The 115,343-nt window shown below is 35.1% G+C and carries 94 protein-coding genes (2 of these 94 running past the window's edge); 50 read left to right on the top strand and 44 right to left on the bottom strand.

Annotation, left to right across the window (positions count from 1 at the left end):
• The 5 genes from BD847_RS16115 to BD847_RS16095 form a co-directional block, all read left to right on the top strand.
• Positions 1–1,169, top strand: partial view of a sigma-54-dependent transcriptional regulator gene (locus tag BD847_RS16115; protein WP_115889287.1) — the 3' portion only. Its footprint begins 193 nt before the window's first position; 1,169 of the gene's 1,362 nt are visible here — the last part of the coding sequence; the start codon falls outside the window, past its left edge; the stop codon is at positions 1,167–1,169.
• Positions 1,170–1,241: 72 nt separating this feature from the next.
• Positions 1,242–1,532, top strand: a complete 291-nt coding sequence (locus BD847_RS16110) for a GNAT family N-acetyltransferase (RefSeq protein WP_115889286.1) — start codon at positions 1,242–1,244, stop codon at positions 1,530–1,532.
• A 233-nt stretch (positions 1,533–1,765) separates the two neighbouring features.
• Complete coding sequence (locus BD847_RS16105) at positions 1,766–2,386, top strand: alpha/beta hydrolase (protein ID WP_115889285.1); 621 nt, start codon at positions 1,766–1,768, stop codon at positions 2,384–2,386.
• Positions 2,386–2,736 carry a cupin domain-containing protein gene (locus BD847_RS16100; RefSeq protein ID WP_115889284.1) on the top strand — a complete coding sequence of 117 codons (351 nt, stop codon included), beginning with the start codon at positions 2,386–2,388 and terminating at the stop codon, positions 2,734–2,736. The genes BD847_RS16105 and BD847_RS16100 overlap by 1 nt, the downstream gene beginning before the upstream one ends.
• A 169-nt stretch (positions 2,737–2,905) precedes the next feature.
• The gene (locus BD847_RS16095) at positions 2,906–3,529 is read left to right on the top strand and encodes a TMEM175 family protein (RefSeq protein WP_115889283.1); all 624 of its coding nucleotides are present in this window, start codon (positions 2,906–2,908) and stop codon (positions 3,527–3,529) included.
• Here BD847_RS16095 and BD847_RS16090 read toward each other — a convergent pair.
• Positions 3,526–5,106: a sigma-54-dependent Fis family transcriptional regulator gene (locus BD847_RS16090; RefSeq protein ID WP_115889282.1), complete on the bottom strand. Its 1,581-nt coding sequence runs from the start codon at positions 5,104–5,106 to the stop codon at positions 3,526–3,528. The genes BD847_RS16095 and BD847_RS16090 overlap by 4 nt on opposite strands.
• 317 nt (positions 5,107–5,423) lie before the next feature.
• Here BD847_RS16090 and BD847_RS16085 point away from each other — a divergent pair, with 317 nt between their 5' ends.
• On the top strand, positions 5,424–6,362 hold the full coding sequence (locus BD847_RS16085) for a ring-cleaving dioxygenase (protein WP_115889281.1): 939 nt from the start codon (positions 5,424–5,426) through the stop codon (positions 6,360–6,362).
• A 90-nt stretch (positions 6,363–6,452) separates the two neighbouring features.
• On the opposite strand, the gene BD847_RS16080 is transcribed toward BD847_RS16085, so the two are convergent.
• Together BD847_RS16080 and BD847_RS16075 are read right to left on the bottom strand one after the other, a co-directional pair.
• Positions 6,453–6,923 carry a cupin domain-containing protein gene (locus BD847_RS16080; RefSeq protein WP_115889280.1) on the bottom strand — a complete coding sequence of 157 codons (471 nt, stop codon included), beginning with the start codon at positions 6,921–6,923 and terminating at the stop codon, positions 6,453–6,455.
• Between the two features lie 2 nt (positions 6,924–6,925).
• Positions 6,926–7,918 (bottom strand): NADP-dependent oxidoreductase, encoded by a 993-nt coding sequence (locus BD847_RS16075; RefSeq protein ID WP_115889279.1) that lies wholly within the window; start codon positions 7,916–7,918, stop codon positions 6,926–6,928.
• Positions 7,919–8,010: 92 nt separating this feature from the next.
• On the opposite strand from BD847_RS16075, the gene BD847_RS16070 reads away from it, so the two are divergent.
• Together BD847_RS16070 and BD847_RS16065 are read left to right on the top strand one after the other, a co-directional pair.
• A complete protein-coding gene (locus BD847_RS16070) occupies positions 8,011–8,388 on the top strand; it encodes a winged helix-turn-helix transcriptional regulator (RefSeq protein ID WP_115889278.1) in 378 nt (125 codons plus the stop codon).
• 61 nt (positions 8,389–8,449) lie between these two features.
• Positions 8,450–8,962 carry a GNAT family N-acetyltransferase gene (locus BD847_RS16065; RefSeq protein WP_167443873.1) on the top strand — a complete coding sequence of 171 codons (513 nt, stop codon included), beginning with the start codon at positions 8,450–8,452 and terminating at the stop codon, positions 8,960–8,962.
• Positions 8,963–9,110: 148 nt separating this feature from the next.
• On the opposite strand, the gene BD847_RS16060 is transcribed toward BD847_RS16065, so the two are convergent.
• A complete protein-coding gene (locus BD847_RS16060; protein ID WP_115889276.1) occupies positions 9,111–9,581 on the bottom strand; it encodes a hypothetical protein in 471 nt (156 codons plus the stop codon).
• A 466-nt stretch (positions 9,582–10,047) separates the two neighbouring features.
• Here BD847_RS16060 and BD847_RS16055 point away from each other — a divergent pair, with 466 nt between their 5' ends.
• From BD847_RS16055 to BD847_RS16030, 6 genes are all read left to right on the top strand, one after another.
• Positions 10,048–10,425, top strand: coding sequence for a response regulator (locus tag BD847_RS16055; protein ID WP_115889275.1), 378 nt, complete (start codon positions 10,048–10,050; stop codon positions 10,423–10,425).
• 68 nt (positions 10,426–10,493) lie between these two features.
• Positions 10,494–11,945 carry an ATP-binding protein gene (locus tag BD847_RS16050; protein ID WP_115889274.1) on the top strand — a complete coding sequence of 484 codons (1,452 nt, stop codon included), beginning with the start codon at positions 10,494–10,496 and terminating at the stop codon, positions 11,943–11,945.
• Complete coding sequence (locus tag BD847_RS16045) at positions 11,921–12,373, top strand: response regulator (protein ID WP_244201622.1); 453 nt, start codon at positions 11,921–11,923, stop codon at positions 12,371–12,373. The genes BD847_RS16050 and BD847_RS16045 overlap by 25 nt, the downstream gene beginning before the upstream one ends.
• Positions 12,374–12,510: 137 nt before the next feature.
• Positions 12,511–18,885, top strand: a complete 6,375-nt coding sequence (locus BD847_RS16040; protein ID WP_115889385.1) for a HAMP domain-containing protein — start codon at positions 12,511–12,513, stop codon at positions 18,883–18,885.
• A gap of 16 nt (positions 18,886–18,901) precedes the next feature.
• Positions 18,902–20,128: a sensor histidine kinase gene (locus BD847_RS16035; RefSeq protein ID WP_115889273.1), complete on the top strand. Its 1,227-nt coding sequence runs from the start codon at positions 18,902–18,904 to the stop codon at positions 20,126–20,128.
• Between the two features lie 63 nt (positions 20,129–20,191).
• The gene (locus tag BD847_RS16030) at positions 20,192–20,551 is read left to right on the top strand and encodes a hypothetical protein (RefSeq protein WP_115889272.1); all 360 of its coding nucleotides are present in this window, start codon (positions 20,192–20,194) and stop codon (positions 20,549–20,551) included.
• Between the two features lie 211 nt (positions 20,552–20,762).
• Here the strand turns inward: BD847_RS16030 and BD847_RS16025 are convergent, their stop codons facing one another.
• The 4 genes from BD847_RS16025 to BD847_RS16010 form a co-directional block, all read right to left on the bottom strand.
• A complete protein-coding gene (locus tag BD847_RS16025) occupies positions 20,763–21,557 on the bottom strand; it encodes an endonuclease/exonuclease/phosphatase family protein (RefSeq protein ID WP_115889271.1) in 795 nt (264 codons plus the stop codon).
• Positions 21,558–21,666: 109 nt separating this feature from the next.
• Positions 21,667–22,719 (bottom strand): sialidase family protein, encoded by a 1,053-nt coding sequence (locus BD847_RS16020; RefSeq protein WP_115889270.1) that lies wholly within the window; start codon positions 22,717–22,719, stop codon positions 21,667–21,669.
• Positions 22,720–22,760: 41 nt separating this feature from the next.
• Entirely contained in the window at positions 22,761–25,166 is a 2,406-nt protein-coding gene (locus BD847_RS16015; protein WP_115889269.1) for a sugar-binding domain-containing protein, read from the bottom strand.
• Positions 25,167–25,283: 117 nt separating this feature from the next.
• On the bottom strand, positions 25,284–25,649 hold the full coding sequence (locus tag BD847_RS16010) for a winged helix-turn-helix transcriptional regulator (protein ID WP_115889268.1): 366 nt from the start codon (positions 25,647–25,649) through the stop codon (positions 25,284–25,286).
• A gap of 222 nt (positions 25,650–25,871) precedes the next feature.
• Between BD847_RS16010 and BD847_RS16005 the strand changes: the two genes are divergently transcribed.
• The 4 genes from BD847_RS16005 to pgl all read left to right on the top strand — a co-directional run bounded on the left by BD847_RS16005 (position 25,872) and on the right by pgl (position 30,817).
• Complete coding sequence (locus BD847_RS16005; RefSeq protein ID WP_115889384.1) at positions 25,872–26,801, top strand: ClpXP adapter SpxH family protein; 930 nt, start codon at positions 25,872–25,874, stop codon at positions 26,799–26,801.
• A gap of 357 nt (positions 26,802–27,158) precedes the next feature.
• Complete coding sequence (gndA, locus tag BD847_RS16000; protein WP_115889383.1) at positions 27,159–28,565, top strand: NADP-dependent phosphogluconate dehydrogenase; 1,407 nt, start codon at positions 27,159–27,161, stop codon at positions 28,563–28,565.
• Between the two features lie 21 nt (positions 28,566–28,586).
• Positions 28,587–30,107 (top strand): glucose-6-phosphate dehydrogenase, encoded by a 1,521-nt coding sequence (zwf, locus tag BD847_RS15995; protein WP_115889267.1) that lies wholly within the window; start codon positions 28,587–28,589, stop codon positions 30,105–30,107.
• Positions 30,104–30,817 carry a 6-phosphogluconolactonase gene (pgl, locus tag BD847_RS15990; protein WP_115889266.1) on the top strand — a complete coding sequence of 238 codons (714 nt, stop codon included), beginning with the start codon at positions 30,104–30,106 and terminating at the stop codon, positions 30,815–30,817. Before zwf ends, pgl begins: the two co-directional genes overlap by 4 nt.
• Before the next feature lie 78 nt (positions 30,818–30,895).
• Here pgl and BD847_RS15985 read toward each other — a convergent pair whose 3' ends face one another.
• The 3 genes from BD847_RS15985 to BD847_RS15975 all read right to left on the bottom strand — a co-directional run bounded on the left by BD847_RS15985 (position 30,896) and on the right by BD847_RS15975 (position 35,424).
• Complete coding sequence (locus BD847_RS15985) at positions 30,896–33,055, bottom strand: S9 family peptidase (RefSeq protein ID WP_115889265.1); 2,160 nt, start codon at positions 33,053–33,055, stop codon at positions 30,896–30,898.
• Position 33,056: 1 nt separating this feature from the next.
• Positions 33,057–34,358 (bottom strand): aminopeptidase P family protein, encoded by a 1,302-nt coding sequence (locus BD847_RS15980; protein WP_115889264.1) that lies wholly within the window; start codon positions 34,356–34,358, stop codon positions 33,057–33,059.
• Positions 34,359–34,509: 151 nt separating this feature from the next.
• Entirely contained in the window at positions 34,510–35,424 is a 915-nt protein-coding gene (locus BD847_RS15975; RefSeq protein ID WP_115889263.1) for a dihydrodipicolinate synthase family protein, read from the bottom strand.
• Between the two features lie 178 nt (positions 35,425–35,602).
• Between BD847_RS15975 and BD847_RS15970 the strand changes: the two genes are divergently transcribed.
• Positions 35,603–36,448: an AraC family transcriptional regulator gene (locus BD847_RS15970; protein WP_115889262.1), complete on the top strand. Its 846-nt coding sequence runs from the start codon at positions 35,603–35,605 to the stop codon at positions 36,446–36,448.
• A gap of 47 nt (positions 36,449–36,495) precedes the next feature.
• On the opposite strand, the gene BD847_RS15965 is transcribed toward BD847_RS15970, so the two are convergent.
• The 16 genes from BD847_RS15965 to BD847_RS15890 all read right to left on the bottom strand — a co-directional run bounded on the left by BD847_RS15965 (position 36,496) and on the right by BD847_RS15890 (position 59,202).
• The gene (locus tag BD847_RS15965) at positions 36,496–37,620 is read right to left on the bottom strand and encodes an ABC transporter permease (protein WP_115889261.1); all 1,125 of its coding nucleotides are present in this window, start codon (positions 37,618–37,620) and stop codon (positions 36,496–36,498) included.
• The gene (locus BD847_RS15960) at positions 37,617–38,723 is read right to left on the bottom strand and encodes an ABC transporter permease (protein WP_115889382.1); all 1,107 of its coding nucleotides are present in this window, start codon (positions 38,721–38,723) and stop codon (positions 37,617–37,619) included. The genes BD847_RS15965 and BD847_RS15960 overlap by 4 nt, the downstream gene beginning before the upstream one ends.
• A 1-nt stretch (position 38,724) precedes the next feature.
• Positions 38,725–39,468, bottom strand: coding sequence for an ABC transporter ATP-binding protein (locus BD847_RS15955; RefSeq protein ID WP_115889260.1), 744 nt, complete (start codon positions 39,466–39,468; stop codon positions 38,725–38,727).
• Positions 39,458–40,396 carry an ABC transporter ATP-binding protein gene (locus BD847_RS15950; protein WP_115889381.1) on the bottom strand — a complete coding sequence of 313 codons (939 nt, stop codon included), beginning with the start codon at positions 40,394–40,396 and terminating at the stop codon, positions 39,458–39,460. Before BD847_RS15950 ends, BD847_RS15955 begins: the two co-directional genes overlap by 11 nt.
• Before the next feature lie 119 nt (positions 40,397–40,515).
• Positions 40,516–41,418, bottom strand: a complete 903-nt coding sequence (locus tag BD847_RS15945) for an HlyD family secretion protein (RefSeq protein ID WP_115889259.1) — start codon at positions 41,416–41,418, stop codon at positions 40,516–40,518.
• A gap of 10 nt (positions 41,419–41,428) precedes the next feature.
• Positions 41,429–42,670 (bottom strand): TolC family protein, encoded by a 1,242-nt coding sequence (locus BD847_RS15940; RefSeq protein WP_115889258.1) that lies wholly within the window; start codon positions 42,668–42,670, stop codon positions 41,429–41,431.
• A gap of 40 nt (positions 42,671–42,710) precedes the next feature.
• A complete protein-coding gene (locus tag BD847_RS15935; RefSeq protein WP_115889257.1) occupies positions 42,711–43,340 on the bottom strand; it encodes a TetR/AcrR family transcriptional regulator in 630 nt (209 codons plus the stop codon).
• A gap of 157 nt (positions 43,341–43,497) precedes the next feature.
• Positions 43,498–44,403 carry a carbohydrate kinase family protein gene (locus tag BD847_RS15930; protein WP_115889256.1) on the bottom strand — a complete coding sequence of 302 codons (906 nt, stop codon included), beginning with the start codon at positions 44,401–44,403 and terminating at the stop codon, positions 43,498–43,500.
• A gap of 24 nt (positions 44,404–44,427) precedes the next feature.
• Positions 44,428–45,984, bottom strand: coding sequence for a glycoside hydrolase family 32 protein (locus BD847_RS15925; protein WP_115889255.1), 1,557 nt, complete (start codon positions 45,982–45,984; stop codon positions 44,428–44,430).
• Positions 45,985–46,005: 21 nt separating this feature from the next.
• The gene (locus tag BD847_RS15920) at positions 46,006–47,403 is read right to left on the bottom strand and encodes a DUF4960 domain-containing protein (protein WP_115889254.1); all 1,398 of its coding nucleotides are present in this window, start codon (positions 47,401–47,403) and stop codon (positions 46,006–46,008) included.
• A gap of 18 nt (positions 47,404–47,421) precedes the next feature.
• Positions 47,422–49,113: a RagB/SusD family nutrient uptake outer membrane protein gene (locus BD847_RS15915; protein WP_115889253.1), complete on the bottom strand. Its 1,692-nt coding sequence runs from the start codon at positions 49,111–49,113 to the stop codon at positions 47,422–47,424.
• 15 nt (positions 49,114–49,128) lie between these two features.
• Positions 49,129–52,233, bottom strand: a complete 3,105-nt coding sequence (locus tag BD847_RS15910) for a SusC/RagA family TonB-linked outer membrane protein (protein WP_115889252.1) — start codon at positions 52,231–52,233, stop codon at positions 49,129–49,131.
• 181 nt (positions 52,234–52,414) lie between these two features.
• Positions 52,415–54,028 carry a glycoside hydrolase family 32 protein gene (locus BD847_RS15905; RefSeq protein WP_115889251.1) on the bottom strand — a complete coding sequence of 538 codons (1,614 nt, stop codon included), beginning with the start codon at positions 54,026–54,028 and terminating at the stop codon, positions 52,415–52,417.
• Positions 53,991–55,349 carry a sugar porter family MFS transporter gene (locus BD847_RS15900; protein ID WP_115889250.1) on the bottom strand — a complete coding sequence of 453 codons (1,359 nt, stop codon included), beginning with the start codon at positions 55,347–55,349 and terminating at the stop codon, positions 53,991–53,993. The genes BD847_RS15905 and BD847_RS15900 overlap by 38 nt, the downstream gene beginning before the upstream one ends.
• 230 nt (positions 55,350–55,579) lie before the next feature.
• Complete coding sequence (locus tag BD847_RS15895) at positions 55,580–58,318, bottom strand: substrate-binding domain-containing protein (RefSeq protein WP_115889249.1); 2,739 nt, start codon at positions 58,316–58,318, stop codon at positions 55,580–55,582.
• Positions 58,319–58,662: 344 nt separating this feature from the next.
• Positions 58,663–59,202 carry an NADPH-dependent F420 reductase gene (locus BD847_RS15890; protein ID WP_167443872.1) on the bottom strand — a complete coding sequence of 180 codons (540 nt, stop codon included), beginning with the start codon at positions 59,200–59,202 and terminating at the stop codon, positions 58,663–58,665.
• Positions 59,203–59,411: 209 nt separating this feature from the next.
• On the opposite strand from BD847_RS15890, the gene BD847_RS15885 reads away from it, so the two are divergent.
• Complete coding sequence (locus BD847_RS15885; protein WP_147298518.1) at positions 59,412–62,429, top strand: sensor histidine kinase; 3,018 nt, start codon at positions 59,412–59,414, stop codon at positions 62,427–62,429.
• On the opposite strand, the gene BD847_RS15880 is transcribed toward BD847_RS15885, so the two are convergent.
• Positions 62,426–63,055: a response regulator gene (locus tag BD847_RS15880; protein WP_115889246.1), complete on the bottom strand. Its 630-nt coding sequence runs from the start codon at positions 63,053–63,055 to the stop codon at positions 62,426–62,428. The genes BD847_RS15885 and BD847_RS15880 overlap by 4 nt on opposite strands.
• Positions 63,056–63,238: 183 nt before the next feature.
• Here BD847_RS15880 and BD847_RS15875 point away from each other — a divergent pair, with 183 nt between their 5' ends.
• Positions 63,239–63,721: a hypothetical protein gene (locus BD847_RS15875; RefSeq protein WP_115889245.1), complete on the top strand. Its 483-nt coding sequence runs from the start codon at positions 63,239–63,241 to the stop codon at positions 63,719–63,721.
• A gap of 197 nt (positions 63,722–63,918) precedes the next feature.
• Positions 63,919–64,689: a DUF2490 domain-containing protein gene (locus tag BD847_RS15870; RefSeq protein WP_115889244.1), complete on the top strand. Its 771-nt coding sequence runs from the start codon at positions 63,919–63,921 to the stop codon at positions 64,687–64,689.
• Between the two features lie 6 nt (positions 64,690–64,695).
• Here the strand turns inward: BD847_RS15870 and BD847_RS15865 are convergent, their stop codons facing one another.
• The gene (locus tag BD847_RS15865) at positions 64,696–66,318 is read right to left on the bottom strand and encodes an NAD-dependent malic enzyme (RefSeq protein ID WP_115889243.1); all 1,623 of its coding nucleotides are present in this window, start codon (positions 66,316–66,318) and stop codon (positions 64,696–64,698) included.
• A gap of 311 nt (positions 66,319–66,629) precedes the next feature.
• Here BD847_RS15865 and aspT point away from each other — a divergent pair, with 311 nt between their 5' ends.
• The 5 genes from aspT to BD847_RS15840 all read left to right on the top strand — a co-directional run bounded on the left by aspT (position 66,630) and on the right by BD847_RS15840 (position 73,546).
• A complete protein-coding gene (gene aspT, locus BD847_RS15860; protein ID WP_115889242.1) occupies positions 66,630–68,306 on the top strand; it encodes an aspartate-alanine antiporter in 1,677 nt (558 codons plus the stop codon).
• A gap of 79 nt (positions 68,307–68,385) precedes the next feature.
• The gene (aspA, locus tag BD847_RS15855; protein WP_115889241.1) at positions 68,386–69,795 is read left to right on the top strand and encodes an aspartate ammonia-lyase; all 1,410 of its coding nucleotides are present in this window, start codon (positions 68,386–68,388) and stop codon (positions 69,793–69,795) included.
• 58 nt (positions 69,796–69,853) lie between these two features.
• Complete coding sequence (locus BD847_RS15850; protein ID WP_115889240.1) at positions 69,854–70,903, top strand: type II asparaginase; 1,050 nt, start codon at positions 69,854–69,856, stop codon at positions 70,901–70,903.
• Positions 70,904–70,981: 78 nt separating this feature from the next.
• Positions 70,982–72,322, top strand: coding sequence for an anaerobic C4-dicarboxylate transporter family protein (locus BD847_RS15845; RefSeq protein WP_115889239.1), 1,341 nt, complete (start codon positions 70,982–70,984; stop codon positions 72,320–72,322).
• A gap of 18 nt (positions 72,323–72,340) precedes the next feature.
• Complete coding sequence (locus tag BD847_RS15840) at positions 72,341–73,546, top strand: porin (RefSeq protein ID WP_115889238.1); 1,206 nt, start codon at positions 72,341–72,343, stop codon at positions 73,544–73,546.
• Between the two features lie 95 nt (positions 73,547–73,641).
• On the opposite strand, the gene BD847_RS15835 is transcribed toward BD847_RS15840, so the two are convergent.
• Entirely contained in the window at positions 73,642–74,730 is a 1,089-nt protein-coding gene (locus BD847_RS15835) for an NAD(P)H-dependent flavin oxidoreductase (protein WP_167443871.1), read from the bottom strand.
• A gap of 223 nt (positions 74,731–74,953) precedes the next feature.
• Here BD847_RS15835 and BD847_RS15830 point away from each other — a divergent pair, with 223 nt between their 5' ends.
• Positions 74,954–75,388, top strand: coding sequence for an META domain-containing protein (locus BD847_RS15830; protein WP_115889236.1), 435 nt, complete (start codon positions 74,954–74,956; stop codon positions 75,386–75,388).
• Positions 75,389–75,487: 99 nt separating this feature from the next.
• Here BD847_RS15830 and BD847_RS15825 read toward each other — a convergent pair whose 3' ends face one another.
• Both BD847_RS15825 and BD847_RS15820 read right to left on the bottom strand, forming a co-directional pair.
• On the bottom strand, positions 75,488–75,970 hold the full coding sequence (locus tag BD847_RS15825; protein WP_115889235.1) for a MarR family winged helix-turn-helix transcriptional regulator: 483 nt from the start codon (positions 75,968–75,970) through the stop codon (positions 75,488–75,490).
• A gap of 7 nt (positions 75,971–75,977) precedes the next feature.
• On the bottom strand, positions 75,978–76,466 hold the full coding sequence (locus BD847_RS15820) for a GNAT family N-acetyltransferase (RefSeq protein ID WP_115889234.1): 489 nt from the start codon (positions 76,464–76,466) through the stop codon (positions 75,978–75,980).
• 251 nt (positions 76,467–76,717) lie between these two features.
• Between BD847_RS15820 and BD847_RS15815 the strand changes: the two genes are divergently transcribed.
• Both BD847_RS15815 and BD847_RS15810 read left to right on the top strand, forming a co-directional pair.
• Complete coding sequence (locus tag BD847_RS15815; RefSeq protein WP_115889233.1) at positions 76,718–77,305, top strand: TetR/AcrR family transcriptional regulator; 588 nt, start codon at positions 76,718–76,720, stop codon at positions 77,303–77,305.
• A gap of 79 nt (positions 77,306–77,384) precedes the next feature.
• Positions 77,385–78,197 carry an SDR family NAD(P)-dependent oxidoreductase gene (locus BD847_RS15810; protein WP_115889232.1) on the top strand — a complete coding sequence of 271 codons (813 nt, stop codon included), beginning with the start codon at positions 77,385–77,387 and terminating at the stop codon, positions 78,195–78,197.
• 81 nt (positions 78,198–78,278) lie between these two features.
• On the opposite strand, the gene BD847_RS15805 is transcribed toward BD847_RS15810, so the two are convergent.
• The 3 genes from BD847_RS15805 to BD847_RS15795 form a co-directional block, all read right to left on the bottom strand.
• The gene (locus BD847_RS15805; protein ID WP_115889231.1) at positions 78,279–80,480 is read right to left on the bottom strand and encodes a TonB-dependent receptor; all 2,202 of its coding nucleotides are present in this window, start codon (positions 80,478–80,480) and stop codon (positions 78,279–78,281) included.
• 117 nt (positions 80,481–80,597) lie between these two features.
• A complete protein-coding gene (locus BD847_RS15800) occupies positions 80,598–80,984 on the bottom strand; it encodes a DoxX family protein (RefSeq protein ID WP_208641808.1) in 387 nt (128 codons plus the stop codon).
• Positions 80,985–81,113: 129 nt separating this feature from the next.
• On the bottom strand, positions 81,114–82,127 hold the full coding sequence (locus tag BD847_RS15795) for a zinc-binding alcohol dehydrogenase family protein (protein WP_115889230.1): 1,014 nt from the start codon (positions 82,125–82,127) through the stop codon (positions 81,114–81,116).
• A gap of 456 nt (positions 82,128–82,583) precedes the next feature.
• On the opposite strand from BD847_RS15795, the gene BD847_RS15790 reads away from it, so the two are divergent.
• The 4 genes from BD847_RS15790 (at position 82,584) to BD847_RS15775 (ending at position 85,459) form a co-directional block, all read left to right on the top strand.
• On the top strand, positions 82,584–83,156 hold the full coding sequence (locus tag BD847_RS15790; protein WP_115889229.1) for a GNAT family N-acetyltransferase: 573 nt from the start codon (positions 82,584–82,586) through the stop codon (positions 83,154–83,156).
• An 84-nt stretch (positions 83,157–83,240) separates the two neighbouring features.
• Entirely contained in the window at positions 83,241–83,693 is a 453-nt protein-coding gene (locus tag BD847_RS15785) for a carboxymuconolactone decarboxylase family protein (RefSeq protein WP_115889379.1), read from the top strand.
• 90 nt (positions 83,694–83,783) lie between these two features.
• Entirely contained in the window at positions 83,784–84,122 is a 339-nt protein-coding gene (locus BD847_RS15780; RefSeq protein ID WP_115889228.1) for a YciI family protein, read from the top strand.
• A 104-nt stretch (positions 84,123–84,226) separates the two neighbouring features.
• Positions 84,227–85,459 (top strand): RNA polymerase sigma factor, encoded by a 1,233-nt coding sequence (locus BD847_RS15775; RefSeq protein WP_115889227.1) that lies wholly within the window; start codon positions 84,227–84,229, stop codon positions 85,457–85,459.
• Between the two features lie 74 nt (positions 85,460–85,533).
• On the opposite strand, the gene BD847_RS15770 is transcribed toward BD847_RS15775, so the two are convergent.
• The gene (locus tag BD847_RS15770; protein WP_115889226.1) at positions 85,534–86,412 is read right to left on the bottom strand and encodes an NmrA family NAD(P)-binding protein; all 879 of its coding nucleotides are present in this window, start codon (positions 86,410–86,412) and stop codon (positions 85,534–85,536) included.
• Positions 86,413–86,491: 79 nt separating this feature from the next.
• On the opposite strand from BD847_RS15770, the gene BD847_RS15765 reads away from it, so the two are divergent.
• Complete coding sequence (locus BD847_RS15765; protein ID WP_115889225.1) at positions 86,492–86,857, top strand: winged helix-turn-helix transcriptional regulator; 366 nt, start codon at positions 86,492–86,494, stop codon at positions 86,855–86,857.
• A gap of 86 nt (positions 86,858–86,943) precedes the next feature.
• Here the strand turns inward: BD847_RS15765 and BD847_RS15760 are convergent, their stop codons facing one another.
• Entirely contained in the window at positions 86,944–88,545 is a 1,602-nt protein-coding gene (locus BD847_RS15760) for a Na+/H+ antiporter (RefSeq protein WP_115889224.1), read from the bottom strand.
• Between the two features lie 422 nt (positions 88,546–88,967).
• Here BD847_RS15760 and BD847_RS15755 point away from each other — a divergent pair, with 422 nt between their 5' ends.
• From BD847_RS15755 to BD847_RS15730, 6 genes are all read left to right on the top strand, one after another.
• Positions 88,968–90,446, top strand: coding sequence for an ankyrin repeat domain-containing protein (locus tag BD847_RS15755; RefSeq protein WP_115889223.1), 1,479 nt, complete (start codon positions 88,968–88,970; stop codon positions 90,444–90,446).
• Positions 90,447–90,557: 111 nt separating this feature from the next.
• Positions 90,558–91,040, top strand: a complete 483-nt coding sequence (locus tag BD847_RS15750; RefSeq protein WP_115889222.1) for a DUF2271 domain-containing protein — start codon at positions 90,558–90,560, stop codon at positions 91,038–91,040.
• A 47-nt stretch (positions 91,041–91,087) separates the two neighbouring features.
• On the top strand, positions 91,088–93,271 hold the full coding sequence (locus BD847_RS15745; RefSeq protein ID WP_115889221.1) for a PepSY domain-containing protein: 2,184 nt from the start codon (positions 91,088–91,090) through the stop codon (positions 93,269–93,271).
• Between the two features lie 211 nt (positions 93,272–93,482).
• Positions 93,483–94,487, top strand: a complete 1,005-nt coding sequence (locus BD847_RS15740) for an FAD:protein FMN transferase (RefSeq protein WP_167443870.1) — start codon at positions 93,483–93,485, stop codon at positions 94,485–94,487.
• Between the two features lie 316 nt (positions 94,488–94,803).
• The gene (locus tag BD847_RS15735; protein ID WP_115889219.1) at positions 94,804–97,206 is read left to right on the top strand and encodes a TonB-dependent receptor; all 2,403 of its coding nucleotides are present in this window, start codon (positions 94,804–94,806) and stop codon (positions 97,204–97,206) included.
• A 32-nt stretch (positions 97,207–97,238) separates the two neighbouring features.
• On the top strand, positions 97,239–98,564 hold the full coding sequence (locus tag BD847_RS15730) for a hypothetical protein (RefSeq protein ID WP_115889218.1): 1,326 nt from the start codon (positions 97,239–97,241) through the stop codon (positions 98,562–98,564).
• Between the two features lie 528 nt (positions 98,565–99,092).
• On the opposite strand, the gene BD847_RS15725 is transcribed toward BD847_RS15730, so the two are convergent.
• From BD847_RS15725 to BD847_RS15715, 3 genes are read right to left on the bottom strand one after another with little or no spacing between them, the layout of a single operon-like run.
• Positions 99,093–100,499, bottom strand: coding sequence for an efflux transporter outer membrane subunit (locus BD847_RS15725; RefSeq protein ID WP_115889217.1), 1,407 nt, complete (start codon positions 100,497–100,499; stop codon positions 99,093–99,095).
• 17 nt (positions 100,500–100,516) lie between these two features.
• A complete protein-coding gene (locus tag BD847_RS15720) occupies positions 100,517–103,687 on the bottom strand; it encodes an efflux RND transporter permease subunit (RefSeq protein ID WP_115889216.1) in 3,171 nt (1,056 codons plus the stop codon).
• Positions 103,688–103,694: 7 nt separating this feature from the next.
• A complete protein-coding gene (locus tag BD847_RS15715) occupies positions 103,695–104,858 on the bottom strand; it encodes an efflux RND transporter periplasmic adaptor subunit (RefSeq protein ID WP_115889215.1) in 1,164 nt (387 codons plus the stop codon).
• Between the two features lie 267 nt (positions 104,859–105,125).
• Here BD847_RS15715 and BD847_RS15710 point away from each other — a divergent pair, with 267 nt between their 5' ends.
• The 4 genes from BD847_RS15710 (at position 105,126) to pdxR (ending at position 108,689) form a co-directional block, all read left to right on the top strand.
• Positions 105,126–106,169: a sensor histidine kinase gene (locus BD847_RS15710; RefSeq protein ID WP_115889214.1), complete on the top strand. Its 1,044-nt coding sequence runs from the start codon at positions 105,126–105,128 to the stop codon at positions 106,167–106,169.
• Entirely contained in the window at positions 106,169–106,900 is a 732-nt protein-coding gene (locus BD847_RS15705; protein ID WP_115889213.1) for a LytR/AlgR family response regulator transcription factor, read from the top strand. Before BD847_RS15710 ends, BD847_RS15705 begins: the two co-directional genes overlap by 1 nt.
• 16 nt (positions 106,901–106,916) lie before the next feature.
• A complete protein-coding gene (locus tag BD847_RS15700) occupies positions 106,917–107,210 on the top strand; it encodes a DUF3861 domain-containing protein (RefSeq protein ID WP_115889212.1) in 294 nt (97 codons plus the stop codon).
• A gap of 66 nt (positions 107,211–107,276) precedes the next feature.
• Complete coding sequence (gene pdxR / locus BD847_RS15695) at positions 107,277–108,689, top strand: MocR-like pyridoxine biosynthesis transcription factor PdxR (protein ID WP_115889211.1); 1,413 nt, start codon at positions 107,277–107,279, stop codon at positions 108,687–108,689.
• Between the two features lie 49 nt (positions 108,690–108,738).
• Here pdxR and BD847_RS15690 read toward each other — a convergent pair whose 3' ends face one another.
• On the bottom strand, positions 108,739–109,002 hold the full coding sequence (locus BD847_RS15690; protein ID WP_115889210.1) for a DUF2024 family protein: 264 nt from the start codon (positions 109,000–109,002) through the stop codon (positions 108,739–108,741).
• Between the two features lie 207 nt (positions 109,003–109,209).
• Between BD847_RS15690 and BD847_RS15685 the strand changes: the two genes are divergently transcribed.
• On the top strand, positions 109,210–109,941 hold the full coding sequence (locus BD847_RS15685) for a YggS family pyridoxal phosphate-dependent enzyme (RefSeq protein ID WP_115889209.1): 732 nt from the start codon (positions 109,210–109,212) through the stop codon (positions 109,939–109,941).
• 30 nt (positions 109,942–109,971) lie between these two features.
• A complete protein-coding gene (locus tag BD847_RS15680) occupies positions 109,972–110,706 on the top strand; it encodes an AAA family ATPase (protein WP_115889208.1) in 735 nt (244 codons plus the stop codon).
• Between the two features lie 50 nt (positions 110,707–110,756).
• On the opposite strand, the gene BD847_RS15675 is transcribed toward BD847_RS15680, so the two are convergent.
• Both BD847_RS15675 and BD847_RS15670 read right to left on the bottom strand, forming a co-directional pair.
• Entirely contained in the window at positions 110,757–111,368 is a 612-nt protein-coding gene (locus BD847_RS15675) for a thioredoxin family protein (protein ID WP_115889207.1), read from the bottom strand.
• Between the two features lie 3 nt (positions 111,369–111,371).
• On the bottom strand, positions 111,372–111,854 hold the full coding sequence (locus BD847_RS15670; RefSeq protein WP_115889206.1) for a TlpA disulfide reductase family protein: 483 nt from the start codon (positions 111,852–111,854) through the stop codon (positions 111,372–111,374).
• Positions 111,855–112,070: 216 nt separating this feature from the next.
• Between BD847_RS15670 and BD847_RS15665 the strand changes: the two genes are divergently transcribed.
• The 3 genes from BD847_RS15665 to BD847_RS15655 all read left to right on the top strand — a co-directional run bounded on the left by BD847_RS15665 (position 112,071) and on the right by BD847_RS15655 (position 114,426).
• On the top strand, positions 112,071–112,907 hold the full coding sequence (locus tag BD847_RS15665; protein ID WP_115889205.1) for a sulfite exporter TauE/SafE family protein: 837 nt from the start codon (positions 112,071–112,073) through the stop codon (positions 112,905–112,907).
• Positions 112,894–113,301: a DUF1634 domain-containing protein gene (locus tag BD847_RS15660; RefSeq protein ID WP_115889204.1), complete on the top strand. Its 408-nt coding sequence runs from the start codon at positions 112,894–112,896 to the stop codon at positions 113,299–113,301. Before BD847_RS15665 ends, BD847_RS15660 begins: the two co-directional genes overlap by 14 nt.
• A gap of 102 nt (positions 113,302–113,403) precedes the next feature.
• Positions 113,404–114,426 carry an LLM class flavin-dependent oxidoreductase gene (locus tag BD847_RS15655; RefSeq protein ID WP_115889203.1) on the top strand — a complete coding sequence of 341 codons (1,023 nt, stop codon included), beginning with the start codon at positions 113,404–113,406 and terminating at the stop codon, positions 114,424–114,426.
• 131 nt (positions 114,427–114,557) lie between these two features.
• Here BD847_RS15655 and BD847_RS15650 read toward each other — a convergent pair whose 3' ends face one another.
• A protein-coding gene (locus tag BD847_RS15650) for a TonB-dependent receptor (RefSeq protein WP_115889202.1) crosses the window boundary here: on the bottom strand, positions 114,558–115,343 show its 3' end. Its footprint extends 1,614 nt past the window's final position; 786 of the gene's 2,400 nt are visible here — the last part of the coding sequence; the start codon falls outside the window, past its right edge — the gene reads right to left on this strand; its stop codon occupies positions 114,558–114,560.

Genomic DNA, 115,343 nt, shown 5'->3' with positions numbered 1-115,343 from the left:
ACCTCGCATGGGAATTGCGCGAAATGAATTTGCCCTTTTTGTATATTTCTGCAAACACCAACCAAAGTACGCTCGAAGCTGTAAAAGCAACACAACCGTACGGATTTATGGTGAAACCTTTTAGAGAAAGAGATCTTATCGTGATGCTCGACATTGCTAAATATAGATTTAATGAAGAAAAGGGAAGTTTAGAACAAACAAAAATTGATAATGAAATTCACGAAATTGAAGGAATTGTTGGCAATAGCCCACTTTTGAATGAAGTTATTGAAAAAATAAAAATCGTTGCTCCGGCTGAAACTTCTGTTCTAATTTTAGGCGAAAGCGGAACCGGAAAAGAAAGAGTTGCGCATGCCATACACGATTTGTCACAACATAAATCAAATCCGATTGTGATTGTGAATTGTGCAGCATTACCGCAATCTTTAATCGAATCAGAACTTTTTGGACATGAAAAAGGCGCTTTTACGGGAGCTAATTCTTTACGAATCGGGAAATTTGAACAGGCAAACAATGGAACTATTTTTCTGGATGAAATTGGTGAATTACCTTTAGATTCTCAGGTAAAATTATTACGCGTTTTGCAAGAGAAAGAAATTCAGAGACTTGGTGGCAATAAAACCATCAAAATCAATGTTCGTATTGTAGCCGCAACAAATAGATCTCTAGAAAAAGAAGTTGCAGAAGGACGTTTTAGACTCGATTTGTATTATCGTTTAAATGTATTTCCGATTCAATTACCAACTTTAAAAGAACGAAAAGAAGATATTGAAGCATTGGCCAATCATTTTCTGAAAAAATATGCTGCAAGTTCACGAAGAAATGTTAGCAATATAAGTCCAAGCGCTTTAGAGCAGTTAAAAAATTACGATTGGCCGGGAAATATTCGCGAACTTGAACATTTAATTGAAAGAAATGTGCTACTTGCCAAATCAACCGAAATAGAAAAATTTGATCTTGCTTCGGATACTTCTGTTCCTTTTGAAGTTGTTCCCACTGGAGAAATGAAGTCGATGGAAGAAATGGAAAAAGATCATATTATGAATGCACTCCAACGCTGCAACGGAAAAGTTTCAGGTCCCGGTGGTGCAGCAGAAATGCTAAAAATGCAGCCGCAGACTTTGTATTCAAAAATGAAAAAATTAGGTATAAAACAGGATTATAATTAATCTACATTAAGTAGACTTGACTATTAGTTTAACGAACTTTGTAGTTCTAAACCAAGACATAAAAAAATAAATATGGAAACAATAAAATTAGAATTAGACGAGAAAAAACACGGCGCATTCAATCTTTATGTGGAAGATAAAAAATTAGGAGAAATGACCGTAAGCATAAAAGATGATTTACTAACCGTTTACCATACAGGAGTTGAGCCAGAAGCTGAAGGAAAAGGTTATGCCAAGAAACTTTTGGAAGAAATGGTGTCGTATGTACGTGCTAATAATTTGAAAGTTATACCGCTTTGTCCTTACGTTCATGCACAATTCAAAAGACATCCGGATGAGTATGAGGATATTTGGAAAAAGTAATTGATAAGGTATATCGCCAAAGTTTGTCATTTCGAGTAACGAGAAATCACACTAGAAACTCGACACAGATTGGAGATTTTGCATGCGGAGTTTCTCGTGTGATTTCTCCTCCGTCGAAATGACAAGATTGCGTAATTTCATTTGTCTCTCATAAAAACAATTCAGTTTTCTACAGTTAAAAATCTCCAAAATCTGCGGGAGAAAACAACTTTAGACATTCAAAAAAAAACATTATGAATACAGAAATATTAACCGACGGCATTCCTTTAAATGAAGCCAAAAAAGCTTTGATCATGCTTCACGGTCGTGGTGCCGGCGCTCATGATATTCTTTCGATAGCCAAACATCTTAAAGTGCAAGATTTTGCATTGGTCGCTCCACAGGCAGAAAACAGAACCTGGTATCCGTATTCGTTTTTAGCACCGCTTAACGAAAATGAACCTTCATTCTCAAAGTCGCTGGAAGCTATTCATCAGGTTGTAGTTGCCATTCAGCAAAACGGAATCGAAAAGGAAAATATTTATTTCTTAGGTTTTTCTCAGGGCGCTTGTCTTGCTTTGGAATTCACTACAAGAAATGCTGCAAAATACGGTGGTGTTGTTGCTTTCACTGGCGGATTAATTGGCGACAAAATTTATGAAAACCATTATTCAGGAAATTTCGAAAATACTCCGGTTTTTATCGGAACAAGTGATCCTGATTTTCACGTTCCTGTAGAAAGAGTAAATGACACGGAAGCGCTAATGACAAAAATGGGCGCTGATGTTACCAAAAAAATCTATCCAAACATGGGACATACCATTAGTCAGGACGAAGTAGATTGCGCAAATGCATTGGTTTTTAATAAAAAATAATGATTACGATAACGCGGGTTTACAGCGATGAAAATGGTGAAAGTCATTTTGAAGACTTTGAAGTTCCATTAAAAAACAACGGCGATATCGGATTTTTATCTGATGATGAACCTGTAAAATCGATCGTTTTTAGAGAAGTTAATCCTTCTTATGATTATGATTTTCACAACGCACCCGACCGTCAATATATTGTTTTACTGGAAGGCGGCGTAGAAATAGAAACTTCTTTGGGAGAAAAAAGGACATTCAATACGGGTTCGATTTTACTAGTAGAAGACACTACCGGAAAAGGCCATAAAACAAAGAATATTGAGCCCAAACTCAGAAAATCGATATTCATAAAATTATAATTTTTAAACACATAGAAACATAGATTTTTTCCCTCTTTAAAAAGAAATTAAAAAGAAACTAGTATCTAACACATAGTTACTATGTGCATTTATGCAAGTGAAACGCCTCTACGCGCAATCAAAACTATGTTTCTATGTGTTTAAATAATAGGTTACAAAATCGTATAAAATGGAAAAAGAAACCGTAAGAATAGAGAATTTCAGCGATGCCGTTTTTGCCATTGCCATTACGCTTTTGGTTTTGGATTTGCGCGCTCCGGAAATAAATATGGTAAAAAACGGCGCAGAACTATTAGTGTTTTTAAAAAGCGAATGGACAACGTATCTGGCTTTTACACTTTCTTTTTTCAGTATTTTTATCATGTGGGTCAATCATCACAAGATTTTCAAACAGATTTACAGTAGAAATACCGCTATCATGTTTTCAAACGGATTGATCTTATTTCTTGTTACGGCGGTTTCTTATCCAACAGCTTTATTAGCACGTTTTTTTAATAGCGAAGCTTCAAGTATTGCAGTTGCGATTTATACCGGAATTTTTGTATTGATTAATATTTCATACAATTTATTATGGTTTATCGCCAGTCACAACAAGAAATTACTTCGTCCTGGAATTACCGATTCGGCAATCAAAAAAATCACAAACAATTATTTATATGGATTTCCAACCTATTTAATTGCATTTGGGATTTCTTTTCAGTTTCCAGCTGTTGCTTTGACAATTTGCATGCTTTTGTTGATTTATTGGGCTCTTTCTTCAGGCAAAATCAATATGAATAAGAATGAAGATTAGTCTAGGAAATGTTCCTTCTTAATTCCCAATTTCTGTATTCTCGAACCTAAAGTTGTAGACGGCAAACCCAACAAAACAGCTGCTCCTTGCGGGCCTGAAATTCGTCCGTTGCATTTTTTTATAATTTTAAGAATATACTCCTTCTCTACTTCCTGCAAGGTTTTGGTATGAAACTCTGTTTTAGAAGTTTCGGATTTTCCAATAAAAATCTCCGGAAAAGTCATTTCCTTAATCATGTCCTCTTTGGCAAACAAAACACTTCTTTCAACCATATTTTCAAGTTCTCTCACATTTCCCGGCCATGCATTTGCTATCATGCTTTTGAGCACTTTTTTAGAAAATCCATTTATCTTCTTCCCTATTCTTTCTGAATGTTTTTCTAAGAAAAAATTCCCCAGAATTTCAATGTCATTTTTGCGGTCACGCAAAGCAGGAATTGTAATTGGATAAACATTTAAACGATAATACAAATCGCTTCTAAATCGGTTTTCAGTAACTTCTTTTTGAAGTGATTTATTGGTTGCTGCAATTACTCTTGCATTTATTTTAATGGTTTTATTTCCGCCCACGCGTTCTATTTCTTTTTCTTGTAAAACACGAAGCAATTTCCCTTGTAATTCTAAAGGAAGCTCTCCTATTTCATCCAAAAAAATAGTACTGTTTTCTGCTTGTTCAAATTTCCCAATTCTTTGATCGGTCGCGCCTGTAAAAGCACCTTTTTCATGTCCGAATAATTCACTTTCTATCAAATGCTCCGGAATTGAAGCGCAATTTACTTTCACCATTTTATTACCAGAAACTGGAGATAAATCATGAATCGCACTTGCTACGAGTTCTTTTCCTGTTCCTGTTTCTCCAAGAATCAATACAGTAGAATTTGAAAATGCAACTTGAGAGATTAATTCGTAAACAACTTTCATGGCATCGCTGTTCCCAATAATCCCTTGAAAACCTTCTTTTTTTGTTTCAACTATTTGCAAACTATTATTAGAAGAATTGTTTTTCAGTTTTTTCAGCTCGGCAACATTATTTTCATATTCCTGAGTCAGTTTACTATTTCTAACTGTAATAGAAAGCTGCGTTGCAATTCCTCTTAAAATACGATTTGATTCTCTGGTAAAAGTTTTCGGATTTTTAAAGAAAAGAAAAAGCACATTTCTATTTCCGCTAGTATAAGGAAGACAAATTCCGAATGCATTTTTGAAACCTTTTTTAAATACACTTTTAATATAATCGGGATTCTTTTGATCTTCGGTTAAATCAAAAATAACCGTATCTGCAGCATCCATGCAGCGATTAAAAAATCCATCATTCAAAACATAATTTTTTGACTCTGTATTTTTATCTGAAGATTGATAGAAAATTTGGTATTCCGTTTCGTTTTCATTGGCAGAAGCCAAAACAAAATCATCAAACAGAAAGTTATCTTTTAGTATACCATTTACAACAGCATTAAATTCTTCTTTATTTAAAGCCTGAGAAAGCGCCGAACTTATAGATAAAATCAACATTTGTTCTTGTTCACGTTCCTGCAATCGCTTCATGAGGATTGTAGTTTTATCTGTCGGTTTTTCCATAAAGGTATTTCTGGTAGTATTTTTTTACGTGTAATAGCGTAAATTTAAGAAATAGCCATTATTAAATTACTATTGATTTTCTAAATATGCTTTTTAAAATTCATAAAATCACGATATATCGTATAATCTAAAAGCTACTTTTATACATAAACCCTTCAAAAACAAAGAATTACATCTAATGGAATATTATTTGATTATAAAACAACAGTTCGTATAAATGCCATTTTTTATTTCTTAATCTAGGTTAATCGATGCGCAGCCATAACGGACGTAAATTTGTATAAGAAAATCAAATAACAATTTAATATAAAAATACCATGGAAAATAAAATTTTAGGCTTACACCATATTACTGCAATTGCAGGAGACGCTAAACGTAACTTTAATTTTTACTCAAACATATTAGGATTAAGATTCATCAAAAAAACAGTGAATTTTGACGATCCTGGAACGTACCATTTTTACTTTGGTGACGAAGTTGGAAGTGCGGGAACAATCTTGACATTTTTCCCTTGGGGAGAAGGAATTCAACAAGGAAGAAAAGGTTCCGGAATGGCAACTGAAATTGGGTATTCTGTTCCAAAAGGAAGTTTAGATTTCTGGCAAAAACGTTTTGAGCAATACAATGTCATTTATAACAAACCAGCTGAAAAATTCGGCGAAAAATACTTGACTTTCTTAGATCCGGACGGTTTAAAATTAGAGCTAATCGAATCTAAAACTGATGATAACAGAAAAGCTTGGGAAACCGATGAAGTAAAAGCCGATGTTGCAACAAAAGGTTTTCATAACATTACTTTGACTTTAAACGACATTAAACCTACGGCTGCCGTATTAACCGAAATATTTGGTTATAAATTAATCGATCAGGATGTAAACCGTTTCCGTTATGCAACTGACGCTGTAGAAAATGCAGCGATTGTTGACTTGGTAGAATTACCAGAAGAGAAAAAAGGTTTAGGTGCAAACGGAACCGTTCATCACGTAGCTTTCCGTGTAAAAAATGATGAAATTTTAATGCACTTCCGTGAAAAAATCGAAGAATACGGATTGTCTATTACACCTCAGATTGACAGAAATTATTTCCATTCTCTTTATTTCAGAGAACCAGGCGGTGTTTTGTTTGAAATCGCTACCGATAATCCTGGATTCACAGTAGATGAAAGTCTTGAAGAATTAGGTAAAAACCTAAAACTTCCTGCTCAATATGAACCTCAAAGAGCAGCAATTGAAGCTCATTTGGTTAAAATAAATTAATTACTAAATTTCAACACAACTAGTTTAAAGCTGTCCTAATTTCGGGACAGCTTTTTTTTTTTGATGAATAAAATAAACTTCACTTTCGGGTTAATCCTTATTTGCATCAAGCAAAACTGCCAACTGAATACAAGGAAAATCGGAGCGGTTACTCCATGCATGATTTGTTCCGCGCTGAATTACAATATCTCCTGCTTGCAAAAGTGTTTCTTCTGTATCAACAATTAAATAAATTTCGCCCGACAGAATTATGATATAATCCAAAGTATCAGTTTGATGCATCAGCGGATGCGGCTGACCTTTTGGAACTTCAATTCCTAGATCTTTATCGGGCGGAATTTGTACGTAACGAAAATAACTTCCGTTTTTTGGTGTATTCGGAAAAGCAGTATTTTCAATCACTTTCTCCTCAAATCTCGCTGGAGAGCTGTCTGTTGACCAAATATCTGAAATGATCAATCCGGGAAAATGCTCTGAAACATTTGTTACAATGGCATCTTCTTCTATAATTGATTTTCCGTCTCGTAAACCTATTACTACTCTTCTGGGTATTGTCCTCATAGTTATTGTATCTGCATGATTAGTTTTTTTCCTTGCGTTTTATTCTCGCGTAGAATTGCAAGCGCTTTTTCTACAGTTTCTGTTTTCAGTTTTCCTATAATAGAAATTGCAGGAGGATTAATTTTTCGGTTATCTATTAATTCTCTTAATTTGGTTAAACCATTTTTATAATAATCATATTGCTTTTCCAAACCGAAAGCATAATTGGAAATATTGAGAATTGTTGCTCCGTTTGAAAAAAGAATTCCGCGGGATTCCGGAGTAGAAAAATTGGTTACATCTACATAAATACCGTTTATTTTCAAGAGTTTAGCCGCAATCTCAGCGATGCTGTTTCCAACCAAATCTACCACTATATCAAATTTCTTGTTTTGATTTAATGCAAGTGCTTCTTCGTAAATATTTTTGATTTTGTAATTGATAATTTGTTCCGGTTTAACTCCAATATTTAATAGTGAAGTAATACTATTTTCATTTCCGGCTGTGACCAAAAAATTTGTAAAACCACCCGCAACAAGTAGTTTAATTACCATGTTTCCAACACCTCCCGCACCGCCGGTAATTAATATCGAATTAGTTACGTCGGCATTCATTCGTTTGAAAGATTGCAAAGCCGTTAGTCCGGCTGATGGAATTGCTGCAGCTTCTTCAAAAGATATACTTTCCGGCTTTTTAACCGCAATAGCTGCCGGAACACAAATATATTCAGCATAAGTACCTTTTGACCCCATACTTCCTGAACCACAAAATACCGCATCGCCAATTTTGAAATCAAGTACCTCTTCACCAATTGCTGTTACAATTCCGGAGAACTCACGGCCAAGAATTCGGGAATGCAAAAGCTTTCTTTCTGAACTGTTTTCGATCATCTGATAATCAATCGGATTAAAACCTGACGCCACAATTTTTACCTGAATCTGATTTGATTCGGGTATCGGAATTGCAACGGTTTCTAAACTAAATTGATTATTTTCCTTTAATATAATTGCTTTCATTTTTATCGTTTTATTATACAAAAGTATGGCGGCAATACTTTATTTTTGTTATGGGTTAACTGCAGGTAACCGGTTACCAAAGAGAAACTATTATGGCAAAAATCAATGATAACGGTATACTTCGCGAAGCCAATTGTTCTGAAGAACTTATGGCAATGCGAGACAGTCTTGAGGTTTTGGGCGGTAAATGGAAACTAATGATTTTGCGATTCTTAACAAACAGAACACATCAGGTTATTCATTTTAAAAAAATGCAACGCGAAATAAATGGTATTTCGGCCAAAATGCTCAGCAAAGAACTCAAAGAATTAGAAATCAATTTACTAATCAGTAGAACGGAGCAAGATACAAAACCTGTAAAAGTAGCTTACGCAATTACAGAATACGGAAAATCGGTTTTGCCTGTTACTGAAACCTTAGTTAATTGGGGATTAAATCATCGTGAAAAAATTATTGAATCTCTCAAATAAAACTCTTGTTTCTGCTGTTCTTTAACCTTCAAAACATTCAACAATCTTAAAAAAACGACTTTTGATTACTTTTAAAAAATGCGAAGAAAATGACCTTGATTTACTGCACGAAATCGCATTAGAATCGTATAACGATACCTATCAATATCTCTGGAAAGATGGTGGAACTTCGTATTTAAACACTTTTTATAAAAAAGAAATTTTTAAAAGCGAACTTTCTGCCTTAGATATTTATTACTTTCTAATCTATGAAGGCAAAAATGCAATTGGTTATTTTAAACTAAAAAAAAGTCCAATAGAATCCTATTCGGCCGACGAATGTATGGAACTGGATAAGCTTTATCTTCTAAAAAAATATACAGGCAAAGGAATTGGAAAAACGATAATGAATTATATCCTTTCTTTCTCTAAAGAAAAAAATAAATCAATACTTTGGCTAAAAGTAATGGAAAGCAGTCCAGCGCGATTTGTTTATGAAAAATCCGGTTTTATACCCATTAATAAATACGATCTCACGTATCCGGAAATTATCGAAAGATATGCCTCAATTATTACAATGATTTGTAAAATTTAAAATAGGAAAGCGCTATTAAAGCGCTTTTTTCTATTTCACATCTATTATTTTCGATAATTAGAAATAACTCCGAAAGCTTTTATTCTTTCTCAAAGTTATCCGAAACTTTTATGTTAATCTTTGTAAAGGAAAACTATAAATATTTAACTTAAGAACTGGAAGGCTTTGTAGATGTAGACGCAGATCTAATTCTCCTTTCCGACTGTACTTTGTAAATTTCTTTTGATTTTCGTTCAGACCAGTATTGTATAATAGAATTGATTACATTCTTAAAACGTTCTGTATTGCAAGGTGTTATAAAATAACTTTTTGGAGGAAAAGCAAAAGGATCAATTACAAAGGATTGTGTAAACAATATTGAAAAAAATAAACAAGGGCATTTCATTTGCACACCGATATCTTTGTAATGAGAATCATTATTACTTTCTCCGATATGCAATACATTAGAAAAAACCAAAAAAGGCATAATCTCCTGTGCCATTAATTGACGTTTTGCTTCTAAAAAAGTACTATAGAAAAGAATTCGGTTTTTAACTTTCAGATCAAGAAAAACTTGCTTAAATAGTCGGCGGTTTTCTTGATTTTCCTCCACAAGTACTATCGGATTCATCGCATTCATAATCACTACTTTTAAATTTAAATTCTAAAAAAATCTCTTAAATATCCTGATTTTAAGAAACTTGAACTTACATAATTACATTATTTATTTATATAATTTCAATGTTTACAAACAACGTTTTTTGTTTTCTCTTGCAGAAAATATGTTAATTATATAAAACAATTAAAAAATAATGTAAGTAGAAGAAAAATCTTATTTCTAATTTCATAGACCAATAAACCAAACAAATAATAAAATCTATGATACAATTTTACTTTCGGTTACTTATTTCTGCTCTTTTTAATTTCAAACCTAAATTACAGTTGTGCAACCTAATGCGATGATGAAGTTTCTCTTTATCAAACAGGTATTTTAAGCGTTTCAATTGATTAAAAACTTCCCCATTTTTACTTAAAGAACACGAATTATTCCGCACAAAAAACGGCTTAACAGGATTGCTATCTTTTAAACTTAACTTAAAATAAAAATGATTTATAAAAATATATTGCAGATTGATGACGACATTGATGATTGCGAATTTTTCATGGAGGCTTTGCAGGCCGTATCAGATGCTGATTATACAGCGATGCACAGTGCCGTTGAAGCATTGGATAAATTAATACGCCAAGAGCTAAATCCGGATATTATATTTCTTGATCTCAATATGCCAGTGATGACTGGTTTTGATTTTTTGACGGAAATTAAAACCCAGAAAATCCTTCAAAATGTGCCTGTTGTAATTTTTTCGACTTCACAATTTGAAGAGACAAAACTGAAAGCCAAAAATTATGGCGCTGAGAAGTTTATTTCAAAACCAAGTGATTTCAATGAACTAAAAAAGATCATAAGCCATTTTACTTTATAGAAAATCTTAATTCGTATTGCATTCCTTCAATTTTTATTTTTTAACGTGGTATTCTTAACAGAAAGACAATGAAATTATCAACACAAATAATTTTAGCCTTTACGCTTATAATTTTGCTTTCTGCTGCAGATTCGTATACCAATTACAGGCTGTCACTTAAGGTCAACCAAAATTCACAATTCTTATCAAAATCAGAAGCCGTTATCCGGAACTCAAACAAAACGCACAGGGCAATTCTTCAAATGCAAAGTGCGGTAAGAGGCTATTTATTAACTAACGATTCTACTTATCTTTTCCCTTATTACAGTGGGATTGCAAATGTCCCAAGCCTGTTTGCAGAACAACATACTTTGATTGACAGTAATACGGTACAATCCTCTATTCTGGATTCGATTAGTATTTTGCATGGAGAATGGCTTTCGTATACTTCAGAATTAATTCGCGCCAGAAGAGAAAATCCTACAACCTATCAATATCTTTTGGACAATAAACTCAAAAAGCACATTGGTAAAAACATCAATGATTCTATTACTCAAAAATTTAAACGATTTGAAAAAATAGAGTATAAAACACGGGCACATCATAGCGAAATGCTGTTACATTCTTTAAGCCGCGCGAGAACCTATTCGTTAGTGTTTTTGTCCCTTACGATTTTTGTCGGAATCTGTAGTACCGGTTATATTGTAATGATGATTACGCAGCGAATCAATTCGATGGTTCGTGTTGCCGATACTATTTCAAAAGGACGATTTACGATTGTCAAAGATTCTAAAAATGACGAACTGAGCGCTCTGGCTTCTTCTCTGAATATCATGTCCCGAAAACTTGAGCAAAATATTCAGGAACTGGAAAACAAAAATGAAGAACTAAACAAATTTGCTTATGTGGTTTCTCACGACTTAAAAGCTCCTTTGCGTGGCATTTATAATGTAATTACTTGGATTGAAGAAGATTTATCTAATGAACTATCTCCCGCTTTAAAAAATTATCTGAACATTATTCCGAAGCGCACGCAGCGAATGGAAGCCTTAATAAACGGACTTCTTGAATATGCCAGCATCAACCAGAAAACTTCGCCAGAATTTGTAGACACCAACGCCTTAGTCGACGAAATTGTACAATCTATAGTGCCGCGAAATTTTAAACTGCAAATAATTGATCTTCCGGAAGTTTTTACCGAGCGCTTAAAACTTGAACAAGTTTTTTCGAACTTGATTAGCAATGCTGTCAAATACGCAAAATCAAATAGGCCAACTCTGGAAATAAAATGCCAAAAAGTGCATGGAATTTATGAGTTTTCTGTGAAAGACAATGGTATTGGTATAGATCCGGAATATCATCAGAAAATATTTGAAATCTTTCAGACACTGAGAGAAAAAAATGAAATGGAAAGTACAGGAATCGGACTGGCAATTGTCAAAAAAATTATTGACGATCAGGGCGAAACTATAAATGTCGAATCAAAGCCAGGTGAAGGAACAAAATTTACTTTCACATGGAGAAATACAAAAACAATATGAAAAAACCCAATATATTATTAATTGAAGATGATGAACTCGATATTATTTCAGTAGAGCGTTCATTAAAAAAACTGGAAATCAAATATGTTTTGCATCAAGCTTACAATGGTCTGGAAGCACTAAAAATGCTTCGTGATGCTGAGATTCCGCTTGTTCCGGACGTGATTCTTCTTGATATCAATATGCCAAGAATGAATGGTATAGAATTTCTGAAAATTATACGAGCAGAAGAAAATCTAAAAGATTTAAAAGTTTTTATAATGACCACATCTTCTGAAAGCAATGACAGAAATACAGCCGAAGAACTGGGTATTTCAGGATATATTATTAAGCCACTCAATTATACAGACAATACCAAACGCCCAGATTCAATGGATGCTTTTGTTCAGTTTCATCTTCGAAAAATTCTATTAAATGAAAACGTTTAATAATTGTCAATTGTAAATTATGAATTGTGAATTATTAGTTATCAGTGAAAAGTAAAAAGCAAAAAACTCAATCGCAATTCACAACTCACAATTCACCATTCACCAAAAACAATCCTTCAGCAAAAGATTCACCAATTATGAAAAGAAATAAACCACTCGATAAAGTCCCAAAAAAAGAAGCCGTAATTGCTTTTCCAGTTATTACAGATGAAAAAATAGCGGAACGCAAAAGCAAGAAAACCAAGACTGAGGAATCTATCCTAAGTGATGCCGAATTCCTAAAAATTCTGTTGAAAGTAAAGAACGGTAATTTTTCTCAGCGTTTCCCAACGAATCAGGATGGTACAAAACGTGCGATCTGCGACACGCTGAATGAAATTATTGACCTAAACGAAAGGATGGTTTTTGAATTTCAAAAGGTGGGAAAAAGCATTGGTAAACAAGGAAAACTTACTAATCGTGTAGCTCTTGACGGTGCTCGTGGTTCTTGGAGTTCCTGTGTTGATTCGGTAAACACCTTAATTTCAGATCTGGTTCACCCAACAATTGAAATTGCGCACGTAATCACGTCTGTTGCAAAAGGAAATTTATCTCAGGAAATGCCTTTATCTATTGAAGGAAATCCGCTTCAGGGAGAGTTTCTTAGAATTGCAAAAGAGGTAAACGCCATGGTAAAGCAGCTGAATCTTTTTTCTATGGAAGTGACGCGTGTGGCGCGTGAAGTTGGTACTGAAGGAAAATTGGGAGGTCAGGCAAAAGTTCGTGGTGTTGGTGGAGTTTGGAAAGATTTAACGGATTCGGTTAATAAAATGGCTTCCAACCTAACCGGGCAAGTACGTAATATTGCCGATGTAACCACGGCTGTAGCTAAAGGCGATTTATCGAAAAAAATTACGGTTGACGTAAAAGGTGAAATACAGGAATTAAAAAACACCATCAATACCATGGTGGATCAGCTGAACTCGTTTTCTTCTGAGGTAACTCGTGTGGCGCGTGAGGTAGGAACCGAAGGAAAACTGGGCGGTCAGGCGCAAGTAAAAGGTGTTGGAGGAACATGGAAAGATTTAACGGATTCCGTTAACCAAATGGCATCGAATCTTACCGGACAAGTTAGAAATATAGCCGATGTAACCACAGCTGTAGCAAAAGGAGATCTTTCGAAAAAAATTACGGTTGACGTAAAAGGAGAAATTCTGGAACTGAAAGATACCATCAATACGATGGTAGATCAGCTGAATTCCTTTTCTTCTGAGGTAACTCGTGTAGCGCGTGAAGTTGGTTCTGAAGGGAAACTGGGAGGTCAGGCAAAAGTAAGAGGTGTCGGTGGAGTTTGGAAAGATTTGACGGATTCGGTGAACCAAATGGCATCAAACTTAACGGGTCAGGTTCGTAATATTGCCGAGGTTACGACAGCTGTAGCAAAAGGCGATTTATCTAAAAAAATTACCGTAAACGTAGAAGGCGAAATTCTTGAATTAAAAAATACCATCAATACCATGGTGGATCAGCTGAACTCTTTTGGTGCCGAAGTAACTCGTGTGGCGCGTGAGGTTGGTTCCGAAGGGAAACTCGGCGGTCAGGCCAAAGTAAAAGGTGTTGGTGGAACATGGAAAGATTTGACCGATTCGGTGAACCAAATGGCATCAAATCTTACCGGTCAGGTTCGAAATATTGCCGAGGTAACCACAGCCGTAGCAAATGGAGATTTATCTAAAAAAATTACGGCTGTAGCCGAAGGAGAAATTCTGGAGCTGAAGAAAACCATCAATACGATGGTGGATCAGCTGAACTCCTTTTCTTCCGAAGTAACGCGTGTGGCACTTGAGGTTGGAACCGAAGGAAAACTCGGCGGTCAAGCCAAAGTAAAAGGCGTCGGCGGAACGTGGAAAGATTTGACCGATTCCGTGAACCAAATGGCATCGAACTTAACCGGACAAGTACGTAATATTGCTGAGGTAACAACAGCCGTAGCAAAAGGCGATTTATCCCGTCAGATTACGGTTGATACCAAAGGAGAAATCTTAGAATTAAAAAATACCATTAATACGATGGTTGGTCAGCTGAACTCATTTGCATCAGAGGTAACTCGTGTGGCACGTGAGGTTGGTACCGAAGGAAAACTGGGCGGACAAGCACAGGTTGAAGGTGTCGGCGGAACTTGGAAAGATTTAACGGATTCGGTGAACCAAATGGCATCCAACTTAACCGGACAGGTGCGTAATATTGCCGAAGTAACGACTGCCGTAGCAAAAGGCGATTTATCGCTTCAAATTACAGTTGATGTAAAAGGAGAAATTTTAGAATTAAAAAATACGATCAATACGATGGTGGATCAGCTTCGAGGCTTTGCTTCGGAGGTAACAAGGGTTTCACGAGAAGTAGGAACCGAAGGAAAATTAGGAGGTCAGGCAAACGTTCCCGGTGTCGCTGGAACTTGGAAAGATTTAACCGATTCTGTTAATCAGATGGCTGGAAATCTTACCGCTCAGGTTCGTAATATTGCCGATGTAGCGATTGCCGTGGCCAATGGAGATATGTCCAGAAAAATTACAGTTGACGTAGCCGGTGAAATTCTGCAATTGAAAGAAACCCTTAATACAATGGTAGATCAGCTTCGTGAATTTGCCTCTGAGGTTACTCGTGTGGCGCGTGAAGTGGGTACTGAGGGAAAACTGGGCGGACAGGCGAATGTACCCGGAGTTGCCGGAACGTGGAAAGATTTGACCGATTCGGTGAATCAAATGGCGGGTAACTTAACCACTCAGGTTCGTAATATTGCCGAAGTAACTATTGCCGTTGCCAACGGAGATATGTCCAAAAAAATTACCGCTGACGTACGTGGAGAGATTCTGCAATTGAAAGAAACTGTAAATACAATGGTGGATCAGCTTCGTGCTTTTGCTTCCGAGGTAACTCGTGTGGCGCGTGAGGTTGGTACTGACGGAAAACTGGGCGGACAAGCGTTTGTTCCCGGTGTTGCAGGAACTTGGAAAGATTTAACGGATTCGGTGAACCAAATGGCATCAAACTTAACCGGACAAGTACGTAACATTGCTGATGTAACCAAAGCCGTAGCAAATGGTGACCTTTCAAAACAAATTACCGTTGACGTAAAAGGTGAAATTCTAGATTTGAAAAACACGTTCAACACAATGGTGGAACAGTTAAATTCTTTTTCTTCGGAAGTTACCCGTGTGGCGCGTGAGGTTGGAACCGAAGGAAAACTAGGAGGACAATCTGAAGTAAAAGGTGTTGCCGGAACCTGGAAAGATTTAACGGATTCGGTTAACGTAATGGCGTCGAATTTAACGGGTCAGGTTCGTGGAATTGCAAAGGTCGTAACCTCTGTAGCCAAGGGAAATCTGAAACAAAAACTTTCAATCGATGCTAAAGGTGAAGTAGCCCAATTAACTGACACTATTAACGAAATGATCGACACACTTGCTACCTTTTCCGATCAGGTAACAACGGTAGCACGTGAGGTTGGTGCCGAAGGAAAACTCGGTGGACAAGCTAACGTTCCGGGTGCTTCGGGAACCTGGAAGAACTTAACAGAAAACGTAAATCAGTTAGCTGCGAATCTTACGACTCAGGTTCGTGCTATTTCTGAAGTAGCATCTGCAGTTACACAAGGGGATTTAACGCGAACAATTGGTGTTGAAGCAAAAGGTGAAGTTGAGGCGCTTAAAGATACTATTAATCAAATGATTTCTAATCTTAAAGCAACCACTTTACGTAATCAGGAACAGGATTGGTTGAAATCGAATTTGGCTAAATTCACTCAGATGCTTCAGGGACAAAAAGAGCTGAATGCGGTTACCAAAAAAATCCTTTCAGAACTTGCTGCAGTTGTTACCGCACAGCACGGACTTTTCTATATTTTGGAAGAAGATGAAGATTTTATGGATTCCAAACTGAATCTAATCGCCTCATATGCTTATATTAAAAGAAAGGATTCTATTACGCAATATGCAATGGGCGAAGGACTTATCGGTCAGGTGGCGATTGAAAAGGAAAGAATCATTTTAAGCAATGTTCCAAAAGATTATATCCGAATCAATTCCGGACTTGGAGATGCGAAGCCAAAAGACGTTATTATTCTTCCGGTTTTATTTGAAGGCCGACTTAAAGCTGTTATTGAATTGGCTTCACTTGATACCTTTAGCCAGACGCATTTAGATTTCCTTGAAGGATTGACAGAAAGTATCGGAATTGTATTAAACACAATTGAGTCTAACTCAAGAACTGAAGAACTTTTGGTTCAGTCACAATCGTTGGCAAACGAGCTAAAAAGTCAACAGGAAGTATTGAAAAACACCAACGAAGAACTCGAAGAAAAAGCAATTTTATTGGCCAACCAAAAAGAAGAAGTAGAACTCAAAAACCAAGAAGTTGAGGTGGCTCGAAAAGCCTTGGAGGAAAAAGCCGATCAGCTTACTTTGACTTCAAAATACAAATCGGAATTCTTGGCGAATATGTCGCATGAATTGAGAACGCCGCTGAATAGTTTGCAGATTTTAGCCAATGAATTAATTGCCAATCGCGACGGAAATTTATCAGAGAAACAAATTCAGTTTGCCAAAACAATCAACTCTTGTGGCGATGACCTTATTCAGTTAATCAACGATATTCTGGATCTTTCTAAAATTGAATCCGGTTATATTTCTGTTGATTATAATCCGATTAGTTTTGAAGAAATCAGCCGATTTGTTGCCTCTACCTTCAACCCTATTTCAGAAGCCAAACATCTTGATTTTGAAATTATGATGGATGATAATCTTCCGGAATTAATGGAAACCGATTCACAGCGATTAAACCAAATTCTTAAAAACTTATTATCCAATTCCTTTAAGTTTACCGAGAAAGGTCAGGTAAGATTAAACATTTACAAAGCAGATAATAATTGGAAGACAAAAAATACGAATTTAGAAAATGCAGAAGCTGTTGTAGCTTTTGAAATCTCAGATACAGGAATCGGAATTTCGAAAGAAAAACAAAACATCATTTTTGAAGCTTTCCAGCAAGCCGAAGGATCTACAAGCCGCAAATACGGAGGGACTGGTTTAGGTTTATCCATCAGCCGCGGACTTTCTGATTTATTAGGCGGAAGTATTGAACTCGAAAGTGATACCAATATCGGAAGTAAATTCACATTATTTCTTCCTTTAAAATTTGTTCATAATCTCGAAATCGAAGACATGAATGTCAATGAAGAAACCAATGTAATTCATGCCGGAAAAAGCCGTTTAAAATCACTTCCGTCAGCAAGTTTTAATACATCGGACATTGATTTGTATTTTGTTGATGAGGTTGGTGACGACCGCAACAATATTAGGCCTAATGATAAAATTCTGCTAATTGCCGAAGACAACATTACTTTTGCTAAAATCTTGCTTGAGCGTGCGCATCAGCATGATATTAAAGCCGTTGTAACAACCAGAGGAAACGATGTGATCGATTATATTAATCAATTTCAGCCTCACGCTATTACAATGGATTTGAATATGCCGGATACGAGCGGATGGAAAATTCTCGACCGTTTAAAAACCGACTTTACACTTCGACATATTCCTGTTTATATTATTTCAGGCGAAGATGAACGAAATAAAGGATTGAAACGCGGAGCCAGAAGCTTCTTGGTTAAACCGGTTAAAAATGATTTACTGACGGCTCTTTTTAATGATATTCATGACTTCAAAAACAAAAAAGAAAAAAATCTTCTTGTAGTTGATGACAATCCGTCTGAATTAAAACGAATTGTCGAAGCTGTTGACGGTGATGACATTTCAATATCTACAGCCCTCACAGCAAAAGACGCAGTTGAACTTATCAAAGAAAAATCTTTTGATTGCATCATTCTGGATTTGGTTCTTCCGGATGCTGATGGGTTGGATTTAATCAGTGATCTTGAAAATAATATCAACGGTCAGGAAACCGCTATTATTATTCATTCTTCCGGTGACGTCAACAAAAAACAAAGAAGTAAACTGAGCCGATTTGCGCATAGCATTATAACAAAAAGTGCCGTGTCAATTGATGAATTAGTCGATCAGACTGCCCTATTCCTGCATCGCGTGCACAAAGACATGCCGGAAGACATGAAAGAACGAATTGAAACTTATTATTTAAAAGAAGATGTGCTCATCAATAAAAAAGTACTTCTTGTAGATGACGATGTTCGAAATTTATTCGCGCTGACAACTGCTCTAGAACGCTTTGGTCTTGATGTAATTAGTGCTGAAAGCGGACATGAAGCGATAGAAATTTTAAATCAGGATAATAAAATGGATATTGTTCTAATGGATATCATGATGCCGGAACTGGATGGTTATGAAACAATGAAAATTATCAGACAAAATGTAAAACATAAAGATCTGACGATTATTGCCGTTACCGCAAAAGCCATGAAAGGAGACAGACAAAGATGCATCGAATCCGGAGCGTCTGATTATATTACCAAACCAGTCAATGTCGATCAATTATCTTCATTAATGCGAGTTTGGCTCAAATAATATTTTAAATAAAAAAATGATGGAAAAAGCTCCAGTTAAAATATTATTAGTCGATGACAAAAAGGAAAATTTACTTTCCCTACAAGTCATATTAGCCAATTTGGGCTATCAGTTTGTCGAAGCGACTTCGGGAAAAGATGCTTTGCGAATTCTTCTGAAAAGTCAAGATTTCGCGATTATTCTCATGGATGTACAAATGCCGCTCATGGACGGATTTGAAACCGCAGAACTCATTCGCCAAAGCGAAAAACTCAAACACGTGCCTATTATTTTCCTCACCGCCAATATGAATACATCCGATTATATTTTTAAAGGATATCAATCTGGCGCGGTCGATTATATGATTAAGCCCTTGTCTTCAGAAATACTCAAAGCAAAAGTGATGGTTTTCACCGATCTCTATAAAAAGACCAGGGAACTACAGCTTAAAGAAGAAGAAACAAATGCGCTTAACGCAAAAATCACAAAAGCTAATGAAGATTTGGCTGCGCAATATCTGGCAATCGAAAAATATGCAAACGAACTAAAACGAAAAAACACTGAACTCGATGCTTTTACACACATTTCCAGTCACGATCTTCAGGAGCCGTTGCGAAAAATTCAGACTTTTTCTAACATCATTCTCTCCAAAGAATATGAGAATTTAAGTCCTGACGGAAGATTGAAATTTGATCGCATTTTGTACGCAACAAATCGAATGCGTGAATTAATCAATGACCTTTTGGCTTTTTCAAGAACGAATATTATCGACCGGATTTATGAAAACACCGATCTTGATACGATTATTGATAATGTAAAAGAAGCGCTTCGGGAAAATATTAAAGAAAAAAATGCCGTAATCAGCACTGATATGCATGGAAAAGTCAATATTATTCCGTTTTTGTTTATTCAGCTTTTGGAGAATTTAATCAATAATTCACTAAAATTTTCACAAAAAGAAGTGCCACTTCAAATAAAAATAAAAAGCCGCATCGGAACTGGTAAAGATTTACATAATGATAAATTAATTCCGCTAGAAACGTATTGTCATATCACTTTTGAAGATAACGGAATTGGTTTTGAACCGGAACACAGTGAAAAAATATTTGGTGTTTTTCAGCGACTTCACAGCAGAGACGTTTACGATGGAACCGGAATTGGTCTTGCAATTGTCAAGAAAATAGTAGACAATCATAACGGAATCATTTCCGCGACAGCGCAACCCATGAAAGGAGCGACATTTCATATTTATATTCCGCAGTAAAATTTTCAATAAATCAATGCTATATTTGCATTTCAACATTTGAAAAACGGCATTACAAAACGAATGACAATACAAGATTTAATTGGAAAATATTCAATAACAGGAACGAATCAGGAAGAAAATCCGGAAATCGCTTACAAGGGTATTTTGACTTTAACTTTAGATGAAAACAACCGCATTGTTGCAAACTGGCTGATCAATAATAATCAGTTGCAGAAAGGCTATGGTTTCTTTAAAGACAATATTTTGGTAATTAATTTAAATTATAAAGGCGAAAACAATAAAACGTATAAAGGCGTTGCAGTTTACCGTTTTATTACTAAAGATGTTCTAGATGGTTTTTGGTCTGAAAAACATGGAAATCCCTTGTATTTAGGAACAGAACATTGCTTAAGAATGGAAACTACTGAAGTTTTAAACTAAAATAAACTTCTGTTTTCTAAATTTAAAAACAATAAAAAAGCGCAAAATACAATCTCATTTTGCGCATTTTCTATTAGAGTTTAACATTCAAATTATCAATTATCAATTATCAATTATCAATTATCAATTATCAATTATCAATTATCAATTATCAATTATCAATTATCAATTATCAATTATCAATTATCAATTATCAATTATCAATTATCAATTAATCCAAAAGTTCCAGAGTAACCAAAAGTGCACAATGGTCTGAAGCCACCGAGTTTTGAATAACTTCACTACTCACCACTTTCCATTTTCCTTTTGGGGAAAACAATACATAATCAATTGTTTTTTCAGGTTTCTTTGAAGGAAAAGTAAATTGTGGATTCTTTTTATCATAAGATGCGCCCCATTTTTCTTCCAGGATCTTCATCGTATTACTATTTGGTTCCGCATTCAAATCTCCTGCAAGTATTGTTGGATACTTATTTTTCAGAAAAACTTCATTTATCTTTTTTACCTGATTAATTCTGTCGGTTTCAATTTCTTTATAATCCAAATGAGTACCAACAAAAGCAATCGTATCTCCTGACGGAATTGCAGCAACAATTTCTACCGCATTTTTAGGCTCATTTCCTTTCGTATAAGGCAAATTGACATTTCTGGAAGAAACTATTGAATGTTTAGACAAAATACCTTCTCCATATTCACCTCCGTCAAAATCCATCGCTTTGGCAAAAAGAGGACACATTTTTGTTCTGATTCCTAATTCGGTTACCAAATCATATTTTTTGGCACGATTTGTTTTAAAATCTACTTCCTGAAGCGCTACAAAATCGGGATTTGCATCATTGATTACTTTGGCAATTACATCCAGATTAAAATCGCCTTTCATCGTTTCTCCATGATAGATATTGAAAGTCAGAAATTTTATTATTTTTTTGTTGCTTCCTTCTTTTTGAGCGAATGATACAGTAAAAGCAAAAAGAAAAAGTGTTAATAGTAATGGCTTTAATTTCATAAAAAGTTGGCTTTAGATTTTTTTTTGAGTGAAAATAATGAAATTTTCCTATAAAAAAAATGACACACCAAAACTTCGTTCAGCCTCTACTCTATTTACGCAAAGGATTTTATTTCTTCAAATCAAATACAGTATGTTTGATAAGCTTTCGATTATAAGTATAAAGAATATGCACTTTTTTATCTGAAGTCTGAATAATAGCAGGATAACTAAACTCACCTTCAGGTTGGTTCTCTAAGTCAAAAAGTTTTTTCCAATTTACTCCATCTTTAGAATATTCCACATATAGAACATTTCTTCCGTTAAACCAATCCTTACCCATTTTTAAAGGATTATTAACCAATAAAAAAGACTTATTTGAGACAGTCAAAGCATCAATTCCTGAATTTGAATTCACAACATTTATACTATCCGTTTTCGCCCAGTTTTTCCCTTTATCTTCAGACCAGCTTGAAATAAGTTTGTTATGTCTACTTCTAAAAAGCATCTGAACCTCATTTTTAGAATGCACGAGAAAAGTTGGCTGAATAATATCAAAATTTTTAGGATCTTCAATCGCTATTTTTGTCCATTTTCCGGTAGCTTCTTCAAAGGTTTCTACGTGACTGCGCCATAAATTATCTTTTACACTTTCGGTGCTGCTTCCGCATAAAATAATTCCGGCTGTCATTTCAATTGGTTTGTTTTTTATTGGACCAAGAATTCCGTCCGGCAAATATTCAGGAGTACTCCATGTTTTTCCGTCATCATTTGAAGAAATCATTGCTCCAAACCATTCTCTAGGATTTTTTCCGACTTTGTAAAATAAATATAGTTTTTCGCTTTTACTTTTAAATAAAACCGGATTCCAACAAGGCAAAGTATCTTTCTCTTTTATTAATGGTTTAATTATACTTTGTGGCGCAGACCATTTTTTGTCTTTATAGAAAGACGTATAAATACTTACATCTTTTGCTCCCTCATGTTTACCGCCAAACCATGCCGCTAAAATTTCGTTTGGTTTGGTTTCAACCAAAGTCGCAGCGTGGCAACTTGGCGTTACAGGAACATCTGTAATAAAAGAATGCTCAATATTATCCGCTTGTGGATTTTGTTTTAAGCTTGTACAGGAAATAAAACATCCAAAAATTAGTGCGTAGAAAAAAGTAAACTTTGAATTCATGTTTTAAAATTTAAAAGACAAATATAACATTCTGGAATTCCTTATTTTGATAAAATTTCTACTGCAGCTTTTTCTAAACCTGCACTAGTTACAATTAATTTTATTTTGCCTTTCTTGCGAGTACTTTTAACAATAACCATTGCACGTCCTTTCCATGCTTTTCTTTTTGTGCCAATATAAGAATCCTGATCTTGTAAATTTCCATTGTCAACTGCCGCAATTACGCCCGCTCCTTCAATTTTAAATTCCAATTCATTTGCAGCGTTTGGATCAATATTTCCATTTTCATCCTTAATGAGAATTTCAACATAAGACAAATCCTGTCCATTTGCAGCAAGGTTTTTTCGGTCTGCATTCAATTCAATTTTTGCAGGTTTTCCGGCTGTTTTCAACGATTTAGTTTCTAATTCTTTTCCATTCTGAACACCAACAGCTTTTATTTCTCCCGCTGTGTAGGGAATCTCAAATGTTGCTTTAAATTGCTCATTAACCGTCGTTGGCAGTTCTTTCCATAATTTTCCATTTACATACAATCTTACTGAAGAATATCTGGAATACACTTCAACTTCTATATTTTTTCCTTCGTGGCCCGGCCAGTTCCAACTTTCCCATGTCGGCCAAACAGACCATAAGGTTTCCTTGATTTCCCCATAATAACCATTTGGTTCTTTCACCGCCATGTACAGTTTTTTATCTTCATTATATAACAAATCTCTGTAATGAGAAATCGGTTTTCTCCAGCCCGTTAAATCAATATCGCCGCAATAAGCGCCATGCCACGGAAAAATATCTCTTTCGTAATGTTCGCCTTCCGTTTCTCCTTTATAATAATGACGACCAATGCCTGATTCGCCAAGATAATCCATTGCGGTCCAGACAAAATCTCCAATAATATATTTATTATCGTTTACTGCTTTCAAATTACTGAAAGCATCACGCGGATACGATTCGGTTTGCACAATAACACGCGAAGGCACTCTTTTATGATCAGCTACAGCATGATGCATCTGATAATTATAACCACCAATATCATGTACCGCAAACAAAGGATCGAACATTTCCCAATCTTTATCCCAGGTTGTCATTGCGGAAGTTACCGGACGACTCGGATCAAGTTTTCTAACTAATCCTGCCAATTTTGTAGCGGTTTCTATTGCTTCAGGTTTCTTTCTTTCGATAATTTCATTTCCGATGCTCCAAAAAACTATAGACGGATGATTGCGATCACGAAACACTAAAGCACTTAAATCTTTCTGCCACCAATCATCGAAATACATCGCATAATCATATTTGTTTTTGCTTTCTCTCCAGCCATCAAAAGCTTCATCCATAACAAGTAAACCTATTTTATCACAGGCATCCAAAAAAGCTTCAGACGGAGGATTATGTGCCGTACGAACAGCATTAAAACCAGCCGCTTTCAATAATTCTGCTTTTCTGTATTCGGCACGATCATAAGCGGCAGCGCCTAATGAACCATTATCGTGATGCACGCAGCCTCCATTTATTTTAACTTCTTTTCCATTTAACAAAAAGCCTTCGGTTGCGTTGTATGCAATTGTGCGAATACCGAAATTTATGGTTTGTTGGTCAACTTCATTCTTATCTATTAAAACTGTTACCGAAGCTTTATAAAGATTAGGAGATTCTGGCGACCATAATTTAGGATTATTTACTTTGATCGTCTGAACAATTTCCTTTTCGCTGTTTGCGGAAAGTGTTATTTTTTCATCTTGAGTAGCGGTCAATTTTCCTTTATCCAGAATTTTAGTTCTCAGCGTAAGCGTATGATCTGAAGAAGTCTCATTTTTTAAAACGGTTGCAATTTTCACCGTTGCATTATTTTTATCCGCTTCAGGAGTAGTAATTGCAATTCCCCACGGATTGATATGAACAGGTTCTGTGGTTAAAAGCCAAACATGTCTGTAAATTCCGGAACCGCTGTACCAACGGCAGTTTTTTTGTTGTGAATTATCAACTTTTACGGCTACAACATTCTTTTGTCCAATCTTAATATGTGGTGTGATATCATAATAAAAAGACGAATATCCGTAAGGACGAATACCCAATGAAACTCCGTTTATAAAAACTTCAGCATTCATATAAACGCCTTCAAAATACAAGGAAAGCTTTTCACCGTTATAATTCGAAGGCAATTCAAACGTTTTTCGATACCAGGCAATTCCTGACGGAAAATAACCTCCATCATTACCCATCGGATTTTTTGCATCTACACGCCCTTCTATACTCCAATCGTGCGGAAGATCTAGTTTACGCCAACCAGAATCATCAAAATTTACGTCTGAAGCATTTTTATTGTCTCCGAAATAAAAAGTCCAATCATAATCAAACTTTTCTTTTTCAATAATTTTAGCACGTTGCGAATAAGTCGCATTCAAACTTATAAAACAACAAAAAACACAACATAACGTCTTAAATATTTTCATCTGAAGAGTATAAAATTTCTTTATACGCTAAATAAGTGTTTTTATTACATTTATCAAAAAGTAATTTAACTTTTTACTGTTTTATCGTGATTTGCTTATTATTCAGAAGAAAAAAAATCAATCTGTTTTACTAAAAAGTGAAGCTCTGTAACCAATTCCCCATTTGGCGATTTCGTCAATTATTGGTGCTAAAGTCTTTCCGTACTCCGTCATTTCATATTCAACTGTAACCGGTTTTGTATTGAGAACGGTACGTTTTATAAGATGATTCATTTCCATATCCTGCAATTCTTTCGAAAGCATTTTGGCTCCAATTCCATCCACTTCGCGCAATAAATCCATGAAACGTAATTTATCACCTTGCATCAAAGTTCCAAGAATATGAAACTTCCATTTTCCGGATAAAATCTCCATTGTGTCTTTGATTGCGAGTATTCTTCCTTTGCAAATTAACGTGTTGTTGAGTGTTGGCTCTTTTTTCATCTTCAAAAAATTATCACGTAAAACTATTAATAATGCTAATAGTTTCCAAAAGGAAAGTAGTTTCTAAAAGGAAACCCATAGCTACTTTAAACTTAATGCACTTTAATTTTGCACTATAATTTAGTGCAAATGATTCAAACCAAAATAACAACAATAGCGCTTCTGTTTATTCTCAATTCCAATTGTACAGGACAAACAAGCAATATTCAAAAAACATCAAAAATGACAAAAGAAACAACAAACATTAATCCTTTATTATGCGATCCAGAAGCAGGATTTTGTGGACTTCCGGACAATTCACCAACTGATAAAAGCATCGAAAACACAGCAGATAAATCAATAAAAATAATCTACTTCACCGATCCTATTTGTTCTTCTTGTTGGGGAATTGAACCGCAATTACGTAAACTAAAATTGGAATACGGAACAAATTATGAAATTGAATATCGCATGGGCGGCCTCCTGCCAGACTGGAGTTATAATAGCGGCGGAATCAGCAAACCTTCAGATGTAGCGCATCATTGGGACGAAGCCAGTTTATATTATGATATGCCTATTGACGGCGATATCTGGATTGAAGATCCGTTGCATTCTTCTTATCCGCCTTCTATTGCTTTTAAGGCTGCTGAAATTCAGAATCATAAAAAAGCATTATTATTTCTGAGAGAACTTAAGGAAATGGTTTTCATGAGGAAATTAAACATTACAAAATGGGAAAATATTGCAGCTGCCGCTGAAAAAACCGGGCTTAATGTAAATCAGTTAAAAACAGATTATGAAGGAAAAGCGCAAATATTATTCGAACAGGATTTAAAATTGGCAAAAGAACTTGGTGTAAGAGGTTTTCCAACTATCTTTTTTTCAAACAATAATGGAGAAAAAGAAATCATCTACGGTTCAAAACCTTATGCTTTTTATGAAACTGCGCTTTTAAAATTAGATCCGACAGCGCAAAAAGCAGAATACAACAAGAATTGGGAAACAGTATTTTCAAAATACAATTCATTAACGGCGAAAGAATTTGCTGAATTAACCGGAAATCCAAGAAAAGAAAGTGAAAGAATTTTAAATCAACTTGCAGACAACGGTTCATTGCGAAAAATCACAACCAAAAACGGTTCGCTTTGGACACTTATAAAAGCTGCCCAATAATCAATTTATATTTTTTACTGAATTATTAAGAAATAGAGGAAAGCAATTATTGCTTTCCTCTATTTTTAGTTTACAGGATTTTAACATTTAAATTATCAAAAAATGATTTTAAATTTAGGCAAATAATCAAAAATATAAATTAATCCCTGTTTCCTGTAAAACGATATTTTGAGGATTAAAGACCAGTTCAAATCCTATAATATTTCAACCTTTTTGTCTAACTTAGCGCACCAGATCTTTTACAATAAGATTTTAGCAAACATTGGATGTTTCAGCGTTTTAGAAAAAATATTTTTTCAATTACATCCAAAAAATTTCAAAAAACAACACACTAATAATTTAGTTAATTTAAAAATTATGAACAAATTTGATTTTGGCGTCGTTGGACTCGGCGTTATGGGACGCAATCTTCTTTTAAATATTGCCAGCCATAAATTTGCTGCAGCAGGTTTAGATTTAGATACAGAAAAAGTCAACTCTCTACAACATGAAGCTGATCCTGATCATACAATCGAAGCAACAACCGACGTTAAACACTTTGTAGAACTTATACAACAACCAAGAGCAATTATGCTGCTTGTACCTGCAGGAAAACCTGTTGACAGCGCTATTGCAAGTTTACTTCCTCACTTGGATAAAGGCGATATTATTATCGACGGCGGAAATACTTATTTTACCGATACAGACCGTAGATTTCTTGAATTATCTGCTAAAGGAATTCACTTTTTCGGAATGGGAATTTCAGGTGGAGAAAAAGGTGCCCGATTTGGTCCTGCAATGATGCCTGGAGGAGATCAGAAAGCCTATGAAAGACTGCGTCCTATTTTTGAAGCTATTGCAGCAAAAGTTGACGGAGAACCTTGTGTAGAATATCTAGGAAATGGTTCTGCAGGAAATTATGTTAAAATGGTTCATAACGGAATTGAATACGGAATCATGCAACTTATTTCTGAAATTTATGACCTAATGAAAAGAGGTTATAATTTGGATGAAGATACTATTCAGAAAACTTTTGAAGAATGGAATGAAACAGAGCTTAAATCTTATCTTATTGAAATTACCGGAAAAATCCTAAAACAAAGAGACGAAGACGGAAGCCGATTAATCAATAAAATATCGGATTGGGCAAAATCTAAAGGTACCGGAAAATGGACTTCTCAAAATGCGATGGACCTTCAAGTTCCTGTTCCAACTATTGATGCCGCTGTAGTAATGCGCGACATGTCTAAAACAAAACCGGAAAGAATTGAAGCTGCTGCTAAATTAACATGGAACAACCAACCAAGTGATGTAAATGCAACAGAAGCTATTACATCATTAAAATCGGCTTTATATTCTTCTATCATAATTACTTACGCACAAGGTTTAGCACAGCTTAAAACCGCTTCTGCAGAATACAACTACGGTTTGAATTTAGAAACTGTTGCCAAAATTTGGCGTGGTGGATGTATTATTCGCGCTGAAGCCCTTGAAGATTTCAGAAAGGCATTTGCTGCAAATCCAGGTTTGCCAAATATTCTTTTAGATTCTGAAATTGCTGCTAAACTTACACAAAACCAATCAGGACTTAGAGAAACTATTCAATTGGCCGTACAACAAGGAATTCCTGCGGCAGGTTTGATGAATTCGTTAGCTTATTTTGATGCTTACCGTTCTGAAAACCTTCCAACAAACTTAATTCAGGCACAACGTGATTATTTTGGAGCACATACTTACGAACGTATTGATGTTTCAGGCGTTTTTCACACACAATGGAATGAATAAGAAACTTTAAGCGAAACGAAAATGAGTAAATTCAAAAATATAAGTCCAACAATCATTGTTATTTTTGGGGCAACCGGTGACTTAGCTAAAAGAAAACTTTTTCCGGCATTTCAAAATCTTTTTCTGGACGGTCGTCTAGATGAAAAATTTAAGATTATTGCACTGGGAAGAGCAGAAAAAAGTGATGACGAATTTCGCAGTTATGTTGTCGAAAATTTAAATACTTTTTCTCGAAGAACAGCCAATTGTGACGAGCGAACTCAGGAGTTTATTTCGCATATCTCTTACCTGAGACATGATATTGACAAAGAAGAATCGTATTATCAATTAGATTCCAAATTAAAAGACATTGATGCAGGTTTTGGTGAACGTGCAAATCGTTTATTCTACCTTTCTATAACACCTTCTTTTATTACAACCATTTCGGCTTATATGAAGAAAATAGGTCTTGCTGCCAATGAAAAGCAAGATCGTATTATCATCGAAAAACCGTTTGGATATGATAAAACTTCGGCAATTGCGCTTAACGAAATGTTATCGCAAACTTTCAAGGAAGAACAAATTTACCGTATTGACCATTATTTAGGAAAGGAAACCGTTCAAAACATTCTTGCTTTCCGTTTTGGAAATTCGATGTTCGAGCCTTTATGGAGTAGAAACTTCATTGATTTTGTGCAAATTACAGTAGCAGAAGAAGTTGGCGTTGAAGAACGAGGCGGATTCTACGAAGGTGTTGGTGCATTAAAAGATATGATTCAAAATCACTTGCTACAGATTTTATGCATGACTGCCATGGAAGCACCAGCATCATTAAGAGCAGATGATATCCGAAATAGAAAAGCTGATGTTCTTAAATCGATCCGACGCATAAAACCGGACGAAGTAGATCATTACATTGTGAGAGGTCAATATGATGCAGGTTTTATAAAAGGAAATCCGGTACCGGGATACCGTCAAGACAAAGGAATTGCACCGGACTCTAATACGGAAACCTATGTAGCAATGAAAATCTATCTGGACAACTGGAGATGGCAAGGAATTCCGTTTTATCTAAGAACAGGTAAAAGAATGGAAGAAAAACAATCTTCAATTATTATTCAATTTAAACCAGTTCCTCATTCTTCATTTTCTTATGGAAAAGAAGGAATGACTCCAAACCGACTTATCATAAACATTCAGCCAGCAATGGATATTAAGTTGCAATTCATGACCAAAAAACCGGGATTGTCACTTTCTTTACGTCCTGCAGAAATGGTTTTTGATTATTTCAGCTGCTCTACTATGTCGCCTGAAGCATATGAAACCCTTATTGGAGATGCATTAGCCGGAGATCCAACATTGTTCATGCGTTGGGATCAGGTTGAAGAAGCTTGGGATGCAATTGAAACCATTCAGCAAGTATGGAAGAATACACCTCCAACTAATTTTCCAAATTATAAAGCAGGAAGCTGGGGACCGGAAGAAGCCGATGAATTACTTGCACGTCAAGGACATAAATGGGTTTCGAACACTCAGGAAATTGAAAAAATTAGCACTAAATGATACAGATATACAATTCAATAGAAGACATTAATAAAGAAGCAGCGGACCTTTTTGTTGCTGCTTCGCAAAAAGCAATAAGCGAAAAAGGACAGTTTACCGCTGTGCTTACCGGAGGTTCTTCACCTGCTGGTATTTACAAACTTTTAGCTTCAGCAGATTACAAAAATAAAGTCGATTGGAGTAAAGTTTTTATTTTCTGGGGAGACGAACGCTGGGTTCCGCTTGACGACGAACGTAGCAATGCTAAAATGTCTTTTGATACTTTACTAAGTCATGTTCCAATTCCGAAAGAAAATATTTTTGAAATGTACAGCGATGGTGTTAAACCAGAAGAATACGCGGTTACTTACGAAAATTCGATTAAAAACATTTTAGGTAGCGAAGGAAAATTTGATCTTATTCTGTTAGGAATGGGAGATGATGGTCATACTGCTTCCCTATTTCCGGGTGAAGAAGTATTGAAAGAAGAAACAAAATGGGTAGATGCCTATTATTTGAAACCTCAGGAAATGTACCGCATTACACTTACTGCGCCGCTAATCAACAAAGCAGAGAAAATCGTTGTGGTGGCTTTTGGAGAAAAGAAAGCTCCTGCATTACATGAAGTTTTAAAAGGAGAATTTAACCCGACGAAATACCCAATGCAGTTGATTAAACCTGTTTCAGGAGAATTGCTATTCCTTGTCGATCAAAACGCAGCCGGGAAATAATTTCTTTAAATAGTATTCTAATAAAAAAGGAGAGTTTCAACTAAATGAAACTCTCCTTTTTACTTTTTTAAGCCGATTTTATTTCGCTCCCGGAGGACTGTTTTTTTCAATGTATCTTGTAAAAATATCCAACAAATGCTTTCTCGTTCCTTCGCCTTCGTAAATACTGTGTGAACGGTTTGGGTAAATCATTAAATCAAACATTTTGTCATATTTGATTAACTCATTAATTAATACTTCGGCATTTTTGTAATGAACGTTATCATCGCCTGTACCGTGAATATATAATAAATTTCCTTTTAGATTTTTAGCATGCGTTACAGGAGAAGCTTTTATATAAGTCGCTTCATTTTCAGATGGCAATCCCATATAACGTTCTGTATAAATGTTATCATAAAAATGCTGATCTGTAACTGCCGCGATTGCAATTCCTGTTTTATAAATATCAGGATATTGAAACATTAAGTTTAAAGTTACTGCTCCTCCACCGCTCCAACCGTGAATAGCTACTCGATCTGTATCGATGAAATTCCATTTTAGAACTTCTTTCGCCGCCATTGCCTGGTCGTGAGTATTTATAATTCCAATGTTTTTATAAATCGATTTTCTCCATGCAGTTCCTTTCATTACTGGGGTTCCTCTGTTATCCATTGCAATTGCGATATAACCTTTCGGAACTAATTTCGCTATAAGCGGATAAAAATAAGGCGTATCATTTGCAACTGAAGCCATTGGTTCTCCATAAACATAAAAGAAAACAGGATATTTTTTTGAAGGATCAAAATCCAACGGTTTTGCCATTATTCCATCAATTTCAATTCCGTCAACGGTTTTAACCTTAAACTTTTCTAAAGAATAATCTCGTTTTGGAGCTGCAAAAACGTCTGCTTCTTTTGGATATATTTTTTGATGTCCGGATAATGCAATCAAACGCATATTATAATCGCGGTTGATGTTTGAATTTGTATGTTGAGCATAAGCAGCATCTGTCGAAAATGTGTATTTATTTGTTCCGTCAAAAACATCTGGAGTAACTCTTTTTGTTTTTTTAGAACTTAAATTCGTTTCATACAAATAGCGCTGCGTAGCATCTGTTGGACTAGCTTCAAAATAAATTGTTTTTGTTTTCTCATTGTATGCTTTATAATACGCATCAAATTTAGAAGTTGTAACTAATTCTTTTGATTTTCCGTCCAATCCAATTTTGTAAATATGCATCCATCCATCAGCATCAGAACTCCACAAAAATGCTTTTCCGTTATCTACAAACTGGCACGGAAAAGTATCATATTCGCCCGCCGAAATATCAAAAACATCAATCCATGAAGTTGATTCTTCCTTGTAAATTACTTTTGCATCGCCTGTTTTTGGATTACAATTGTACATCGTAACCTGATTTTGATTTCGGTTCAACTGAATAACCATTACAGATTCATTACTCAACCATTTCATTCGAACCAAGTAATTATTATCCGGTTCTCCTGGGATATTTAGCCATTTGGTTTGCAAAGAAGCCACATCAATAACTCCGATTTTTACTGAAGATGGTCTTTCTCCCGCTTTTGGATATTCAACCGGAACAACAACAGGATACAATGAATCTGTGTTGTTGATCATAAAATGGAATTTAGTAGAAGTTGCATCTACACGCCAGTACGCAATACTTTTTCCGTCAGGACTCCATCTGAAACCATCTCTTGCTGCTAATTCTTCTTCATAAACCCAGTCAAATGTTCCGTTGATGATTTTATCTGTTCCGTCTGTCGTCAATGGCGTTATCTTTCCAGAATTCAAATTTTCCACATAAATATTGTGATTGGAAACGTAAGCTACATTTTCGTTATCACTTGAAAATTTTGCAAACATTAACGATGATGCATCAAGATTTTTACCTAATTGTTTTCCTTTTCCTGTTGCTAAATCAAAAAACCAATAATCTCCTTTTGTGTTATCTCTCCAAACTTTCTTTGAATTGGTGTAAACTAAGATTTTCGTCTTCGTTTCATTCCATACCAGGTTTTCGATTTCTCCTGCAAATCCTGAAGCTTTTAATTGCGCAGCGGTCAAAATTGTCGATTGTTTATCTAACTTGTCAACATCATAAACCACAACGTTGTTGCCTTCGTTTACCCAAAAAGAATGTGAATTTGGTAACCAATTCAGGTTATTGATATCAATATCCTTCTGAGCAAAAACGGATGTACATATAAAGAGTACAAGGAATAAATACTTTTTCATTTTAGTGTTTTTTATTTCTGATTAAGGTTTCAATTTCTTCAATTTCGATTGGCAATGCTTCACTTAAATTAATATTTCCGTCTTCCGTCAGGAGATAATCATTTTCGAGACGACAGCCAATTCCTTCTTCTCTAATATAAATTCCAGGTTCGCAGGTTAAAACCATTCCTTTTTCAAAAGGTCTTGAATATAATCCTACATCATGAACATCCAAACCAAGATGATGCGCTGTACCGTGCATAAAATACTTTTTGTAAGCAGGATTATCAGGATTCTGAGCTGCAATTTCTTCAACAGTAATCAATCCCAATTTAACCAATTCAGCTTCGATTAGTTTTGCCATTTGAAGTTCGTAATCTTTAGACAAAACACCTGGCTTCAACAATTTCGAACCTTCTTTCAAACAATGCAAAACCGATTCATAAACCTCTTTTTGTCTCGGACTGAAAGTTCCGTTTACCGGAATACAGCGAGTCGTATCTGAATTGTAATTGGCATAACAAACTCCAAAATCAATTAAGACCATTTCATCAGCACGGCAAACGCCATCGTTACTGTTGTAATGAAGCGAACAAGCGTTTTTGCCCGAAGCTACAATTGGTTTAAATGCTGGTCTTGTTCCTCCATTTTTAATCGTCGCATAAGCCAGTTCCGCTTCTAATTCATATTCCTTAATGTTTGGCTGAATCGATTTTAGCATTCCGTGAAAACCTTCTACACTAATTGCAGTCGCTTTTTTGATTAAATCAATCTCTTCTGAAGATTTAACAGGACGCAATTCGCGCGTAATCTTAGCCACACGTCCATACTGATGCAAAGGATATTTTTCTTTGCACCATTTAATCATACGATCTTGTCTGGTTTCTATTTCGGAAGTAACTCTTTTGATATGCTCATTATGTCCCAAATAAAAAGTATCAGCTTCAAAAGCAAAAAGTTGTAAAGCCTTTTCAAATTCATGAATCCATTTTACGTTTTTGATTCCGGAGATCGCTGTAACTTCTTCTTTTGTTAAAAAATTCCCATCCCAAATTACAGTATGTTCATTGCTTTCTTTTACGAAAAGAATCGCCCGGTTTTCTTCTTTAAAAGCATCAGGAAATAGAACAAGAATCGTTTCATCCTGATCTATACCTGACAAATAAAACAAATCATTATTTTGCGCAAAACCCATAACATCGTCTGCATTGTTGGGCATTACATCATTAGAAGTAAGAATAGCCAGACTATTCTTTTGCATTTTTTCGGCAAATCTTTTTCGGTTGTTTTCGAATAAAGAAACCGGAATCGAATCGTATCTCATATTTTATATTTGAAACCTATTAATTGCTACAGTAGTAGTTTTAATTCAAAATAGAAAAAACTTGTAGCGCAGGTCAAATTTACATTTTTTATCTTTTCTAATCGTTAAATATTCCTTTGGGAAATCAATTATAGTCCGATAAAAATTGTTTTTAATTTGCACTTAAATTTGGCAATGTTGGTCTTGTTCGCAATCCTTCTTCAATAATAGCAAGCACTCTTTCTCTTTCTGTTCCATGAAGTGGTAATCTTGGCGCACGAACATTCTCCGTTCCTATTCCTGTCGCAACCTCAGCCAATTTAATATTCTGAACCAAAAGCGAATTAATATCCAACTCCAATAAAGGCAAGAACCATCTGTAAATTTTTAAAGCTTCGTCAATTCTTCCTGCTTTCGCTAATTTGTAAATGGCAACCGTTTCAGCCGGAAAAGCACAAACTAAACCAGAAACCCATCCGTCAGAACCCATCAATAAACTTTCAAGAGCCAAAGTGTCAACTCCAGATAATATTTTTAAACGATCGCCAAAACGGTTGATCATTCTTGTAACATTTGAAATATCTCTCGTCGATTCTTTTACCGCCTGAATATTATCAAACTTTAATAATTCTTCAAACATATCTAAAGTCACTTCAATTTTATAATCGACAGGATTGTTATAAACCATGATAGGAAGCGAAGTATTTCTGGCTACATCGCTATAATAAGCAACTGTTTCATGATCTGATGCTTTGTAACGCATTGGAGGAAGCATCATTAAACCTTTTGCTCCGTCTTGTTCTGCTTTATTTGCTGCTAAAATGGCACCTTTTGTAGTTTGCTCCGCAATATTCATAATTACCGGAACTTTTCCATCTGTAAGCGATACAGTGTGTTTTACTAATTCTCTTTTTTCTTCCTCCAAAAGTGTGCTGGCTTCGCCTAAAGTTCCGCCTAAAATTATTCCTGAAACACCTGCGTCTAATTGCGCTTTCATGTTCACTTCAAACATATTGAAGTCTAATTTATCATCTGAAGTAAATTTTGTAGTTACTGCCGGCATAACGCCATTCCATTGAATACTCATAATTTATATTTTAATTTATGGTCCAAAATTATCCAGAAAACCGAAAGCAATCCTTATAAAAATTACCTCAAAGTGATACTATATTACCCTGTATATACTCAACTTAAAAAAAACAGGCAATTATAACATCATTTTAATAGAGAAATACAATATATTTGATTCATCTAACCAACCAACCATGAAAGTTTTTCCGTTCAAAATTCCGAAATCCGGAGAAGAACCTCTTATCTATCAAGAAGATATAGAAGTATCTTTTTATGATAAATTGCATCAGCATGAAGAAATTCAAATTAGTTACATCGAAAAAGGTGAAGGAGCCGTTTTTGCAGGCGATACTATTTCGCAATATCATGAAGGCGATATTTTAGTAATTGGAAGTAATTTGCCGCACGTTTTTAGAAGTGATGTTCAGGAAAATGAAATCTCTATAATGCGTACCCTATTTTTCACTTTTAATTCTTTTGGAAAAGATTTTTTTGAATTGCCGACATTCAGAAACATTCATCCCATTTTAGAAAGCAGTAAAAATGGTTTCGTTGTTCGAAATGCCCCAAAAAAAATGGTCAAATATTTTAAGAAATTAAAAAATGCGGACAGTTACTCCCGGTTTATTTTATTTCTTGATATTATGAAATGGCTGTCAACAGCTGAAAGTACTCCTCTGTCTAATTATTTATATCAAAAAAAAATTACTGATAACGAGGGAAAAAAGATGCAAATTGTTTTCGATTATGTGATGACCAATTATCATCAAAATATTACGCTTGAAGAAATTGCCTCGATTGCCAGCATGACTAAAAATGCTTTTTGCCGATATTTTAAAGTCCGTACGAATAAATCCTTTTTTCAGTTTCTTATTGAAGTCCGGATTGAGCGCGCGGCCAAGTTACTATCAAGCAATGGCGAACTTTCTGTTCTGGAAATTGCGGAATCATGTGGTTTTAACAACATCTCGAACTTTAATCGGAAATTCAAGGAATTAAAGCAGCTTTCTCCGTTGCAATATCGAAAACTTAATTTGTAAAAATCTTTCGCTTAAGCGGATTTAAACTTATAATCAAAAATCAAATACTAACTTGTTTTTCTATAATTATAAATAGCCAGTGCGTTCAGTACAATTGCAAAAATGATAAGATATAGTAATTCTTTGCCTACTTCTTTCATTCCGCTGCCTTTTAAAACGATCAAGCGAACTACTTTTATAAAGTGCGTTACGGGCGTAAACTCAGAAATAGCTCTTGCCCAATCCGGCATACTATCTGTACTGGTAAAAAAACCGCTCATTAACATAAAAATCATCATAAAGAAAAAGGCAATAAACATAGCCTGCAATTGCGTGTCGGCAAAAGTGGAAATCAATAGCCCCATTCCTAATAAAGCGATAAGATAAATGGCTGCAAAAAGATAAAGTACGGCAAGACTACCTTTAGGGAATATTCCATAAACAAGGTACATAACAGTAAGTCCCACTGTAAAGACAATCATTCCGACAATCCAGAAAGGAATAAGTTTACCCAGAATAAATTGCCATTTCTGAATTGGCGTAACATTAATCTGTTCGATGGTTCCTATTTCTTTTTCTCTAACAATATTTAGTGCGGTGATAAAGCCTCCAATTAACGTTAGCAATAAAACCAAAATACCAGGAACCATATAATATTTGTACTCAGCTCTGGGATTGTACCAATTCGTACTTGATATCGTAATTAAAGATGAAGATAATGTCGGTGCTTGTTTTGGCAATTTAAACTGAATGTCAAGATCACGATTAAAATCTGCCAATACTACATTTAGATAGGCATATCCAATATTTGATTTTGTTCCGTTTATGGCATCTGCGGCAATATTTACTTTCTGACTTCCTTCACGAACTAAATTTCGTTCAAAACCTGACGGAATTTCTAAAATCAAATCGGCTTCTCCTTTTTCGATAAATTCCAAGCCTTTCAAATAAGAAGAAGGTGTCGCGACAATTTGAAAATATCCCGATGAACCAATTTTATTAATTAGTTTTTGAGAATACGAACTGTGATCATGATCGACGTAAACGACATTTACATTTTTTACTTCAAAATTTGCGGCTAATGGTAGAATAATGAGTTGTATAATTGGCATTGCAAACATCATTGCGAGAATGGTCTTGTCCCGGAATATCTGACGGAATTCTTTCTGTAATATAAAACGCAGTACTTTCATGATAATCTGATTTTAAATTTTTTCAGCGCTATCGCTAAAAGAAATATCGCCATTCCGGCAAGAATTAAAGTTTCTTTCCATACAAATTCAAACCCAAGACCTTTCAGCATTACTGCTTTCACAATAGTGTAATAATAACGGGAAGGAAGAATATGAGAAACCATGCGAAATATCCAGGGCATATTTTCCAGCGGAAACATAAACCCTGTGAGTATCAATGTAGGCAGCATCATTCCCATCATAGAAATCAGCATTGCAGTTTGCTGGGAATCGGTAACATTTGAGATTAATAATCCCAAAGAAAGACAAGTAATAATAAACAATATACTTTCGGCAAAAAGCAACAGAAAACTGCCTTTTATTTCTACATGAAGAAGATAAACCGAGAGAAATAAAATAAGTATAAAGTTGATTAACGAAAGTACCAGATACGGAATTGCTTTTGCGATCAAAACCATTATAGGCTTAAAAGGCGATACAAGCAAAATTTCCATTGTACCCAATTCTTTTTCCCTAACCACAGAAACAGAGGTTAATGCCGTACTGACAATCATAAAAATGAGCGCAATTACCCCCGGAATAAAATTAAGCGAACCATTTTGCTCTTCATTATATAGCTGTCTTATTTCTGTGACAATCTGATAATTTAATTGAGTTGTTGGATTTAGCTGTTGCTGATAATCATAAACAATCGAAGTTAAATAATTGGTTACAATTGTTGCCGTGTTCGGATCAGAAGCATCTGCAATTAACTGAGTTTTAGCTCCACCTGAACGTTGTAAATCGGAACTGAAATTTGATGGGAAAATAACAGCGCATTTTATACTTCCATCCTTAAACCGATTCTCAATATCTTTATAATTTAAAATTGGAGCTTCAACCTTAAAATAAGAACTGGATTGTATTTTTCTGATAATGTTTTCCGTGTGAATATCGCGAGAATTATCCTGAATGGCAATACCAATATTTTTGACTTCATTGCTAAGTGCAAATCCAAAGAGGATAATTTGCACAACAGGAAGTCCAAAGAGAATCAGCAGCGTTCTTTTATCTCTAAATACATGATAAAATTCTTTCCGAATGAAAGCGAGTAATTTTTTCATATTAGTCAGACGTTCTTTTGGCATTTCGTGCCAGTTCATAAAAAACTTCATCCATAGAAGCCACATTAAAACGTTCTTTTAAAGCTGTCGGTGAATCTATGGCTTCGACTCTTCCGTCGACCATAATACTGATTCGGTTACAGTATTCGGCTTCATCCATATAATGCGTCGTTACAAATACCGTTATTCCATTGGCGGAAGCCTCATAAATCATATCCCAAAACTGTCTTCGGGTTATAGGATCTACGCCTCCTGTTGGTTCATCCAGAAAAACAATTTTAGGCCGATGAAATACCGCAACTGAAAAAGCCAGTTTTTGTTTCCATCCCAATGGTAATCCGCCCACTAATTTTTTAGCTTCTTTTTCTAATCCGAGCGTTTTTACCAATTCAGCGCTTCTTTCTTTTATTTCAGGACGCGAAACGCCATAAACACCGCCATAAAACTCAATATTTTCAAGAATAGTCAAATTATCATATAATGAAAACTTCTGACTCATATAACCAATATTCTTCTTGATTTTTTCCTGTTCTTTATATACATCAAAACCAGCAACCTTAGCCTCGCCGGATGTAGGATAAGAAAGCCCGCATAAGATTCGCATTGCAGTGGTTTTCCCTGCTCCGTTCGCACCCAAAAAACCAAATATTTCACCTTCGCTGACTTCAAAGCTTATTTTATCAACCGCTTTGAAATCACCAAACTGCTTTGTGAGATCTTTACAAACTATGGCTTTATTTTCCATTTGAAACTTCTTTTGATTTCTGTTCACGCATAAGTCTGATAAAACTGTCTTCAATTGTTGGTTCGATTCTTTTTATTTCTAAATCTTCCGTCTGGTATTTTTGAGCAATAGCCACGACCTTACTTTCTTCTTTTTCATCAGATACGAGCGTTACGTGAATAAATTCTCCAAAAGCATCGCAACTTTCTATTTCCTTATCTGTTCTAAAATCTTTTAATAGTTTATAAATATTCTTGGCTTTAGCCGCAAATAATGGTTTGGGAAAACTGCTTATAATATTTTTTGGTTCATCAACACTCATAATTTTCCCGTTTTGCATCAGCGCAATACGATCACATAATTTTGCTTCATCCATATAAGGCGTCGAAACGACAATTGTAATATTTTGTTCTTTCAGTTTGGCTAGCATTTGCCAAAATTCACTGCGGGAAACCACATCTACACCTGTTGTAGGTTCATCTAAAAAAAGTATCTCCGGTTTATGAATGAGTGCACAACATAAAGCCAATTTTTGTTTCATTCCACCGGAAAGTTTTCCTGCTCGTCGGTCATTAAAAGGTTTTATCTGATCGTAAATATCCTTGATCAAATCATAGTTTTCGTCAATCGTAGTTCCAAAAATTGTAGCAAAAAAATTAAGATTTTCCTTAACCGTTAAATCCTGGTAAAGAGAAAATTTACCCGGCATATACCCAACTTTATTCCGAATTTGCTGAAACTCTTTTACAACATCATGACCTTCTACGGTTGCTGTGCCACCTTCGGCAAGCAATAAGGTTGTTAAGATGCGAAAAATTGAAGTTTTTCCCGCACCATCCGGACCAATGAGACCAAAAAGCTCGCCTTTCCGAACATCAAAAGAGACATCATCAACGGCAACAAAATCACCGTATTTTTTGGTAATATTTCTTAACTTAACTGCAGGCATATTAAATATTTTTTTTAAAACCATATAAGTTATATAAGATCATTTTAGTTGGATTGGCGCAAAAGTTTGGCTCCATAATCCTTTATATTAACTTATATGACTTATATGGTTTAATTTTTTTACTTGGACCAAAGAACTTCTCCGTACATGCCAATTTTTAGGAAGCCATCATTTTTTACTCTCACTTTTATAGCGTAAACTAAATTGGCTCTTTCATCTTTCGTTGGAATTGTCTTTGGCGAAAACTCTGATTTATTTGAAATCCAGTTAATCGTTCCATGATATTCTTTGTACTTTTTATTTCCCTGATCAATTCTCACTTTTACTTGTTGCCCAATTTTAATTTGTGGTAATTGCGTTCCTGTAATATAAGCTCTGAGATCAAGCGTTTCCAGATTGGCAATTTTGTAAAGCGGTTTACCTATTACAGCCATTTCATATTGCTCAGCATATTTTGCTAACACCGTTCCTTTAATAGGATTTACAATTTTGCTTTTGCTTAATTGGTCATCAATTCCTTTTAACTGAACTCCAACTGTATTTCCTTGTTCAGTGAGGTTTTCATTTGTAATTTCAAGAGAACTTTTCTGCGCACTGATTTGCGCCTGCAATGTTGCCACTTTTGCATTAGCATCATCAAGCATTTTTTGAGAAGCCACACCGCCTTTTACCAGCTTATCTGTTCTGTTACGATCTAAAAGCGCATTTGCAAGTTGTTTTCTTAGACTTTCCGTTTGAATATTTTCTTGCGGTCTTCCGCTCAAAATTGCTCTTTTGTTTTGTGACAATTGCATTTTACTAATATGTAGTTGTGTACTATCAATATAACCTACGTTCTGTCCGGCTTCTAATTGTTGTCCTTCTTCAACATTTAGCTTTAAAATCTGACCATTTGTTTCAGCAGAAAGAATCGTTTCTACTGCTTCAAAAGATCCAGATGCATCAAATTCATTTTCATTTTTATTACAGGATAATAAAGAGATAACAGGTATTAAAAAATACAAAAGCTTTATCTTTTTCATAATTTATAGATTAATTTCCTTTAATTGTTTGATACTCGTATGTGCTCATTAAAAGTTGAATTTCGTGTAATGCCTTGTCCGAACGTGCATTTGCTTCTTTTTGAGTGGCATTTAGTAAATCTATTAACGGACCGGCGCCAGTGTCGTATTTTAACTGATAACCTTCACGGATAGTCTGACGGAGTTTTACAATATCTTCATCATCTTTCAGAATAGCAGTTTGCCTTTCAATATCCGCCGTTTTCTGATTCATTTGAAATCGTGTATTGAATAAAAAGGTTTCTTCCTGAACGTTTACCTGATTTAATTGCTGTTTGGTTAATTCTTTTTCATTTGAATTTTTATACAAACCTTTAATATCCCATCCAACGCTTAAACCAGCAACTCCAACAGTAGAAATTTTGTTCGGCCCCAAATTTATTCCCGGAGCTAATACAACACCTGCGCCAAGCAATCCAACTTTAGGCATTAGACTTACTTTTTGCATATCAGACTGCGCTGTTATAAGATTACGTTGGTTTGTAAAGCGGGTTATTTCCGGACGATTTATGACAGTATCCTGAGCTATTTTATTTAAAGGCTTTTCTAGTTTGGCCTGATTGATATTCTTTCCTATCAAATAAGAAAGCATGGTTTGATAACCGTTTCGTGTATATTGAAAATCTTTTTTCTGTCTATTGAGATTCAACTGTTCGACTTTCATTTCATCAACATCCGTTTTATACGTAAGTCCGTTTTCGTGAAGTTTTTTTACTTTATCAATATTATTAGCGAGAATTGTATTTTGTATTTCCAATTGCTTTAACTGCTCATCTATTAAAAGTATACCGAAATAAAGCTGATTTACCCGCGAACGCAAATCATAAAGAGAGACTTCCACAGAAGCTTTATCAAGATTAGAAGAAGCTTCAATAATCTTTTTCTGTGTTTTCGTCGCGCCACCATCCCATATGGTTTGATTTATCTGAGCCAATCCAATAAATTTGAATTTACTTTCATCGCCAGCTCCCATACTTGGAAAATCTCCAAAAACATATCCTTCAATTGCTGTAACACTTAACTGAGGCAAATACGCTTTGTTAGCATTACTCAAAGTATACTCTTTTGTTTTTTCAATTAATTCATATTGTTTTATTAAAGGATAATTTTCAACAGCCAACTGATAACTTTGTTCTACTGTCAAAGTTTGGGCTTTTACGGTAGTAATCATTCCCAGCAAACAGATACATTTTAGCAAGTATGAATTTTTCATTTGTTCTATAAAATTACTTTCGACTTCATTAAAACACAACTTAAGCAACAGTAAACATCGCCTTAATCCAAATTGGAATTTTCTTTTTACGTTCCCGCATCAAATCATTAAAAGCTTCCGTTTCTAGATTTCTACTTCCCATAATAATTGGTTTGGCGATAAACGGAAAGACAACCAATCCCAAAATATTCATTAAAAAATGTAACGGATTGGATTCTGTAATTTCCTTTTTTTCTACCGCAGTCAAAAACTGCTTAATAAAAACCGATTCATTTATAATTTCTCTTATTGGCAGCCTTTTTAAAAGACCTTCCGGATTATTTCGAATTTCGGTCAGAATGAAAACTGGAATTTCAGGTTCTTTAATGATAAAATCGATATATCGTTCTGCTATAATTTCAACTTTTTGTTCTAATGATGTTTTTTCATCATTCAGAATTACTTTAATACTATCAATAAAACCTACGAAAGTTTCTGTCATTATAATTTCGAACAGTTTCGCTTTACTTCTAAAGTAGTAATTGAGCAACGCAAGATTCAAACCCGCTTCTTCTGCAATATCTCTGGTTCTGGTTGCTGTAAAACCCTTTTTATAAAACACCGTTTTTGCTGCAGTTTTTATCTTTTCTTCTGTAGAAGCATCCTTCTTTTTTGACTCTGACACCTTCATTTTGAATAATTTATAGGCAAATATAAAAATTAATTCAATTCATTAATCAACTTTTTTAATCATTTGATTAAAAAAGTTGATTAAATAAAAAATGAATATAAAAAGAGCCCTTAAGAAATTAATACTTCTTAAGGGCAACTAACTATTAAGACAAAAATTAAACTCTAACTCTAGCCATTAAATTTTCAATTTTAGAATTTGGAACTTCCGGATTCGCACCAGGCGCTTCAGCAACAAGAGCGCCTACTGCACAGGCAAAATCAATTGAATTCTGAGGTTCTTTTCCGGTTAATAATGAAGTGATCAAAGCGGCAAGAAATGAGTCTCCGGCGCCAACGGTATCTGCAACTTCAATTGGATAACCGCCGTTTTCGTAGATTTTTCCTTCCCACAATAATAAAGCACCGTGTTTACCTTTTGTTACACACATTGCAGTAGCTTTTGTTTTTTCTTCAATGAAAGCCATATTTTCTTCCAGGCTTTCAAAAGGAGAATTCATCGCTTTTGCAATTTCAAGCAATTCTTCATCGTTAAACTTTATAAAATCAGCCGATTGCATAAGCTGGTTCAGGATTTCATACGTATAATGTGGTTTTCTTAAATTTACATCAAATACCTTATAAACATCATATTGAAGCAATTCTTCTAAAGCATTTCTTGAAACATTGTCACGACAAACCAAACTTCCATAGATCAATACATCAGCAGTTTTTACTGTTGCTTTTGCTAAATCATTCAATTCAATTTTATCCCAGGCAGACGGATAACTGATTTCATAAGTTGCCGATCCGCGCTCATTTAAGGTCACGTTAACCAAACCAGTCGGGAAATCTTCTGAAATTACGATTGTATCCGTTTCAAGTCCCAGTTGTTTCACTTGATTTTTTATTGCTTTTCCGTCTTCATCATTTCCTACACAGCTAATCATGGCCACTTCGCAACCCAGCGTTTTCATGCGCAAGGCAACATTCAATGGTGCTCCACCAATCTTTTTTTCATTGGCAAAAACATCCCAAAGTACCTCTCCGTATGCCACCGCCTTAAGGTTTTTTCCGTTATTCATTCTAAAATATTTTATTATTAGTTTTTATTCAGGTTGCGTTATCTGAAGATTTGAGATTGTGCTCGTTTGTCCTTCAGCAATTAAACCCCATTTATTTTTGTCTCTTCCGTAAATGCGGTTGGTGAGCGCTACTTTTCCGTTAATGTAAACTACGACAACACTTCCTTCAGCAATTATTTCAACATCATATTTTACATTCGTCTGAAGTGCAAATGGCAAACGTGTTACTTCCTGTGAAGCCGAATTATAACCGCTTATTTTACCATTAGCAATATCCAAAACCACTTTATAATAACTTCCTGTATCATTGGTATGAAAAACAAATCCGGTTGTTCCTGATGCTTTCGCTAAAGTGACTTCGGCTTTTATTTTGACTTTCTTTCCAACGCTTTTAAAAGTAACCATTGCTTTTTCTGTTTCTCCGGATAAAGAATAGGTTCCGTTATTGGCTGTTGCATTAGATGAAATGGCATCTACTTCTGCAGTAGCATTCTTTTTCGAAAATAAATCCTTAACCGATTTCGGTGATTGCGTTCCTAAAGTACCATCTGAATTCTGAATCAATTCATGAATAACCATATTCCCAGCCCAATCTTTATTTCCTAAATCATTCTCAGGCGTTTTTCTGGCATTCCATCCAAAAACATATCTTTTGTTTCCGTCAGAAGCTGTTTTTCCTGCGTAAAAGTATTCTCCGTCAATTCTGTCATTTTCCGGTTTTGTCCAAGGACCGTTTATAGACGATGAAATTCTGTAATGTGTTCCTTTATTACCACTCCAATTCTCAGAAAAAATTAAATACCAATTGCTTCCCATTTTAAAAATATCCGCACATTCCATCATCAGATAATTATCCTCAGACGTCGTTGTATAAATTGGAACTTCAACATCCCATTTTCCTGATGCAGGATCTGCACTTGTAAAATGCAACAAAACGGCTTTTCTTCCAGGTTCTGTCTGTGTGCTTACTAACATTGAATATTTTTTCAATTCATCATTATAAAACACATGCGGATCTCTGAAATCATAATTGTAATATCCCGCCGGAGCTGTAATCTTAAAAGACGGAACTTTAGTCCATTTTTTCAAATCGCTGCTGGTTGCGCATAAAACACTTTCTCTCGCATTCGACTGAACAAAAGCAGGATTTTCATTGTGCCCTGTATAATAAAAGTAATAAAGATTACCCACTTTGACAACTGATCCTGTGCCAATAGCAAAATCAGGTTCTAAGGTTGCACCATACGGAATAGTTTGACCTTCATAAGTAAAATGTGCCAAATCTGTACTCTGGTATTCATGAATATCATGAAATCCTTTTCCGGCAGGTTTATTCTGCGCATCATGCAGAAAGTAGATATGGAATTTTCCGTTATCGAAAAAAGGCATAATATCTCCCGTATAACCCGCACTGTAATAGGGATCATTTGTGCCCATCCATTGCGCCGGCGGAACAGGAAAAACACTTGTTATTTCAGAATTCCCTCCCGAAATCGAACCTCCAATATACGTTTCATCCTGACTACAAGAAATCAGCGAAAAGAAAACCGAAGCGATTGTGATTATATTTCTATATTTCATTTTAATTAAATTCAAGGTGATTTATTTTGCCGCTAGATAATTGATACTGTTTTGTGTCAGCAGTTTGATATTTGTAATAAACTCGTTTGCCTGACTTGGCACTCCGCTGCTATTGGCTTCATTGTACCAATCGTAAGCTCCCATAGAAATAACAATTACATTTTTATTTGTACTTGTATTTGGAAATTCTGCAATGGTTACTCTTCCGTTAAGTTCATTATCCCAGGCTTCACTTGCCAGATTGGTTCCTCCTGTTTGGTTTCTCCAGCCTTCTCCATTATTGTAACCTCCCCATTCCGGTAAAAACCACCAAGCTGTATGATTTAATCTGAAAGTTCCGCTTTGTAATAAATTGGCTTTTCCTGCTTCAAAAGTGGTTAAGCCTTGGAAAATTGGATGACCTTCGTGACCAACGAATGACATTCCCCATGAATTTCCGTCTACAAATCCGTTTGGAGGGAAATCACCAAAAACATTATTTGGTCCTTTTCCTGACGGAACAATTCCTAAAGCATCAACATATTGCGAAGCAAAAGAAGTCAAAAGCAAGTTTCCTCCATTTGTTCTGAAATTTTTCAATGCATTGGTAACCGCAGGATTGTAAGCCACAGAAGGTAAATTTGCAGCCGAATCAAAATGCCACCAAATGACGTCGATATCACGTAAATCGGCACCATTTTGTATACTTTCGAAAGAAATGTATTTAGCGCCCGGGAAGTTATCAAACAACCAGTTTGAAGCCGTAACTTCATCCATATTTGTAATTCCTGATCTTGTAGCGGCAGTTCCTAAAAATGCAACAGTTAATCCCGTAACCGGAACTCCAACATTTGCTGTATAATTAACGCTTTTTCCATTTGATGTTATTACAAAAGTAACTGCATTTGTAAAATCAACTGTTGCTCCTGAAGCTGGTGAAATTGTAACACCCGTTGTAACTTCAATTACAGGTTTAAGCGCTGTCAAATCCGTATTTTCAGGAAGCGTCATATTAATGGTTTTGCTAATGTCGTTTACCGTTGCGGCAACGCCATTAATTGTAAAACTCTTAATCGGACTCAAAACAGTTGTTGTTACGGTATAATCTTTATATAAATTACCGTTAACCACTCTGAATTTTACCGGATTTGTAAAATTCATAGCCGAATTTAATTCCGGATTTGATGTTGCGCCATCAACAAAAACAACTTCCGGTTTTATAGCAGTTATGTCAGATCCATAAGGCATTACAACAGTAATTTTTCCTGTTGTCTGATCAATGCTTCCTGAAACTCCGTTTAATTTGAATGAAAGTACATTTGAAGGCGAACTCACATCAAATCCACCAGTTTCAAAACTATTTTCACAGGCAGTAATCATAAAAATCATTGCCAATACTATAGACACTTTGGTCCAATATTTATTTAAAGCTTTTTTCATATTGCTGATTTTTAAAGATTAATAACCTGGATTCTGTTTGTACAATCCCTGACTGAAATTAATTTGCTTCAACGGAATTGGACAATACTCCTCTTTATGCGCATCAAAAAAAGCATCCTGATAATAGGTACGTTTTGTTTTTTCTTTTGCATAAAAATCATTCATAACCTGATCTGTAATTCCCCAACGAACAAGATCGAAGAATCGGCTTCCTTCCATTGCCAATTCTAAACGACGTTCCCAACGCAACGCTTTACGGGCAAAATCCTGTGTCCAGTTGCAATTGCTTCCGTCCACATAAGTATTGATTTTGAAGTTACTCACATAAGGCAATCTTCCTGTACTTTGCGCCGCTCTTTCTCTAATTTCATTGATTAACGGCAAAGCTTCAGATTGTCTTCCTAATTCAATCAAAGCTTCGGCACGCATCAAAATCACATCGGCATAACGAATCTGAATTCTGTTTTTTGAATTTCCGTAAAACGGATCAATATTTACAACACAGCTGCAATTTGGGGCAACGTTTTCTTTTAAAGAAGCAAAATAACCATACGTTCCCGGAGATCGTACCCAAGCTTCAACATATAGAAATTCTGGGTCATATTTATAAGGCAAGCCTGGCATTGCAACGGTATGATACAATCTTGGATCAACTGTATTGGCATCAATATTTTTATAATCAAAATCTTCATTGTTGTACGTATCAAACTCAGGCAAACCATTTGCTCCGGTTTTAAAAGCATTCACTAAATTTTGACTTGGTTTATGAAAATCACAACAACCTAAACCTTGTGGCGTAGAAAGAACATCTGAGAAATTCAATCTTCCGTAAAGCGTTCCGTCGTTATCAGAAAACTGAATCGAGAAAATAGCTTCCGGTCCATTTTCGTAAGTTCCAGGCAAGAAATTGTTGGCAAAGTCAGGTTCTAAAGAAGCTTTTCCAATTACTTTATCTGTTGCTGCAATTACTTCCTGTAAGTGCTGTTGACTAATTCCTGTAACTTTGAATGTTTCATCCTGAGTGTACGCCTGATACAATCTTGTTTTTGCCAAATAAGCATAAGCCGCTTTTTTATTAGCACGTCCTACTTCTGGCTGTGCGTCTGGTAAATTTTCGGCTGCAGCCTGAAAATCTTCTGCAATTTTAGTCCAAAGTTCTTCGTTTGAAAGTGCTTTGTTTGAAATCGTTTTATAATCTTCAACCGGAACATCTTCGGTAATATAAGGCACATTTCTGAACATGATTTTCAGCATAAAGTAAAAATGCCCTCTTAAAAAACGCATTTCTGCCATTCGTGTTTTCTTCAACGGATAATCTGCTTCTGAGATTTGTTCTAAAGCTTTCAATGCTTTATTGGCTCTTGAAACACCAACATAGCTGATGTACCAGAAACTATCCAATTCTCCAAAATCCGGACGGATATTATTTGAAACTTCAAAAAAGTGAAAATCCTGAATATCATTTGTACCGCTTCCGCCTTTGTAAGCATCATCAGAACGAACATTCCCAAACGGCCATAAACTGTACGGAGAATCGTAGTGATCATTTCCTAACTGTGCATAAGCTGCATTCATAAATCCTTCAACCGACTGCGGTGTAACAATATCTTCTTCTGACAACACACCACGCGGATCATTTTCTAAAAAATCGGAACAGGAAGCGAAGAAACCCATCACTGCAAATCCTGCTATATATAGTATTTTTTTCATTTTTTTAATCTTTTATTATAAAGTAAAATTAAGACCAGCAGTAAACGTTGTCGGCTGAGGATATCCAAAACCTGCATTTTCCGGATCAACTCCTGTGAAGCTTTTCGCATCGATAATCAATAAATTTTGACCGCTGATATAAAACCTAAAACTTTCTATACTTAATTTTTTCAGCAAATCTTTTGGCAGACTGTAGCCAAACTGTAAAACTCTAAGTTTAAGATAACTTCCGTTTTCTACATAATAAGTTGAGAATCTTGATTCCGCATTTCTGTCAACTGTTGTCAAAGCCGGAATAGTTGAATTTGGATTATCCAAAGACCAGGCATTCAACAAACGTGTTCCTTTATTTGACCCAACATCATCAACACTCCAGAAATCAGTTTGGTATTTTGTGTTGTTAATCACATCAACATCTGTTGCACCTTCCCAAAAAGTGGTAAAATCAAAGTTTTTATAAGACAAGTTTAAATTGATTCCGTACAACAATCCCGGATTTGGATTTCCTATCCACGTGCGGTCTTTATCTGTAATTGTTCCGTCACCATTTAAGTCTTTGTAACGAATTCTACCAAGACCTTTTCCTTCCTGAATTGCAGAGTTGTCTACCTGATCCTGACTTGTAAATAATCCATCAGTTACATATCCGTACATCGAATTTATTGGTCGTCCTAAAATATTATCATCAAGTCCATCGCCCCCGTAATTGTTTTTTACTTCATCCGGCAATTGTGTAATCTTATTTTTGTTTGCCGAAATGTTTCCGGAAATATCATATTTCAATCCAAATGAAGTTTCATCGTGATAACCTAAAGAAAACTCCCAGCCTTTATTTTCCATAGAAGCTCCGTTTACCCAACGGTTTCCACCTTCTCCAATAACTCCTAAATAAGGCGGTAAAACCAAAATATCATCTGTTTTTTTGATATAATAATCTATCGATCCGCTTAATTTTTGTTTGAATAAACCAAAGTCCAAACCAATGTTGGTCTGTGTAGTAGTTTCCCATTTCAAATCATCATTTCCTGATTGCGTTGCGATAAAACCAGACGGAAGCAATCCGTTTCCGTTTCCTGCAATATCGTAAGCGGTTCCGTAGGACGTTGCCCAAGTTGGACTTCCGCCTGCGTAACTTGCCAGATAAAGCGAGTAAACTGCCGTATTGCTGATTTCCTGATTACCGGTTTGTCCCCAGCCTGCTCTTAATTTCAAGTCTGAAAAAACAGGAGCACTATTTTTAATGAAGTTTTCATTGCTGATTCTCCATCCCGCTGAAACTGCCGGAAATGTTCCGAATTGATTGTTTTTTCCAAAACGAGAAGAACCATCACGACGAATTGTAGCCGAAACCAAATAACGATTATCAAACTCGTAATCTGCTTTTCCAAAATAAGAAAGCAAAGAATATACAGTCGAAGTTCCGCTTGTAAAAGATTCTCCCGTTCCTGCATCCGGATACATATAATCCGGCGTTTCGATCAAAAAGTCATTTTTACGCAACGTGTTTGTATCATAAGTATCTTTATACATTTCCGTTCCCGCCATCAAATTCAGATTGCTTTTCCCAAAGTTTAAGCTATAAATTGCTGTATTTGTCCAAGTCCATTTATCGCTGATCGATTGGTCGATTGTAACAGACGTTTGATCATTTTGAAGATAACCTGATTTGTAGCTTCTTTGTAACGTACGTTTTTTGTAAAAACCATAATCCATTCCGAAACTGGTTTTGATATGCAGATTTTTAATAATTTCCAAATCCGCGTAAGCGTTACCAAAAAGGCGCAAATAATCGTATTTGTTATCTTTATTATATTCTAAAAGACGAACCGGATTTTGTCTGTCGTTCATACCTCCAACCGGACCTCCCCAACCAATTCCGTCTACAGTATGCACCGGAATAATTGGTAAAGCTCTCAATGCAGGATCTAAAACGCCAGGATCTGTTACTTCGTTTGTACGATTTAAACTGAAGTTTTCCCCGATAACTAATTTGCCATCAAAGTATTTATAAGAACTGTTCATTCGGGCAGAAATTCTTTCGAAATCTGTTGTTTTTACAACGCCTTCATTTCCATAATATCCTAGCGAAAAAACATAATTTCCTTTATCAGAAGCATTCGAAACTGATAAATCATAAGAATTGGCAACTCCGGTTTGAGAAATTGCATCGTACCAATCTGTATTTGATGCTTTTATGATTTGTTCTGCATCTAAATATTCCGGAACCAAAACTTTGTTCAATTGCGGTTTATTATTATTTACCGACCAATCAAACTGATAGCGTAAATTGTTATTATTCGGATTTAAACCGTCGTTAATATTCGCCTGCCAAAGTGCCTGTCCAAACTGGTTCGCATTTAGTACATTTAACTTTCTTGAATAATCAGAAAAGGAAGCATAGGTACTGAAATTGATTCTCATTTTGCCTTCTTTTCCTTTTTTGGTTGTAATGATAATCACACCGTTTGAGGCTCTGGAACCATAAATACTTGCTGAAGAAGCATCTTTCAAAACCTGAATAGTTTCGATATCATTCGGATTTAATTCATGCATCCCAGATTTTGTCGGCATTCCGTCAATAACGTAAAGCGGATCCGTGTTGTTCAAAGTTCCAACACCACGAATCACCACTTTTGTATTTCCTCCGCTTGGCGAACCGTCTGAAGTTACTTTTACTCCGGCAATTCTTCCCTGCAAAGCTTTGATTGGGTTTGGTTCCGGTTGTTTCATAACATCTTTCATGTTCACAACGGCAACGGCTCCTGTAATATCCGTTTTCTTTTGTTTCGAATATCCCGTTACAACAACTTCATTCAATTGATTGTTGTCAACTTTTAGCGTTACATTGATTGATTTTTGCCCTTTAACAGAAATCGATTGCGGGGCATATCCTATAAAAGAAACTACAAGTACAGCATCTTGAGCAACATTTGGGAAGGAAAAATTCCCATCAAAATCGGTGACTGAACTTGTATTTGTTCCTGAAATAATTACTGTCGCTCCAGGAAGCGGCATTCCGTCATCAGACGAAATTACCGTTCCTTTTATTCCGTTTTCCTGCGCCGTCATCATCAGCATCGGAAAGAAGAAAAATAGAAAATAAATAATCTTACTTTTCATAAATTAATGGTTTTGGTTATATTTAATTGGTTAATTACGTAGTTAGTATTTCGATTGCGATTTTAAGCAAGCGATAATTTTCAGAACAAAGCATAAAAGGTCAGAAAGGAAAATCTTTCGAGTATTTACAAGCTTTAGCTGTGATTTTTTTAAGAAGAAAAAATAATTCTGCTATTTTTTCCTAATGGCTTTTTGAGACATTTAATTCCTGAATTATTAAATTATTTACCTCAATTTTCTCTTTTGAAGCGATCGAAAGTGAAGTAAATGTTTTGTTTAGAAAAAAGATTTCCGTCATTACTTTCTCGCCATTATTGTAGAATATTTCAATTGAAGTTTTATCCAGAATAATTTTAAAAGCGGCACTTTTCTGGCTTCCTTCCAAAAATGCTTTGCTCACAGGTAATGCAAACTTATCTGAGAAATCAATTTTACCTGCTTTAGAACGATCAACAAATAAATAATTTTCTTTGTTGTTTAAACCGAAATTTAAAGATTCTCCATTTGTATTTGAAAGTGTAAAAGTGTAATCTTCCTGTTTTAAGTTTTTTAAGTCTAAGCTAACAACTGCCTGCGTTAAATCTGCTTTTCCGCTTTCAATTAAATTAATTTCTTTACCGTTTAAACTTTTTGCTTTAATGGTTTTAGCAACATAATTATTGATTTCTTTCACCGGTGTGCTAACCAAATTATAATAGTTTCCTTTTTTTACCAATTTCAATTCACGCGGAATCGTCGTACTACTTCTCCATGTCGTTGTCGGAACTTGCTGTGCATATTCCCAGTTTGACATCCATCCGATAAATAAGCGTCTTCCGTCTGAAGTTGGAACATTATTCCACGTTACTCCGGCATAATTATCTTTTCCATAATCTGCCCAAACCGCTTTTTCATTTTTTACTCTTTCAGCAAAACTGGTATCCATTGTAAATGTTTTTCCGTCAAAATCTCCAACAAAATATTGAACTCCTGAACCTCCGTTTGGCCCGCCTGGATTAAGATTTACGATTAAAATCCATTTTTTTTCTTTGGTACCTTCAACTTTTATTTCGAAAAAATCAGGACATTCCCAAACACCGCCGTGAGCACCAATATTTTTTCCAAATTCAGATGCAAATTCCCAGTTTTTTAGATTCGATGATTTGTAAAAATGAATTCGATCCTGAGCTGCCAAAGCCATAATCCATTGCTTGTGCGTTTCATCCCAAGATACTTTTGGATCGCGGAAATCTCTAATTCCAGGATTTTTCACGACAGGATTTCCTTCCTCAAATTTCTGCCATGTAAAACCATTATCATTAGAAAAAGCAATATCCTGCTGCTCCACATCAATTTTGCCAGCTTTCTCCTTTGCCATATCATGCAAAGTGTAAATAGCAACAATTGGTGCTGTTTTTCCTGTTCCTAATCCAGATGTGTTGTGTGTGTCGACAACGGCACTTCCGGAAAATATATATTTGTCTTTATCCGGATAAAGCGCAATTGGCTGCTCTTCCCATTTAATTAAATCTTTAGAAATCGCATGCCCCCAATGCATTGGTCCCCACGTATTTCCATCAGGATAATGCTGGTAGAATAAATGATAATATCCATTGGCGAAGAACATTCCGTTAGGATCATTCATCCAGCCTTTTTTTGGCGTAAAATGAAAATTTGGTCGATACATTTGTTCTTCCGCTGTGTTCGATACAGTTACGGCAGCAGTTTGTGCAGTTGCAGAAGACGGTTTTAATCCTACTATCGACAGTAAGGCAGCACTATAAAGAGCTAACGGCAGATGTTTCTTTGATTTCATTTTTGTGGTTATTTTTTTTAGTTAGTGTTTCGCTTAAAGCTTCTAAAGAGATTCCTTTTGTTTCCGGCATCAGAAAAATTACAAACAACAGTTGCAGTACCATCATCAATGTAAAAATAAGGAATACTACTTCGGGTCCGATTTCTGAAAATAACATTGGAATTAAAGAGGGAATAATTGCTGCTAGAACCCAATGTACTGAGCTTCCAAATGCTTGTCCTGATGCACGAATATGATTTGGGAATATTTCCGAAATAAAAACCCAAATGACCGCGCCCTGACCAATTGCATGTGAAGCAATAAAAAGGAAAAGGAAAATAGGAACCGACAAACCTCCCCAATTATAATAGAAAGAAGCCGATACTAGTCCGAGTGAAATAATATATCCAACAGAACCAATGTACATTAACAACTTTCTTCCTAATTTGTCAATTAATGCTACACCAATTAAGGTGAAAATAAGATTTGTAACTCCAATTCCGATACTGCTTAACAACGCTGTATTTTGTCCTAAACCGGCTTCTTCAAAAATTCGTGGCGCATAATAAAGAAATGCATTAATTCCCGAAAACTGATTGAAAAAGGCAATTAAGAAAGCCAGAATTAAAGGAAAACGGTATTTCTTCATGAAAATATTTTCGTGTTTGGTAACACCGTTTTCACGGGAATCATCTATTAAGTCGGCAATATTTGCAGACGGATCAATGGTATATAAAACTTTACGAGCTTCTTCGTCACGATTTTTAGACAAAAGCCATCTCGGACTTTCCGGAATTGACAAAATAAAAAGAATATAAATTAGAGAAGGAATTGCCTGAACGCCAATCATCCATCTCCAAGCGTTTTCGCCAATATCTTTTAAAAAGTAATTAGATATAAAAGCAATTAAAATTCCTAGTACAATATTAAACTGATACAAAGCAACCAATCTTCCGCGTTTGTCTGCCGGAGCAATTTCTGAAACATAAGCCGGAGCAGCAATTGTCGAAGCGCCAACTCCTAAACCTCCAATAAATCTGAAGGCAGCAAAAACAAACGGATCATTAGCGAAAGCGGCACCAATTGCTGAAGCGAAATATAAAATCCCAATCCAGAATAATGTTTTTTTACGCCCTATTTTATTTGTTGGGATTCCTCCAAAGATTGCACCAACTACAGTTCCCCATAATGCCATTGCCATAACAACTGAACCATGAAAGGCATCTGACGAGTGCCACAGAAGCTGTAATTGTTTATCAGCTCCAGAAATAACTACGGTATCAAAACCGAAAAGAAAACCTGCCAGTGCAGCAGTAACAGACCAAATCAATATCTTATTCATTGTACATGTATTAAAAACTTGTTGCTAAGATATCTGCAAAAAAAACAACTTATTTTTAATGATGTTACAATTTATTTCTATAAATATTGATAGTTTAGCATTTTAAACCGAAAACCTTTATTTACAAGGTTTTACGTAAATTAAAAAACTTTTACGAAAACCTTGTAGTTTCGATTTTGTTACATAACCTTCAAAATTGATACTTTAAAAGAAACAATTTCAAAGACAAATTAGCTGGACGTTTTATATTCTTTAGGAGAAATTCCAAATTTATTCTTAAAAGCTGTAGAAAAATAGTTTGGAGAAGAGAAACCTAATGAGTACGCAATTTCAGAAATATTCATTTCATTTGACTTCAAAAGCTCTGCTGCTTTCTCTAATTTGACATTATTAATATGATCGCTAATATTAATTCCGATAATTGCTTTCACTTTTCTATACAGCTGAACTCTCGAAACGCCCAATTTATCCGCCAAATCTTCAACTGAAAACTTTGGATCCTCGACATTCTTTTTAATAATGTCATTCATTTTGGTAATAAAGGACTGTTCCTGATTTCCAAACTTAGATTCAGGTTCAACTCTGTAAATATTATTGGTGTAATAATAGCGTAGCTTTTCTCTGTTGAAAAGCAAACTCGATAAGGATTGTTTTAGAATTGAAAGACTAAAAGGTTTTGTCAAATATTGATCTACTCCACTCTGCAAGCCTTTTAAAACTGATTCTTTATTACTTTGCGCCGTTAAAATTATAATTGGAATATGCGAAGAACGAAGGTCTTTCTTTAGTTCTTTGCTGATTTCGTAACCATCTTTGTCTACCAAATTAATATCGCAGATAATAATATCCGGAATAATTTCCAATGCTTTTTCGATCGCATCGCTTCCGTCAGAATTGTAAACTACATATTCATTCGACAGTTTTGCTTTTAAAAAGTTTACTAAATCTACATTGTCTTCTATAATGAGCAGCGAATGTTTTTCATTATCAGAAATCGTATTTGATTCTTTTAAATCGGGTTCTATGTTTAAATTATCGGTAATTAAATTCGGAATACTGGTTAGGCTTTCGACTTTCTGAATAATTTCACCAGGTTGTAAATGACTGTTTCCTTTTAATAAAGTAATCACAAATTCGCTGCCTTGCTTTGATTTTAGCTCGATAGTTCCCTGATGCAAAAGCACAAACTCTTTAGACAAATGCAAACCAATTCCTGAACTGTTTTTATTATTATTTGAAGCCCTGAAAAATGGATCAAAAACATTTGAAAGCTCATCATCAGGAATTCCAATTCCGGAATCTTTAAAATGAATCTTTACGGTATTATCCTGATTTTCGATAATTGAAATGCTAATTTTTCCATTATCCGGAGTGAATTTAAAAGCATTCGACAATAAGTTGAAATACACTTTATCCATTAAACCGCGGTCAATAAACAGTTCCAGATTTTTGTTTTTACAGACTAATTGAAAATCAATATTTCTTCGGGCAGCTTCGCCTTTAAAATTAGCCATGACTTCATTTGTAAAATCATAAATCTTTGTATTCGAAGCTCTCAGCGTAAATTTTTGCTCTTCAATTTTTCTAAAATCCAATAATTGATTGATTAATCGCAATAATCTGTTTGAGTTTTTATGAATCAATTTCACTTCGTCAATCAATGCGGTGCCTTTAATTTTTTCATTTTCGATTAACGATTCCACATAACTCATTATTAGAGTAATTGGCGTTTTAAATTCATGTGAAAGTCCAGTGAAGAAATTCAGCTTTGCTTCATTGCTTTTAGCTGCAATTTGTGCCATTTCCTGAATTTCATTGTTTTGGTCAATTACCGTTTGATTGATTCTTTCTAATTGCTTTTTCTTTTTTGAAATCGAAATGGTAGAATAAATACTGTAAATCGTTAAGCTCAAAATAATTACAAGAAAAAAGCTAAGCAGTCGTACCAAATTATTCTGCGAAGCATATTCTCTTTCCTGAACTTTGATAGCGCCTTGCTGCGATTCGATGACCAACTGTTGCTGATCGACTTTATCCATTTGGTTTTCGATAATTTCAGCATTGTTTTTATCGATAACAATCGTGTTCAGAATATTGTTTCTGGAAATGGATTCTTTATTGTACATTTTTAGAGCCAGTTTAAGCGCTTCGTTTCCTCCGGTTGGATATAAAATAGTTCCATCAAGCACACCGCTTTTTACCAATTCAATTCCGCCATTTACTGAGTTTAAAGCATCAACGCCAATAAACTTTATTTTCTTTTCAAGTCCGAGGGTTTTAGCAGTTTCCCAAGCGCTTAAAGCCATTCTGTCATTATGAGCGAAGATATATTCAACATTCGGATTTTGTTGAAGAATCGCCTTCAAAGGCGCTTTAACCGATTCCTTTTCCCAATCACCCTGAATGGTATTTACAATCTTAAAACGCTTATTCTCGTTAATAATCTGATTAAAACCAAGTGTTCTTTCATAAGCCGGAGATGAGCCGCTGGCACCGGTAATTTCTATAATATTGCCAGAGCCCTTGCTGTGAGAGATAATGTAGCGACCGGCAATTCGGCCAATTTCGATATTATCTGCTCCCAAATAAGCCGTATAACTTTCTCCTTCAATTTTTCGATCCACAACAAGAACAGGAATTCCCGCTTTTATGGATTTTTCTACAACAGCCGTTAAAGGTTTGGACTGAATTGGCGATACAATAATAACATCAACTTTATTAGAAATAAAACGCTCAATATCTTCGATTTGTTTCGAAACATTATTATTGGCATCTTTTATTGTCAAATCAACTTCAGGTCGCAAAGAAGCTTCAATTTTTATGGAGCTGTTCATTTGTTTGCGCCAATCATCGGTTGTCATCGCCTGCGAGAAACCAACTTTAATTTTGTCTCCCTGTTTTTGCTTACAGGAAACCAGACTTAATGATGCTGCCAAAAACAGCAAAATATACTTTACAAATTGATACATGAAATTATAAGTTTATGTAAATGAAAATGAGTTTCAAAAAATACCCTTGTGAACCTACAACCTGTCAAAATAATTAGGAAGGATTATTTTGTTGTGACAAGCGGCAAGGATATTAAAAGGTAAAATTAAACTTTTATTTTATCTACACAACTATTGATTGTCGATTGTGACTATTCGAGAGCCATTTTATATAAAAACAAAACGATTGAAGACAATCAGATCTTCAATCGTTTTTACTCAACTCATTTCAACAAACCAACCATGTAAACCTAAACCAAATTCCCCAATTTTAGTTTAGCTTTTCTCTTCAATTCTTTTTACTAATTCCTAACTAATTATCTACGTTAGCCCACTTTGTTAAACAAATAGGCCTCTTCAAAATCAATTCCTGACAAGTTCAAAGTTTTAAAGAAGGCTTTCACCTTTCTTTTGGCTTCTGTACAGTTTCCTGTGAAATATATTTCATTACCTGAATGTTTTTCCTTGCTGGACAACAATATATTTGGTTCAACAATATTCAGTAATTTTATAACATGGGCATCCGGTAAAAGATCTGCGATGATTTCACTGGATGATTTTATAACATTTGAAAGACATTCCATACTAAAAACAGGATTATTAGTATGAATTATTATTTTGTCTGTCATATCAGGAAGATCACTCAAAAAAGTCTTCAATTCTTCCCGGGGAACAAATAATATGATAATTCCCGCTTTTACAGCTTTCTCTTTAGTAACTAATTTAACTTTGGTGCCCATTCTTTGCACACATTCTTTTAAAGTATTGTTATTAGAATGACTAATCAATACTTCGTGTCCTGATTGAGCTGCTCTACTAGCAAAGTCCATCGTAATACTGGACGCTCCAACGATTCCTATTTTCATTAGTTCTTCTGTTTTACTAAATATTAGTGTTATTTTGACACTAAAAAATTTAAGATTACTATACAAACAAATATAGAAGTATTTCGATACCCAAATACACATACCTACGTACCAATAAACCTACATTTTTGTAGATTTAAAACTACAAATCAAAAATTGTAAATTATGTTTGCTATGTTTGTTATGATATAATTTATACCGATTTCCACATGATGTCATTATCATATTATCGTTATTACTGGATTGCTCTCTTGTTGCTATTGACGACAACTAAAACAATCTGTCAGCAAAAATATATGCACAGGTGGTATACTGCCGACAATAATGAACTACCACAAAGTAGTGTTAATGCGATAATTGGAGATAAACATAATTTTATATGGTTAACAACAGAAAATGGTCTGGTTCGTTATGACGGTAACACTTTTCGTGTTTTTAACACTTCTACGACTAATTTAGAATACAGTCGTTTTTTTGACATTTTTGGAAGCATTCAAAAAGACAGTCTATACTGTTTTAACGAAAGTAGAAAAGAAGTAATCTTAATTAGAGGAGGAAAAATAAAAATAGTAAAGAAAAAAATGCATCCTTTAAGCATTACCAAAAACGGAAAACATTTTTTCTTTCATGATGGGCTTCCTTCCAATAAAACCTTAAATCCGCACGAACCTTATTATATAAAGCTTTCAAATGGCAATATCTTTTTCATCGATACAGAAAAGGTAGAACTCACCGATTCTAAAATGAAAAGCATTTATAAGATTCCGTTTAAGAACAATAATATATTTAATTTTTTTGTTAAGAAAAACGAGCTTTTTTACCTCAACGAAAATGGATCGTATGATTGTTTCTCAGCAACTGGAAAATCTTCGGGACAACTAGATCCTGCACTATTTACGTTCAAGCGTAAAATTTTCTGGAACATTACAACAGCACAGATTTTTCTTTCTATAAAAAACAAGATTTATTCTATAGATAACGATGGCAAAAAATTATCGGCTAAACTAATTGTCGAATTCGCTGATTTTGAAAAAAGCAATATTATTTCGCTGTATTATGATCATAAAAATAATAAGCTTTATTTAGGCAGTTATACAAATGGATTATGTATCATTTCTTTTCCATCGTTTTCAACTGTAAAAAGGGAAACAGAGAAATCTGAGGTTTATTATGCCGCAGTTCCTTTAAATGACAGTACAATTGTAACCTCAAAAGGAAAAATCTTCAGTAATAATAAGCTTGTCGATAGCCTGCAATTTGGGAAAACCGGTTATTTGGATGAAAGAATTACCATCGCCAAAGATAATGAACAAAACTTATGGGTGGGCAGACAACTACATTTGCGCTGTTATCTAAAGCAATACAATTACAAAAAATATATCTCCTATCCTTTTGGACAAAATGTAAAAACCATATTCAAGGATTCCAACAATGTAATATGGGTAAGTCTTGGATATGACGAATTTCATAAAGCAAAATTGTTTTATATAAAAAACGGAAGAGTTGTTCCGGTAGCAATTACAGAAACCAACATTAACTACATTGCGCAGTACGACTCAAATACACTTTATTTAGGTACGCAAAAAGGCCTTTTGAAATATAAAATCAATTCAGAAAAATTGGTTTATGTAAAAAATTCAGAAAGTATTTTTATCAGAAGCATTTTTATTGACAGTGAAAAGAAGATATGGTTAACCACATATCAGAAAGGTTTTTTTCTGTATGATAAAAATGCATTGCAATCTTTTCCAAAAGACGAAAACAATTATCTCGATTCTGCGCATTGTATAATAGAAGACAAAAATGGTTTTTTCTGGATTCCAACGAACAAAGGTCTTTTTCAGGTATCGAGAAAAGCGTTGTTAAACTACATTAAAAACAAAAATAACTCTATCTACTATCATCTGTATAATAAACTGGATGGTATTTTAACCAATGAATTCAACGGTGGTTGTCAGCCTTGCGGTAATTCCCTTAAAAACAATGAAATTGTTTTTCCGTCAATGAATGGATTTGTTTTCTTTAATCCTTATAAATTAACGCCTCTGTTACCGGGGAAAAAGCTTTTTATTGATAAGGTTATTGTAGATCAGAAAAACATTCAGCCAAAAGATACTATTGTATTGAATAACAACTTCCAGAGGGTTAGTTTTTTTATTTCATATCCGTATTACGGAAATCAGGAAAATCTGAACTTTGAAGCAAAACTAAACAATACAAAAGATAGCAAGTGGGAAAAAATAAAGAATGAAAAATCAATATCCTTCACCACGCTGCCACCCGGAGAATATACATTGACAATAAGAAGTCTGAGTGGTTTTAATGCTTCTTACGCTTATAAAAATATTACTATAATCGTTCCTGCCAATTTCTCTCAAACCAGATGGTTTGCTTTTTTATGCATTGTTTTTTCTCTTGCATTTCTGTTCATAGTTTGGTTCGTCAGATCCTACTATATTAAACGAAACAATAAAATACTTCAGGAAATTATTGCTAAAAAAACTAAGAAACTGGCTTCAACCGTTCGCAAACTAAAAACAACCCGAAATAATCTAAAACAAGAAGCAAAACAACAGGAAACCCTTGTAAAAAGTATCAGTCATGATATTAAAAGTCCATTGAAATTTTTGATGAATTCTATAAATCATCTTGTTGAAAATGAAAACGTTCAAGATGACAGCAAACTAAAAAAGCAAGTTGAAACCATACAAATGTCAACTATTCAGCTTTATGAATATGTAGAAAATCTTATTAAGTACTCTTCTATCTTTATGGAAGGCAAAAAGTTGGAAGAACATGGTTATTCGCTGTATGAACTTGTGAATGAAAAAATTCAAATTTTCCAGAAAATTGCGGAGGCAGAAAATATCGAAATTGTAAATAGTATTACACAGGATCTTTACATTAGAACCAATAATAAAGCGCTTTCTATTATCATTCATAATTTGCTTGATAATGCTATAAAAAACACAAAAAATGGAAAAATAGAATTATTATCAGCCACACAAAACAATATGCTAAATCTGATTATAGTAGATAACGGAAAAGGTATGAGTAAAGAACTTATTGATTATTATCTTGATTTTTACCAAAATCCTATTGTCAAAAACTATCATCTTGGTCTGCATATGATTATCGAACTTCTGCTGATTATTAAAGGTAATATTAACTTTACCAGTAAAATTAATGAAGGAACAACGATCGAAATAATGGTCGAATACAACTAGTAGTCAAATGATTTGTAAAGCTTGATAAGTTCTACCAGATTGTGAATTTTAAGTTTTTCAAAAACTCGCGCTTTATATGTACTAACCGTAGACATGTGTATATTGAGTTTGTTTGAAATTTCTAGATTACCATTTCCTTCAATTAAAAGTTCGGCAATCTGAAGTTCTCTTTTAGACAAAACTTCTTTTGGATTGATAACTTTTTGCGTGCCTTTAATATCTAATAATTTGCTGACTAATTCCTGTGAAATATAAGTTGAAGATTCGAAAATTGATTTTATGGCAAATATCATTTTTTCTTCACTACATAATTTATTCAGATAACCGTTTGCACCCGCCGAAATAAATTTTAACGCATGTTGTTCTTCTTCATGCGCTGAAAAAACCAGTATTCTAACAAGAGGCTGAATTGCTCTGAGCTCGCCAATCATTTCAGTATATTTTCCACCCGGAATATTGATATCCAAAATAACAAGATCAAAAAGAGTGTCTTTTAAAAGATCTATAGCTTCGAAAAAATTTTCGGCATTTGAAATCTGTACGTCTTCGATTTGTTTTTCCAAAACCATTGCGACTCCATTTCGTACTACCAAATGATCATCAACTATTAAAATTTTCTTGCACATAGTAAATTAGGTTTGTAACAAAAATAGCATTTAGTTTTTCTTATTTATCAACTCGCACAAATAATTTTATTAAAAAGCAATACTGTATAATCATACTGATAATTATACAATTACAAACTACAATCTTATAATCAAAATCGAGATATTGATTTTAACTTTACTATTCTATAAAGAAATAATCTCATGGATATATTTGTCCTACTGCAGCTAATTCTAATTTCATTTGGAGCGACATCCGCAATGACATGGTTTAGTTATGTAATGTCGAGAAATTTCAGAGAATTATACAAAGAACCCGTTTTATTAAGCTCCGTTTTATCCGAACTTCATTTTAATATTTCCATTCAATCCAAAAAAAACATGGGATGGCTGTTTCATTATATTGTTGGTTTTTTCTTTGTGTTTGCCTATCATATTATTTGGGCAAAAGACATATTGCCGGTTTCAATATTTAGCGGACTACTATTGGGGGTTATAAGTGGTGTAATTGGAATCATCAGCTGGATGATCATTTTTAAACTGACCCATTATCAGCCTTCAATAAACTTTACAGGTTATTTTGCCCAATTATTCTTTGCACATATGATTTTTGCAATCGTTGCTACTCTTCTCTATTATGTTACTCTAATAATTTTTCTTTTAACCAAGGCTTACATTACAACATAGTTCCGAAGCGTTGTTCCTTTTATATCTTTAAAAACGGAACACTTACGCTTTGCAATTCGATAAAATTAGCTCAAGTTTTATGTACAAATATTCCGCCATTAATAGTATCTTTACAACATATCTTACTACATATCACCGTTTTACTGATTGAAAAGAAATTCACTATAGCATTAAAACTAATTTCTAATAATTTAATTATGAAGAACGTTTTTACTCCATTGCTGATTGCTTTTTTTCCTTTATTCCTGACTGCGCAGACTCCGCAAGAAAAAGAAATCAACCATCAAGTTCAAACCTGGGTATCTATAAATACAGTTACCAAATTTGCAGATCATTGGGGCATTGTAGGCGATTTTCATATAAGAAGAAATGATTTTGTTGCCGATGACAGTTTCTATTTTATCAGAGGCGGAATTAGTTATATTCCGAATTCAAATGTTTCACTTAATCTTGGATATGCACATATGTGGCTTGCGCCGACAAATCCCGACTGGAGTACTTTTGCAGATGAAAACAGACTGTATCAACAAGCACAACTGAATGTGAAGTTTGGAAATGTTTCTATCTTGCAACGACTTCGAAGTGAACAACGCTGGCAGGAAAAAATTGTAAACGATCAGGAAAGCGGACAAGTACGTTTTACCAATAGGTTTCGTTACCTCAGCAGTTTTACCTTTCGCATTTTTAATAATCCAAAACTTCCGTCGATGGTACTTTCTGATGAAATTCTTTTAAATTTTGGAAAAGAAGCAGTTTATAATACTTTCGACCAAAATAGATTTTTTATCGGAATCAGACATACCTTCAATCCCAAATGGAGTTTTGATTTTGGTTATATGAATGTGTACCAACAAAAATATTCCGGCTATCAGTATGACATGAACCATACGATTCGATGGTTCTTTTATCTGAACACCAGCATTCGAAAAAAAGCGCCTTCAACTACAGAAAATTCAGGAGATGAATAACGTTTATTATCTGTAAACGGGAGTATACATTTTACTTAATATAAAACTGCGAATATCGTCGGGTCTTTCAACGCCAGCTTGACCGCTGTTAAAAATCTCTTCGGCAATCTTTTCTGCAACATTAATTGATACTGCAAGAATATCGTCGACATGCGGGTAAATGAGTCCGTTTTCAAAATCTTCATCAGAAATATGATCTGCTACTGATTCCGCTGCTATTAAAAGCATTTCATCCGTCACTCTTTTGGCAGCTGTTGCAAAAATAGCCAATCCCATTGCTGGAAAGATAAAGACATTGTTTCCCTGACCGGGTTTAAACACTTTTCCATCGTAAGTTACCGGCGCAAATGGGCTACCGCTGGCAAAAATAGCTTTGCCTTTACTCCATTTATATGCTTCTTCGGCCGTACATTCGGAATGTGAAGTTGGATTTGAATATGGAAAAATGACAGGACGTTCATTCACCAAACTCATGTTTTCTATTACACGCTGATTGAATGCACCACCAATTGTACTAACGCCAATAATAGCGGTTGGTCTTATTTTAAGAACGGCGTCAGCAAAATCATCAGTTCCTTCAATTTCATGCGCAAAAGGCTTTTGATGATCCGCAATATCTGTTCTCGATTTTACAATCAGACCATTAATATCAAACATCCAGATTTGTTTTACTGCTTCTTCTTCGCTCAAACCTTCTTTTCGAAATTTCTGCAACAGCATATTTGCAATTCCCGAAGCAGCTGCACCAGCACCTAAAAAAAGAAAACGCTGTTCCTTGAATGATTTTTTGAGCAATTTGCTTATTGCTATAAAACCTGCTGTCGCAATTGCTGCAGTTCCCTGAATATCATCATTGAAAGTACTAATTTTATAACGGTATTTGTTGAGAATCCTAATTGCGTTTACACCTCCAAAATCTTCCCACTGAATACATATTTTTGGATAACATTCATTTATAGCCACTACAAAAGCTTCAATAAAATCGTCATATATTTTTCCTGTCGCTCTTTTTTGTCGTAATCCGGGATAAAGAGGATCGTTTAAGAATTCTTCGTTATTTGTACCCACATCCAAGACTATAGGTAATGTATGTTCAGGCGGCACTCCGGCACAACTTGTGTATAAAATCAGTTTTCCCATAGGAATTCCAATTCCCGCAATACCAAGATCACCAAGTCCTAGAATACGCTCACCGTCAGTAACAACTGCAAAATGAACATCCGGGTGGCACCAGTTATTTAAAATCTCTTTAATTCTGTCTTTTTGATTTATCGAAATAAAAATTGCCCGAGGTCGTGTTGCAAGCAATCCAAATTTCTGACAGGCCTCACCTACTGTTGGTGTGTATACCAAAGGCAAATATTTTGATGGTTTGCTCATGATTGTTTTAAAAAACAATGTCACATTGTTGTCCAGCAAATTCATTAAATACATGTATTTATTTATTGGCTTGTCAAAATGTTCCAATTGCCTGTCCACTCTAAGAATTTGTGTTTCAAGACTTTCTATAGTTTCAGGCAGTAATCCTTCTAAACCTGCTTCTTCTCTTTCAGAATGGCTGAAAGCTGTTCCTTTATTATTATTAGGATCATAGAGTAAATAATAACCCTTTGCGTAATCTTTTTCCATGTTCTAAGTATTTAAGATCTTATTTAATCAAAGTTTTTCTGAACTAAAAAATCAACATTCCGCTTAATAAAAATTTAATACAATAAAAACGGAAAAATAACATTGGATGGGACAAAAAACGATCACTTCAAACCTAAATTAATAAACAACTGAAATACAGGTATTTATTTTTATGTTTTAATAAAATTATTAAAAAAATTATTACCTTTAATCAAAATTTAGAAAAAAAATCCCCCAAATCTAAATTTTGTTTTTTTTTTCTAAGCAGTTGATTTTTAGCAAATATTGTTTCTTAAATAAAATTTAGCAATATGGTTACAACTATACTTCGAGAGAATCCTGAATTAGCTATTTTCTTATCCTTAGCATTAGGATTTTTATTTGGACATATTAAGATTGGCTCATTCAAAATTGGTGTCGTCTTAGGAACGTTATTTGCAGGAGTCTTAATTGGCCAAATTGGTATCGAAGTCGACCCTCTCGTTAAAACCATATTTTTTGATTTTTTCCTTTTTTCAACGGGATATAAAGTTGGTCCACAGTTCTTTCAGGGGCTGAAAAAAAATGCTTTACCACAATTGATGCTGACCGTTGTTATATGTACCTCTTGTCTATTGGTAGCTTATGCAGTTTCAACAATGTTAGGATACGATGTTGGCACCGCTGCTGGTCTTTTGGCAGGAGCATTTTCAGAATCAACCGTAATTGGGACCGCTTCAGATGCCATAAGTCATCTTGACCTTCCGGATCTTGAAAAAACAAGACTCATCAATAATATTCCTGTCGCTTACGCAGTAACCTATTTAACAGGAGCAACATCGTTTGTATTTTTTCTTACAGCAATAGCTCCAAAATTACTTGGAATTGATTTAGCTAAAGAAAGTGCCAAATTAGGTAAAACAATAAATGGAGAAGTTGAATACGAACCCGGAACCAGCAGTGCTTACAGACGTTGGATTATAAGAGCTTACCAAGTAACTAATGAAAAATGCATTGGATTAACTATCAGTGAATTTGAAAAATCAAAACCGGGTCTTAGAATAATTGTACAACGTCTTCGTCATAAGAAAAAACTAATCGATCCTAAACCGGATACCATTATACGAGAAAACGATGTTTTGGTTGTTATGGCGCAACACGGAATAATTCTGGACAGCATGCCTTCTATAGGTCCTGAAGTTCTGGACGAAGAGTTGTTGAATTTCCCTCTGGCCAATATGGATATTACGATAACCAATAAAAATATAGCCGGAAAAACAGTCGAAGAATTGCGTAATTGTACTTTTTTCAATGGTTTAATGATTGATCAGATTATGCGTGAATATCATGAAATTCCGTTGGATCCATCAACCGTTTTAAATAAAGGAGATATTCTTAAAATCTCCGGTAAAAAGACAAATATCGAAGCAGCCGCAAAAGAAATTGGTTATTTGGACCGTTTAAGCCCTGAAACAGACATTATATTTGTTGGATTGGGTATCGTTTTGGGAGGTCTATTAGGACTACTTTCTGTTACTGTTTTTGGTATTTCTATAACTTTAACAACCAGCGGAGGCGCTTTGGTCATGGGTCTTATATTTGGATGGCTACATTCCAGAACTCCATTTTTTGGCAGTATTCCGGAGCCTGCTTTGTGGATATTTGATAATGTTGGCCTCGCCACTTTTATAGGACTTATAGGTTTGGCCGCGGGACCAAGTTTTATTTCTGCACTTCGCGAAACGGGAATCAGTATCATATTTGCCGGTCTTGCCGTAGCGATTATTCCGCATATCATCGGGCTGTATTTTGGCCGTTATATTCTTAAAATAAATCCTATTATTCTTCTTGGTGCACAAACAGGCGCCGGAACCTCAACAATAGGATTAAAAGCCATTCAGGATGCCTCAGCCAGTAAATTCCCTGTTTTAGGCTATACCATTCCATATGCTCTGGGCAATATTCTCCTTACCGCCTGGGGTCCCATTATTGTTGGAATCATGACTTGATTCTTACTGATTTATGTTTTAACAAATTGAAAATTTTTGCAATTCGATAATAAATTAATTAATTAAATTTCAATACATTATGACACAGACAAGAAAAGAACACGATTTTTTAGGTGAATTGGATATCCCGAATCACTTATACTACGGAATCCAGACTTTTAGGGCGGTTGAAAACTTCAATATAACGGGAATTCCAATTTCAAAAGAACCTTTATTTATTAAAGCTTTAGGGTATGTAAAAAAAGGCGCTGCAATGGCAAACAGAGACTGTGGTGCATTGGATCCAAAAATTGCCGAAGCCATTTGTTATGGAAGTGATCAGGTTATTGCAGGCAAATTTAATCAGGAATTTGTGAGTGATCTAATTCAGGGTGGCGCCGGAACTTCTGTAAATATGAATGCCAATGAAGTAATTGCCAACATTGGTCTGGAGTATTTAGGTCATAAAAAAGGAGAATACAATTTCCTGCATCCCAATAATCATGTGAACTGTTCACAGTCGACAAATGATGCTTATCCTTCTGCATTCAGAATTGCTCTTTATCTAAAAATGGATAGTTTCATCAAAACGGTTGAAAATCTTGAAAGAGCTTTTGCCGCAAAAGGTGAAGAATTCAAAAGAGTTCTGAAAATGGGAAGAACGCAATTACAAGATGCCGTACCGATGACTTTAGGACAGGAGTTTCACTCTTATGCCACAACAATTGGTGAAGATGTGCGACGATTAAAAGATGCTCAAAGTCTTCTTCTGGAAATTAATATGGGAGCAACAGCCATTGGTACAAAAGTAAATGCACCAGAAGGTTATCCGGAATTATGCGTTAATTATCTGGCGAAAGAAGTTGGAATTCCGCTAACTCTTGCTCCAGATTTAATTGAAGCTACTGTCGATACCGGTGCTTACGTTCAGATTATGGGAACCATGAAAAGAACAGCTGTAAAAATCTCTAAAATTTGCAATGATTTACGCTTACTAAGTTCTGGACCAAGAACTGGTTTAAACGAAATTAATCTGCCTGCGCGTCAGCCTGGTTCATCTATCATGCCTGGAAAAGTAAATCCTGTTATTCCGGAAGTTGTTAATCAGACTTGTTTCTATGTAATTGGACAGGATTTAACTTTAACATTAGCAGCAGAAGCAGGACAATTGCAACTTAATGTTATGGAACCTGTAATTGCTTTTGCAATGTTTACTTCTTTAGATTATTTGTCAAATGCCATTCAGGTGTTAATTGATAAATGCGTTAACGGAATTACTGCAAATGAAACACACTGCTACAATATGGTAATGAACAGTATCGGAATTGTGACACAATTAAATCCAATTCTCGGATACGAAGAAAGTGCCAGTATAGCAGGCGAAGCTTTAAAAACAGGAAAAAGTGTACACCAGATTGCTGTGGTTGAGCGTAAACTGATTACACAGGAAAAATGGGATGAAATCTATTCATTGGAAAACTTAATCAATCCAAAATTTATAAGCTCTTAGATTTCATAAAATCAGACTCACGAATAAACCAAGATTGTTTAATCAAAAAAATATAACCATGAAAAAAATAATTTTAATCGTTTTATCTATTTTGACTTTTACCTCTTATGCTCAAACTGCTTCAACACAAAAAAGAATCATTATTCTTGCCACCGGAGGAACTATTGCCGGTTCAGGAGATTCTTCTACAAAAGCAGCTTATACTGCAGGTAAAGTACCTATCGATGATTTATTGAATGCCGTTCCCCAGATTCATAATTACGGTAAAATCACCGGTGAACAAATTGCTTCAATTGGAAGCCAGGACATGAATATTGTGACTTGGTTAAAATTGACTAAAAGAATTAACGAAATCTTCAAAAACAATGAAGCTGATGCCGTTGTAGTAACGCACGGAACAGACACTCAGGAAGAAACCGCGTATTTCTTAGATTTAACAGTACAGTATGACAAACCAGTAGTTCTTGTGGGCGCAATGCGTCCGTCAACTGCGATGAGTCAGGATGGTAACCGAAATCTTTTGGACGCAGTAGTTGTTGCAGCAGACGAAAGCAGCAAAACAAGAGGCGTAATCGTTGCTATGGACGAAAAGATTTTTGATGCAAGAGATGTTACCAAAACGAGTACTACTAATATAGAAACTTTCCAATCCCGAAATTACGGTCCGATTGGTTTGATTTATGATGGAAAAGTAAAATATTACTATCAGTCTTTACGAAATCCAGCCAAAAAATTTGATGTTACAAAATTGAATTCACTTCCTCAGGTTGAAATTGTTTACGGATATGCTGATGCAAATGCCAATAGTGTATATTGTATAACCAATTCAGGACCAAAAGGAATCGTTTATGCCGGAATGGGTAACGGAAACTTTGGCGCTCCCGTAGGAAAAGCACTTGCTGAAGCTGCTAAAAAAGGGATTATCGTTTGCCGTTCTGCAAGAGCAGGATCCGGAAGAGTTACCTTAGATAATGAAGTAAAAGATGCTGAACTTGGTTTTGTTGTAGCTGACGATTTAAATCCGCAAAAAGCCAGAGTGCTGTTAATGTTGTCTTTAACAGAAACAAACGACAGAGCAAAAATCCAACAAAATTTCTTTGATTATTAATTGAATTACAAAAAGAAAACCTCTCAACCTGTTTTCTTTAATGCCGAATTAAATAGTAATAATCTAAAAATTTAAAGTATGATTTGGATTGAATTTATAATTCTTATCGGGATGATTCTTATTGGATCACAGATGAAAGGAATTGGTCTGGGAGTAATGGGAATGGTTGGATTATTGATTTTCATTTTTGTTTTCAATTTAAAACCAACAGATCCTCCACTTGATGTAATGTTGATTATTATGGCCATTGTAACCACTGCTGCAACATTGCAAGCTTCCGGTGGGCTCGATTATCTGGTTCAACTGGCCGAAAAGATCATTCGGAGTAATCCTTCGAACATTACTTTCATAGCTCCATTTACAGTTTACTTTTTGTGCTTATTTGCGGGAACTGCGCATATTGTTTATTCGTTGCTTCCTATTATTTCTGAAGTTTCTGCCAAGAAAAGAATTAGGCCTGAACGACCATTAAGTATTTCTGTTATTGCTTCTCATATTGCCTTAACTGGAAGTCCAATGAGTGCCGCAACAGCAGCTCTGGTTGTAATTCTAGCCTATCCCGGAGCTTTGGTCAATATTATGTCTATTTGTATTCCTGCCAGCATTATCGGAATACTGATTGGCTGTTTCTCTGTTTTCAAAAAAGGAAAAGAACTAAATGATGATCCTATCTTTATTGAAAAAATGCAAGATCCGGAATTCGCACAAACCATGAATACAAGTAGTGAAGGAACGCAAGCGCAATTAAAACCAGGTGCAAAAACCTCAGTTTTAATTTTTGGCTGCGCTATCATTCTTATTGTAATTGCGGGTGCATTTCCAGCTTTAGTTCCTCATTTTTCACCTGGAGAAAAAACATTGGCCGTAAATGCAGACGGCTCATTAACTATGGTGACCGTAATTAGTGTTGTTACACTAAGTGCCGCTGCTGCCATGATGCTAATTACTAAAACAAGTACAACTGAGGTTACAAAAGCTAGTCTTTTTACTTCTATGGCATCGGCAGTAGTATCTGTATTTGGAGTAGTTTGGATGAGCTCAACCTTCATGCATGCAAACAATGACACCATGCAAAAAGCGCTTGGCGGAATTGTATCTGAACATCCTTGGACCTTTGCTATAGCAGTCTTCATAATGGGCGCCCTTATGTTTAGTCAGGCCGCCACAACCAAAACAATGATGCCTTTAGGAATCGCATTAGGATTGCCGCCATCAGCTTTAATCGCCATTTTTCCGGCTGTAAACAGTGATTTTGTTTTACCGGGTTATCCAACATTATTGGCAGCAATAAATTTTGACAGAACGGGAAGCACCAAAATAGGAAAATTTGTTATCAATCATAGTTTTCTCGTTCCGGGTGTCGTCACCATAAGTGTCGCTATTGCCGTAGGATTTTTGATAGGTTCTTTTGTATTATAAAACTTAAAAATCTTAATTATGAAAAAATATCTTTTACCAATAATATTTGCCTTAGTCCCGTTTATTGTAATGGGACAAGGCGATCAAATGCATAAACAGACAGATGAAGGAAACGCCATACAATCCGATTCGATTACTCCCATAATCCCTGTTTCCAAACAATCATTACTGAAAAATATTGATGTTATCTTCAATTCCAGAATGGCTTACAACAGCTATTTTACAGATGGAAATCATGACATATCCCATTTTAATGTGGATCAGCTTCGATTTGAGATCAAAGGAAAAATTCACGATAAAGTATATTTCAGATTCCGTAACAGATATACCAGAGAACCGGTTCCCGGAAATCTTGATAATATCAGCCGTGCGGTAGATTTAGCATTTATCAGAGTAGATTTATCGCCTAGAACCAATTTCACTGTCGGAAAATTATGTGCCGACTGGGGTGGTTACGAATTTGACTTCAACCCAATTGACATCTTAACCTATAATGATGTAATTGAATATGCTGACAACTTCTTAGTGGGTGCCGGAATATCACATACCTTAGAAAATGGAAATCATTCCTTTTCACTTCAGGTTTTGAATTCGCGTACAAAAACCTATCAGGAACAGTATGGCACATCAGCACCACCGGATATCAATCCTTCCGAATATCCATTGGCGGCAGTAGTAAACTGGAGAGGGAAATTTTTCGGTGGAAAATTTGAAACTACTTACAGTTATAGCTTTTTCAACGAAGCCGAAGGAGCCCACATGAACTATATTGCTTTGGGAAATAAATTTGTACCAAGTAATAAATTCGTTATTTATTACGATTTCCAATACCGCAATGAAGGTCTGGATCGTTTAGGAATTGTATCAAGTATTGTGAGCAGCCAATATCCTTATGCCGCTCAAAAAGTAGTTTATCTCGAAAACTGGATCAGAGCGGAATACATGGTTACACCAAAAGTAAATCTACTTTTAACGGTAATGAACAGTAATCATTCCTGGAACGATAATCCTGACGGAAATGCTCCTTCAAAATTATCAACCAGCTACGGCCTGATTCCGACCGTTCAGTACATTCCTTTTAAAGATATTAATTTAAGATTCTATTTGGCTTATACTGCCAGAAAATACAATTACACCAATTATGCAGAATCTGCCTTTGGTGTAAAAGATTATACAACAGGACTTTTGGCCTTCGGTTTTGTAGCGCCATTAAATGTTTTATAATTTTAAAACAGCATAAATTAGCATAGCAAAATAAAACAAGCATAAAAAAGCCGCTTCACAATCCTGAAGCGGCTTTTTTATGCTACGTTATGAAATCAGCTCTTTAAATTCTCAAAATAAACTGTAGTTTCCTCGATCAGCGAATTCATTAATTCTTTTGCTTTGGTATGCTTTAAAATGGGCGAAATTTGTCCTCCCCAGAATAAAATCATATCCCATTTCTGTTGTTCAATCGCTGCCTTTCTTAATGGAGCAATAAAGGTAGTTTGCAATGGAAATGGCAAAATATCGTTTTCACTTCCTCTAATTTCTTTTGCAAGACGGCTCGTTAAACCACGCCCTAATCTACCGGTAAAAGCGCGAGATAAAGTGGTATATTTTGCCGCATCAGAAAACAACATTTCTCTGTGAATAGGTAAAGCATTTGATTCGGCGCAAGCCAGAAAAGCAGTTCCTATTTGTGCAGCACTGGCACCTAAAGTCAAAGCCGCAGCAACGCCTCTTCCATCTGCAATGCCTCCTGCGGCAATAATTGGCGTTTTGATTTTTTCCCACATCAATTGCAACAATACAAAGGTTCCGGTTAAAGATGATTCTGATGATTCTAAAAAAGAAGGTCGATGTCCGCCAGCTTCAAAACCCGAAGCAATAATCATATCTACTCCACTATTATCTAAAAAAATGGCTTCATCCAAAGTTGTTGCAGCTCCAACGGTTACAATTCCCAGTTTTCGACATTGTTCCAAAATAGCAGCGGATGGAACACCAAACATAAAACTGAAAACTTTTGGGCGAACCGCTAAAATAACTTCTAACTGATTCTCAAATCTGGATTGAAAAGGTGTCGGTTTTTCCGGTAACGGAATGCCAACTTCATCGTAATAAGGCTTAAATAAAGCCAACGCTTTATCAAATTGCGCATCGGTTAAACCAGAATTCGGAATATCATGATCGGAAACCCAAAGATTAATATTATAAGGCTTATCGGTTGCAGCTTTTATCTTTTTGTCAATTTCAAAAATTTCTTGCGGACTATTTGTATAAGCACCGTAACCGCCTAATCCGCCGGCATTCGAAACCGTTGCTGTTAATTCTACCGTTGACAAATTACCACCAAAAGGCCCTTGTAGGATTGGATATTTGATTCCGAGTATTTCGGTTGCTTTTGTATTGTACCACATCATTTATAATTTTAAAACTCGATTTAACTATTATTGTAAAGTTAAGAAATCGAATACATTCTTTACGCAATCATTTTTAATCTCATTACTGGTATTTCTTAACATAACTCCAAAAGATTTTTTTCAATTTAATACAAATTTGATAATGAAAAACCCTGAATTTAATAGAAATTATAGGTTAAAATCGATTAAAAATCTTTAAATTTATGTTCTAAAATCTTACTTTATGAAAAATTTTATGCTGTTATTCGTTTCTGTTTTGGCACTGTCATTTAATTCCTGTAACACGATGAAAGACACTACAAAAACTGCCGATTTGTACAATACTTCCTGGGAACTGGAATATATCACAGGGCCACGTATTGCTTTTGACGGCTTATTTCCCGACAAAAAACCGTATATCAAATTTGACCAGAGTACCGGTCAGGTTTTTGGAAATGCAGGCTGTAATGGTTACACTGCTCCTTTTACATTAAAAGGAAAATCATTGACTTTTGGAGAACAAGGCCCAGCAACTTTAATGTATTGTGAAGGCGGTGGCGAACAAGTTTTTACATCAACAATCAAAAAAGTAGACTCCTACTCGATTGATAAAGATGGAAAGCTTAATTTAATTACGAATAACATCCCAACAATGCGATTCAAAAAAGTAACTAAATAGTTGTAGATTAGTGATCAGTGAACAGTGATTAGTAAGCAGTAAAAAAATAGATACTAAATTGACGTTTACTTTCACTGTTCACTGATCACTGACCACTAATCACTCTCCCTCACTTTGCAGCTGTAATGCTCTTTGTAAAAAACTCTGATGCATTATTTTATTTTCGGCTTCTTCAATTGCTTTAAGCAAATTGTTCTGATTGTCCGTAATTTCAGTAAGTGCGCTTTTCATCACTTCCCAAACTGGTTTCATTTGCGTAATTAGTTCTTGCCCTTTTGCAGTTAACTGAATCAACCTTTTGCGTTCGTCGATTTTATCTTTTTTGGAACGAATCAACTTTTGTTTTTCCAACTCTTTAAGTAAACTTATTGTCGAAGGATGTGTATATCCTATTTCATTGGCAATTTCTACCACGCTCAAAGTATCTCTATAATGCAACGTATAAATAACCGGAAACCATTTGGGTTCAAAATCAATTCCGTACGATTTGTATACCAATGCGCCATCTTTGCGCAATTGCTCGCTGAGGCGCTGCAATCGTGTCGAAATAGCAAGAATTCCTGATTCGTCTATAATATTCATTTGTTGATTATTTAAGGTTTAAATGGCAAAAAGTATTATCCGGACTCATTAACGGAAAAGCTTTCGGAAGATTTTCTTTTTCGATATAAACAAAACCATTCTTTTCATAAAAACGCAAAGCAGCTTTTAATATCGATACTGTTCCCAAATATAAATCATTGATTTCATTTGCATTGCAATACGCAATTAAAGTCTCTAATAGTTTCTGAGCAATCGAAAATTCTTTTCCGCGGAATTCTTTCTTTACAAACATCTTTCTAATCGCTGCGTCATTTTGGTCAAACTTCACCAAAGCAATTGTACCTACTAATTCATCATTAATAAAAGCACCCCAAAATCCCCCACCTTTGGCATGATAAAAGTTTTGTATGTCAAACAAATCCGGTTGGTCTTCTAAAGTAATTGGGACACCAAATTCCTTCTGCTGAATATTGATGATCAAATCAGCAATCACATTTTCATATTTATTTTCTACTGGAAGAATTACAGGTTTCATAGTATTAAAATTTTATTACACAAAACTACGTAGTTAAATACATAAATAAAAATATTTAATGTTAATTATGCGTTACTAACCCTGATAGACTCTCATAAAGCAACTAAAATAATTGATCTAAAAAACGAAAAACATTCTTAACAAATACTTCTTTTACAGCAAAATACAATTCCATACTTCAAAAAAAAGGAAGAAATATTTGTTTTTATGACCAATCGGTCATATATTTGTACCGTTAATTAAAAGCTATCATGTCAAAAGGCGAAGAAACCAGACAATTTATCATAGAAAAAGCGGCTCCTATTTTTAATACAAAAGGGATTGCAGCAACCGCTATGAGCGACATTATGGAAGCTACCAAATTATCAAAAGGAAGCATGTATGTTCATTTTGAGAATAAAGATGTTCTTGCCTGTGCAGCGGTTGATCATAATATGAAAATACTGAATAGCAAACTTCAGGAAGCTATGAGCAAAAGCAAAACAGCAAAAGAACAATTAATTACTTATATCGATTTTTTCAGCAATCCTTTAAACCCGCCCGTTATTGGTGGTTGCCCGTTATTGAACTTTGGTACAGAAGCAGATGACACCAATCCGATTATAAAAGAAAAAGTAAACCATGCTATTAAATCGGCGCAACGACTTCTGGAAAGTTTAATTACGAAAGGAATTGCAAATGGCGAATTCAAGCCATCCTGGAATGCTTCCGAATTTGCGACCGCAATGTTTGCCATGTTGGAAGGTGGCCATTTAATGTCGCGAATGTCCGGAATTAACGATAATATGAAAAGTATCTCAAAAACCCTTAAAATTTTAATAGAGGAAAATAGTCTCTAATTTTTTTTATTTAAAAAATGACCGTTCGGTCATTAAATTATATCCATTAAAAACACATTAATATTTAAAAACACACATCATGTCAAAAACAGTTTTAATTACAGGAGCATCAAAAGGTTTTGGAAAAGCCTGGACAGAAGCATTTTTAGAAAAAGGTTATAAGGTTGCCGCAACAGCAAGAAATATCGACACTCTAGCCGACTTAAAAGCACAATATGGAGACGCTATTCTTCCTCTTAAACTAGATGTAAACAACCGTTCAGAGTCGTTTGCAGTGGTAGAAAAAGTACAAAAGCATTTTGGGACTATAGATATCCTGATCAATAATGCAGGTTATGCTTTAAACGGAGCTGTAGAAGAAGCTACAGAACAGGAAGCGAGAGATCAATTCGAAACCAATTTTTTTGGTACGCTTTGGTTAACGCAAGCGGTATTGCCAATTATGAGAAAACAACAAAATGGTCATATTATTCAGGTTTCGTCTATTTTAGGAATCGCTACTTTACCGATAATTGGTTTGTATAATGCTTCTAAATTTGCTGTTGAAGGTCTTACTGAAACGCTGGCTTCAGAAGTGAAACAATTCGGAATCAACGTTACTTTAGTCGAGCCAAACGGCTACGTGACCGATATTTGGGGCAACGGAATTATCAGCGAAAGCATCGATGCCTATGACGGAATCAAAAAAGCAATCGCAGAAGGACATGATCCTGAAACTTTCGGAAAAACTAGTGCTACCGTTCCGGCCATCTTAAAATTAGTCGAAGCCGAAAACCCTCCTTTACGTTTATTTTTAGGAAAAGTAGCCTTACCATTTGCTAAACAAACCTACGAACAAAAACTTGCAACCTGGGAAGAATGGGCAGACGTTTCTGTCGCAGCTCACGGGTAATTTGATTTCTGATTTTAATTGAAAAAGCGAGACCAATTCTTTACAGAAAGTCTCGCTTTTTTTGCTTTAATTTTTAAGTTTCTACCAGCTATATTTCAAAATCAATCGGGCATTAAAAGGCGTTCCTGCCGTAAAATGAATTTCTTCAACAGGATCAGTTTCATTTGCTAATCTTGATTCTGTTAGGAATTGTGTTTCTTTCCATTTTGTATTGAAAATATTATCAATATTTACTCCAACTGAAACTTTTTTGATCTGATAGTTTACCGAGAAATCCGTTATACAATATCCTTTTGCAACAACAGAATTGTCTTCATTTGCAGGACGATCACCTAAGAAACGGGTTCTCAAACTTCCTGAAAATCCTTTTAAATCTTTTACTGAAAATCCGTTCATTAAAGTATGAACAGGCGCCAATGGTAAATAATCATTTCCTTTAGGTTCATCAAGAGAACGTGCGTGTGTATACGTATAATCAGTATTCCAGAATAACCAATTTGTCAATTGATATCTGAAACCAAAATCAAAACCTTTTCTTTCTGTTTTTCCGCTTGGCTCTACAACGGCTTCATCTCCTACATAAACAAATTCCTGTGCAAGGTATAAATACCAAATGGCTGAGTTTACAATCATTCTTGGAAAAGGTTTCCAGTTTAAACCTAAATCGGCACCATACGTTTCCGGAAGAATCTCCTGCCCTTTTTGCGCTACTACTACACGTGTATCATTGCTATGGAAGCCTTTTCCTAATTTTAAGAAATATTGTAATTCAGTATTCTGAGTATAAGAAAAATTCAGTTTCGGACTCAAAATCGCTTTTGTCTGCGTTTGATTGGTATAGGTTGAAGCCAATTGATCTTCATATCCAAATTTAAAATAATCCAAACGTAAACCCGCATTAATCAACCATTTTCCAGAAGTAAAGTCAAAACTTGTAAAGGAGAAAAGATTGGTCTGATTTACATTTCCTAAACTTAAATATTCTAAAACCGATTTTCTATTTAATGTGTGCGAAAGCTCAACATCTTTATTATTATCATTTCTTAATCCGGCACCGAGTTTAAAACGCCAGTTTTCATTTAATTTTTCATCATATTCCGATTGAAAACCTACAATTGTTCTGTTTTCTTTCTGTTTAATCTGATCGCCGTTTACAGGATCATTCAGAAAAAAAGTAAAATTAGAATACAATTCAAAATCATATTTACTTAAATAAGCTGTATTTTTTATCTGCGAATTTTCATCAATTTTAGCATCATATTGCAAGTTGAAATTGGTTCTTCCAGTGTTTCCTCCTTCGTTTGAATCTATTGCACCGTAATGCGAAATGGTTCCATCGTTTACTGCACGATCCGGAATTTGTCCGCTGGCATCCCATTGGCTTTTAAAATGAGAAACAAACAACGCAATTCGGTCGCCATTGTTCAGTTTTGCCGAATATTTCCCAAACAAATTGATTCGGTTAAAGTTTTGCGGAGCATCAAAATAACCATCTGTCATCATGTATTCTCCAGCAAAATAAGCCGACTGATTTTCTTTATTCAATAGATTAAATAATGCAACAGTTCTAAAAGTATCAAACTGACCGCCCTCAAAAGAAAGTGAACTGTGTTCTAACGCATTCTTCGTATTAAAACCAACATATCCTGCAGTTGTAAAATCGCCTTTATCAGCAAAATAAGAACCTTTATCAAAATCTATTCTGTCTACGGTTTCGGGAATTACAAAGTGAAGATCTGCGTATCCTTGTCCGTGCGCGTGCGAAACCATATTTACCGGCATACCATCAACCGAAATATTAATATCTGTACCGTGATCGCAATCGAAACCTCTCAGGAAAATCTGCTCTGCTTTTCCTCCACCCGCATGTTGGCCAATAAAAAGCCCGGGAACTTTACGCAACAAATCCTGAGAATTAGAAATGGGCTGAATTTCCAAATCAATTTTAGAAATCGTATTTAAGTATCTTAAATTGTTTGAAATCGTAACTTCTTCAAGCAAAAATGGCTTTTCATTTATTGAAATAGAAAGAAAATCCAAAGAAGTGATTTTTATTTTTTGAGTAATAAAACCTTGTTTCGAGATTTCAAGACTATCGTTTAACTGGACATTTTCTAATACAAATTTTCCTTTTGCGTCTGTGTGCGCATGGCTTTTTGAGGTAAAATCACGAATTAAGACTTCTGACAGAGGTTTTCCGTTAGAATTAACAACGCCATTAAGAGATTGTGCATTACTGGTAATCGAAAGAACAAAAAGAACAAGGGCAAATAAATATTTCATTTTAAAGAAGGCAATAGATTTTATAAAGTGCCGCAAAAATAAGATAATAACCCAAGAACCAAAAAAAAAGCCCCAAATCAGAAATTTGGAGCTTTTTACTATAAATCTTTTATGGAATTAATCCCATTTATTAGTGTTCGAAAGTGCAAGTTTTCCGGCTCCTGTAAAAAACAAAGCAACGGAACCCAAAAGATATAGTGCTAATAATTCTAAAGCGTAACCTCCATGGTCGCTGATTGAAAACAATTCCTGTGAATGAGCTACTGCAACTGCCACAATACAATTAATAGCAAAAATAACCGAAGCAATTCTGGTACGCCATCCTATTAAAATAGCCAACGGAGCTAGAACTTCTCCAATATAAACAGCATATGCAACTGCTCCCATATTCTCTTCAAGAAAAGAAATTCCGTGCAGAATTTTTGCTACACCATGAAAAAGCATTAATCCGCCAATGCTGATACGCAATACTAATAACCCAAGATCTGTGTTTTTTGAAATCATAACAATTTTGTTTTGGTTTTAAAATTTAAATACAAACTCGATTTTGTAAGGAAACTAAAATACAACATTTTGTTAAACTACAAATATTATTATTTAGAATAATTTCAAATAACACATTTTCAATCTGTATTAATATTTTATCGCAATCTTTCCAATTGTTTTTCCTGATTCCAAAAGTTCATGTGCTTTTTTCAGATTATCAGCTGTGAGACCATTTAAAGTTACATTTAAAGTTGTTTTCAAAACGCCTTCGTCAAGTAAATCGGCAACCTTATTTAAAATATGATGTTGTTCAATCATATCTTCTGTCTGGTACATCGAACGCGTATACATCAATTCCCAAGAAAAAGAAACACTTTTGCTTTTTAGTTTGTTTAGCAAAACAGGCTCACTGCTTCCTGTAATCGAAGCGATATGACCTTGCGGTTTAATCAGTTCCACCATCGTATCCCAATAAGCATTCGTATCCACAAAATCCAGAATAAAATCTACCGTTTCAAAACCGGCATCTTTTACAGCTGCAATTAAATTTTTATGATCTACTACAAAATCAGCTCCTTGTTGTTTGCACCATTCGATTGTTTCCGGACGTGAAGCCGTTGCAATTACCGTTAATCCTGCAATTTTCTTTGCTAGTTGAATCGCAATCGATCCAACTCCGCCGGCACCGCCAATAATTAAAATTGATTTTCCTTTGTCTTTTTCAGCGTTGATTCTGATTCGGTCAAACAAGATTTCCCAAGCCGTTAAAGCGGTTAACGGAATTACGGCTGCTTCTTCAATGCTTAATGATTTTGGTTTTCTTCCAACAATTCTTTCGTCAATAACCTGATATTCAGCATTGCTTCCTTGTTTTGTAATATCTCCGGCATAATAAACCGGATCGCCTACTTCAAACAAACTTACTTTTTCTCCAACAGCCTGAACAATTCCAACTGCATCCCAACCGATTATTTTTGGAGTTTCTAAAACGGTATCTTTTGCAGCGCTTTGTCGCACTTTAAAATCGACTGGATTTACAGAAATCGCATCGATTTTTACTAATAAATCGTGACCGGACGCCACAGGTTTTACAGTTTCGAATTCTATAAAACTTTCTTTTTCTTCTATGGGTAATGATGTTTTAAATCCTATTGCTTTCATTTCTTTTTAATTTTTAAATTAAAATTGTCTTACAAAGATAAGTTGCATTGAAATCTTAAAAGTGGTATAAATTGAGTTTATAATTGTACAAATTCAGCGGTTTTAAATTTCATGCTGATTTTTTTCTAACACATAGAAACATAGATTTTATATTCTAAAAAAAGAATAAAGAAAAAACTAGTTTTCACACATAGCTATGTGCATTGATGTAAAGTGAAACGCCTTTCTATGCAAAGAAAAACTATGTTTCTATGTGTTTATTTTTCTCCCGCAGATTTAGCCGATTGGGCAGATTTTCTTTTATTCTCATACAGATCCACACAGATTTTAAATATTCTGCCAAATCTGCCAAATCTGCGAGAGAAAAATAAACACAGAAATTTATGCTTCTAAGTATTAAAGAAAATCTGCATTAAACAATTTCTAAGTAAATTTGCTAAACTTAAAATTCTTAAAATGATTATCCGAAAAGCCAAAATATCCGACTCAAAAGAAATTGCTCCTATTTTATTGCTGGCAATGGAAGATATCATTTACAAGTTTATTAAAAAGGAAGATTACGCTTCCGCGAAAGATTTCCTGGAGCATTTCATCGGAAAAGAAAACAATCAATATTCGTATGAGAATTGTTTTGTTGCGGAAGAAGAAAACGAAATTATCGGTGCTGTAAATATTTATAATGGTTCTGACTTAGAAGCGTTAAGAACTCCGATAATTAATTATGTCAGAACACATTTCAATCCCGAATTTGATCCCGAATTCGAAACAAAACCTGGAGAATTCTATATTGATTCTTTAGGTGTAAATCCAAAATTTCAGGGAAAAGGAATCGGATCAAAAATACTTCGATTTCTGATTGATGAATATGTAAACAAAAACAACGAAACGCTTGGATTATTAGTCGAAGAAGATAATCCGAGTGCAAAAAAACTCTATTTAAATCTCGGTTTTAAACCCGTTGGAGAAAAAACTTTGGTCGGAAAAAAGCTGGAACATCTTCAAATAAGCCAGAAATTACAAGGGATTTAATTTTTTTTATCTTTTTTTTCAAAAAAATGTCCAATTCCGAAAGTTCAGTTGTCATTAGAGTATAAACAATTAAAATTATACAAAATGGAAACTAGAATTAATGTATTTGAAAAAGGTCAAAAAGCAATCTCAACTTTATTTGGAATTACAAGTTATCTTAAAAAATCAGAACTTGACAGATCTCTTTTGGAATTGGTAGAATTTAGAATATCACAAATCAATAGCTGTGCATATTGTTTAGACATGCATTCAAAAGAAGCAATTGCGCACGGAGAAACTACACAACGTTTATTTGGATTAAGCGCCTGGAGAGAAACACCTTATTACACAAAACGAGAAAGAGTTGCTCTTGCTTACGCGGAAGCAGTAAATGCCTGTGATGTTCCTGATGAAATTTACGAAATTGCAAGAGCGGAGTTTTCTGAAGAAGAATTAATCGATCTTACACTTGCCATTGCTACAATTAATACTTGGAATCGCATTAACATCGCTTTCGCTAATACTCCGGGAACTTACAGAGTAGGTCAATTTGGATAAACAAAAAAGGCAGTTTTGATTCGTAAAAGTGTATTTTTATAGTTGAATTAAAACTGCCAATTCTTATTAAATCATTTAAAACGAAATAAAATGAATGAATTCATATTAATTTTCAGAAGAGATTTTGCGACAAAAGAAGCTCAACCATCGCCTGAGGAACTTCAGCAGCATTTACAGCAATGGCAAAACTGGTTTGGAAGTCTTGCTGCTCAGGATAAATTAGCCAGACCTTTACAACGCTGGGACGGAAAAGGAAAACTGGTAAATTCTAATAAAGGAATTACAGATGGCCCTTTCGTAGAAATCAAAGAATCTATTGGCGGATTAATTATCATCAAAGCGAAAGATTATGATGAAGCTGCCGCTATTGCACAAGATTGCCCCGTTTTGAATATGGGCGGAAACGTAGAAATTAGAATGGCGGTTTAAAATAATGGTGAATTATGAATTGTGAATTATCACTTTGTCTTTTAATGCATAATACGTCATTTTCAATTCACAATTCACAATTCACCATTTACAATTAATCATTTATGGAGCAAGAACTTATCCCTTATTTATTTAGAAAAGAGTATCAGAAAATTGTTTCGGTGCTTTGCAGTTTGTTTGGTATTCATCATATTGAGATTGCTGAGGACATTGTAAGCGACACTTTCCTTGCTGCTTCTGAAACTTGGGCGATGAAGGGAATTCCTGATAATCCGACAGCCTGGCTTTACACCGTTGCTAAAAATAAAACCAAAAACCATTTTAAGCGAAATGATATTTTTGAAAAGAAAATTGTCACTGAAATAAAATACAACTCATCTGTAAATAGTCCCGAAATCGAAATTGATTTATCAGAAGAAAATATTGCCGATAGTCAGTTGGCCATGCTGTTTACGGTTTGTAATCCTTGTAATTCTGATGAAGCGCAAATTGCATTAGCGCTCAATTTATTATGTGGTTTTGGAATAAGTGAAATTGCGGATGCTTTTCTGTCCAATAAAGAAGTTATTTATAAGAGAATCAATCGCGCAAAAGAAAAGCTCAAAGAAGAAAACATTCCGATTCAAAATCCGAATGCTTCCCAAATAAAAGACCGAATCAATACGGTTTTAAAAACCATTTATCTCCTTTATTCTGAAGGATATTATTCGACGACGCAAAATACAACTTTACGAAAAGATCTTTGCGCCGAAGCAATGCGCTTAACTTATTTGCTGATTCAGAATGAATCAACAAACTTGCCCGCTTCTAATGCTTTACTCGCATTAATGTGTTTTCATTCGTCAAGATTTGAAGCGCGAACTTCAACAAACGGCGAAATTATTTTATACGAAGATCAGGATGAATCACTCTGGAATCAGGAATTAATCGATCGTGGCACTTATTTTCTTAGTAAATCTTCACAAGGGAATACACTTTCAAAATATCATCTGGAAGCTGGAATTGCTTATTGGCATACACAGAAAAAAGATTCTCCAGAAAAATGGAAAAACATTCTCGAATTGTACAACAACTTAATTATTCTGGAATATTCTCCAATTGTCGCGCTAAACAGAACCTACGCCCTTTCTAAAGCCGTCGGCAAAAAAGAAGCAATTGTAGAAGCAGAAAAACTCCAATTAACAGATAATCATTTTTATTATTCTTTGCTTGGCAATTTATACAACGGCATCGATAATAAAAAAGCCCTTCATCATTTCGAAATTGCTCTTGGCTTAGCCAAAACAACTTCAGATAAAAATATCATTAAGGAAAACATAAGGGCACTTCAATTATAATAGAACGATAAAATCAATTCATAAAAAAAGAGCTCATTTCTTGATGAACTCTTTTTTATTTTTAGACTAAAATTTTAGAATCTCGAAGCAAATTCTTTTGCAAAATCCTCTAATTTTATTTTTCCGTCAACTGCAGTTTTATTTTTCAGAAAATCTTCTGCAATTGCTCCACTTCTCAAACCTGCTCCCATTTCGGTATATAAACCTGCTATTTCTTCAGGTAATCCAGCCTGAATCATACCATTTAAAGATTGCTCATCTGTAAATTCAATCCATGGCAATTCTGGTTTACCGATTTCAGCACCAAAAATTTTAGCGGCATCACCTGGCGTACGAACATCACTAACAATATAACGAACATTTTTTCCAGAAGCAGTTTTTTGCAATTCTTCAGCCACGGCACTTGCAATATCTTCAGGATGAACATAAGGAATCAAAGTTGATGCAGGATAATTTGCACCCATAATTCCGGCTCCGTTAATCATTGGAACATCATTATAGAAATTTGTGTAGAAAAATCCAGCACGCAGAAAAGTTACCGCTGTATTTTCTAATGTTTCGTATATTTTTTCGATTTCATGAAGTCCAGCAATTGGACCGGTTCCCTTTGGCAAATCGGCACCAATACTGCTTAACATTACTACACGCTTAATTTCAGCATCCTTTACCGCTTTCGCGAAAGCATGACCAGCCGCAACTGTATTCGAAATAATATTGCTTCCTCCCATATTTGGCGGTGTCATAGCAAAAACTGCATCTGCTCCATCAAATGCAGTTTTTAAAAAAGCTGCATCATTAACAGATCCAATTGCAGGTTTTGCCCCCAATTGCTCAATTTCTGAAGATCGATCTGAAGTACTACTTATAACCGTTACCTGATGTCCTGATGCAGTAAGTTTTTTAACTAATGGCTTTCCTATGTTCCCTAAAGAACCTGATATTGCAATTTTCATAATTCTATTTTTTTATTAACTGAAACAAAGGTATATTTGTACTTACTTTTACACAAGTACTTACCCTAAAGTATGCATAATGACAGCAATCAAAGAATCTTCGACAATTCAGGAAAATAAGCAATATGCATTAGAAAAATGCCCGGTAACGTATGTAATGGAAAAAATTGGAGGCTATTGGAAACCGATTATTCTATATCATCTTTCTAACGGAAGTTTGCGCTATAGCGAATTAAAAAGAGCTATTCCGGCTGTAAGCGAGAAAATGCTTATTCAGCATCTGAAACAACTTGAAGCTGATAATCTTATAATAAGAGAAGCAAAACCAGTTGTTCCTCCTTTTGTAACCTATAGTTTAAGTTCCGCAGGAATTGGTTTAATGCCAGTTATTCAAGCGATGGCCGAATGGGCTTTTATAGATAAAGAAAACGGTTTTTCATCTTAAAACTATTTCTACAATAAAAAAAGACAAAGGTTTATCAAAAAACCTTTGTCCCTTTGCAACTTTGTAACTTTGTAACTAAAAAAAACCTACTCCTCATACATTTCCATCCAAAGGCGGGTTTCTTCGAGATCCAATTCTTTTTCGATTTTACGGAAAATTTCTTCGTTTACTTCTCCTTGTTTGTGCATGAGTTCGAGTTTTGCTCTTTCGACATTCAATAAATCGATTTGCACTTTCGTAAAATCATTGAAGATTTCTCCGCCCATAATATTCCCTTTTCCAAAAAAATTGGCAGGAAGTTCCGTTTTCTGCAAACGATTATACTTTACTTCATATTTACTTTTAATGTTATGAAGCAAATCATCATTAAGAAGCGAAAAATTATCTTCGATATGAGCAATTGTCTCAGAAACAATAGTATTTCTGATGTGATATTCTTCCGCTAAAATAGAATAAGGTTGCAGTTTTAATTTTCTGATAAGCCACGGAAGTGTTAATCCCTGAATAACTAAAGTAGAAAGTATCACACAGAAAACTAAGTAGATAATCAGGTTTCGCAACGGAAAAGCATGTTTTTCATCAATCATTAAAGGCAAAGCCAATGCCGCCGCCATAGAAACCACGCCACGCATACCAGACCAGCCAAAGATGATCATGTTTCGATAATCAAATTCTTCTTTTTCGCGAATGCGTTTACTTAAAAATCTCGGTACCAATGTTGCCGGAATAATCCATAAAAAGCGCACTAAAATCACCACCACACTTATTGCAGCACCCCAAATAAATAGTGATGTTCCTGAATAATTGCTGATTCCTGAAATGATATCACGAAGCTGTAAACCGATCAATATAAAAATAAGACCATTTAAAATACTCGTTAGAATATTCCAAATTGTTCCGGTCATAATGCGGCTTTCATGTGTAAAAATTGTTCCGGAACGTGCCGAAAGATAAAGTCCTGTAGTGACAACCGCAAGAACTCCCGAACATTCAAAATGCTCTGCAATTAAATAAGATGCAAAAGGCGTTAAAAGTGTTAGCGTTGCTTCGATAACATCATCACAAACAAACTTTTTATGAATAATACTCATTACATAACCAACGGTCAATCCCACAGCGACACCCAGTGTAGACATAATAAAAAAGTTCAGTCCGGCTTGCCACAAAACAAAATTCCCTGCAAGTATAGCTGTCAATGCATATTTGTAAGCGACAAGTCCGCTGGCATCATTAAGTAAACTTTCGCCTTCAAGAATAGCAATAAGACGCGGATGCAATCCAAGACCTTTTGTAATAGATGTTGCAGAAACCGCATCTGGCGGAGAAACAATTGCTCCAAGCAAAAACGCCAATGGCCACGAAATATCTTCAATTAGCCAATGCGCTGCAATTGCAACAGAAATCGTGGTAAACAAAACCAAACCAACAGCTGCAAGCGTAATTGGCCGAATGGTGTGCTTAAATTCAGACCAGCTTGTGTACCATGCCGCATGATATAAAAGTGGCGGCAAAAAAATAACAAAGACCACTTCCGGATTTAAAGCAACCACAGGAAGTCCGGGAACTACACTAATAATAACACCGCAAAGTACCAATATAATAGGAACCGGAAAATTATAACGTTTACTAATTAAGCTCAAAAAAGCAACTCCAAATAGCAACATAATAATTACAGTAATATTTTCCATTTTTCAGATTGGTTTTGAATTATTTGGTTTTGGTAACATCGTGATATGGCTACTAAATTAATATTTAATGAGAACGAAATTAAAAATTCACTAAAAAAGTTGAAGTTGATTTTTTAGCCCGTAAAAAAATATTCAATACTATATCTGGAAAAAACATTTGCAAACAGTTCTAATTGATGAATCTCTTTTTCAACATCTGAAATTTTAAGCTTTTCTACATTTTTTTTATTGAAATGGCAACATTAAAAGAACATTAAAATATGCTTAAGATTGAAAGTTTCTTCCGTAAAAACATTGATTAACTCATATTAATTTTTACATTTGCGTTATTTTTATTTATTCTAAATAGATTGCTTTAAGAAATCGATTATCAATAAATAAAAAAGAATTACAACTTATTCAAAAACAGCAAATACCAAAATATGAAAAAGAATATCTTTCTTTCATTTGCACTGGCTGCCACATTCTTTGTTAGTGCTCAACAAAAAAACACTTTATTAGAAGCTTCTCTTTGGAAGACAAAACCGGAAGTCAATACCATTAAAGACGAAATAAGTAAAGGAAATAATCCTGCAGAAGCAAATGTCAATGCTTTTGATGTTACCACTTTGGCCATTAACAATGATGCACCATTAGCAACAATCAAATTTTTATTGGATCAGCCAGGAAATCCGGTAACCAAGATGACGCACGATAATCGTATTTATCTACACTGGGCGGCTTACAGAGGTAATGTAGAGTTGGTTGAATATTTAATTGCAAAAGGTTCTGATATAAATCTTGAAGACAGTCACGGTACAACTCCGTTGGTTTTTGCTGCAAGTAACGGACAATCGGATCCGGCGCTTTATGAAGCTTTTTTTAAAGCCGGAATTGATCCTAAGAAAAAATACAAAGACGGAGAAAACCTATTGCTTTTAGGTATTCCTTCTGATAAAGAACTTAAACTTGCCGACTTTTTAACTACAAAAGGCTTGTCTTTAAAAGATGTTGATAACAACGGAAATACCGCTTTCAATTATGCAGCAAGAACAGGAGATATTGCTCTTTTGAAAAAATTATTAGAAAGAAAAGTAGAATATACTGATAATGCGCTTCTTATTGCAACTCAGGGAAGCCGTAGAGAATCAACTTCATTAGAAGCTTATAAATTTCTTGTTGAAGATTTAAAGTTAAAACCAACCGTTACAGGAAAATCAGGTGAAAACGTTCTTCATTTATTAGCTGGAAAACCAAATCAGAAAGAAATCATCAACTATTTCCTTTCTAAAGGTATTGATGTAAATAAAGTAAATAACGACGGAAACACGCCGTACATGATTGCGGCCGGAGCCAGAGAAAATGGCGCTTTAGAGCTATTATTACCAAAAGCTAAAAACATCAATTTACAGAATAAAAAAGGAGAATCTGCCTTGACAATGGCGGTTAAATCTGGAACTACTGAAGCTGTTTTACTTCTTTTAGGAAGAGGCGCTGATGTAAAAGTTATTGATAAAGACGGAAATAATTTAGGTGTATATTTAGTTCAATTATACAGACCAGAATCAAAACAGGATACTTTTGAAGCTAAAGTAAAATTACTTCAGGATAAAGGACTTAATCTTGCTGCTCCGCAAAAAGACGGAAGTACTTTGTATCACTTTGCTGCTGCTAAAAATGATCTTTCTCTTGTGAAAAAGTTAGCCTCTTTGAACATCGACGTTAATACAAAAAACAAAGACGGAATTACGGCTTTACACAAAGCTGCGATGGTTGCAAAAGATGATACTATTTTGAAATATTTACTTTCAATTGGTGCAAAAAAAGAAATCACAACAGAATTTGACGAAAGTGCTTATGCTTTAGCAAAAGAAAATGAGTCTTTAACAAAACAGAACATTTCGATAGAATTTTTAAAATAATTTTTTAGTCAAAAGTGGAAAGTCAAAAGTCAAAAGTTAAAAACAATTAGCACGCACTTTAAATTCCGCTTTTCACTTTTTTCAATTCATAATTTACAATTCACAATTAAAATGAAATCAATATTCAAAATTGCACTTACTGCTACCCTTATCTGCCTAATCTCTTTTCAAGCTAATGCACAGGCAAGCAAATACAAATGCATGCTCCAAATGGCAAATTATATGGGAGAAGGTGCTTACATCGTAGTTTCACTTATTAACCCAAATGGTGAGTACGAAAAAACACTTTATGTAATGGGTGATGACAAAAAATGGTACAAATCACTGAAAGAATGGAATAAATTTCAAACTGCAAAACCTGCTGATATTAGTGCAAAAACGGGAGCATCTGTTACAGGAGGAGATCGTAGTATTACTACAATAGAAATTGACGATTCTAAAATTAATAAAGGATACAAATTACGATTTGAATCGGCTGTTGAAGATCAGAAATATTATGTAAGCGATCTTGAAATTCCGTTAACAACTGCTGGTCTTGCTGATAAAACTGAAGGAAAAGGCTATATCAGATATGTAAGATTGAACAAAATTTAATATCTTACAATCCACAATATATTCGATTACCTTTTAGCATACATTCAATGACTCTTTCTTTTTGGCGTTACACACACTTGGCTCTGGCTTTGTTTTCTTCTTTGTTTTTACTGCTGGCATCCGTAACCGGAATTATACTTGCAGTAGATGCAGCTCAGGAAAAAACCTTGCCTTATAAAACTGAAAATTTTGATACTCTGACTTTAGAACAGACGCTTCCTGTTTTAAAAAAGAAATACGCCGAAATTACAGAATTAAGTGTCGATTACAATCAGTTTGTAACGCTGCAGGCTATTGATGAAGACGGAAACGATATTAACGCCTACATCGACGCCAGAACAGGAAAAGCACTTGGAACGCCTGCCAAAAAAAGCGAATTTATAAACTGGGTAACCAGTCTTCACCGCTCCTTATTTCTTCATGAAACGGGGCGTTTTTTTGTTGGTGTAATTTCATTTTTATTGTTGCTCATAGCGATTTCGGGTTTTATGATGGTTTTGAGCAGACAAAGAGGAATCCGAAATTTCTTTTCTAAAGTTATCAAAGAATATTTTGCACAATATTATCATGTTGTTTTTGGCCGTTTGGCTTTAATACCAATTCTGATTATTGCGCTTACAGGAACGTATTTATCTCTCGAAAGGTTCCACTTTTTTATGGGAGAAGAAAAAGAGAAACCTGCAAAGACTGAAATTTCGGCGAAAGCCAAAACAACTTCTGTTTTTAAAACAACTTTATTATCAGATGTAAAGAAAATCGAATTCCCATTTACAGATGACCCTGAGGAGTATTATATCATGGAATTAAAAAACCGTGAAATTGAAGTTAATCAGATTACTGGAGCAGTTATTTCAGAGAAGCTTTCGCCGATGACCAAACAATTGGCTGCTTTTAGTCTTGATCTTCACACAGGAAGAATTAACGGAATCTGGGCTATCATTCTCGCAATTGCCTGTCTTAATATTCTTTTCTTCATTTATTCGGGTTTTGCAATTACTTTAAAAAGAAGGTCAAGCCGAATAAAAAACAAGTTTAAAGCGCACGAAAGTACTTTTATATTATTGGCAGGATCAGAAAACGGAAGTTCTTTTCGATTTGCAAATGCCATTCAGAAACAGTTAATTGATCACGGTCATAAAGCTTTTTTAACCGAATTGAATCGTTATTCGGTTTACCCGAAAGCAGAACATATTCTGGTATTTTCTTCGACTCACGGTTTAGGAGACGCGCCTTCAAATGCTAATAAATTTGTATCGTTATTAAAGAAGCAAAATCAGGAACAAAAAATTCAGTTTTCGGTTATTGGTTTTGGGTCGAAAGCGTATCCTGATTTTTGCGGATTCGCAATTGAAATTGACAAACTTCTAGAGAATCAAAACTGGACAGAACGATTGTTGGAATTACAAACTGTAAACGACAAATCGGCGGTTGAGTTTGTGAATTGGGTCAAATTGTGGAGCGATAAAACCGGAATTTCATTATCAACAACTCCGTCCGTTTACAATCATGTTCCGAAAGGTTTGCAGAAATTAATGGTTTTGGACAAAACACCAATTTCTGAAACCGAACATACTTTTATTCTGACCTTACGCGCTTCGGCAAGAACAAAATTTAGTTCGGGCGATTTATTGGCGATTTATCCTGCTGATGATTCTCGAGAACGCCTCTACTCTATTGGAAATCATACCGGAAATATACAACTGGTTGTCAAATTGCATCCTAACGGATTAGGTTCAGGATTTTTAAATAATCTGGAACCCGGAAATGTGATTAAAGCGCGAATTCTTAAAAATCCGGCTTTCCATCTTCCAAAAAAAGCTTCGAAAGTGGTTTTTATTTCGAACGGAACCGGAATTGCCCCATTTCTGGGAATGATCGAACAAAATAAAACAAAAAAAGAATTGCATTTATACAGCGGATTCCGAATGGAAACGCCAACACTTTCAGCTTACAAAAAGTTTGCAGAAATCATGATGCAAAAAGAACATCTAACAAATTTTCATGTTGCTTTATCGCGTGAAGCCGAGCATATTTATGTTATGGATTTAATAAAAAGAGATGCTCCATTTTTTATTGATTTACTTAAAGAAGGCGGCGTTATAATGATTTGTGGCTCTCTTGCTATGCAAACCGATGTGGAAACAATTTTGAGTGAATTATGTTTGACAAACGGAGCTAAAAATCTTTCAGAATACAAAACAAATAATCAGCTTTTGACTGATTGTTATTAAAAAAACCCGTTGGGTACAATTATTTTAACACATAGAAACATAGATTAAGAACTCTAAAAAAAAGGCGTTTCACTTTTTTAAAACAAACATAGCTGGCTATGTGTTAGAAACTAGTTTCTTTTAGTCTTCTTTTTTGCATATAAAATCTATGTTTCTATGTGTTGAATAAAAAAATACGAATTACAACCAACAGGTTAAAAACACAATAGAAATGAAACACTGCTGTCCTAAAATTTTATTCTTTTTTGCAATTATCTGTTGTTTTTCATCACATTCTCAGGTATTGCGAAAAAGAACTACTTTACTTATGGGCGGCCGTTTCGATATTAGTATTGTCGATAAAGATTCGCTTTCCGCGGAACAAAATATCAATATTGTAATTGCGGAAATTAGCAGAATTGAAAACCTAATATCCGACTGGAAACCCGATTCGCAAGTATCTCAGGTAAATCAAAATGCCGGAATTAAACCGATAAAAGTAGATCGTGAAGTTTATGAACTGACACAAAGAGCCATTAAATTATCTGAAATAACCAATGGTGGTTTTGATGTCAGTTTTGCGGCAATGGACAGAATCTGGAAATTTGATGGTTCAATGACAGAAATACCTTCGGCGGAAGCCATAAAAAAATCGGTGGCAAAAGTGGGATATAAAAACATTATTCTGGATAGTATTCAGTCGACAATTTTTCTGAAACTTCCCGGAATGAAGATTGGTTTTGGCGCTTTAGGCGAAGGTTATGCTACAGATAAATGCCGTGCGATGATGATTGCAAAAGATGTAAAAGCCGGAATTATCAACGGTTCCGGAGACATGAGTACCTGGGGAAAACAACCCAACGGAACGCCTTGGAAAATAGGAATTACAAATCCATTTAATCCTGAAAAACTTTTGGCAGTTGTCCCGTTGGAACAACAAGCCGTTACCACTTCCGGCAGTTATGAGAAATTTGTCGTTTTTGACGGTAAACGTTATTCCCATATTATAAATCCTGCAACTGGTTATCCTGTAACCGGTTTATGCAGTGTAACAGTTTTCGGTCCAGATGCTGAAACCGCAAATGGACTAAGCACTTCTTTGATGGTTTTAGGCCAGAAAGACGGCTTGGTTTTACTTCAAAAATATCCAGCTTATTCTTGTTTGATGATTACCGATAAAGGAAAGGTGATTAAGTCTAAAAACTTTAATGTGAAGCATTTTAAGGCTAAGTTTTAAAAGCTTTAGGCTTTAGGCTTTAAGCTATAGGCCTTTACTCTTTACGTTTATACTTGCTTCACAAAAATCATATTTTTTAAGTATTGTATGTCATTTCGACGAAGGAGAAATCTCCACAAGAAGCTCGACAAAGATTAGACTTTCTTTGCGGAGTTACTTGTGGAGATTTCTCCTTCGTCGAAATGACAAATAGTGCGAATAATCTTTTCCAACATTAAAATTTCTAATGTAAATCTAATAATCTTCTAATTACTTTATTTAGATTAAATATAAATTATAACATAGTTTTGTGACTACAATTACACGCAGTCATACAATGAGAATTATAATACTTCTGGCTTTTTTTATTACTACTTCAGTCTGGTCACAATCAGGAAATATTAAAGGAAAAATAACATTCGAGAACGGCACAAAAGCTTTTGGTGCTTCCATTTTGGTTTCTGGAACCCAAAAGTCTGCCGTTACGGATAATGAAGGACAATTTGAAATAAAAGGTTTAGTCTACGGCAGTTATCAGCTTAAGATTTCGTCTATGGAAGCCAAACCAAAATCAGTTAACGTTACGGTCAGCAAAACTTCTACTCAACTTGATATTTCAGTTGAAAAAGAAGATGCAAAAGCCTTAAACGAGGTCGTAATCCAGAAAAAATCCGTTAAGAAAGAAATTAAAGAAAGTGGATTTTCGGTCAATGTTATCGACACGCAAGAAGCTGCCAAAAGAAACATGCAAACCAACGAATTGCTTGCACAATCTGTGGGCGTACGAATTCGACAAAACGGTGGATTAGGTTCAAGCGTAAATTACAACCTGAATGGTATGTCAGGAAATGCGATCCGAATTTTTATCGACGGAATTCCGATTTCTACTTATGGATCGTCTTTCAATTTAAATAGTATTCCTCCTGCTCTTATCGAACGTATTGAGGTTTACAAAGGTGTAATTCCGGCGCATTTGGCGGATGATGCACTTGGTGGCGCTATCAATGTAATCTTAAAAAAAGGAGCAAAAAACACGTTGAATGCTTCTGTATCATATGGTTCGTTTAATACGATTCAATCCAACTTTAATACTACTTACCGAGATGCTTCAGGTTTTACACTGAAAGGTTCGGGGTTTTATAATTACTCGGATAATGATTACGAAATCTGGGGGAAATTTGCTTATAATGTTCTGCCAAACGGACAAAAAGATCCTATTAAAGCAAAACGTTTTAATGACGCTTACCGATCTATCGGAGGCCGTATTGAAGCTGGTTTTACAAATGTCAATTGGGCGGATACTTTTTTAATTGGATTTAATGCATCTGATGATTACAATGAGATTCAGCACGGACAATCTATGTCAATACCTTACAAAGGAAGGTTTACAGAATCTGATGCCAAAGTAATTAGTCTGAATTATTCTAAAAAGGATTTCTTAGTTAAAAACCTTGAATTTAGTGTCAATTCTGTTTTCAGCCAAAGAGGAGAAGTTTTAAATGATACTGTAAAATGGAATTACAACTGGTTTGGAGAAAAAGCCCTTGGATTACGCGGTGAACCCTTTTTGACGCGCGATGGCGCACAGCAGGGAGCGCCAACGATTTTACATATTGACAACAAAATCTTTAGTACAAGAGGAGGTTTGACCTATACTTTAAATAAAAATCATCGCTTTGTATTTAGCAGTATGCTCTATTCTTTTAAAAGAAACGATTACGATGAAATGAAATCTAAATTGGAAAGAGATTTTCAGGAAAAACGCGATCTGCAAAAAAGTGTACTTTCATTGGCCTACGAACTCGATGCTTTTAATTCACGCTTAAAAACAAACTTATTCGGAAAAAGATACAATCAAAAAACGGAACAAAGAACCCCGATAATAACTACCTTAAACGGGCAAAGCAGTATCACAGAACAATTAGAAAACAACAATATTACCTATTTTGGTTACGGTCTTGCGACCTCCTATTTTATTCTTCCAAAATTAATGTTCACTCTTTCTGCTGAAAAAGCGATAAGACTTCCGTCTGAAAATGAAATATTTGGGAATCCCGGCGAAAATCTTACCAGCAATAGCTCTTTAAAACCGGAGCAAAGTAATAATCTGAACGTAGGATTACGTTTTGGTCCTTATCAAATAAACCATCATAAATTCACCTTTAACGGTTCCGGATTTTGGAGAAACTCAACGGATAAAATCATTCGTCAATTTAGTATTCGTGTAAACGAAGCTTTGCAGGCAACGCCTTCTGTCAATTTGGGTAAAGCGCAATCTTTAGGATATGAAGCTTCTTTAGAATATTCTAATAATAATCGATTGTTCATAACGATGAATATGTCAAAATTCAATTCGCTTTATAAAACTAAATATGATAAAAACGGAATGATTTTGGAAAATTACAACAAACAACTTCCAAATGAACCTTATTTCACATTAAACGGAAGCGCACAATACAATTTTAAAAATATAGTACAGCAAAATTCAGAATTGAATCTGTATTACAATTTAGGTTATGTAGGTTCTTTTTATACCACATGGTTTGAAATGCCAATTGACCAGACACCAACTCAATTGACACATGATTTAGGTCTTAGCTACACTTTTCCTAAAAAACAATTTATTGTAAGTCTGGATGGCAAAAACCTAACGAATCAGCAGGTTTACGACAACTTCGCGGTGCAAAAACCCGGAAGAGCTTTTTATGTAAAGCTAAATTACATACTCAACAAATTTTAGTAACTAATTAATAATTTTTAATACAGATAATAATGAAAAAAAGTACATTCAAATTGCTTGCATGTGGATTGGTTTTGTCCTCATTTGCATTAACAACAAGCTGCAGCAGTGACGACGAAAAAAATACAGATCCGGTAAATCCGGTAACAGATGGCCGTTGGATTACCGTAGCGGGAGCGGTAATGCAAGACGAACCAGGAGACGGAAATGGAGGAACAAGAGTTTACGCAGTTAGTAAAGAAGATGCTAAAAATCCGAACTTTTCGATTAATGTTTACGAAAACGGAGAACCGGTACAATCTACAAGAACGGCCCGTTTACAATCATCTGTAGATGGAAGTACACTTTTTAATATTTCTTATGGTACCAACGGAGGTGAATTCATGACCTACAAAGTTAATGGTGCCAAAAATTTTGTACAGTCAGGAACTACAGTAAGTATTGCTCAATATGCAGGTCCTACTCCAAGATGGACCAAACTTTTTGATGGCGATAAAACAGGTGTAGCCGTAAATGTTGCCACTCCGGTAGTGGTTACAAATGAAGATGGAACGTACAAACATACAAGAGGTTCTGCAACAGTATTAAGCCTTGACTTGCAAAAAATTGAAATTTCTGACTACAGACAATACCAAATTCCTTTGTCTGCAGAGGAAGAAGCTTTAGGTCATCATATTTTCCGTTTGGACGCGCCAACAGTAAACAAAGCAGGAAATAAATTAATCATTGGAACATGGATGCGTAAAACGGATCCTGCAACAGGAAAAAACCAAGCTTCGTTTGACCGTTTAGGTTCAAAATCGCTTGTGGTTGATTATCCTTCACTTCAAAATCCAAAAATAATTACTTCTACTGTTGGTTTTGGTGACACAAGCGGATACCGTAGTTTTAATAGTTTTGTTGCTACTGATGGAAATATCTACCAAGCTACTCAAAGAGATACTAAAAATGGTTCTTATATCCTGAAAATTGATCAAAACAATGAATATGACAATTCTTATGTATTCAGTTTAGATACTGCTCTTGGAGTTAAAGGAACATATATTGATGCTTGGAGATATGTTGGAAACGGAATCGCGTATGCAGTTTACAGCCATGAAGGTTCTGAACAAGGTTATGTTGCAAGAATTGATCTTAATGCTAAAACAGCAAAATTGGTAGATGGTATTGCTTATGATACTGATCTTAATTTTGGTCAATACCAAGGTTTTGTAGTTGACGGAAATGATTTTTATATCGCTGTTACTCCTGTTGGAAAAGACGGAAACATTTATATTATTGATATTCCTACTGGTGCTGTAACTAAAGGTGCTAAATTGGTTAACAAAGCTGGAAACCATTACATTGGAGTATTCTAATAAACCCATCAAAGAATCATTTACTTGAGTTTTTTTTTATGGTAACAATCCGCTTCGGAATTTCTGAAGCGGATTGTTTGTTTTTATCTAAGTTTTTTTGCCACCGATTTAAAGGATTAAAAATGATTTTTTAGTTTGTTGCGTGTATATCTTTTAACACATAGAAGCATAGATTTTTTTGTCGGATAGATTGTAGAAAGAAACTAGTTTCTAACACATAGCTATGTGAATTTATGCTAGTGAAACGACTTAAAACAATTTCTTATTCCTATATTTCTATCTGTTTAAATAATTTCACCAAAAAGGTTTCATTTTAAATCAAAAAACGCCTCAAAAATTTGAGGCGTTTTTCTTCGTCATGTCTAATAATTAATGACATTCGTCATTGATCGTGGTTTTTAACTGACTGAATTTGGAGCTTTTATATTTATAATGAAACTCAAAAATAAATCCTTTTTAAGCAACCTAATTATTTTATATACCAACACTTAAATTCTATAGACAGATCAGCGTTTTCTTTATACTATCTTACTTCCAGCCTCCGCCAAGAGCACGATACAAATCGACAACGGCTTGCAATTTTTGCAAATTGTCGTTCACACCGCTCAACTGAGCTGCTAAAAGATTTTGTTCTGATGTTAATACATCTGTATAGTTTGTAGCCGAACTGTATTCCAAAAGTTGTTTGGTATAATCAACTGCTTTTATCAGAGCTTCAATTTGTTTTGTTCTTGAATCTTCTTTTTCTACAGCCATTTCGTAAGTATACAAAGCGTTTGAAACTTCCTGACCAGCTGTTAAAAGACTTTGTTGAAAATTATTATACGCTTGAACTTGCTGAGACTGCGCTGTTGTTAATCTCATTTTGTTCAGTCCCTGATTAAAAATCGGCTGAGTTAATCCTCCAATGATCGAATAAAAAACCGAATTCGCGAAGAAATCTTTTAATTCTAAATTCGAAAAACCAGTGCTTGCAGTAAGCGTTAAACTCGGATAAAAATAAGTTTTAGCCATGTTTGTCATTTCAAAGGCATTTCTGAAATTAAACTCGGCCTGACGCACATCCGGACGATTCTGCAACAATTGTGACGGAAGTCCTATTGCCAGGTTTTCAGGAACAATCTGTGATCCTAATTCACTTCTGTCAATTGGTCCCGGCGCTTGTCCTAACAAAATATTTATAGCATTTTCTGTTTCACGAATACTTTGTTTTAAATCCGGAATCAAAACTTCAGCTGCGTGCTGATTGGCTTCACTTTGTACAACAGCGGCACCAGTAACAATTGCTCCTTCTTTTAAATCTTTAATCGTCTGAACATTTTTAATACGACTTTCCAAAGTTTCCTGAGTTATCGCTAATTGTTTGTCGTAAGCTAATAATCGGAAATAATTATTGGCAATATCAGAAATCAATTGTGTCTGAACTGCTTGTTTTGCAGCGTCTGATGCTAAATAGGTTGCAAGTGCAGCTCTTTTTTTACTGCTTAATTTTCCCCAGATATCAGCTTCCCAAGAAGTACTTAAACCTAATTTATACGTTGTGGTTAACGTATTGATATTAATTCCTGCCGGAAAATTAAGTCCGGCCTCAGATTGTTTATTATGCGTTGCATTGGCGTCTAACTGCAATGTTGGATAATACGCTAGTTTGCTTTGGCGCAACGAAGCATTAGCCTGAACAATATTTTCTATCGCATTTTTTAAATTCAGATTTTGATCCAAACCTTTTTGAATTAGTGCATTCAGTTTTTCATCTTTAAAAACACTTTGCCACGGCATATCAGCAATCGTAGTCGAATCGGCGGAAGCCTGATCACGGTACAATTTATCAGTCGATAATGTTGTGGGGCGTTCGTACTTTTTGGTAACGGAGCACGCACTTAAAAGTGCGGCCGTCATTACCATCAAAATATATTTATGTGAACTATTTGTCATTTCTTTTGAATTAAATTTTATTCTTTATGCGCTTCTAATAAATGAATTTCGTCTTCTTCATCATCTTCGTCATCATAACTTTCCTTAGCCGGACCGCTTACTTTTTCCTGTAAAGTCTGAAAAATAATAAACAGAACCGGAATTACAAAAACTCCTAAAATGGTTCCAATCAACATTCCTCCAACAGCTCCGGTACCAATTGATTTATTTCCTACCGCTCCGGCTCCAGTTGCAAACATTAACGGAACAAGTCCGAGGATAAAGGCAAAAGACGTCATCAAAATTGGTCGCAAACGCGCAACAGCTCCTTCAATCGCAGCTTGAACTATCGGAAGTCCTTTTCGTCTTCTGTCCAAAGCAAATTCGACAATCAAAATACCATTCTTCGCGAGAAGTCCGATAAGCATGATTAAGGAAATCTGCAAGTAAATATTACTGTTCAGTTTGAAAATAATCGAGAACAAATAAGCGCCCGCCAATCCAAACGGAATTGAAAATAAAACGGCAAATGGAAGAATATAACTTTCATATTGCGCACTCAACAAGAAATAAACGAAAACCAGACATAGAATAAAGATGAAAATAGTTTCACTTCCTGAAGCCAATTCCTCACGAGTTAAACCTGAAAATTCATATCCATAACCTGCCGGAAGATTTTCTGCAGCAACTTCCTGAATCGCTTTAATAGCATCTCCTGAACTGTATCCCGGTTTTGGCGCTCCAGTAATCGAAATAGACGTAAACAAGTTAAATCTTGAAATCGACTCTGGTCCAAAAACTCTAGTCATATTAACAAACTCTGTAATAGGTGCCATTGTTCCCGCGTTGTTACGAACGAAAATTTTATTTAAACCTTCTTTATTTGTTCTAAACTCTGGAGAAGCCTGAATCATAACACGGTATTGTTTTCCGAATTTATTGAAATTCGAAGCATACAATCCACCATAATATCCTTGCATAGTCGACAGAATTGTGTTTACCGAAACGCCTGCATCTTTGGCTTTAGCCAAATTAATATCCATCATATATTGCGGGAAACCAGGATTAAACGGCGTTGTCGCATATTGTATTTCCGGACGTTCGGCAAGTTTTGCAAGGAATTCGTTATTTACTTTATAGAATTCAGCAGTTGTGTGTCCTCCTTTGTCCTGCAATTGGAATTCAAATCCACCACTTTGCCCAAACCCTTGAATAGTTGGCGGTGAAATGAAAAATATATTTGCTTCACGAATACCGCTTGTTTTAGCAAAAAGTTGACCGATTACATCATCAACACTTAAATCACGTTCGTCCCATGGTTTCAATTTTACAATAACCATACTGTAGGCACTTCCTGCTCCAGCGGTAAAGTTTTGTCCAACAATTCGAAGTGTATTTTTAACTCCCGGAATCGTTTTTGCAATGCTGTCAACTCGCTTCGCTATAATATCAGAACGCTCCATAGAAGCCGATGGCGGCAAACTAATATTAGCAAAAACAGTTCCCTGATCTTCTGAAGGAACGAAAGCTGATGGCGTGGTTTTCATCATATAAACCAAAGCTATCCCCGCCACTACAATCGATGCCAAAGCAATCCATTTTTTTACAGAAAGGAAACTTACTGAACGTTTATATCTTTCGGTTACATTATCAAAAGCAACGTTAAATGAAGTATAAAAACGCTGCAAATAACTTTTATGTTTATGATCGTCTGCATGTGGTTTTAGTAAAAGCGCACACAACGCCGGGCTCAGCGTCAAGGCATTTACAGCCGAAAGAATAATCGCTACAGCCAGTGTAATACCAAATTGCTTATAGAAAACCCCTGTTGATCCATTAATAAAAGTTACGGGAATGAATACCGCCGCCATTACTAATGTAATCGAAATAATCGCTCCGGAAATTTCGTCCATCGCGTGAATCGTCGCTTTTTTAGCCGATTTATATCCGTCATCGAGTTTGGCGTGTACCGCCTCGACGACTACAATCGCATCATCGACGACAATACCAATGGCAAGAACCATCGCAAAAAGCGTTAATAAGTTGATCGTAAATCCGAATAAATTCAGGAAGAAAAACGTTCCCACAATCGCAACCGGAACCGCAATCGCCGGAATTAAAGTCGATCTAAAATCCTGAAGGAAAATAAATACTACAATAAAAACCAATATAAAAGCTTCGATCAAAGTATGAATTACTTTCTCAATAGAAGCATCCAGATTTTCGTTGACATCTACCATGATGGTATATTTCATCCCTTTTGGAAAACTCTTTGCTGCCTCTTCAATTAATTTTTTAGAATTGATAATTACGTCACGCGCATTCGAACCTGGCGTCTGACTAATTGCCATCGCTGCAGATTCAACACCGTTTGTTTTAATTGTTGATGCGTAACTTAAAGAGCCTAGTTCTACTTTAGCAATATCTTTAAGGCGAAGCATTTGCCCGTTTCCAACCGATTTTATAACAATCTCTTCAAATTCTTTGGCGCTCGTTAAACGGCCTTTGTATTTAATTACGTATTGAAAAGCCTGATCTCCGTTTTCACCAAATTTTCCCGGTGCAGCTTCAATATTTTGTTCTGCCAATGCTGCCGAAATATCACTCGGAATCAGCTTATATTGTTGCATTACATCGGGCTTCAGCCAAATTCTCATCGAATAATCTTTTGCCCCAAAAACGGTAACATCACCTACTCCAACTACACGCTGAATTTGTGGTACAAGATTGATCTTCGCATAATTTTGAAGAAATGTCTGATCGTAAGCTTTATCATCACTATATAAAGAAAAAATCAATAAGTTACTACTCTGGCTTTTTGTTACCGTAACCCCAGCCTGAGTCACCTCTACCGGCAATAAACTTGTTGCTCTAGAAACCCTGTTCTGAACGTTTACCGCTGCTAAATCAGGATTAGTTCCAACTTTAAAGAAAATTTTGATAGAAGCATTTCCGTCATTCGTAGCAGAAGAAGTCATGTACGTCATGTTCTCTACCCCGTTAATCTGCTCTTCAAGCGGAATTACAATACTTTTTAAAACCACATCGGCATTGGCTCCGGTATAACTCGCTGAAACATTTACTGTTGGTGGCGCGATATCAGGATATTGAGATATGGGCAACTCAATTAATCCTAAAACACCTAAAATGACAATAATAACCGATATTACTGTCGAAAGTACAGGTCGTTGTATAAATTTTTTAAACATGTGTTTTTTATTTTAAGTCTGCGTAAACTTTATCGGCACTTTGGTTTTGAGCCTTAATTTCTGTTCCGTCTTTCAGCGTTGCCACTCCTTCAAGAACAATTTGATCGCCTGCATTTAAACCTTGAGTTACGACATAATAATTTCCGGCGTTGTTGTCCAAAATTGAGATATTGGTACTTTTTGTTTTCCCGTCTTTCCCAACAACAACAGCAAACATTTTATCCTGAAGTTCATAAGTCGCACTTTGCGGAATAATCAAAGCATTGGTAACTTCATTTGGAATTCTTACTGTTGTACTGCTTCCGCTTCTAATAATGCTTTTTGGATTTGCAAAACGCGCTCTGAAAGTAACCGAACCTGTTTCCGTATTGATTAATCCGTTTACAGTTTCCACTCTTCCTTTTTCTGCGTAAGGAGAACCATCAGAAAGCAATAGAGAAACTGCTGGCATATGTTGGATTTTTTGTGCCAATGTAGAACCCGGAGAAGAACTCTGCGTGAAATCCAAAAGCTTTTTCTCATTTATCGCAAAGTAAGCGTATACATTTCCAATGCTTGAAACTGTTGTTAAAGCATCGGCCGTATTGGAACTTACCAAACTTCCCAAACGAAACGGAATAGAACCTACAACGCCGTCAACCGGACTTGTTACAGTCGTATATCCTAAATTGGTTTTCGCATTAACCAGACTTGCATTGGCCTGAGCCAAACTCGCCATAGCAGACTCATAAGTATATTGAGCCGACTCTAAATCGTACTTGCTGATAATTCCTTTTTCAACTAATGGTTTTACTTTGTTTACCGCTAATTTTGCTGCACTTACTTCGGCCTGAGCACTTTTAATACTTGCAGATGCCGTACGAACTTGTTGCTCATATTCAGGAGCGCTTATTTTAAACAATGGCTGTCCTGCTTTTACCACAGCGCCTTCATCGACAAAGATTTTATCGATGTAACCTTCAACTCTCGGACGGATTTCAATATTTTGTTGTCCCTGAATACTTGCAGGATAATCGCTGTATAATGTTGCTGATTCCGGCTGTAATGTCAGTGTTCGATATTCTTTTACCTGTGGCGCACCTCCGGCTTGAGCCGATTTATCATTTTTATTACCGCACGATACGATAATAAGTGACGCTGCAAAAATGCTTAAAAACGATTGCTTATTCATTGTCAAAAATGTGTAATTATCTATTTATTAATAAGCAAAAGAACTAAAATAGAGCATGCAAAAATTTTCAAATAGACGAACAGCGAAAGACAATCGATAGAGATAGCCTGACACCCGACGGATTTTTTCTGGAATTAAACAAGTGTTTAATTTTTGAGCCCGTCGGTTGTAAAATGGTTTTTAATGGCTGTAATGGGATTTTGGCAGATTGCTTTTATATCGTATTCAAATAAAATGTAATATTGTCTAAAAAAATAACAATTCAGAATGGCTTCAAACATCTACAGACCTTATTTATTTACCGGAATTCATATTCTTGGCTGGTTATTATTGGGTTTTATTATGCTGTTTTACATTCCTTTAACTTGGAATGTGATACTTCCAGGCGTTTTTTGGCTTTGGCAAACAATACTCTTATGTTTATTAATTATTATTTTTTATACAAATGCCAAAATTGTAGTTCCAAAAACCATTATTAAGGACAATACATCTCCTTTTTTGCTTTGGGCATTTCTTGCCATTTTTGTTATGCAGTTCATTGCCTTTTTATACACTTCAGAAACCGATCTTCATAATAAAATAAGCTTAGTTTTAGGATTCAGAAAGTATAAAAACCCATATTTTGATAATTATGTTTTAACGCTTACCTTGTTGGTTTTAGGAATTAGCACAAGCTGGGCTATGTTGCAATACTGGCAAAAAGCGGCGCAACACAAACAAAAGCTGGAACAGGACAAAACCATGGCCGAATTGGCAATGCTGAAAGCACAAATTAATCCGCATTTTTTCTTCAATTCATTAAATAGTATTTACTCACTAACTTATACTGATATCGAAGATTCGAGAAATGCACTTCATACCCTGAGCAGAATGATGCGCTATCTATTATATAGCACAGAAGAAACTACAACTTTACATAAAGAAGCAGAATTTATGAGAGATTTTATTGCTCTAATGAAGCTTCGCGCTAATAGCAAATTGACTATTACCACAAATATTCCCGAAAAAATTCATGATTACCCAATTGTTCCTATGTTATTGCTACCTTTAGTAGAAAATGCATTTAAACACGGTATTCATGCTACTGATAAAAGCGAAATTCATATTACGCTTACGCAGAATGGAAGCAGCTTGGAATTTGAAGTAGAAAATACTTACTTCGAAAAATCTTCGAAAACAGATGAAGGCGGAATTGGTTTAACCAATACAAAACGCCGACTTCACTTAATTTATCCAAATAAACATTCGCTTAAAGCAGGAATCGCTCCAAACGGAATGTATAACGTAAAACTGCAAATAACTTTAGAATAATGAGTCTTTTAAAATGTATAGCAGTCGACGATGAGCCACTGGCATTAAAGCTAGTGCAAACCTTCATAGATCAAACGCCATTTCTTGAATTAACTGCCAGCTGCGATAATGCAGTCGAAGCGATGGAACTAATCAGAGAAAAACAGCCGGATGTAGTTTTTCTGGATATCAATATGCCCAACCTTACCGGAATGGAACTGGCGAGACTTTTGCAAGAGCAGCCGGGAACTTTACCAAAAATCATTTTTACAACTGCATATAATCATTATGCAATTGAAGGCTATAAAGTAAATGCTGTAGATTATCTTTTAAAGCCTTTTAGCTATGAAGAATTTCTTCGAGCCGCCAATAAAGTGCTTCTGCAAACAACGGAAGCTTCAAATCAATCGCAATCTATAACTGCTGATGATGAGTTTATTTTTCTGAAAGTAGAATATCAATGGGTCCGAATTTCTCTAAAAGATATTTTATACATCGAAAGTTTGAAAGATTACGTAAAAGTACATCTTGATGATTCCCAAAAAACAGTTCTTTCGTTAATCTCTTTAAAAGCGCTGGAAGAAAAATTACCTTCTGCAAAATTCATGAGAATTCATCGTTCCTTTATTGTCTGTCTGGACAAAATAAATGCCATCAGTAAAAACTCTGTCTTTATTGGAAAAACAGAAATTACTGTTGGAGAACAATACAAAGAAGCATTTAAAACCATAGTTGACAAATGGTTAAAATAAAAATAGCATTACCATCATGACAAAAAGATCAAACAAATATTATTTAACGCTTAGCTTAAAAGAATACGCAAACGGAGAAACAGAACCTGCAAAAGAACTCGGAATCCAATTTGACAATCACGATGAAATTTTCGGAATCATTGACCGAATAAAAGACAAAAATTTATTTGATACTCCTGAAGAAGCGACTCAGTTTGCATTAGGTTTAAAATTATTCAGCGAAATAAAACTGAAACACCGCAAAAATCCTTTATTTGATGAATTGAATGAAGTTTTTCCTGTCTTTATGAAAAAACTGAAAAGTTTATAATCTAAAAGATATTATGTAATTTTGGTATGCTTGATATTACAGTTTTGAACCAATCAACCATACCAGATGTTACGACCTTGGCAATTCGAAATTCAATTAGACAAAAATTGCAGCAAAGCACTTTATCTACAAATTGCCGACGCTATAATTCATGCGATTAAAACCGGAAAATTAACCACCGGAAATGCTTTGCCCGGAAGCCGACAACTAGCCGAATTATTCCAGGTCAGCCGAAATACCGTCGTTGAAGCTTTAGATGTTTTAATTGCTGAAGGCTGGTTATCCTCGATTGACAGAAAGGGAACTTTTGTCTCTGATTTGTCTTCCGGTTTACTTTCTCAAGACAAAACGCTTCTTCATCAGCAAAAAACAGTAAACGAAATAAAACCCCATCTCGTTTTTGATGATGGACTTCCCGACAGCAGCCTTGCACCAATGAAGGATCTTGCACGCGCGTACAGAGAAATTTTCAATAGAAAATCCCGCAGGCAAATTATGGGCTATAGCACCGAATTGGGAGATATCGAATTTAGAAAAGCGATTGTGCAAATGCTGAATTTTAAAAGAGGAATGAATGTCGCTCCGGAACAAATCTGTATTACCAGAGGAAGTCAGATGGCGATGTATCTCGCAGCGCATTGCTTACTTTCGAAAGATGATTTTGTTATGATCGAAAATCCGGGTTATAAACCAGCTTGGGAAACTTTTGAAAATGCTGGCGCTAAACTACTTCCGGTAAATGTAGAATGGGATGGTTTGAATCTCAAAGAAGTGGAATCTTATCTAAAAAAATACAAGAACATAAAAGCGATTTATGTTACACCACATCACCAATTCCCTACGACCGTAACGATGAGTCTGAAGAAAAGACTAAAACTGATTGCACTTTCCAATCAATATGGTTTTACTATTATTGAAGACGATTATGACAATGAGTTTCATTTTGGTCAACGTCCTATTCTTCCGCTTTCAAGCTACGGAAACCTTAAAAATTACATTTACATTGGTACTTTAAGTAAAATTGTTGCGCCTGCTTTACGCATTGGTTATCTGGCAAGTTCTATTGAAAATGTAGAGAAAATTGGTAAGCATCGAAAAATAATCGACGTACAAGGCGACAATATTATGGAAGAAGCTGTTTTAAATTTGATTAATGAAGGCAAAATCAAAAGGCATTTAAAGAAAACCAGCCTTATTTATAAAGCCAAAAGAGATTATTTTGAAAGTCTTTGTACTAAACATCTCAAAGATAAAATAACCTTCAAAAAACCCGAAGGCGGTTTGGCTTTTTGGATTGTTCCAACATCAGAAATCGACTTGCAAAAGGTTTGTATCGTCTTAAATGAAAAAGGAATTCAATTAATGAATCCTATAAAATTCAGCTTTGGAAATCCGATTTCTGGGTTACGTTTGGGCTATGCTTCTTTAACCGAAAAGCAAATGGAAGAAGGAATTATTGCACTTTCCAAATATTTATAAAAGTAGACTGAAAACCTAAATTTCCAGTCCGTTTTTCGATACTAATTGTTTAATTACAATTTTCCATCTCGATAATTGAAAATCCGTTTTCCTTAATCTGATTTTCGATTTCTATTGGCGCTTTGTCAATATGGCAAAATCTGCATTCTTTTGCTGTCAAAGATTGCCCTTCCTGAGAAACCGATTCAAGATAAATTTTCCCATATTCAAAAATCCGGTCTTTGTCTACTGTGTTTTCATCAACCAAAATATCAAAATGCATAATTTTTCCATCTTTTCGGGTTACATAAGTATCCCACACTGCTACTTTCATTTTATATTCTTTTTTAAAGTAATTTTATTTTAATAAAGTCCCTGACTTAATTGTCGGATCAAAATTACCAAGCTTATATCTTTTTCAAGTAATCCAGTTTTTTCATTTATAACAATAATCTGGTCTGCTTTTGATGCTAATCTGGACCAATCGAATTACTCAAAACTGGATCTTACGACTCCATCTTGATCGTACTAACTTTGTAGTATGAAAGAGCAAATAATTTTTAATTTAAAACAAGTACACAATCGCATTGAGGAAGCCTGCAAAAAAACTGGAAGAAATCCTTCAGAGGTTCAATTATTGCTGGCGACCAAAACTGTCTCCGCCGAAAATATTCGTATAGCAATTGAAACCGGCGAGAAATTAATTGGTGAGAACAAAATGCAGGAACTTCGCGATAAAGATTCGGTTTTGAAAAATCTCAATACTGAAAGGCATTTTATCGGGCATCTTCAAACGAATAAAGTTAAAGATGTATTGAAATATGTTACTTGTATTCAATCTTTGGACCGTCTTAGTTTAGCAGAAGAACTGGACAAACAATTGCAAAAAAAAGGAAGAAGTCTCGATGTTTTTGTTCAGGTAAATACTTCTTTTGAAGAAAGTAAATTTGGTTTGCCACCTTCTCAAGTGCTGACTTTTATTAAAGAAATCAAACAGTTTGAAACTTTAAATTTAAAGGGACTTATGACGATTGGATTATTGGATGTTGATAAAGAAAAAATGAGACCTTCGTTGCAATTACTTCGCCAAATCCGCGATGAAATACTAGATACCAATCTTGCAAACTGTACTGATTTAAAGCTTTCTATGGGAATGTCACAAGATTTGGAACTGGCTATTGCCGAAGGTTCAAATTTGGTACGAATTGGAACTTCTATTTTTGGAAACCGTTTTTTGGGAAAAGAAATCTGGAATGAGAATATTACAGAATAAAACCTAATTTTGCACAAAATAAAATTGATCATGAATCTGTACGAACTTGTTGTAGCTGATACTGAAAAAATAATGCTGAATGATTTGCTTTTCAGCGAAGAGAATAAAGCAGCTCTTACTCAGATAATAAAGGAACACAAATACTTTGAAGAACTAAAAAAATACAACCTCAAAGTCGATAACAAAATACTGCTTCATGGTCATTCTGGTTGCGGAAAAACAAGTACAGCAAAAGCCATTGCAACAGCTTTAAATAAAAAAATTGTTATTGTTAATCTTAGCACCTTAATTAATGCTAAAATTGGTGAAACTTCAAAAAATGTAAAAGCAATATTTGATAAGGCAATTCTCGAAAACGCAGTTCTTTTTTTGGATGAATTTGATCAGATTGGAAAAAGCCGTGACAGCGAAGACAAAGATGTTGCAGAAATGAAGCGTCTGGTAAATACGATCATCCAGCTGATTGATTATTTTCCTGCTGATAGTTTATTGATTTGCGCTACAAATTATTACAATAGTATCGACACCGCTTTATTAAGAAGATTTCAAATTCGCTTAAAATTTGAAATGCCTGATGCAAAACAGCTTGAAGGTTACTATCAAAAAATACTTTCTGACTTTCCGGATCATTTACAAGATATTCCATATAAATACAATATTTCATATGCCGAAGCAAAAGATTATGTTCATACCACGATGAAAAGGCAAATCATTTCGGAATTGGAATTCAAAGAACAACAACAACTTATCGAAACAAGTATATAAAAAAACGCCTCATTTACGTGAGGCGTTTTTTAACAAATTAAATTCAGGTATTAAGCTTTCGCTTTTCTTTTTACCGTGCAGCCAATTTCTTTTGTTTGGGTTATTGCCGGTTTTTTGTTGTTTTGAAGCGCTACAATAGCATCTTCCGCATATTTTGTTTTTTCAGCTTTTGTTCCTTCCGGATCATTATCAATTGCGCCAACATATTCTACGATATTTCCTTTGTTGGATTTTGAAACAATAAAAATATGTGGTGTATGTTTCGCTCCATATTGATCTGTAACCACTTGTCCAGCATCAAATAAATATGGAAAAGGGTATTTTTTGGCTACAGCCAAATCCTGCATTTTATTGAACGAATCTGCTTTTGAAGCTTCAGGATCATTTGGATTAATAGCAATTACCGGATATCCCTGAGGTCTGAACTTTTTATCTAAATCGATAATTCTCTGTTCGTACGCCACTGCATAAGGGCATTTATTACAGGTAAAAACTACTATAAAACCTTTTGCGTTGGGATAACTTGCAAAAGAAACTTCTTTATTGTCAACATTTTTAAGTTTGAAGTCCGGCGCAATATCACCTTCTTTCAAAGTCGCTGTCTGTGCTTGCGACAGCCATGCCGTAAATACTAATACTAATAAAGTGATTATATTTTTCATAATTTATAGCTTTTTATATTCCGTTAATAGTTGATCGTATGTAAGTTCTGTTTCAATAAATTTACGTTTGTCTCCTTTAATAAAAATCGTTGCCGGAATACTTCCCGACCAAGATGGATCAATGCGATCGATGTATTCCTGTGGACTACTTTCGTTTAGCAGAAATACTTCATTTTTCATTTTTTTTCGCTTAACGAATGGAATTACGGCCGAATTCAGTTTGGATTTAAAATCGACACTTACTAATAATACTGCCAGTTTTTCTGTTTTATATTCACTTTGAAGTTTTTCAAAATGAGGAAGTTCTTTAACACAAGGTCCGCACCAGGTTGCCCAAAAATTAACCACATAAGTACTGTCTTTTCCTTTATTTACTCTCTCGTAAAGCTGATCGACAGTCAGTAATTTTACGTTTTGACTATAGGCCGTTGATGCAAAAGCAAATAATAAAAAAGAATAAACTAGTAAAGTCTGAATTTTCTTCATCCATTAAATGATTTAAATTGTTTTTCATCCTTACAAATATAAATCATAAGTATTTTTCTTGTTGTTAATAAAAGTTTAATGGTACAAATTATATTGTAGCTTCAAAACACTCTTGCTACAAAAACGTTTTCGCATTTTTAAGGTTTAATTAAGGTCGTAATCTTTTCGTCAGCGAAATTGTATTCGTAAATTAGCAGGAAACAAAATTCATTCTTAATGACAGTACTTACATTTACCCTGATCATGATTCTTGGTGCTTTTTTGGCCGGTTTTATTGGTTCACTATCAGGATTGGGCGGTGGTATCATAATTATCCCGCTTTTAACTATTATACTTGGTGTTGATATTCATTATGCAATTGGCGCGGCATTAGTTTCTGTAATTGCAACTTCTTCTGGCTCTGCGGCCGCTTACGTAAAAGAAGGAATTACCAATATGCGCCTCGGCATTTTTCTTGAAATTGCAACTACAATTGGAGCCGTTTGCGGTGCTTTACTTTCTACTATAGCTCCTACTTCATTCATCGCCGTTTTATTTGGACTCACATTGATTTTTTCGGCTATAAATTCACTTCGTAAAAAAGAAGAACATATCGTTTTAGAATCGAGTCCGCTAGCGAAGAAACTAAGATTACAAGGAACTTACCCAACGCACGATGGACAGGTTGTAAGCTATGGAACCAAAAATGTCATTGGCGGTTTCAGTATGATGGGAATTGCCGGAATGATGTCAGGTTTACTCGGCATTGGTTCCGGAGCATTTAAAGTAATTGCTATGGATAATATTATGCGAATTCCGTTTAAAGTTTCAACCACAACCAGTAATTTTATGATGGGTGTAACCGCGATGGCAAGTTCTGTAATTTATATTCAAAAAGGATATATCGAGCCCGGAATCTGTATGCCGGTTGTAATTGGTGTATTATTTGGAGCTATGGCTGGGGCCAAAGTTTTAGTACGAACAAATCCAAAGAAATTAAGAATATTTTTTGCCTGCCTCATTTTTGTGCTTGCCATTAATATGATTTATAACGGAATTAATGGAAAAATCTAAAGTTATGCAGCACGAAAAATTTGGAGAAAAAGATTTTCAGACCATTGTTGGAAATTTATTGCGATACGGCGTCTGGATTTCACTTTCAGTAGCTTTTATTGGCGGAATCGTTTATTTAATGCACCACGGAAACGACATCGAAGATTATTCTGTTTTTAAGGAAAATGATTTAAATATTTTTGAAGTAATTGGAACAGTTTACAAAGGCGTAATTCAAGGGAGCGGAGAATACTTAATTTTCTTCGGAATCATATTATTATTTCTAACTCCGGTATTCAGGGTTTTGCTTTCGCTTTTTTCTTTCCTTCTAGAAAAAGATTATTTATATGTTACGATCACGCTGATTGTTATTCTAATTATAATAACCAGTATTTCGTTTGGATTCTCGCATTAATAAATGCTATAAGCTTTAAGCTGTAGGCTGTAGGCTTTTCAAAAAAGCTTAAAATAAAAAAAACTTTGTGACTTTGCGCCTTCGTGGCAAAAACTAAAAAAAATGGAAATAGGTATAGACAGTTTTGCTTCGGCAATGTACGGCGACAACAATACTTTAAGCAGTGTTGATGCAATGGAACAACTACTTCAAAGAATTGAGTTCGCAGATCAGGTTGGTTTGGATGTTTTTGGAATTGGAGAACATCACAAAAAAGAATTTTTAGATTCAGCTACAGCTGTAATATTAAGCGCTGCAGCGGCACGAACAAAAAACATCCGTTTATCGAGTGCCGTTTCCGTTTTAAGCGCTGCGGATCCTGTGAGAGTTTATCAAAGTTTTGCCACATTGGATTTAATTTCGAAAGGAAGAGCAGAAATTGTTGTAGGCCGTGGATCTTCAATTGAAGCATATCCGCTTTTCGGTTATGATTTAAATGATTATGATGCGCTTTTTAAAGAGAAATTAAACTTACTGCTTCAGATTCGCGATAATGAATTCGTAACCTGGTCAGGGAAATTTCGTCCGGCATTAAACAATCTTCCAGTTTATCCAAGAGCATTGCAGGAAAAATTACCCGTTTGGCTTGGCGTTGGAGGAACTCCGGAATCTTTTATTAGAGCAGGAAGTTTAGGATTGCCTTTGATGGTAGCGATAATTGGCGGGCAAACACATCGTTTTCGCCCTTTGATTGATTTATACCGTGAAGCCGGAAAATCGGCAGGTTTCAAACCAGAAGAATTGAAAGTAGGATTACATTCACCAGGTTATATAGGGACTACAACTGAAAAAGCAATCGAAGATTATTACCCAGGTTATGCTGAGTTATGGACAAAATTAGGATACGAACGCGGCTGGCCTCCAGTAACCAAAGGAAAATTTGACGGCCTTATAGATGATTTAGGCGTTTTAATTGTTGGAAGTCCCGAACGTGCTGCCGAGAAAATCTTAAGACACAGCGAAGCACTTGGAGGCGTTGACCGTTTTACTTTTCAAATGGATAATGCAGGTTTAACACATCAGCAATTAATGAACGCAATAGAGTTAATCGGAACAAAATTGATTCCTTTAATCAAAAAAGGATAGTTTTTAAATTGAAAACAAAGACTTAGAAGCTCAGAAGCTTAGTATCTTAGAATCGCAAAAAAAAAAAGCATCCGCTAAAAATTAACGGATGCTTTCTCATTTATAACAATTCTTCTTAAAAAGGCGTATAATTAAAATTTATAAGTTACACCAACTCTAACATTAGTTGGCGCTTCAGTTTGCCAGTAATAAGCATCTAACCATTGGTAGTAAGAACCGCTATAAAGGTATTTATTCAAAATATTAAATACGTTAGCAGTAACTTTCACTTTACCAGTTTCATAAGATAAACCTCCGTCAAGTTTAAAGTAGCTTGGCAGTTTTTGTTTTCCCTCGCTCCATGTATCCGTTTGACGTCCGTCAAGGAAAGTACCACCAATAGAAGCTCCAAATCCTTTTAATTTACCACTTTGAAGTGTATAATTTAACCATGCGTTTGCTGTATGTTTAGCATATCCGGGAACTATATCCCCTTTATCAATTCCTGTAACATTAGATTTTGATACTATTGACTCAGTAAAGGCGTAATTTGCAATAAGATTTAAACCGTCAATGATTTTTCCTCTCACATCAAATTCAACTCCCTGAGCTCTTTTTTCCCCTAAAACAACACTTACTGGCTTGTTTGGATCAGGACTGTTAGGATCTGTAGTCAGCTCGTTTTTCTTTAAAATATTGTACACTGATAAAGATGTATTCCAAGAACCGTCAAACCAGTCTTTTTTAAGACCAAACTCAATATTATTTCCAGTCAAAGGTTTAATTTCCTGTCCTGGTGCAACATTGCCAATTTGTGGTAAAAAAGCCTGATCATACAAACCATATACTGCAAAACTATCTGTTATTGAATAACTTACTCCAAAACGTGGTGTAATATGGCTGTCTGATTTTGTTGGTTCATAACTGCTAGTCTGGCT

It is taken from the genome of Flavobacterium cutihirudinis, assembly GCF_003385895.1.
Lineage (GTDB): Bacteria > Bacteroidota > Bacteroidia > Flavobacteriales > Flavobacteriaceae > Flavobacterium > Flavobacterium cutihirudinis.
This window is presented reverse-complemented; position numbering and strand designations above follow the sequence as displayed.

What these genes read in the sequence shown, in the direction of transcription:
- BD847_RS16110 (WP_115889286.1), top strand. Translation starts at nt 1,242, where the DNA reads ATGGAAACAATAAAATTAGAATTAGACGAGAAAAAACACGGCGCATTC.
- BD847_RS16105 (WP_115889285.1), top strand. Translation starts at nt 1,766, where the DNA reads ATGAATACAGAAATATTAACCGACGGCATTCCTTTAAATGAAGCCAAA.
- BD847_RS16100 (WP_115889284.1), top strand. Translation starts at nt 2,386, where the DNA reads ATGATTACGATAACGCGGGTTTACAGCGATGAAAATGGTGAAAGTCAT.
- BD847_RS16095 (WP_115889283.1), top strand. Translation starts at nt 2,906, where the DNA reads ATGGAAAAAGAAACCGTAAGAATAGAGAATTTCAGCGATGCCGTTTTT.
- BD847_RS16090 (WP_115889282.1), bottom strand. Translation starts at nt 5,106, where the DNA reads ATGGAAAAACCGACAGATAAAACTACAATCCTCATGAAGCGATTGCAG.
- BD847_RS16085 (WP_115889281.1), top strand. Translation starts at nt 5,424, where the DNA reads ATGGAAAATAAAATTTTAGGCTTACACCATATTACTGCAATTGCAGGA.
- BD847_RS16080 (WP_115889280.1), bottom strand. Translation starts at nt 6,923, where the DNA reads ATGAGGACAATACCCAGAAGAGTAGTAATAGGTTTACGAGACGGAAAA.
- BD847_RS16075 (WP_115889279.1), bottom strand. Translation starts at nt 7,918, where the DNA reads ATGAAAGCAATTATATTAAAGGAAAATAATCAATTTAGTTTAGAAACC.
- BD847_RS16070 (WP_115889278.1), top strand. Translation starts at nt 8,011, where the DNA reads ATGGCAAAAATCAATGATAACGGTATACTTCGCGAAGCCAATTGTTCT.
- BD847_RS16060 (WP_115889276.1), bottom strand. Translation starts at nt 9,581, where the DNA reads ATGAATGCGATGAATCCGATAGTACTTGTGGAGGAAAATCAAGAAAAC.
- BD847_RS16055 (WP_115889275.1), top strand. Translation starts at nt 10,048, where the DNA reads ATGATTTATAAAAATATATTGCAGATTGATGACGACATTGATGATTGC.
- BD847_RS16050 (WP_115889274.1), top strand. Translation starts at nt 10,494, where the DNA reads ATGAAATTATCAACACAAATAATTTTAGCCTTTACGCTTATAATTTTG.
- BD847_RS16045 (WP_244201622.1), top strand. Translation starts at nt 11,921, where the DNA reads ATGGAGAAATACAAAAACAATATGAAAAAACCCAATATATTATTAATT.
- BD847_RS16040 (WP_115889385.1), top strand. Translation starts at nt 12,511, where the DNA reads ATGAAAAGAAATAAACCACTCGATAAAGTCCCAAAAAAAGAAGCCGTA.
- BD847_RS16035 (WP_115889273.1), top strand. Translation starts at nt 18,902, where the DNA reads ATGATGGAAAAAGCTCCAGTTAAAATATTATTAGTCGATGACAAAAAG.
- BD847_RS16030 (WP_115889272.1), top strand. Translation starts at nt 20,192, where the DNA reads ATGACAATACAAGATTTAATTGGAAAATATTCAATAACAGGAACGAAT.
- BD847_RS16025 (WP_115889271.1), bottom strand. Translation starts at nt 21,557, where the DNA reads ATGAAATTAAAGCCATTACTATTAACACTTTTTCTTTTTGCTTTTACT.
- BD847_RS16020 (WP_115889270.1), bottom strand. Translation starts at nt 22,719, where the DNA reads ATGAATTCAAAGTTTACTTTTTTCTACGCACTAATTTTTGGATGTTTT.
- BD847_RS16015 (WP_115889269.1), bottom strand. Translation starts at nt 25,166, where the DNA reads ATGAAAATATTTAAGACGTTATGTTGTGTTTTTTGTTGTTTTATAAGT.
- BD847_RS16010 (WP_115889268.1), bottom strand. Translation starts at nt 25,649, where the DNA reads ATGAAAAAAGAGCCAACACTCAACAACACGTTAATTTGCAAAGGAAGA.
- BD847_RS16005 (WP_115889384.1), top strand. Translation starts at nt 25,872, where the DNA reads ATGACAAAAGAAACAACAAACATTAATCCTTTATTATGCGATCCAGAA.
- gndA (WP_115889383.1), top strand. Translation starts at nt 27,159, where the DNA reads ATGAACAAATTTGATTTTGGCGTCGTTGGACTCGGCGTTATGGGACGC.
- zwf (WP_115889267.1), top strand. Translation starts at nt 28,587, where the DNA reads ATGAGTAAATTCAAAAATATAAGTCCAACAATCATTGTTATTTTTGGG.
- pgl (WP_115889266.1), top strand. Translation starts at nt 30,104, where the DNA reads ATGATACAGATATACAATTCAATAGAAGACATTAATAAAGAAGCAGCG.
- BD847_RS15985 (WP_115889265.1), bottom strand. Translation starts at nt 33,055, where the DNA reads ATGAAAAAGTATTTATTCCTTGTACTCTTTATATGTACATCCGTTTTT.
- BD847_RS15980 (WP_115889264.1), bottom strand. Translation starts at nt 34,358, where the DNA reads ATGAGATACGATTCGATTCCGGTTTCTTTATTCGAAAACAACCGAAAA.
- BD847_RS15975 (WP_115889263.1), bottom strand. Translation starts at nt 35,424, where the DNA reads ATGAGTATTCAATGGAATGGCGTTATGCCGGCAGTAACTACAAAATTT.
- BD847_RS15970 (WP_115889262.1), top strand. Translation starts at nt 35,603, where the DNA reads ATGAAAGTTTTTCCGTTCAAAATTCCGAAATCCGGAGAAGAACCTCTT.
- BD847_RS15965 (WP_115889261.1), bottom strand. Translation starts at nt 37,620, where the DNA reads ATGAAAGTACTGCGTTTTATATTACAGAAAGAATTCCGTCAGATATTC.
- BD847_RS15960 (WP_115889382.1), bottom strand. Translation starts at nt 38,723, where the DNA reads ATGAAAAAATTACTCGCTTTCATTCGGAAAGAATTTTATCATGTATTT.
- BD847_RS15955 (WP_115889260.1), bottom strand. Translation starts at nt 39,468, where the DNA reads ATGGAAAATAAAGCCATAGTTTGTAAAGATCTCACAAAGCAGTTTGGT.
- BD847_RS15950 (WP_115889381.1), bottom strand. Translation starts at nt 40,396, where the DNA reads ATGCCTGCAGTTAAGTTAAGAAATATTACCAAAAAATACGGTGATTTT.
- BD847_RS15945 (WP_115889259.1), bottom strand. Translation starts at nt 41,418, where the DNA reads ATGAAAAAGATAAAGCTTTTGTATTTTTTAATACCTGTTATCTCTTTA.
- BD847_RS15940 (WP_115889258.1), bottom strand. Translation starts at nt 42,670, where the DNA reads ATGAAAAATTCATACTTGCTAAAATGTATCTGTTTGCTGGGAATGATT.
- BD847_RS15935 (WP_115889257.1), bottom strand. Translation starts at nt 43,340, where the DNA reads ATGAAGGTGTCAGAGTCAAAAAAGAAGGATGCTTCTACAGAAGAAAAG.
- BD847_RS15930 (WP_115889256.1), bottom strand. Translation starts at nt 44,403, where the DNA reads ATGAATAACGGAAAAAACCTTAAGGCGGTGGCATACGGAGAGGTACTT.
- BD847_RS15925 (WP_115889255.1), bottom strand. Translation starts at nt 45,984, where the DNA reads ATGAAATATAGAAATATAATCACAATCGCTTCGGTTTTCTTTTCGCTG.
- BD847_RS15920 (WP_115889254.1), bottom strand. Translation starts at nt 47,403, where the DNA reads ATGAAAAAAGCTTTAAATAAATATTGGACCAAAGTGTCTATAGTATTG.
- BD847_RS15915 (WP_115889253.1), bottom strand. Translation starts at nt 49,113, where the DNA reads ATGAAAAAAATACTATATATAGCAGGATTTGCAGTGATGGGTTTCTTC.
- BD847_RS15910 (WP_115889252.1), bottom strand. Translation starts at nt 52,233, where the DNA reads ATGAAAAGTAAGATTATTTATTTTCTATTTTTCTTCTTTCCGATGCTG.
- BD847_RS15905 (WP_115889251.1), bottom strand. Translation starts at nt 54,028, where the DNA reads ATGAAATCAAAGAAACATCTGCCGTTAGCTCTTTATAGTGCTGCCTTA.
- BD847_RS15900 (WP_115889250.1), bottom strand. Translation starts at nt 55,349, where the DNA reads ATGAATAAGATATTGATTTGGTCTGTTACTGCTGCACTGGCAGGTTTT.
- BD847_RS15895 (WP_115889249.1), bottom strand. Translation starts at nt 58,318, where the DNA reads ATGTATCAATTTGTAAAGTATATTTTGCTGTTTTTGGCAGCATCATTA.
- BD847_RS15890 (WP_167443872.1), bottom strand. Translation starts at nt 59,202, where the DNA reads ATGAAAATAGGAATCGTTGGAGCGTCCAGTATTACGATGGACTTTGCT.
- BD847_RS15885 (WP_147298518.1), top strand. Translation starts at nt 59,412, where the DNA reads ATGATGTCATTATCATATTATCGTTATTACTGGATTGCTCTCTTGTTG.
- BD847_RS15880 (WP_115889246.1), bottom strand. Translation starts at nt 63,055, where the DNA reads ATGTGCAAGAAAATTTTAATAGTTGATGATCATTTGGTAGTACGAAAT.
- BD847_RS15875 (WP_115889245.1), top strand. Translation starts at nt 63,239, where the DNA reads ATGGATATATTTGTCCTACTGCAGCTAATTCTAATTTCATTTGGAGCG.
- BD847_RS15870 (WP_115889244.1), top strand. Translation starts at nt 63,919, where the DNA reads ATGAAGAACGTTTTTACTCCATTGCTGATTGCTTTTTTTCCTTTATTC.
- BD847_RS15865 (WP_115889243.1), bottom strand. Translation starts at nt 66,318, where the DNA reads ATGGAAAAAGATTACGCAAAGGGTTATTATTTACTCTATGATCCTAAT.
- aspT (WP_115889242.1), top strand. Translation starts at nt 66,630, where the DNA reads ATGGTTACAACTATACTTCGAGAGAATCCTGAATTAGCTATTTTCTTA.
- aspA (WP_115889241.1), top strand. Translation starts at nt 68,386, where the DNA reads ATGACACAGACAAGAAAAGAACACGATTTTTTAGGTGAATTGGATATC.
- BD847_RS15850 (WP_115889240.1), top strand. Translation starts at nt 69,854, where the DNA reads ATGAAAAAAATAATTTTAATCGTTTTATCTATTTTGACTTTTACCTCT.
- BD847_RS15845 (WP_115889239.1), top strand. Translation starts at nt 70,982, where the DNA reads ATGATTTGGATTGAATTTATAATTCTTATCGGGATGATTCTTATTGGA.
- BD847_RS15840 (WP_115889238.1), top strand. Translation starts at nt 72,341, where the DNA reads ATGAAAAAATATCTTTTACCAATAATATTTGCCTTAGTCCCGTTTATT.
- BD847_RS15835 (WP_167443871.1), bottom strand. Translation starts at nt 74,730, where the DNA reads ATGATGTGGTACAATACAAAAGCAACCGAAATACTCGGAATCAAATAT.
- BD847_RS15830 (WP_115889236.1), top strand. Translation starts at nt 74,954, where the DNA reads ATGAAAAATTTTATGCTGTTATTCGTTTCTGTTTTGGCACTGTCATTT.
- BD847_RS15825 (WP_115889235.1), bottom strand. Translation starts at nt 75,970, where the DNA reads ATGAATATTATAGACGAATCAGGAATTCTTGCTATTTCGACACGATTG.
- BD847_RS15820 (WP_115889234.1), bottom strand. Translation starts at nt 76,466, where the DNA reads ATGAAACCTGTAATTCTTCCAGTAGAAAATAAATATGAAAATGTGATT.
- BD847_RS15815 (WP_115889233.1), top strand. Translation starts at nt 76,718, where the DNA reads ATGTCAAAAGGCGAAGAAACCAGACAATTTATCATAGAAAAAGCGGCT.
- BD847_RS15810 (WP_115889232.1), top strand. Translation starts at nt 77,385, where the DNA reads ATGTCAAAAACAGTTTTAATTACAGGAGCATCAAAAGGTTTTGGAAAA.
- BD847_RS15805 (WP_115889231.1), bottom strand. Translation starts at nt 80,480, where the DNA reads ATGAAATATTTATTTGCCCTTGTTCTTTTTGTTCTTTCGATTACCAGT.
- BD847_RS15800 (WP_208641808.1), bottom strand. Translation starts at nt 80,984, where the DNA reads ATGATTTCAAAAAACACAGATCTTGGGTTATTAGTATTGCGTATCAGC.
- BD847_RS15795 (WP_115889230.1), bottom strand. Translation starts at nt 82,127, where the DNA reads ATGAAAGCAATAGGATTTAAAACATCATTACCCATAGAAGAAAAAGAA.
- BD847_RS15790 (WP_115889229.1), top strand. Translation starts at nt 82,584, where the DNA reads ATGATTATCCGAAAAGCCAAAATATCCGACTCAAAAGAAATTGCTCCT.
- BD847_RS15785 (WP_115889379.1), top strand. Translation starts at nt 83,241, where the DNA reads ATGGAAACTAGAATTAATGTATTTGAAAAAGGTCAAAAAGCAATCTCA.
- BD847_RS15780 (WP_115889228.1), top strand. Translation starts at nt 83,784, where the DNA reads ATGAATGAATTCATATTAATTTTCAGAAGAGATTTTGCGACAAAAGAA.
- BD847_RS15775 (WP_115889227.1), top strand. Translation starts at nt 84,227, where the DNA reads ATGGAGCAAGAACTTATCCCTTATTTATTTAGAAAAGAGTATCAGAAA.
- BD847_RS15770 (WP_115889226.1), bottom strand. Translation starts at nt 86,412, where the DNA reads ATGAAAATTGCAATATCAGGTTCTTTAGGGAACATAGGAAAGCCATTA.
- BD847_RS15765 (WP_115889225.1), top strand. Translation starts at nt 86,492, where the DNA reads ATGACAGCAATCAAAGAATCTTCGACAATTCAGGAAAATAAGCAATAT.
- BD847_RS15760 (WP_115889224.1), bottom strand. Translation starts at nt 88,545, where the DNA reads ATGGAAAATATTACTGTAATTATTATGTTGCTATTTGGAGTTGCTTTT.
- BD847_RS15755 (WP_115889223.1), top strand. Translation starts at nt 88,968, where the DNA reads ATGAAAAAGAATATCTTTCTTTCATTTGCACTGGCTGCCACATTCTTT.
- BD847_RS15750 (WP_115889222.1), top strand. Translation starts at nt 90,558, where the DNA reads ATGAAATCAATATTCAAAATTGCACTTACTGCTACCCTTATCTGCCTA.
- BD847_RS15745 (WP_115889221.1), top strand. Translation starts at nt 91,088, where the DNA reads ATGACTCTTTCTTTTTGGCGTTACACACACTTGGCTCTGGCTTTGTTT.
- BD847_RS15740 (WP_167443870.1), top strand. Translation starts at nt 93,483, where the DNA reads ATGAAACACTGCTGTCCTAAAATTTTATTCTTTTTTGCAATTATCTGT.
- BD847_RS15735 (WP_115889219.1), top strand. Translation starts at nt 94,804, where the DNA reads ATGAGAATTATAATACTTCTGGCTTTTTTTATTACTACTTCAGTCTGG.
- BD847_RS15730 (WP_115889218.1), top strand. Translation starts at nt 97,239, where the DNA reads ATGAAAAAAAGTACATTCAAATTGCTTGCATGTGGATTGGTTTTGTCC.
- BD847_RS15725 (WP_115889217.1), bottom strand. Translation starts at nt 100,499, where the DNA reads ATGACAAATAGTTCACATAAATATATTTTGATGGTAATGACGGCCGCA.
- BD847_RS15720 (WP_115889216.1), bottom strand. Translation starts at nt 103,687, where the DNA reads ATGTTTAAAAAATTTATACAACGACCTGTACTTTCGACAGTAATATCG.
- BD847_RS15715 (WP_115889215.1), bottom strand. Translation starts at nt 104,858, where the DNA reads ATGAATAAGCAATCGTTTTTAAGCATTTTTGCAGCGTCACTTATTATC.
- BD847_RS15710 (WP_115889214.1), top strand. Translation starts at nt 105,126, where the DNA reads ATGGCTTCAAACATCTACAGACCTTATTTATTTACCGGAATTCATATT.
- BD847_RS15705 (WP_115889213.1), top strand. Translation starts at nt 106,169, where the DNA reads ATGAGTCTTTTAAAATGTATAGCAGTCGACGATGAGCCACTGGCATTA.
- BD847_RS15700 (WP_115889212.1), top strand. Translation starts at nt 106,917, where the DNA reads ATGACAAAAAGATCAAACAAATATTATTTAACGCTTAGCTTAAAAGAA.
- pdxR (WP_115889211.1), top strand. Translation starts at nt 107,277, where the DNA reads ATGTTACGACCTTGGCAATTCGAAATTCAATTAGACAAAAATTGCAGC.
- BD847_RS15690 (WP_115889210.1), bottom strand. Translation starts at nt 109,002, where the DNA reads ATGAAAGTAGCAGTGTGGGATACTTATGTAACCCGAAAAGATGGAAAA.
- BD847_RS15685 (WP_115889209.1), top strand. Translation starts at nt 109,210, where the DNA reads ATGAAAGAGCAAATAATTTTTAATTTAAAACAAGTACACAATCGCATT.
- BD847_RS15680 (WP_115889208.1), top strand. Translation starts at nt 109,972, where the DNA reads ATGAATCTGTACGAACTTGTTGTAGCTGATACTGAAAAAATAATGCTG.
- BD847_RS15675 (WP_115889207.1), bottom strand. Translation starts at nt 111,368, where the DNA reads ATGAAAAATATAATCACTTTATTAGTATTAGTATTTACGGCATGGCTG.
- BD847_RS15670 (WP_115889206.1), bottom strand. Translation starts at nt 111,854, where the DNA reads ATGAAGAAAATTCAGACTTTACTAGTTTATTCTTTTTTATTATTTGCT.
- BD847_RS15665 (WP_115889205.1), top strand. Translation starts at nt 112,071, where the DNA reads ATGACAGTACTTACATTTACCCTGATCATGATTCTTGGTGCTTTTTTG.
- BD847_RS15660 (WP_115889204.1), top strand. Translation starts at nt 112,894, where the DNA reads ATGGAAAAATCTAAAGTTATGCAGCACGAAAAATTTGGAGAAAAAGAT.
- BD847_RS15655 (WP_115889203.1), top strand. Translation starts at nt 113,404, where the DNA reads ATGGAAATAGGTATAGACAGTTTTGCTTCGGCAATGTACGGCGACAAC.